Genomic DNA, 115,343 nt, shown 5'->3' with positions numbered 1-115,343 from the left:
CTGGTCCAGGACCTGGCCGAAACCCGTCTCGACCTCTACGACCCCGTGCGTTTTATCCGCACCCACCTGATGGACCGCCTCGACTTCACCCCCCAGGAAGCCCCGATCGCCGTGCACGTCACCTGCAGCACCCAACACCTGGGAGAGAGCCAGGCGCTGATCGACCTGGCCAGGCAGTGCAGCAAAAACGTGGTGATCCCCGAAGGCATTCATTGCTGCGGGTTTGCCGGCGACAAAGGCTTCACCACGCCAGAGCTGAACGCGCACTCACTGCGCAGCCTGAAGGACGCCGTGCAGTATTGCAGCGAGGGCATCTCCACCAGCCGTACGTGTGAGATTGGTCTGACGCAACACGGTGGAATTGATTACCACGGCCTGGTGTACCTGGTGGATCGAGTAACCCAGGCGCGCGCCCACTAGGGCCGCCCTCTTTGGGTGCAAAACCTAATGATTTCGGGGTTTTTCGACTAATCCAGCGACAAAACAGAACCCCTGCGCGCCGGCGTAGTCATCTGCATAGGCCTCGACAAACGAGGCTTATCAGTGACCTCGCTGGCTGCACGGAAAACCGGCAGCATCGAGCCTATTTGCACAAGGAGATACCCATGAAGCGTTCCGCTCTTGCTGGTTTGTTCATTACCGCTGCGATGCTGGCCTCCCCCGCGTTTGCGGCCGGAACAAAAGACGATCTGTGCCAAATCAACCTGGACAAAATCAACAACGGTAAAGCGTTGCTCGCCACCGACACCAGCGGCAAATCTGGCGAAATCGACACCGCCGTTTCCCAAGCCAAGGCAGCCCATGCGGCAGGCGATGACAAGAAATGCATCGAGATCACCTCCAAGGCCCTGCAAAGCCTGCAAGACACGGACAAAGGCGGCAATCAGTAACTCGCTGATTGCCCGAGGCCAACCTTCGGGTTGGCCTTCTGTGACCGATTGACGTACACTGCACAGGCTTGTCACTCACTAAGAAACAACGAGTTACAAGCACGGGGCCGTTTAGGATTCGACGCCGGTTGCGAAACTTTAGGTGCATGCCGAGTTGGTAACAGAACTCGTAAATCCACTGTTGCAACTTCTTATAGTTGCCAATGACGAAACCTACGGGGAATACGCTCTCGCTGCGTAAGCAGCCTTAGCCCTTCCCTCCTGGTACCTTCGGGTCCAGCAATCATCAGGGGATGTCTGTAAACCCAAAGTGATTGTCATATAGAACAGAATCGCCGTGCAGTACGTTGTGGACGAAGCGGCTAAAACTTACACAACTCGCCCAAAGCACCCTGCCCTTCGGGTCGCTGAGGGTTAACTTAATAGAAACGGCTACGCATGTAGTACCGACAGCGGAGTACTGGCGGACGGGGGTTCAAATCCCCCCGGCTCCACCAAATTATCATCTAAAGACGTCCACGGACGTCTTTTTTTGTGCCTGAAATCCAGTAAACACAGGGACTTAGAGTCTACGAGCGTCCACCAGCATCCGTGACCATCTATGATTTCGTGTATTCCAAGTGGTATTCCAAGCCCTCACCTGCTATTTTTTGGAATACATAAACAGCACTGGAATACACCATGGGGGCCCAAGCCACGCGCCTTTCAGACATAAAAGTCAAAGCCGCGAAGCCAAAGGAAAAGGACTACATACTCACCGACGGCAACGGCCTTCAGATGCGAGTGAGAATCAATGGCTCAAAGCTATGGAATTTCAACTACATCCAACCCGTGACGAAAAAACGGATAAATATGGGATTGGGCACCTTTCCTGAGGTAAGTCTGGCTCAAGCACGCAAGAGAACCGTGGAAGCGAGAGAGCTCGTCGCCCAGGGGTTGGACCCTAAAGAGAAACGCGACGCCGAGCGGCACGCGAAAAAAGCAGCCACGGAACACACTTTCGAAAATATCTCGGCAGCGTGGTTCGAGCTCAAAAAGGATTCAGTTACCCCTGCATACGCCGAGGATATTTGGCGCTCCCTCACGCTGCATGTCTTCCCTGATCTGGCCACCACCCCAATCTCTGCTATCACTGCCCCGAAAGTCATAAATTTGCTGCGCCCCCTCGAGACGAAGGGCAGTCTCGAAACCGTTAAACGTCTAACCCAACGCCTCAATGAGATCATGACCTATGGTGTCAATTCGGGATTGATTCACGCGAATCCGCTCAGTGGAATTCGCTCCGTCTTCAAAAAGCCCAAAAAGAAAAACATGGCGGCCCTTGCGCCCGATGAGCTGAAAGAGCTCATGGTGGCAATTGCCAATGCCAGCATAAAAAGAACTACACGCTGCCTAATTGAGTGGCAACTTCACACCATGACTCGGCCAGCCGAGGCTGCCACTTCCCGCTGGGCTGATATCGACTTCGAAAAGAAGATCTGGACTATACCGGCGGAGCGCATGAAGAAACGTCGGATACACATCATTCCGCTCACGGAGCAGGCTCTGTCGCTCTTGGACGCGATTAAACCCTACAGTGGACACCGGGAGTATGTCTTCCCTGCAGACCGGAACCCTCGCACCCACTGCAACAGCCAGACAGCCAACATGGCGCTGAAGCGCATGGGCTTCGAAGGGCGCCTGGTAAGCCATGGCATGCGCTCAATGGCTAGCACCATCCTCAACGAGCACGGCTGGGATCCTGAGTTGATCGAGGTGGCGCTTGCCCACGTGGACAAGGACGAGGTTCGCAGCGCCTACAATCGGGCGGACTATATCGAACGCAGACGCCCCATGATGACCTGGTGGAGCGAGCATATTCAGGCGGCAGCGACTGGAAACCTTTCCGTGTCGGCAGTACACGAGAGTAGGGACAGAAAAGTTGTTCCGATACGCTGATCTACCGGCCAAGAGCGGCCTGTGGTCGGCGTAATGGCGCTGGCCATGATCAAATGAAGATTCAGCCAAGAGCGGCCATGATCACATATGCCTCCCCAACATCCGAACTAAGCCCATCCGCCCCCCAGCAGGTGATGGAGTGCCGAACGTGAGAAGCTGGACACGATCCATGCGCAATTGGCGGCCGCTTCTTGAGGTTGATGACTAACTGAACTCCCTATCAAAATAAGAGCCACAGCTAGGACAGATCACATTGGTCACCTGATCGGCGACAGTGTTGTGGTACGTCCAAATCGTGCCGTTCTTGAACAGCGGAGCCGCGCAGTCGTAGCAATGGGTTCTGACACTCCACACCCCGCAGCGTTTGCAGTCAAGAAGCCATCTCGTCGCCCCGCTTTGAGTACTCTTTGCCTCGATCGCTACATGGCGTTCGCCGCACCCAAGACAGAAGCTGCGGGATGTCCATGTTTTGTTGCCATAATCATCGTGTTCTTCCTGCGGCTCAGGAAATGAACTCTGGAATACCATCGCCAGCAGGCGTTTGAGGTGCTGGGTCGAGCGCGCCCCGGAAGACGACACTCCCGTCTGTATCCAGCCCTGACGATGGGATTGCGTCCTGCCGTAATCACAATGCGCCCCCCATTCGAGGGGTGACGCCGCGGGACGTGCGGTAAACTCGCAGGGCTGCAGGATGAAAACCCTTCCGCTGTCCACCGCCTTGTCATAGCCTTTCGCCAGGACCAGCTCGTCAAGCATACGGTTCAGCCCATCTCTCTTCCAGTTGCTCCTGAACTTGGCGTCCATCACTATGCCGCCGCGCCGCCCACTTTCGCGATCGAAACGCCTAGATTGTTCCTTGCCCGTATAGATAACCTCTAGAATAAAATCAGGTCGTCGCCCCGTGGACATTTCTGCCTGACAGTTGAGGGTGACTTTCATTTCCAGGTCGTCGCGCGAAAACTCGAACCTGACGTTGCTTGCGCGCTCGAGCGAGGTCGCAACCAGCTTCTCTTCCCAGCCACGTTCGGGCTCGAACCGGAAGTCATGCATCAGCAGCATGAAGATCTTAAGCAGGCACCATTTTTCATAGATGTCACTGGTATGAAGGATCCCTATGCTGCTGATCTCTTCCAGTTTCGACAGATCTAGGCCGCCGCGATTGAAGAGTTCGCGAACCTTATTAAATGCCGACACACAGGCAGCATAATCCGGGTTGGAGACGAACCGCATTCCCAACGGGAAATTCGAACTGCGTGAAATTCCCAGGCAGTCAAAGCCTGCGTCAGTTTCCGTCAACTTTCGCGCCCACCGCCCTATTTCCTCAACTGACAAAGAAATAACTCTCTTCTTTTCCAGAGATTTTTCCGCGCGTCGCTCGCCTATACCCGCCTCGCGATTAAGCTCACGCAGCTCATTACGAGAAAGACGAACAAGCCAGTTGTTTTTTTCCAAGCCTCGTCTCTTTCCAGCCCTTTTCTCAAGCACGTCCGTTTGCGGCAAAACCTCTTGCACCGAGGTGAAGGTGATCTCGCGAAATTGTTGCCCTTTGGACGTATCCCTCACGCGGGAGTCCACGCTCCCTGTGAGCGTAAAGTTTTTGCAGAAGTGATGTGCTCCGAGAATTAGCTCGAACAAATCCTTAGGCAGCACAACCACTCTGTAGTCGACAGGGCTGGCTACATTGCTCGCCATGGCATCCTGTGGCGTGTAATAAAAAGCAAAGTGATCAAAATACCTTTTGCCCAAATGAATCGGAAATCGACCAACTAGATCAGCCTCATGTCCCGACCGGCTCTTGAAGTCCGCAAGCGCATCCAGCTTGCGCTTGATCTCTTCCGTCTGCTGATCGAACACCTCGGGCTCAACAGGACGCATCTCCATTTCACGATCGCGACGGGCGCGCTCACTCTCCTGTGAAGCTAGCCTGTCAAGAAAGCTAGACTGCAGCGAGGCTGCCGAAACATAGGCATCAGCCACTTTGAGGGAAACCGCCAATACATGTCGTAGATAGCGGTTCTCGGCGGTGTCCGCCGACTCATTGAAGACCCGACCCGTGAGCTGGCGGGCTGTTGGATTACGCGCATACTCGCGAAAGGTCACCGTGTTTGGACGCAACTTCGCAAGAGGCTGCTGCGCCTGTCCCTCCCGGATGTTGACAGCTGGAGATGCCAGCACCCTGTGCGACGCAGTATGTAACTCTTTTAGCGCATCAGCGAACTCGGTCCCAGCTCCGGCACCTTTGCCCGTTGCTGTGGCTCCGGCGGAATCGTTCATGATCATCCAGAGAAGATCGCCCCGAAAGTCATCTATATATGCCTGGATGTCGGCGCGACCGAAGGTCGAAAGACGATTTTCAACCCGCAGCGTTAACTCGCCTATCCGGATGTTGTAGACGCCTGCACTCCGTTGAAGCTCGCTCAGATGACGCTTGCCGGCATGATCCCAACCATCATTTCGCAACCACCAGAATCCACCGCCCCGTGGATCTGCAACCTGCAACATAGGAGTTTCCTGCCCCAGCGCCGTCACGAAAACAGGCATCACTTCTTCAAACCCGGGCCCGACGCGAATACCGAGCCACGGTTGAAAATCGTTGAAGATCACGCTCTCAACAACAAACTCACCATCAGTGCGAGACTCTATCTCCAGCGAAACCGGCGCAACCTCTATTGCCCGGGCGACGCCTTCCGACTGCCAGTCAATCGTCAGATAGCGGGCTTCGATTTCCGGAGGCATTACCGAGTCCAGAAGTTGGCGATGCCGTTATTGCCTTCTGCGCGAGCGATCAACTCATCCAAAGACTCAACAGCAGACTCGGTCACCTGGCTCAGGTCAAGACCAATTAAAGGCTTGTGCCAGTGAATCCCTGAGGCCGATCAGCACATCCCGTCGCTTCTGCCCATTGTTCGAAACCTTCTCTAAATCGAGGATGATTTTGGGAAGAATCTTGTGTACCGCGACGTTATTCAAAGCAGCTAAATCTCCAATCTCGGCTTCCTCCCCCCTACGGATGTAGTTGAGCGATTGCCGGATTGCCCGCAGGCCGAACTCAATGCCCAGCGGATCGAGATAGTCCCGCGCCAGACCTACCAACAGCTTAACCTTCGGGTCGGTCTGATCGAAGGTCGGATACTCGGCGCGGAAACCGATATCAGCGACCAGAATGTTCATCGGTAGATCCAAGTCTAGGTCGAATTTCTCCAGCTCGCCCTCAACCTCATCCCAGTCCATTAACACGGGATTGCGGAACCGCATGACGTGCGCACGGTCAAGAATTTTTGGTGAGAGATAGTGCGTGGTCTCGTCCACGTTGATCGCCCCGATGATCCAGACGTTAGGTGGAAACCGGAATCCGGCGGGAACGTCGATCAGTCCCGAGAGCGAACGCCTGATCTTCGAGTGGTGATTGAGTAAAGTGTCAGCGTCTTGGAAGCCCGCTAGCCTGCGAAGCTCGAGGTTGGCCTGATCATTCATTAGAATATCGCTGAACGAGGCGTCGCCCGGCAGGCCTGCACGCTTCCTGGCCTCTTCCTCAAGCGCTAAGAAAATTTTGTTATCGATTACGGCCTGACGCTCCTCCGCCGATGAGTACAGGTGGATCCAGGGAGCCTCGCCTCGAGTTTCAAGCAAACTCAGGAAGTCGGCAAAGTAGTACTCCACGCGGGCGAGGTTCATTTCGTCGAGACAGATGAAGTGCGGAATTTCTGGCTCGCGCGCGGCATCAAGCAGTGCCAGCAGAAATTGCGTCGGGTGGTAGCGCCGCTCAATTGGGTTGTAGTAACCCAGCAGGTCGTCCGAGCCGGTCCAGTTGGGTTTTACCGGCACAATTGTGCAGCGCCCCCCAACAGCGGAGGCGACAGACTTCACCAAGTTGGTCTTGCCGGATCCCGAATCCCCGGCGAGCACGATCAAGTCGTTGGTGCGTAACAGGGTGATGAAGTCGAGCAATTGCGCGCGGGTGTAGAGGATACCCTTACGCCAAAGAAACGCCTGGATGTACGAAGCCAGTCGTTGGAGGTTTCCGGCAAGCGCCTCTCGAAAGCGATGCCCTTCTCGGGTATCAGGCGCCCCTATAAGGGGAAAAACTTTCTCCAGATCAGCCCTGTCGATGAGATTGAGCGCGACCATGCGCTCACTCCTATCCTGGAGAAAAGCTTCCAGCTCTCGAAACCTAGTTTCCAATGTATTTTTCCTCTGCACGAACTCTGTGTCGAGAGCCGCGATACGATCCATTCGCTGATCGACTTCCAGCCCGATTCGCCCATACTCATCGTCGAGCAATTTCTTATTCTGAGCAGCGACTTCGAGAGCTAATTGTGCAGCGAGCAATTTATCTCCAGCTTCAGAAGTCTCACGTTGCACCCGGTCCTCTATAGCCTCACGCACCTTTGTCACTACTAGCGGCATCGCTTCTGATTGGATGTTTTTGATACTCCACCAACTTTCAGGGATGTGGCTTAGTGGTTCTAGCGTTTCAGGATGAACCATGCAGCCAAACGGGTCGCCGCGTTTTTTTCGTTCATCCAAGGGTGACAGATCCAACTCCGCGGACGCGAAGCTCTCAATTCGCCCAAGTTTCTGGATTCTGCTGAGTTCGGAGGGCGGCACAAATACTGATTGGCGCACGCTGGCGTTTTTTAGTGGTGGGGGCAGCCTGATGCCTGTTTCGGCATGATGCAGATCTACGAGAAACCCGAAGGTTTTCCCTTCGGCCAGCTGTAACCGGCCAATGACTCTTAAGTGTAAGGGATCACGCTGGCCCCATACTTGAGCAAGATAGTACCGTAGGTCCTCCTCCGACCACCCGAGCGATGGTAACTCCTCGGCATAACCTTCCCCGCTCGCAGCGCTGACACCATCCTGTTGCATTGAATCGGTTGTCACATGTTCACCTAAGACCAAACACTCATTTGGATCTGGATACCCTCGTCGATCTGACGCGTGTTTTCAACTAATTGCGGCTTGGAATACCAATCAAAAAAAACTCAGACCTATATCACCTCTGTGAACGCCCACCGTATTAACTGCGGTAGGGATTTGGCGTGCCTGCTTTTTGGCTAGTACGCTCATCACTTGAGAGGATTTACGTATGTATGCCCCTTGCCCTAGCTGCAATTCTGGACGTGTCGCAAAGAAAAATATCGGTAAGCAAACGGGTGGGTTGATTGGCGCTGCAGGAGGTGCAGTCAGTGGGGCCGCCGGAGCCCTGTCGGGAGCGGAAGCCGGTGCAGTACTCGGCATAGTCGGCGGGCCTGTTGGGATTGCTGTGGGTAGTATCGCTGGCGCCATACTCGGAGGGTTGTTTGGTGGTGCTGCCGGCGGGATCGCTGGGGCCACACTGGGTGAACAGATTGATGAGAAGGTGCTGGATAACTATCAGTGCCTGGAATGCGGTTACAGCTTCAGCATCAACCGTTAGTTCGTTGTTTGTTGAAGCCACGCTCTTTTCCATTCATTTCGCAGGAGTCATTCCCATGGCACACCTCATCGAACAAATGGCTTACGTTGGTGATACTCCCTGGCATGGCCTGGGCAGTCGCCTATCGCCCCAACAACCGCTCGAAGTCTGGCAGCGCGAAGCGGGCATGGACTGGAAGATCCAGGACAGCCCGGTGCATTTCAAGTCCGACAGCATCGGTGTTCTGGGCTCAATTCACTCTTTCCCTGAACAGAAGGTGCTGTATCGCTCCGACACCAAGGCCCCCTTGTCAGTGGTCTCCAACCGGTACCAGGTGGTGCAGCCCCGTGAAGTGTTGGAGTTCTATCGCGATCTGACTGAGGTCTCGGGCTACGAGCTGGAAACCGCCGGAGTGCTCAAAGGCGGTCGCAAGTTCTGGGCTCTGGCCCGTACTGGGCAAGGCACGGCGTTGAAGGGCAACGACCAGGTGAATGGCTACCTGCTGCTGGCCACCTCCTGTGATGGCACCTTGGCCACCACCGCAACCCCCACCACCGTACGTGTGGTCTGCAATAACACGCTGACCATCGCCCTGGATGGCACCACCCGCGTGATCAAGGTGCCACATAACACCCGCTTCGATCCGCAGGCAGTGAAAAAGCAGTTGGGCATCGCCGTCTCCCAGTGGGACGAGTTTATGTACCGCATGCGAGCACTGGCTGAACGCAAGGTGCAGTGGCATGAAGCGATGGGCTTTTTCATGAACGTGCTGTGTGACGTAACCCCCAATAGCAAACTACCCGAAGTCCTGCCGAACGAGCGCGCACTGCGCAAAGTCCAAGGGCTGTACGAAGGCGAGGGTCGGGGAGCAACGCTTGAATCAGCCCAAGGAACTGCGTGGGGCTTGCTCAACGCCGTGACCGAGTATGTCGATCACGAGCGACGCGCCAGGAGTGCTGAATACCGCATGGACTCGGCCTGGTTTGGCCAAGGCGCTGTGATCAAACAACGCGCCTTGCAGGCCGCACTTGAGCTCGCCGCCTAGCTCCACTCACTTACTCAACTATTAAAACGCCTGGTCAGCTTCTGCTGGCCGGGCGTTTTTTATGCCGCACAGGAAAACATCATGGGCACGCAAACTCTGCAACAAACCAGGAGCAAACTACGGCCTGCGCTGCGCCTAGTGGGCACCAAACAATTGCCGCGAGAGGAATGGTTGGCCGTACGCAAACAAGGCATCGGCAGTTCGGATGCCGCCGCAGCCGTGGGCCTGAACCCGTACAAATCCCAGCTGGAGCTGTGGCTGGAAAAAACCGGCCGTGACACCTCACTGCCCAAGCTCGATCCGCAGGATGAGGAAAGTCCGGCTTATTGGGGCAATATCCTTGAGCCGATTGTCGCAACACATTACACCCGGCGCAGTGGTCATCGGGTCCGCCGGGTCAATGCGGTGCTGCAGCATCCTGATCCCAAACTGGCCTGGATGCTGGCCAACATCGACCGCGAGGTCATCGGTGCGCCAGAGGTACAGATCCTTGAATGTAAAACTGCTGGCATAAACGGCGCACGCCTCTGGAAAGAGGCCGTGCCGGAGTATGTTCAGTTGCAAGTGATGCACCAACTGGCCGTGACTGGCAAGCAGGCAGCCGATGTGGCAGTGCTGCTGGGTGGCCAGCACCTGGAGATCCATCGCATCGAACGGGACGAGTCGCTGATTGCTCGGCTGATCGACCTGGAGCAGTTGTTCTGGGATTACGTGGTCAGTGATACCCCACCTCCGGCAGACGGATCGGCCTCGGCGGAGCAGGCGTTGCGCTGCCTGTATCCACAGGACAGTGGGCAAAGCCTGGACTTCAGCCAGGACGCGCTGCTCTGTACGACCTTTACCGAACTGCAGAGAGTGCGAGGATCGATTGTTCTGCAGGAGAAGCAGGAAGCTCAGCTCAAGCAAACGTTGCAACAGGCCATGGGTGATGCCAGTCAAGCTACCTTCGCAACCGGCAGCATCACGTGGAGGAAAGCCAAAGACAGCGTGGCACTGGATATCCCCCGCCTGCTGAAAGAAAAGCCCTACCTACAAGTGCGCTACTCGACCACAAAAACCGGCTGTCGGCGTTTTCTACTGGCCTGAACGCTCGTTCGCGCTTCCCTTATTCCCATGCCCTTTCTCTCCAACGCCACCCTGGCCGTTTATGCGGTCTCGGTGGCGTTTTTATTTCAGATACAGGAGAACTCCCATGCTCAAAGGTTTAGCCATCACTCCGCCGATTTTGGGCCGAATATCCATTGGCAAGCTCGTCGAAAAGAACGGAAAGCGTCTACCGGAAAAGGACGATCAATTCACCCTTACCTCCCAAGTACAGAGCCGTGACGGCTGGCTGCTGCACCCCCTCAATGAGGAGCTGCGTAATGGCCAGGACGGCAAACTGCGCAGCATTCCAATCCGGCTGCTGTTCAACGAGCCTGACCTGAACTTTCGGGCTGACTACAGCCTGTTCGACCGTACCACTGGCCGACCTTTATGCGTCGGCAACGGCCTGACCTGCAAGCGTTTGACCGAGGACGGCATTCAGGCATTGCCCTGCCCTTCTCCGGATGGATGCTCACTGGCGCAAGGCGGAGCCTGCAAGCCTTACGGCCGGCTCAACGTGGTGATTGGCGATGACGATCCGCTGGGCAGTTTTGTCTTTCGCACCACAGGCTACAACAGCATCCGCACTCTGGCAGCGCGTCTGCATTACCTGCAAGCCATCTCCGGTGATCGCCTCGCCTGTCTGCCGCTGGAGTTGCGTTTACGCGGTAAATCCACCCGGCAAAGCCATGGCACGCCGATCTTCTACGTGGACATTACGGTACGCAATGGACTGACCCTAGAAGACGCCTTACTGGCAGCCAAGCAATTGGAGGAAACCCGGCAAGCCGCGGGCTTTGACCAGAGCGCCTTGGATCACGCGGCCCGGCAAGGCTTTAACAATGGGGCATTTGAAGACAGCGAGGAGGACACCGGCGCCATCGTCGAAGAGTTCTTCCCCGCCATTGAAGATCAGCCCAGCGATGTAGAGCCAAAAGCCCAACCGGCAGCGCCTGCCAAACCCTCACTCGGTCAAAAGTTGGAGTCGCAAGCCACGCGGCACAACGGCAAGCCCAACGTCCAGTAACAGGGTTTCTCAGATCCCTCCGTTTTCTCACGCATTCGTACAGGAAGACCCACATGAAATATCACAAGCTCAGAGCCGGTGAAGATACCGGTACCTATCTTATGGAAGCCCCGGTCACCGAAGCTGACATCCTGCGTATGGCTCAACAACTGGCAATGAGTCGTCTGTCTAAAGGCCGGGCATTGACTGAGCCGAAGCAGGTCTTCAGCCACCTGCAAACACTGCTGCAGTACCATGAGCACGAAGTCTTTGCTCTTCTGCTGCTCGACACCAAGCACCGGATTATCGGATTTCAGGAGCTGTTTCGCGGCACGCTGGACGGGGCCAGCGTTTACCCAAGGGAAGTGGTCAAGATCGCTCTAGAGCACAACGCAGCAGCCGTGATACTGGTGCATAACCATCCTTCTGGAGATCCCGAACCCAGCCAGGCCGATCGCACGCTGACCACCACCCTCAAGAACGCACTCAACATGATTGGCACCCAGACGCTGGATCATATCGTTGTAGGCCACGAAGGCTGCGTATCTTTGGCTGAACGAGGTTACCTATAACGCCTAGGCTCACACCGCCCGATAGACTGCCCTTGGCTGATGCTAGGGCGGTCATCGGCAGGGTACTCCCCTCACTTATTTTTTGTCGTGATCCAGCGGTTGTAGTCAGCTCCTGCTGCAGCCGAAACTATGACTTCCCCACGCCTAAGGGCATCCGCAGTCGACCTTACTTTTTTTAGTCGTGCTGCGAACACAAATCAGAGTGCCTCTGCCTAATCGTCGTAAACCTACGAACAAGCTGCCGGGCCAATTCGCACAAAGGTCACACTGAATTCTTTGCACTGCCGATGCTGCTGGAGCCGATTCGCAAAGCTGAAGGCATCATTCAGCTCAAAGCGCTGAAAAACATCCAAACCACGACCAAGCACTATCTTCCAACCCGTGTCGGTTGTGATGTCTCGGTCATGCTTGGTGCCGCTAGTGTCGTAGGCCCAACTGAACTGGATGCCAACACCCGTACAAGCATCAGCGATCTTCTGCAGGCTTTCGGTCTGACGATCACCATTGGAATCATCCTCAACGGTCACCACATGAACAACCACCTCATCTTCCGGGCCTTGCAGCTTGCTAATGGTCTCCATCAGTTCCATCAAGTTGCGCAACTGGTGGAACATACGAAGATAGGGGTCTGTGATGATGATGCGCTTGGCACCTATCAGATAGGGACTGAACAACTTGTCAAAACTCAGTCCTCGCTGATTTTCGTGGAAGACCAAATGCTGCTCTTTCAGCACTGGCTCCATCGGCACAGGATTGCTAGGGCGTGAAGTTGGCCCTTGCGTGGCCCGCGCTGCCTCGATAAGCGCCAAAGGGTCAGTGCCGACTTGGGGTAAGTCTGCAGTAGAAACTTCAGTCGCTCCCCGACGATGGTATTGATTAGGATACTCATCCTCTTCCAGAGTGCGCACCAATCGCTCCTGAGCATCAGCACCCTGGTAGGCAAAACGAACGGCCGGATAGGTCGCGTCAATGCGTAGCAACTGATCCTTCACCCGCTTGCGCCCTTCAATTGCAGTGCGCAATACGTCTTCCACTTCGGCGTCTGTCGCCTCGCCATGCGGGTACAGAATCTTCATCAAACCAGAAAAAGTTTTGTTAATTCCATCGCGGTCGCGCGTCGAAATATCGTCGGATAGCGTGAACTGTCCCTTGTAGCGATCTGAGTAGTCATGACTACGAAGCGAGCGCAGGATCTCGGCCAGGTAGTCCACCACGAAGCCGTAACCACTGGAGAACATCTCGCCACGGATGACATCCACTTCCCAACCGGGGATGTAGCTGTGAATGCGATCGAGAAAGGCTGAATCGTGGAATTTTTCCGGCAGCGGGTCGAACAGATCCGTGTGCTTAAGCATGTATGGCACGGTGTGATCGGTATTACCCACAAACACCATGCTGGCCTCTGCTCCCAAGGTTTCCACTCCCCGCGAGAACGACTTGTTGGCCATGTAGTTCTTCATGATGTCCACCAGCGCCTTGTCCACTCGCTTTTGCTTGCCGGCGAACTCATCGAAAGCCACTACATCCCAGTAACCCACCAGACCGAGCTTACCCGTGCCGTTATGGACGAACAGCTTGGGAACTGTAACTTCGCCACCGGAGATAAGAATGCCGTGGGGTGAAAACTCGGAATAAACGTGCGACTTGCCGGTGCCCTTCGGCCCCAGCTCTATCAGGTTATAATTGCGCTCGCAGAACGGGATAAGGCGGATAAGCTGAGCGAGCTTATTGCGCTTGCCGAACATCTGCGGATTGAAACCTACACTCTGGATCAGCAGGTCAATCCACTCATCAGTGGTGAACTGCTTACGTGCCTCCAGATAGCCGTCGAAATCAAAGCGGGAAATCTGAATTGGCTTTAGCGAGGCCAGAATCCAAGGTGAGGCAGACTTGTCCTCGGTGTATTCATACTCCACATCCGCAATGCACCAAACACCACCTACCAGCAGCTTCTGGTGGGCCTTGACGGTGTTGGAGTCGATCAGCACCTTCTTGATGCCCAGGTTGGCGAACTCAGCCTCGTACACGTCATCCTTGTCGTTTAATGAGACGCTAATACGGTCAATAACCTTGTGCCGCCCCTTCTCCTTGATGGTCGAGCGCACCAGCCCTGCTTCGTTGCGGTGGACATAGTGCTTACGCAGGATCTCCTTGACGGTCTCGATACCAGTCTGGATCGTCGCTTCGTCATTGGTCGCGCAGTACTGGCCCAGCAAGTACTCCAGCACATACGACGGCACAATGGCGTTGCCCTTCACCGCTTTGACCAGGTCTTTGCGCACCACTAGGCCGGCAAAGTGCTGGTTGATCTTGTCATCGAGCTGACTCATTGGAGCTCCTGCTTAAAAATCAAATTCGCTGCTGAACGAGCGGCGAATGGTGTAACGCGCGGCTTTGTACCGTGTGAAGTGTGAAGTGCCGTCCACGGTCTCTTCAAGGAGCAGTTCCACCTGCTGATTATTTGCCTCATCGGCCTTGCGGCTGAGAATGAAGCGCACCGGCAGCTCCCGTTCACGCGGGTTAGCAGAACTGAAGTCGAACAACAGCTCATGCTGATCGGATACCAGCTCACCGTCCAGCGTGAACAGACCTGCACGCAACCGGCGCGACTGCAGTTTCTCGGTCACTGCCTCGGTTTGATAGAGCACCACGGCCAACTGCCCGGTGGTAATGGTCTTGCCACCGCCACCGATGAACTCCACCTCGACCCGACCCACATCGCTCTGGCGCTTCTTGTTAATGCGGATGACCGGGATCACAACCTCTTGCAGGGTGGCACCGCCATGCACAAAGCGGCTGCCAGAGCCTTTCAGCCGCAGACGGTTGATGGATTTGGGAATCTGCACCATAAGCGTACCGGTCAGGCCTAACTGCACCGGGTTGAAGGTTTTAAAGCTGGCGCCTTCGCGCAAGCTACGACCCAGTACAAAACGCCGGTCGCGGTAGAGGACCTCATCGCCCTCCGGCTCACAGCTGAGGAAATCACTCTCCTGCAGCGGATGATTCTGATAGATGAAGCCATGATCGGCAGTGATCAGCAGGTTACTGGCATTGGCGTTGGTCAGCTTCTTCACCAGACGGACCAGCTCACTAAGCGTTTCCTCGGCCGCCGCAAACACTCGCTCTTCGGTATCACGGGTGTCGCCGGTCTTGTCGATCAGGTTGTGATAAACGTAAACCACCTCATTGTCGCGCAGCAAGGCACGAGAATCGGCCTGGTTCATCGCCAGGAGATCCTTGGCTCGTACCACCTGGGATGCTGGCACCCTGGTCGCCAGAATCTTGCCCCGGTTGACCGAGCCTTGAGCGCTCTGACCATCCACTATGGCATCGCCACTGTCGTTGTCGGCCAGTTGCAGGCTGCTGTTGGGTAGCAGCGCCGCCATGCCCAGCTGGGTATAACTCGGCAGCATCGACAGCATCGGCTCCAGCTCGGCCTCGAAGCGATCTTCCTGACGAATCAGACTTTGCAGTTCCTCGCCTACCTCATAGCGGAACGCATCGGAAATCAGCACGCACACCTTGGTTTTGCGCTCCACAAAAGGCTGCACATAGCGGCTGAAGAAATTGCGCTGCAACACTACGGGCGCTGCCTCCCACTGCTGAGCTGCATCCACATGCTGCTGCCAGCGGTCGTTAAGACGGCTCAGGTAGTTGTTGCCGTACAGATTCTCGACCTGCATAGCCAACTCACCTAGCAACGAAGCCTGGCCGGATTCGCGCAGGTGATAGACGAACTTGCGGTAACGCTGATCCAGCCTGAACCACTGGCTGGCGTACTTTTGCACGCCATCAGTCAGCGACTCCATTTGCAGCTGCGTTATGTCCAGCACCTGGATGAACTGCGCCGCATGCTCCAGCGCCAAGTACACATCCTTGAAGCGCTCAAACCAGTGGCCCTGACGGCGCTGGCGGACCCACTGCTCCACCTCCTGAGCGGTCACTGTACGGGCCTCCACGGCACGTACCAACTCACTGAGGATCTTGCGGTCGATCAGCTCGAAATAATCCAGCTCCAGCAGGCTACGCCAGTCCAGAGCTTGCAGCTTGTCGTCAATCTGCAGCACCGCCGCGCATTGCTCAGACAGTGTCTCGAAACTCTGCTCATGCGAACGACTGTCCTTCCAGCGTTTGAGGAACACCAGCGCCTCAGCAGACAGTCGCGCCTTGTAAGCCGGATCGATCCCTAGCATGAAACAAGCCTTAAACAGTTCGATAACGAAATCGTGTAACCCTGCTTGCTCGGAGCTATAGCCATAGGCGCGCTTCACCTGCTCCCACAGATAGGCATTCAAGCCGCTGCTTTCGATTAACTTGATCCGCACATCTTTGCCAGCGGCTAGATCACCCAGCAGGTTTTCCAGAATCACATCCAGGCGCGGCTCGTTGCCGGCACACACGGCGAGCATCTTGCGTTGCAGCATGCTCTGCGAATCCCCCGGCTCAAGTAACTTGCTCAGGGCCTCGCGGCGCTTGGCTGATTCGAAAAACGCCACATGGGCTTCCAGCAGCGGATAGCAGTCCGGTCCCAACTCCAGCTCAGCCAGCCACAAGGCAACCTGATCGGTACGGAAGCAATTGCCACTGGCGAGCTGCACATCCAACAGCCAATTTTGCAAATGCGGAGGCTCGGCACCTTCACTGTAGAGCAGAAACTTCTGTTCGGGCTGCTCGCGTAGCAGGCGGTATTTCACGCCAAACTCATTGTTAGCCAGCTCGATTTTCTCGATATCCGGCAGCTCCAGCGTCTCGAAATCAGCACGAAACTCCAGGCGCGTGTCATACCAGAACACTATGCGCTGCTTGTCGAACAGGTTACTCAGGGCCTGGGTGATTTTGGGATTACTCATGCCACGGCCTCGATCTCTTCCTCTTCGTCCAGCACTTCCTCGATCATCGAAAGCGTTCCGCTAACCACGACATTGCGGCGCAGCCGTTGCAACAACGCATCCCGACGTTTTTCACAGAACGTCTGGAAGTGAGAAAAATGCAGGCTGTCGTCATCATTAAGTAGCAGGTCGGCCGGCTTGAAGCCGGTGTCCTTCTCTGTCAACCAGTCGACCAGTGACAGATCCTTCTTCGAGCGATTCTGCGAAGCATTCAGCAGGTGCAGGTTGGCAATCGAGTTCCAGTTAATGGAGCTCTGGTAGAACGCCATCAACTCGGGATCCTTTTGAAGGAAATCATTTTTGGCGAGGGCTGCCTTTGCAAAGGCGCTGCTCGGATGCAGATGATCGATATCCAGTTGCAGGTTCTCATTGATCTCGGGGAATAGCAGGCTCAGGACCGAACGGCACCTTGAGTCCTCATACTGGATATCAAGGAGCCCCCTCAGATAGACCTCATCAAAACGAAGATCCTTGTTGGTTGCGGTAAATGCCTCAATGATTTCATCTAGGGGAAACAGACCCTTGTTCAAATACCTAGCCAGCAACCGCTGCATCTTGGTCAGAACGCCATCGGCCTGCCCACCAAATACCCCTCGTAAAAGCACCATATGCAACCAGCGGGACAGCGCCAAGCGCTCCTCGCGTAGGTAGTTGATGTTGTTGATGGTGCGATACAACTGCTTGTCGCGGAAGGACTGCTTGTACAGATAGAACGCCAGCGGGATGACCGCGTTCTTGGCTCTTAGCGACTGGTCGTTTAAGCCAAATTTGCGCAGCAGCTTGAAGGTTTCGACCACACAAGCCCTGATCTCAGGCCACTGCTGCTGGATGAGGCGAACCTGATCGGAGTCGAAGTTCTTGACCCGGAACCGCACATCGGCCCCCGTCAGCATCAGACAGGTCTTAAGCACCCAGTCACGGCCAATCGAGAATTGCATCTCCGAGCTTTGCCGTACCTCGGTCACCAATTCGTCTATATCCTTGCGAGCATCCCCTTCCCAGTTAGCAATGGCGATCGACATCAACAAATCCGAAAACGCCAGCGGCGTACCGCCACTGTTGGTGCGGATGAACACATCCAGTACGTGATCGATATCCTGACTTTCCTCGTTGTAGAAGTGGATCACCTCTTCATGCCTGACGAGGTAGTACAGGCGGGTCAACGCCTTGCGCGCAAAGCTGTTGGAGGCCAGGCCATGCTTCTCAAGATAGGGCAAGACCACCTCAAACGGAATCTCATCTACAGAGCGCACGTCAGGCAAGCTCAACACCTTACCCACTTCAAACCAGCGCGAGGAAGGGTCATCGCTAAACGCCGCCACCTGTTTTTCGGTCAGAAATCGGAAATGGTACTGGGCCATCGACTCGTTGTCCTCACCGTCCAGCCCCTTGACAAGATCCAGATAGAGCCGACGCGGCGGCAGCACTTGGTCGTTACGCGCATTGGGCCACCAGACACGGGGTTGCTTGTAGGCGTAAGAGCCCTTCAAACCGATGTAAATGGAAGTCAGTCGCTGCTGTCCATCGATGACTGCTTTGAAGTCTTTGAAGTCGCCCTGAGTCGGAACGTAGTCATTGGACTCCTTGAATCGCTGGCAATAGTCAGTTAGAAAGCTGTAGAAGCGGTACCTGTTCTTGATCTCCTGGCTCGTCACATCCCACATCATGAATGTATTGATCGGATACTCGCGCATCAGGGAATCAAACAGCACGCAGATTTGCTGGGGCGACCAGACAAAATTGCGCTGAATCGCCGGCAGCAGAAATGTCCGGTCATCGATGTTGCGTATTGCCTGGCGAATCGTGATCGCCTTCTCAAAGCTTCCTGACATTTCAGTCCTCCTTGGCTTCCAGTCCAGTAATTTTTTTTAGCGCGGAACCTAGCTGGAGGTAGTTGAACTTGACGCCATCGTCCAGGTTCAGCTGAACTTGCCTGGTTGCCAGCGGATATAGGGTGTCGCGCTCATAGTCATCCAGCTCCAGCAGTTGCTTTTTGAGGATCTCAATAGCCTTCTGAGCCTTAGTTTTCTTTGCCTGTTCAGCGTTAGGATTAATGATAATGGTCTGCTGGCGACTCAGTTCGTCAGCCAATTTCTTGCGGAAGTCGCGCAGATACTGCAACACAACACTCACTGTATCCGGGCGGTAGCGGTGCAGATAGATAAGCGCACTGAAGGTGCCCTTGGGGCTGGCGAACAGCCAGTAGATCGGACGCTTCTTGTAGCGTTTAACGTGGTCGGTGTAGAAGTCTTTGATGAAGTATTTGCGCACATCCTTGCCCAGCGCCTGCTCAACAAAGGCCAGGTTTTCCTCGTAGTGCTCCTCCCCAAAGGTTAGGCGCAGGAAGGTGCGAAAGCGCTCGGTCACGTCGTCAGCAAACCACTCGCCATCCAGCAGCGGGATCACGTTGTCTTCGTCCGGCATAAAGCGCGGCTCGGGGATCTGACGTAAATACTCGGCCAGCGTGTCGCCCTGGTTAGCTAGCACCAGACCTGGCACGTCCAGGCTGTAACGGCCGAACATGCAGCCCACAGCGTAAGACAGAAACTCGCGCATGGTGTCTACCAGCAGCGTGGTTTCCAACTCATTCTCTGTTTTATCACCACCATAGCGGTAATGTGGATTGCAGTTTAGGGTGATTTCCTTAAGTTGAACTTTTGGCTTTAGCACTTGATTTAGTTTGTAGGCCTCAATGAATATACGGTTATTTTCCTCTTCTAGGCGTTGCATTTCCTGAACCCTTGTGCGCCAGAGACTCCGCAATGAGTCATATGCTTGACTCAATAGCGATTCCACGCAAGGATTAGCCAGCAAACGAGGAAAAACAAAATCCCAAGATAATTCAGCCTCATTCCAATCCTGTTTATGACATCCAAGAAGAGACTCGAAATTCTCATAAACAGCGCTATCAATACTCCCAGGAGAAATAGCTGGAATTTTCGCCATATCACCAACCGTTTTTGTAATAGTCGGATTAATCACATTCAAAAAATAGTTAGCCACACAACTATTTAGATAAGATATTGCATACCGATCGTTACTTGAATAAAAACAAGGCGTCAAATCCCCAGGAACAACTCCCTCAGGATGCACTCTGAACGCGTTATTACCAGTGGATAGTCGCGACCAACAGGCAGCAGAGTCAAAGTAAAGCGACTCGCTTGGTATTATGGCGCCACCTGACTCTTTTATACTTTTTCCGTCACCAGCCCAATCAACGACGAGATCAAGGTTTCCATACCACTTCCGAAAGTCGCCCCCATTATTAAAAAGAAACCATTTTGCATCGCTTTTTGACGCACTTAACTTATCTTTCGACTCAAAATCCACGCTTTTCAAGCAGACTTCAAACCAACTTCTGATGAAGCGATCCTTATCACCAGTCTGCAAGCCTCTGCGGGTATTTCCTACGTCCTTAAGTGGTGGAATCGAAAACGCTGAAAATGCTCTCTTCGGTAACCAGTAAGAAATAGGATTTCCAGATATCATCTGAAAGTCAGTAGCCGAGACACGAAAAAAAATCCTCTCCAACTCTTCCTCACCCCTAGTCTCTTGCTTGCTCTCATCGTTCATCATTGGTACTCTTCAATTAATTAGCAGCATACAAAGCGGATACCTGCCGCCAATCATCGGCTGGCCCTTCCAACTAAAAACTGACCATATTGCGCCAAAATTCGCACGACCAGAATAGGTGGAATCCCCCTGCAAGGCTTGGCCCCCAGCACTGATCCTTCGTTGGTCGGCAACGTACATCCACTTCACTCCGCGACTAACGCTTCGATAGGTACCAGGCGTGTTACTGGCCACTTAGGGAAATTTTCATTCCAAGTATCTATATTGAAAACCTGACAGTTTTCAACTAGTCTACGTTTCCAGCGAGGAACATTTTTCCCCATGGGTGGTAACTTTCTAGATATCTCATCTGAAAAGCTTGGTAACAGCTCACCTTCAAGGGTCACCAGGCTCAGATAATGGACCGGCTTATCAATTTTTCCTTCAGCCCAACGATAAATGAATGAATCTATGAGTTTGGCTGCAAACGTAGTACTAAGCGTTCCATCATTGAGTCCCTTTCGAAACTTATACAACCCCTTTGCTTGCGCCTTGGGATTATCCGGATCTTTGATTTCGACAAATATAATCGCGCTATCAAACTCAACAATGAAGTCCACTCGGTGCATCTCACCAATACCATGGTAATGAGGCAGACCGGGATTCATTTGATCGAACACCAGCGCATCAAGTGCATTAGTGAATTCTATTTCCAAATCCCGCTCACGAAGCCTCATTTACCAAGCCCTCCCATTTTCCGATTCACTTGCTCTTTGGTCAGTTCGTTGAATGTGTCCGCAATGGCATTGGGCGTAATAGCTCGGTAGTCATCCACGCTATCCACCTGAACATGGCCACTACTTTTGTCCCGATAGAGTGCATGAAACTTCACATGATCGCCTTGCCCTTTATGCATCAGCAGGTCAAACCATTTGAGCAATACATAGTCATGCGTGGCCAGAATTATCTGCTGACCGTTGCGTGATAGCTCCAGCAGGACTTCAACTAACATTCTCATAAGTTTTGGGTTTAGGTTGGATTCGGGCTCATCCCAAAGCAACGGACCACTGATACCGGGGTTAAGTGCTCCGTTGCTCAGTAGGCGCTGCAGTACGCCGATTTTTCTAAAGCCCTCGGCGGTCATGCCACTTGAAAGCAATCGAGTTTCTGTGGGCACAAAATGTGTGGAAGATTTTTGAAATGACTGAGGGGCTTTATGCTCGGAGCTATTTAGCCCCATTTTTTCAATGTAAAAACCTGACTGAAAGCAGAACCCTCCATTCTCCAGTTTGTAGCGGCCGCCAATCAGGTTAGCCAGTTTGGGGATAATGACAGCAAAGCGCGGGTCCAGATCGACCTTGGATGCCGGATCATCCACGCCCTGGCGCAGCAGCATTTGCGCCAAATCTAAATAGCCATCATCAAAAATAAGCTCGATAGTGCTTTGATCATGCCTGGCATTTGTCATGCCACGCACGAGTGACAGTACCTCTTTGGTAGGCACGAAGATCGCCTCAGCCTGATACTTTGCGTAAGCCGCATTAGCTTGGACAGATGCCACATCAGCCCGGCCATTGAAGGAAACAGCCATTTTCTCGCCAAGCGCAAACTCTGCCCGCAATTGCGCATTGCCTCGTGAACCGGACCTACGCATTTTCCCCAGATGCTCATCCAACGGCATGAATAATCTCACCAGCTTGTGATTGACTGCCGCCGACAACTCTTCATCACTGGTCGCAGGTTTGGCTTGGTACAAGGGTGCGCCAGCACACAGGGCGTAGGCGGCCTTGAGCAGCTGAGTTTTACCATTACCGTTTTCACCAATGATCACATTGATCTTTGGCGAAAATTCAATAGTCAGGTTGTTGAAGGCAGTGAAATTATTGAGCTCGAGACGGGTGATCATTCAATAGCTGCCTTGAGCATTGAGGCCTTCTCAGCTTCAGAGTTGCCATTCACAAGACGCAGATACGCTCCCTTGTATTCCGGCTTATGCTGGTTTTCCAGCACAAAGGCCGTGGTGGAGACCACCTCGCCTCCAATACTGTCAAATGCTCGCGCCCCAAGGTGGGCCATCGACAGGATAGTGTGTTGGCCGAGAATCCGGGCACGCAGAGCTTCGAACGATGACAGGAACATCCAACTCTGCATGGTGATCATGGCCACCGTGCCGGCAGGCACAGCCAGATCTAGATTGCGCTCGATAAACATGGCATAAAGGTCGGACTTGCTGCTTGGATAATTTTGCTTAGCCCAAACACCCAACCGTCTGTTCATGCCTTGACCGCCCATATACGGTGGATTGGCGATTACTACCGCGTAGCATGGGCTTAAGAAATGGGCCATGCGGAGCACCTGCAGCACCTTAGCATGTGTGCTGGCGAGGAACAGGTTGCCGGCCATGTCCTTGGCTTCCAGTACGGGCAGCACGTCTTGCACGCTGGTGAGCTTGGGGATAATCAGCGAGCCGAAGTTGTCGGCTTCTTCGAATTGCTGGAGAGTGTCTCGCAGGTCGAGGGTAAACAGGTCGCGTCCCACGAAGGCTACATATTCATCCAGCTCGTCGCGGCTAAACTCTACCTTTTCCAGTACGCAGATGTTTGGCTTGATGGCTTTGCTGAAAAAGCGGCGCTGTTTGGCTCGAGCTTTCATGGTCAGGGCAAAAGCAGCCAGCTCACCTGCCCGCTCGTCGAGCTCGATCCCGTAAAGGTTGTGGGTAAGGATTTTTTCCGGGATTTCGTTGGGGTCGGTACCTACTTCTTCATAAATTGCATAAAGCAGGTCGAAGGCATAGGTGAGCATATGTCCGGAGCCGCAAGCTGGGTCGCAGACCTTGAGGTTTTCTGGGCGGGAAATCTTGAGAAAATCTGTTTCCGCTACCTCGGGCTTAATGTAGAAGTCCATCTGCCCAGCCAGGGACGAACTGGGGTTGTTGAGCATCCACACTCGGCCCAGAGAGTTTTCCACCAGATAGCGCACGATCCAGTGTGGGGTGAATAGCTGAGTGGCGGCAGGGATATTTTCAGGATTGATCTTCTGGTTCTTTTTCAGTCCTTCAAACACCGCGTCCTTTTTTTCGGAGATATAGAACTGATAAAGCCAGCCGATGACTTCCACGTCCTGACAGGCGTCGGGAGTCATGGCTTCGCGGGTATAGGCCAATATGGAGTTGCCCGAGAGCAAGTCGTCAGGCATCAGTAATTCGGTGTAGTCGGCAATGCGCTCGAACAGGTAAGGCATGGCGCTATGGAAGCTGTTGCACTCTGCCACCACCAGCAGGCGGTAGGCTTCCTGCTGCGGATCGTGGCTAGGGGCGTTACCGCTAAGCAGTGCCTGGATCTGCTGGAGGACTTTCTCAGGCACACGCTCGTCGTCAATATGCCCAGCTTTCGCTTCAGCCAGTATTTCTGGCTGGAACTGGCCTTCATCAGCGGGCGACACCACACGGATGCGCGTATAGCCGTTGACGTCCATATAGCGCAAGGCGCAGAAACGGTTGAACCAGGTATAAGCCACCTTGTCGATGAGCTGCTCGCGGTTGGATGCAGCAATCTGCTTTTCCAACTGGGCCACGGCCTGCGGATTCCCGCGGCGAGCGGCGCTGCTAGCATCGAGTACCAGGGCGAGCTTGGCGCCGACTTGCTCTAGCAACAGACGACGGGCGTGCAGGGCGAATTTCTTGAGTTTGGTGGTTTCCATCATTCTTCTCTTTATGGGCCTGCTCGATCATTTGTGTGCTCTCGCGAAAATGATCGGGGCACTTGTCCGTTTCAAATCTGTACTCGGTTGCCTGCTTGGATTTCCTTCAGCCAGGCTTCGCGCTGCTGCCGTAGGTAGTCATCCAGCTCAGCTTCACTGGCCAACCAAGGTTTGCTGTAATCCACCTTAATAGTACGTGCAGACACCAGGCGCGGTTCGGCCACCTTGGGTGGTTCTACGCTTGGTGGCGGCGGATAGTCGATGCCCTGATTTCCCGCTGGCGGAGGAGAAACGGGCGGGATTGGAGCTGATACCGGTTGCGGACGAGCCAGTCGCTCCAATTTGAGCAGTAACTGTGCGTATTGGTTGTCCTCGAAGGCACGCAGCTGATCGCGGATCATCGCGATACGCTTCTGCCCTTGCATTGACTGCCGAGCTTCAACAAACGGCGCAGCGAGCTGAGCCTGCTGCTCAGGCTTAAGACCGTCGTACTCGTTGCTCCCCTGCAGACGCAGCTCCAACTCGGCAAGCCGGCTGACTGCAGTAGCCTTTTCGCTGGTTAGCTGATTAGCAATGGCTTGCTGCAGGGCCTCCAGTTGCGGTTTGGCCTGCTGCAGACGGTTGCCTTGCCAGGGTTTATTCTCGGTGAGTAATGCCTTGATGGCTTCAACCTCACCCGTGGAGACATAGGCGAAATTGTCTTCCTGCTCCTGCACCAGTTGGCGAGCCTGATCGTAAATAGCTTTTTGCGGGCTCCCCATGAAGCGACGTAGCGGCTCAATGATCTGCTCTTTGGTGTCGAGCATGGCATCGGAGGTGCGGGACAGGTCGGTAAGGAACCAGCTGGCGTTTTTGCCGGCGATTTCCTTGAGGGTAGCCATCACTCCATCCAGCGAGCTGAGGAAACCATACAAGGCTTTTTGCCCATGCAGGTCGGCTAAATCAATCTCCAGTTCTTTGATGGCGTCGATGGTTTCACGCGCCAGAGCACGGGCTTCGTTGCAGCTGGCGGGACGGTCGAAAAAGTCGGCAAAGAATTCTTTGAGATGGCGAACCTGGGAGGCGCTGAACTCGATTTGCGGCTCCAGCACCAGGGTGGTGTGAGCGTTGGTGTTGCGCAAACTGCGCTCCAGGTTGTCGCCATCCAGCGGGTTGCTGTCTTGCCGCACCTCCACCTTGCCACGTGCGCAAAGCAGCGCGAGGTTGCAGAGGATGGCCGCGTAGTACCAACCGTAGCTCTTGCGTTCGAAGCGCTCCAACAGGGTTTTGACCGTGGTGCGCACACCGCTGCGAGCATTGCTCTGGATATAGGCCAGTAGTTCCTGCTCGGGCTCGGTCAGGCTAGTAGCGTCGTTGCCGAGTAGACCGTCCTGGGCCTGGCGCAGGTATTTGCCGATGTCGTTCTCGTTGAACGGCACATCGCGCAGCATGCGCAGGTTCGGATAAGTAGTTTCGATCAGCTGGTAGAAGCCTTTCAGAATACGGGCCTGACCGTCGCTGCTGGTGGCCTCCACGTCGGCGGCGTTAATTATCAAGTGCGCTTTACCGAGCAGCTCCTTGGCACGATCCTGCAGCTCGGCCAGACGTTCGGTGTTCTGGAAGCCCTTGGCGTCGATGATGCGTTTGACCGCTTCCTGTTGGGTGCTACTGTTCTGTCGGATGTATTTCTCAGTGCGCTTGTGCAGGGTGAGATCCTGCATGAACCGGGCATCAGCCGGCAGCACCACGCGCAGCTCATCACGTCCCATGCTCTGCATGCGCTGCACGGTGAGGTTATCGAAGTTGTCACTAAGCGGAGTGACAATGTGGATGGCCAACTCAAACTCGCGACTGAGCGAACGGTCGTCCATTTTGCGCGTATAGGCGTAGTCCTGGCCGTTTTCATAGCGGACCTTGCGCTGCTTGATCACACCATCAAACAGCAGGGTTTCCAGCTCCTTGATGACATCGGCAGTTTCGATCTCCGTGTTTTTGATCTCTTCTTCGATGTCCTTCTCTTCGTCGGTCAGGTACTCGTAGAGCTCGCCATTGCGTTGGATGTAGGTTTGCTGCTCCAGCAAGTTAAGTGCCGCTTCCAGCTTCTTGCGTTGGGCTGGAATGTCTTCGCCAAAACGCTCCAGCATCAGCACATTGAGATTGCGCAGAGTGGCCTTGAACTCCTTGACGTACTTGACCAAGAACAATGCTTTGAGCACGCGCACCGCGTATGGGTCGCCAAGGTGCCGCTCGGCATTGTTGATGGCGCTTTGAATATCGCTTTTCAGCGCGCCGCGAATGCCTTCGAACATGCGATCGAAGGTGGCCAGCTGGCCGACTGGCTCGTTGTCGATGGCCATGGCCACTTCGCGGAATACGCCGAGCATGGAGCGCTCGCCCACCGAGTTGGCCTTACCCTCAAAGCCGTTGTGCATGGATATGCCACGAATAGCCGACTGGAACAGCGGGAACTGGTAAGGCACGAAGGGGTAGCAGTAGGTGAAGTGCTCCAGATCGCGGAAGTTCTGGTAGTGCTGACCGCCATCAGCAAACTCGAACAGGGTTTTAAAGTTGTTGAACTGCTGGTCGTAGACAGTTTTCAGCAGCTCGGCACCTATATCGTTTTTGGTCAGCAGGCGCTTCTGGATTACCTCAGCCACGTCGGCACTGGTGAGTTTGAGACGGTTGGCAAAGCGGGCCTGGATTTTGGTGAAGTCGTTGCTTTGCTGCTTGCTCATATCGCCCATCACGGAGTCCATATCCTCCTGTGCGGTGACGATGACCCACGCCCTACCCTCGCACTTGGTGGCCAGGCTTTCAGCTACGGTTTGCAGGTTGGTCATAAGTTTGGTGTTGTCGGCAATGTACTGGCCGACCTCATCGACAAAGAAATTCAGGCGGAAGTTGGACGGCTGTTTGTCCAGCCATTCCTTTACCTGATTGCCGAAGTCTTCAATGGAAACGCTGTGTTGAGCGCGGTATTTATCGAGGATGCCCTTGGCCAGCGCCAGGTCTTCGTCGGTGATCTGGGCGTAGGCCTTGGCGATGTTGCCTGTCTCCAGCAGCGCCTGCTCGCGACCACGCTCCCAGGGCTTATTGGCGATGCTCTGGTAGGCCTCCTTGAACGGTTGGAACAGTTCGCGACTGTCCAGGTCGCGCTCAAACTGAGCAATGTAGCCCTGCTTGCCGTAATAACCACACATCTCGTTGAAGACTTTGACGAACACCGAGAGCAAGGCGTCGACCTGGGTCTTGCTGATGATGTCGGCCTTCTGGTCGATGTTGAACAGGATGCTTTTCGAGGGGATGGCGACAGCTTTCTTGAGCTGGGCGCGCAACAGCTCGTCGTCGTCCTTGATCTTGGGTAGGAAGATGTCCAGTGCAGTACTGCCGTCGACCTGGCGATTTTCCAGCAGCAGGGCGAGCATTTTCAGCAGGTGCGACTTACCCGAGCCGAAGAAGCCGGAGACCCAGACGCCATTCGCATGGTGGTAGTCGGTATAGGCATCGAGGAAGTGCTCCAGACGCTTGGCGACTTCGTCAGTCAGGACGTATTCACTGAGCTCGTTGAACAAGCTAGCTTCGTCGTCGGCCTTGATGACGCCCTCAATCGGACGACTGACTGGGCTCTTGAAAATTCCGTTGAGTTTCATTGACTGCTTCCTTACACCTGAGACTCGAAAATATTGAATGCGCGGTAGTACTTGTCATCGTGCAGCAAGCCAAACAACTCCAGAGAAGCGCCCTGCTCCAGCGAATGCCGATACTCACCGGGGAAGAACATCACCGTGGGTTTGTCCTTGGCCGTGCTTTGCAGATTGTTGAGTACGTTGTGCGAGCGAATATAGGGGAACACTTCACCTATGCCGGAGAGGAAAAGCACGTCGTAATCCGTCTGTGCAATACGTTCGCCAATAGCCGGGACCAGGTGTTCCTTGATATCCAATACACCCTGCAAAAGCTCCAGCAGACCTTCTTTTTCCACATTGGGCTCAACCGCCCGGATCTGCTCCCACAAGCTGACACCTTCGTCACTGCCCTCACGAGCCTTTAGCAAGTCGATGGTCAGGTCGTACAGGCTGACTTCCAGTACCTTTACACCACGTCCCTGCAAACAATCGACACGCAGGCCGGCCAGCGTGTTGACCAGTTGCCGCTGCATGCGTTGTATCTCAAAGGCTTCAGCCGCCTTGAATTCGCAGATGTAGAACGGCAGATCATTATTCAGCCCTTTCATTTCCAGAAAGCGTTGACCACTCATGACGTTCAATAGGTGTTCAAAGCGGACTGCCAGCGGCTGCTGACTGATTTTCTGGCTCATTGCAGCCACCTTTTAAGTTCATGGTCAGTTGCCGGGAAAATCAGCAATTGCTCGTTATCGTGGCGAGCCAGTAAATGGGCCAGCGCTGGAGTTATCAACACAGGCTGAATCTGGTGCTGTGCGCTGATCAAGTCGGCATCCCGCAACATGCGGAACAGGTTTTGCCGCAATTTGCTTTGCGTGGACGCAGCCAATTCATCCAGCTCGGCATGCCACAAAGCTTTGGCATTGCAGAAGGCATCGTAATCGCTTGTCGTGAGTTGGCGGCGCATAAGCAGGTAATGCTCGCGCAGAACTTCGCGAGCGAAGTCGTGGATGAAGGCATAGCGCCGGCAAGTTGCAGCCCACAGAAGGTAGCCTTGCTCACGCAGGCTGCCATCCACCAAAAACTCCAGCTCCTCTGGATCCAAAAGCTCCAGACGCGCGATCAACTCCTTACTGATACGTGTCGCAGCTGCTGCTGTACGAACTTGCAACAGATTCTCACCCCGCACCTGCTCCCGAGTTTGCTTCCAATCACGCAGCGTTAGATAGCGCTCCACAACCAGCGGTGCTTCCCGCAAAAACAGGCCACCCGTGGTGAAAGAAAGACGATAATGCTCAGCCATCACTTCGCGCCTGCTGCGATTCGTCACTGGCTCCGCCAGCTTTGACCCAGGTATCCACCTCAACCTTCTGGAACTTCCACAACCGACCGACCTTGTGGGCTGGCATGCTGCGTTTGGCAATCCATGCATAAACGGTGTCCTTGCTGACGCCGAGGTGTTCGGCAATTTCATCAACACTGTGCCAACGATCAGTCATAGCTAAATCTGCCGATAAAAAAACGTGCTGATATTAGCCGTTTTTGTCGGTTTTAATAAGGTTAAAGCTGCTTCTCAGGATTAATGCCTGACAAATGCCTGTGCCACTTCAAAATGGCTTCAAAGGGCAGCCTAGCGAGTTTGCTTTGGTAAGCCTACGCAGCGAATAGCTCAGTGGCGAAATGAAAATGCGTCGCCATCAGTTCCCTCACCCGCCGGGATACATCTGCTCGATCATCTGATCGAACTCTCCGCCATACCCACAGTAATCACGCGGAACGCGTTCGATATCCTCGGCCATTTGCTCGATCACCTCACGCAATTCCAACTGTCCAAACCATCGAACTGGAATCGCCGCTGCGCCATACTGAGCACCCAACAGGTGCCCGGCTATCAGCCCGGTGCTGTCGCTATCGCCACCGTGATTCACTGCCGTGATCACGCCCTCCTCAAACGAGCTCGCCATCAGGGCGCACCAAAGACCAATCGCCAGCGACTCTTCAGCGACCCAACCGCCACCGAGCTCGTCGATGCGTTGCGGGGTGGGCTGGTAGCCTTCATAGTAGAAGAACAGTACACGTTCGATAAGGTTGCGGACTTCTTCCATACCGGGCTCTTGCCCGTATTTAGCCAGGCTTTCGGTGATTGCGTGTTCGAGGCTGTCTTGCCGGTCAACCATCCGCTGCAGGATGTCAGCGAATAGCCCTGCCGCAAGATAACCGCTGGGGTGCCCGTGAGTCAGGCGCCCGGACTGGGCAGCGTAGTCGAAGGCGTTGGCAAAGAATGCACAGGGCGCTACGCGCATCACGGCGCCACAGCCTTTACTGTTGTTTTCGGCGACAGCGCCTAGACGTGGACTGACTTTGAGTGCATTGAGGCAGGTAGTGCCAGGGGCACGCCGAGACCAAAGTTCTGGCTGCTCGATCAGCCACCCGTCCGTGCTGATCGGAATCGCAGTAGGGTAATCCTGGGTCATCAACCAGCGCAGCAACGCATGATGGATAATGCTGGGAACGTGGCAAATCCCTCGCGAACTGCCGCACACATAAGCCCGCAGCAAGCCTTCGGCCGTGAAGAGCATCATCTGCGTGTCGTCGGTGATGGCACCGGTGATACCGAAAGCTGGAGAAAAATCAACGATTCCCTGTGGACCGAATTTAGCTTCGATTGCGGGCCAATCGAGGAACTCTACCGCGGCGCCCAACGCGTCCCCGACCGCACCACCCAGAAGGCAGCCTTTGATCCTTTCAAGTCTGTTCATATCCTTCTCCTTCACACAGCTGGTATCAATTCTTGCAAAATCACGAGCTTTCTTTGCAACTGCTCGATGTGCGCTTTCTCAGCGCGCAGCGCCGAGCGCAGTTCCCGGTTCTCCATTTCCCAGATCCGTGCCCAACGCGCGCTCTTTTGATAGCCAAGAGCCATTTTCCAGAGTTCACGCAACCTCAGGTACTGCAGCAGAAGCACCAGCAGGATTGCCCCCATCATCAGCAAAGCACCTGTCGAAACCGCTTCCGACATACTCATGTCCACTTCCTTCCGTGAGTTCGATAAATCTCGAAGACAGATACAAGATATGTAGTGTTAAACGACAGGTCTAGAATGTAGACTTATACAGGTAAAGTATTCACGCACATGGAGCGGTCATGAAACGCAAGCAAGACATCAAGCAGGTTCGTTGGGATCTGGCACTTCGTTATCGCTTGATCGAGACCGTCGCCTGGTGGGAAGGCCGGCTGACCACGGTGCACCTGATCCAGAGCTTCGGGATCAGTCGTCAGCAGGCGTCCAAGGACATAAACACTTACATCACCGAACATGCGCCTAAAAACCTTACATATGACAAGCAGCTAAAGGGCTACGTCCCCAGCAAACAGTTCAAGCCACTGTTCATCGACGACAGCGCCAGCGCTTATCTGCACCTGCTGAACCAGACCCATTCCCGTGCGCCGCATGTGGAAGGGTTGGCCTTGGCGTATGCCCACACCATGGTGCTAGAGGTGCCGGACCGGACGATTCGACCTGAAGTATTGCGTCCATTGCTTAAGGCATGCCGCGACAGCGAGGTTATTGAAGTCGCATACGTTTCACTCGCTAACCCGGCTCCAGAAACTCGCTTGATTGCACCACACACACTGATTTACACCGGTATGCGTTGGCATGTGCGGGCGTATTGCGAGAAGAATCGTGAATACCGGGATTTTGTGCTGAGTCGTCTGCGCGGCCAACCGGAGTTCGAACGCAAGACCGAGAACCTCATCGACGAGGATGAAGACTGGAACACCAAGGTAGCCGTGATCATCGAACCCGACTCAAGGCTCAAGCCAGAACAGAAGGCAATCATCGAAGCCGATTTCGGCATGGAGGATGGTGTGCTGGTCATTCCGACACGCCGCGCCTTGGTCAAGTATGTGTTGCAGCGTTTTCAAATCGATCCGAAAAAGCTCGACCCCAAAGCGGCGGCGCAGCAGATCGTGGTGAGGAATCTGGATGAGTTGAAGCCTTGGCTTTATGAGTGACTCAACCCGGCATTTTAATTCGTGACGCACTGCATCACGAATTAATTGAACCTCCGAGATGGAAGAATAATAGGCATGACTCTGGGCTCTCTGGAAGCATTCGCCCCGTCCTATGTCCGGAGCGAATGTTGAGATGAGATGCGTTAATGACCAGATCAGTCTTGCGGGCGCAGTTCAATCAGTGCCTGTTCGAACAGAATTCTATCGTTCTCTGCGGCCTTGTCTTGTTGCACCAGAGCCTGGCTTTGCGCGTCGATCCACTCATCCATAGGTTTGAACACCTGCTCAACCACCAGAGTTATTTGGAACTGGTAGGCCTGACGCAAATCGTGGACAAACGAACTGGCAGAGTCGTCGATGGCTTTGGTACGACGAGCTTGCGCTGCCTTCTCCGCATTCTCTGTACGAATAGCCTGGTAGATGTCGTACAACGCCACGCCGACCTGTACCAAAGGCCCCGCCCAGCGACCCGCTGTACTGGCCCAGCGTCCCATGGTCTTGGGGCCAATACCTTTGAACAGTTTGGGCAGAAACTCTTTTCCTAGCTCCAGTGCCGCTTTCACTCCCTGTTCAGTCATGTCCTTGACATTACCCATGGGGACTTTCTTCAAGGCATCCTTGATGGCTGGCGACAGGATGCTTTCACCAGCATCCTGCGGCGCATCCAGATCCGCATTCAGCATGGCGTCAGCGTGTCGGAGAGTGGACTCGACCAATTTCTCACCGATTTCACCCAGGCTCTGCTGAGTCTTGGGCAGCTCGTACTCCAGCGTGCGCATCAGTTTGTCGCCCAGAGACTGGACAACGTCTGCCGCCCCCTCTTCCATCGCCTGGTTGGTGTCCCCCCTGACTTGTCCTTCTGCTACTGAAGTAATCAGACTGACAATTGCCTGCTTTGCGCTACGACAATCGCGATCCAGGTGATCGTTCAGGCATGCAGTCAGACGGCTGCGCTCGTTTTCAATCTGCAGTTTGGCTTTCGTCAGCGCTTCAGCCTGACGGTCATTGCCGGCCTGCACCAACCGCAAATTGGCTTGTTCGATCGCAACCACCAGGTCTTTGCGACAAGCCGCGAAGATTGTCCCGGTGTCGCTTTGCTCCAGGAAGTCGCCCAGCGCCTCCTCCAAGTCAAGAATGCCGCTGGCGCCTATCAGCGGCGCCTTGTCCTCGAGTCGTCCTTTGAGGGCGCTTCTGGCATTGACCCATTGCACCGGGACCTTGTCCAGAATGTTTTCAATACCGCGCTCACTCGCCGCACGTTGCAGATGAATGCGCAGGCGATCGGTGATGCCGACATAATCGCGATCGCCGACCGTAATGCCTGCCTTGTTGTTGACGATGAGCATTACCCGGCGCTCTGAGGCGACGATATCGACCAACCGCTCCCAGGTTTTCGCTTCGTCGGTGGCACCGCCTGCAGCGACCACGAACAACACAACTTCGCTATTGTGCAGTTGGTTCTCAGCCACCTCTTCATGCTCAATCGGTGCGTCGATGCCAGGTGTGTCGAGCAGCGTGTAATTGCCCCAGCGGTACTCAGTTACCGCGGCCGTTTCCGGTCGATCCGCCATCTTGGCATCTGCCCGCCCCATCAAGGCATTGAGCAGGGTACTTTTGCCAGCGTTGTAGTTGCCGTAGACCATGATTCGAGGGTGTAACTGCTCAGCCTTGGTCTGCAACCGGGCTCCCAGCTCATCACGTTGTTGTTCGGACAGCCAACGGCCCAGCGGGGTGCTGACCCGTTCATAGGTGTGGATAACCCGTGCGAAGTCAGGCAATGCCATGGGACAGCTCCTTTTCGATTTCCTGAATTTGAGTAAGCGTGTGCTGGCGCATCTCTTTTAATGCGCTGTGGAAGTTTTTCAACCAGTCGGCAATGTCGATAAAGCACAATTGGTCCAGTTGCTCATACAGGACATTCAGCCGGTTCTCGGCAAGCTCAAGCAACTGTTCGCGGGTCCCCAGTGAAACTTCGTCGCGGTTATCGCCCACAGCCACTTCGATTTCTTCAGTGGTATTGAAGTATTCGCCCGCTGCGCCCCCAGCCTTGTTTCCCGCCCAGGCTCCAAGTGCGCCACCGATCAGGCCACCGATGACCGTCCCCACACCTGGCATAATCAAAGTGCCTAGAGCTGCCCCACCTTCAGCGCCCCCCCAGGCACCGAATCCTGCCCCGCCGGCCCTGCCGAATGACTCATTGCGGCGGGAGTCGAATTTGATCTTTTCAACGCGCTCTGAAAACTGAGGGGCCTCTCGGGCGACAGGTCCAACCGCCTGGTCGTGAATTTCAATGTTTTCGAATTTCTGGCCAATCGAATCACACAGTTCGCTGGCGTAATGCTGGAAAGCATGATCGAGCAATTTACGGCAGGCTTCAGAAAAAGCCTGGTCGTTCATCGCATATTGATCGGCATATTTTTCGATCTGACCCGGTAATTCTTTTCTGAGCTGGCTCAGAATATGATCGACGCTCAGTTTCAGGTCCTTACGCGCGGCGCTCAGCCCTGTTCTGATATCAACCAGCTCTTTTTCCAGCTGATCCGTCGATTCGGCCAGCTTGATGCAGAACGCCTGCAGATTCTTCAAGGGTGTCTGGCGCTTGAGGGCGAGCCCACTGGAACGGGCTATGTTGCCAATATCTGCGGCGAAGTCGGCCAGCCCACTTTCCTGCCAGCGTTGCGCCTGCTCCTGGGGGCCACCTTCCTCGGCATAACGCACCGAAATCGAGTGAATATTGATTTGATTCAGGAGCGATTGTGCTGATGGGTCAATCTTGGCCAGCTCCGACCCGACGTAACCAATCTGGTCATCACGATCGGATCGCGCCTTCATTACCCGTTGGTGAACCAAGTTACCTAAGTCATCAACATCCTCCTCAATCACATCGCTGCCAGTGATAAGCACCATGAGGTTTTTCTTTTTCTGGAGCAGCCCGACGACCTCATTCATATCGGAGTGCCGGCCAGGACTGCTGGAGTTGCTCAGGAATACGATCAGGTCGGCACACGCGACATAGTCGTCGGCCAACCGGCCGTTGACGCTGTTGACCGAGTGAACCCCCGGGGAATCGACCCAGGTCATGCCCGGCAACCTGAAACCCTGGATAGAGCTGGTCGCTTCCACCACGTCGACGCCAAAGCATCGCTGCTTGCTCATCAACTCTGCGGACATGGTTTCTGCAGTCCCGGTACTTTCGCGCCAGAAAAACTCGGGGCGAGGGGAAGCGCTGTCGATCAAGGCCGCGTCCGGAGCAGAGTTCCCGTAGGCGAGATAATTCCCCAGGGAGGATTTTCCAGCTTTGACCTTGCCGTAGACAAAGATCAGTAGCGAGTCATCGAAGTCCTTGCGAAACGAAGTATTGCGCTCATAGTTTTCGACATTCCTGATCCAGGCATCAAGCTGACTGTCGAGCCCCTGCTGACAGCGCTCAGCCATATCCTGCAACGGGTGACGCTGCTCAAGCGGGCTTTCACGCCAAGGCGAAGTCTTGCGCGCGTCGTCAAGCTTCTTCAGCTGAGCCTTGAGGACATTTTCCCGGCGATCGATCTGGCGTTTGACCTGATCGAACTCACCGGCAATCCCGGCGAAGACATTTAACAAATCATTTCTGTTGGCGTGGCGGTCTGTCATCGTGACTTATCCCAGCAATTCTTCTTTCAGGCGCTGAAGGCCCGTGATTTCTTTCTGAAGCGCGTGCGCCTGGACAGCTTGCTTGACCCAGATCGGGCTGAAGGCTGCACCGGGGGCAATCGTATCCAGGTGCTTCAACATAGCTTTTGGTTTGCTCGGCACCTTTTTGATTGCAAAGACACGAAGGCTGTCAAAGCTGACGTGCAGCGCGCCCTGGTAAGTTCGATCGAGCACAGCAGGGTGCGTCGCAAATAAATCTTTCAGTTGGCCATCAACGTCGGCAACCAGTTGAGCCTTACGCTTCTCGAGGTTTGCCTGTTTGCGACGAGCAATGGCCTTTGACTCGGCCTCACGGGCCTGAATGCGTGCCCTGCGTTCGGCCGCTTCTTTTTCTTCATCGTCGGAGCTGGCGACGGCAGCAACCAAAGCGCCGATTACGGGTACCAATAACCACCACATAGCAATGTCCTCTCAATCGGATTCAAGGGTTTCGCAGCGGCGGATGCGTTCTCGGGTCGTGCTGACCAACTGGTTCACACTCTGGCTAAGCACCAGAAACGACTGTGATTGTTTGGCTTCGACGGCAGCCAGTGCGCGTTCCCGTTTGGCGATGGCCTTATCGACAATGGCCTCCAACTTACTCAGACGCTGCTTATCTCGCGCACGGCGCACGGCATGCAACTCGCTTTCGGCGTGCTCGACAAGTGTCTTCAAATGGTGGTGCAGCACGTTGATGCCGCTATGCTCGATGAGGGCGGACTTTTGCTCCAAGACGCCTTTGCGGTAGGTAGTGAACGACGTCGGGATCAGCGTACGAGGTGCCTTGAACAACGCCGCGAGGATGGCGCTGATTGCGTCGAGGCGATCCTGCCTTTGCTGCGACGCACTTTCGGCATGGGTCAGAACCACCAGTAAGCTGTCTTCGATATCAGGACGCCGATGTTTCAACTCCTTAAGGAAGTTGATTTCTACGGTTTCCAGAGTGCCCGTGCCCAGGTTGTGGGCGAACAGGATAATGTCGGCAGTCGCCAAGCCACGCCAGGCGTGCTGGTCATCCTCGTTATTGGCGTCAATACCCGGAGTGTCTACGTAAGTAATCCCTCCATGGGTTAAGGTTTGCACCGTCTTAGTCGAGCGCACTGCTTTGGTTTCGAAGAATTCGTTTTCAAGATGGCCGGTCAATGCATTGAGCAGTGCGCTCTTGCCAGCGTTCATCAGACCACAGACCGCTATACGCAAAGTCCGGTCGACGGTCTTTCCCTCTTGACGCTCCTGATACAAACGCGCGAATTCAGCTGACTCGCGATTGAGCTGAATCAGCCAATTTTCAGCTGGCATGAAATGTCCTTATTGCAGTGTCGGAAGCGCTGGCGCATCCGGGATCAAACACAAGTTGCCCCCAAGTCATAACGTTCAGCGCGCACCCTAGCGCCTGAACACCTGCAACCCGGATCATCCTTCAAGCGATATCACTTTGCCATGCCTTGGTAACCTGTCAATCAAACGCAGATCTACAAGCAGCAATAAGGCGATGGGATGGACACTAAACCGGCCTCTGCCCCTTTCGCAAAAACTCGTTTTCCGCCTCCATTGACTTGTAAGACCGATACACCTCGTACCCTTTCTTGGCGATAACGACGAGGCCAACTGCGGCGAGAAAGTTTTTCAGCATGATCCATACTCCTGTTTATTGGCTGGTTTGAGCATGACCATGCCTCGCGACAAATTGCGTCGCCCCGAGAAAATCCATTTTAAATCGCCGAACCCGCTGTGACGGACAGGCTGATAACTCCATTGAAGGTTCAGTCGTTGGTCGCCTCAGCCTTTTGTTTTGTCGGCCTTCGCCTGGAAATCTTTAAGCGGCAAGCTCACTGGGGATTTACACTCTCCTGAGGACCACGATTCAAAGTGCTTCTCACATCTGTAATGCAAACTCAGTCCCAAGATGAATGATCACCCCCACCAGCCCTCCCACCAATGTTCCGTTGATACGAATAAACTGAAGGTCTTTGCCCACGTGTGACTCCAGTTGCTCCACCAGTTCCTTCTCGTTCCAGGCTTCGATGCGTTCAGCGATGTAGCGGCCGATCTCTGAGCGATAGCGCTCAACCAATGGGCCCGCCATTGCCAGAATCTGGTCGTTTATCCAGCCCTGCATCAAAGCGTCTTCGCTCAATGCTTCACCAAGCTTGCGAGTACCCTCCTCCAAGCGCTGGCGCGTTGTGGAATCGCTTCGAGTAATGTCTTCCTCGAACCAGTTCACTACATCGTCGACCATGTCAGTCAGGTAGCTGTGCAGTGCCGGGTGCTGAACGAGTTGAGCGCGCAGTTGTGCCGCACGCAAACGAAAAGCTGGCTCCTCCTTGAGCTTATGCACCAAGGCTCCCAACTGCTGGTCGAAATGTTTGCGCAACGGGTGTTCAGTGTCGTGGTTGACCTCGCTGATCACGTCAGAGATTCGCTCGACCAACTTTGCCGATGACCAGTTGCCGGCAACGTTGTGCAGAGGCAGTTCCTTGCCGAAAACGTTGAACCGCAAGAACTCGAACTCCGTGGCCAGAACGTCGGCGATGCGTTTTTTTGTCGCTTCGCCTTGCAGTGAAATATCGACTTGATTTAATACGGCGTCGAGTACCTCCTGTGCCCTCCCATCATCGGTGAGCACCTCCAGCAACTGACCACTCATTTTTGCCAAATCAACCTCTTCCAGGCGCGCCAGAGCAGTGCTGCGTACAAACTGGCGCACACGCTCGTCACGCAGGGCGCCAATACCATGCCCAGCCAGCTTGACGGCTAAACCCGACAAGACTGCGGCGTTGTCTTCCTTCGACAGCCATTGCGCCAACCGCCTGGCAGTATCAAATTCGCTGACCTTCTGAAGTACCTGCTCACGTGAAAGAAAGTGAGTACAAATAAAGTCCCCCAGGTTGGCACCAATACGCGCCTTGTTGCGCGGGATGATGGCCGTGTGAGGAATAGGCAATCCCAAGGGGCGTCGGAACAGGGCAGTAACGGCAAACCAGTCGGCGATAGCGCCAACCATCGCAGCCTCGGAGAAGGCTTTCATATACCCCCCCAACACGGGATGGGAGTGGATCAACATCAAGGCTGCGACATAGAGCGCTGCCGCCAACAAGAACAACCCAGACGCTATTGCCTTCATCCGCGCCAACGGCGAATCGAGTTTCAACATCAAAAAACCTTAAATGTAAGTAAGCAATGGAGGTCTTCGTCACCCGCTTCCGCGACCATTGGCCTCAATTTTTTGTCTGGGGCCTAGATATGAGCCTGCGCTGGATGGACACACAATGCGTTATCCAAAACACATGCCCTATAACGTATCAGTGAATAGATACAGAACTTTATTACGTGATAGCTTAACGCCATATCGCGTCATAATGTGTCGCAGGGGCTCATTTAATGCTCAATCCCGCCCCTCATCCGCCGATAAAACCATGATCCTCAAGGTCCAGCGGATCCCCTCAGCCAAAGGAAGCACCTGGAATGGATTACCAGTCACTCAAGACACGCCACCGTAACGAACGCGACGCGCACCACCCCAACCTTGCGCTACGGGTTCACCGAGCCCTGAGCTGGCTCAATCGTGCGGAACAGGCAGAGGACGTTGACGGGCGCTTCATCTTCCTCTGGATCGCTTTCAACGCTGCCTATGCCACCGATATTGATGAGCAGCATCGATTGTCCGAACAGGAGGCATTCAAGGCTTTCCTGCAAAAACTTTGTACGCTGGACACCGAGCATCTAATCGAAAAAATGGTTTGGTCAGAGTTCTCCGGGAGCATACGTGCACTGCTAGACAACCCTTACGTTTTTCAAAGCTTCTGGGACTTCCAGAACGGCAAGATCACTGAAGCCATGTGGGACGAGCGCTTGCGCAACGGCAAACGTAGCGCACATGCAGCACTGGCCGGCCGCGATACAGCAAAGGTGCTAGGAGTGATGTTTAACCGCATCTATACCCTTCGCAACCAAATGATTCATGGCGGAGCCACCTGGGACGGCAGCGTCAATCGCACACAATTGCGTGATTGCTCCAACCTGCTGGCAAAGCTCGTGCCCCTGGTGATTCTGCTTATGCTCGACAACCCGAAAACACTTTGGGGCGATGCCTGTTATCCGGTGATCAAGTCATAACTCGCCTCTCGCCTGCACAAGGAAAATCGCGTGCCGTCAGCCAAATCGCACTCCACTGTCAGCCGCCAGTGGGAACTGCTCAAACACCTGCCCAAACGTGAATCAGGTATTACAGTCACCGAGTTGCTGGCACGACTGGAGTCTTCCGGCTTCAAGATTAGCCGGCGCACCGTTGAACGTGACTTGATTGATCTGTCGCTGGTTTTCCCGTTGCAGTGCAGCGAAAACATCACGCCACAAGCCTGGTACTGGACTCCTGGCGTAAATGTGGAATTGCAAGGCATAACGCTGACCGAAGCCTTGAGCCTGACACTGGTTGCAGACGCGATCCGCCCGTTGTTGCCTTCTAGCATGCTCAGTGTGCTGGAGCCGCGCTTCGTGCATGCGCGGCAGAAGCTCAAGGGATTGGAGGACGATAACCCGGCTGCCCGTTGGCTGGAGAAGGTAGCCAGTGTGCGACCGGACCTAAACCTGCAGGCGCCGGATATCGACCCACTATTGCTGGAAACATTGCAGAGGGCGCTGATTAATGAGCGTCAAGTGCAATGTCAGTATTACTCGGCACACACCGACAAACTCAGTGAACTGACACTCAATCCATTAGCCATGGTGCAGCGTGGGTTGGTGACCTATTTGATCGCCACAGCACATCCGTATACCGATGTGCGCCAGTTTGCGGTGCATCGTTTTCGCAATGTCGATCAGCTCGATAAACCCGTAGAGGGATTACAGGCATTTGACTTGTGTGCGTACCTGGCCAGTGACGCCTTGCAGTTCGGCACCCCCGAAAAGATTCAGTTTCAAGCTTGGGTTAGTGAGCGTCAGACGCGGCTGATTCGTGAGACACCATTGAGTGCGGATATGACGCTGGAGCCGTTGGAGGATGGCTTTCGAGTACGCTCGACACTGAGCAACACCTGGCAGTTGCACTGGTGGATTTTGTCCCTGGGCGACTCAATGGTGGTGGAGCAGCCGCCCGAGCTGCGGGCTCAGATTGGCAAAACACTGCATCGTGCGGCGGCAGCGTACCGGCCACTGGATTCAGTGGCGGATGCAATAGGTACCGTGGTTTCGCTACAAAACCTGGCAGGCGCGACACAAACCGTCGCACCAGGTTCGTAGGGTAGCGCCACGTCGCTGATCAGCAGCCTATTTTTCCTTATTGCAACAACGTGCCAATCAAGGTGCGTTGAACCACCAGCGTTCACAAGGAGCGTCAACGTGTCAGAAATGCTTATCACGTTCGGCATGCAACTCGATGGTCAGCGGGCAACCCGAGCCAGTAATCGATTAGGGGCGTTGACCGTCGGGCCACAGGGACTGCTGGATATTCTGGAGACTCAACTGGGCCTAGTGGCACGTCAGCCTTGTGCGGCACAACGTACAGCCACGTACCGCGATTGCCTGGCGCACTGCAATAACCCACTGCGCTTCTATCATGCCAGTTTTTCCGCCGATGAATTGGGGGTGGCTGCTGCATTGCTGGCCTGGCGGGATGATTTGTATTTGCACGGTTGGGACGGGCGTGTCGGTGCCGACGTCAGCCAACGTCTGAAAGACTTTGCCGAGATCGAGACTCAAGCTCGCGTGCAGGTCGCCCCTTCCATGGGACAGCGCTTGCAAAATGTTGCCAAGGCGCTGGGCTCTCGTCGCCCCCCGATCAAGACCGTGCTGTTGGCTGACGCTTTCGAGCTTTATCCACTGGCCTGGCAAATGGTGCTGAATCTCCTGCCTAACGAGCGCCTGGAGATACCGGAGGGTACGGCGCAAGGTTTTCTAGGGCAGTTGCAAATGCAACTGCGCCAGAGCATTGCCGGTGTAGATGTCACGCCCATTCAATGGCAAGAAGACGGCACAGTGCAAGTTGTTCAAGCGCAAACTCGAGCATTGGCCGCCAGCTGGCTGAGCCGCTCACTGGGCCAGGACACCCCCACCTTGCTGGTGACGGGTGGCGAAGGTGGTTGTCTTGATGGTCATCTGATCGGTGCCAGCCAAGCTCGCCATGGCCTCAATGGCAGCAGCAATCTGCGCCCTGCGCTGCAGGTATTACCATTGGCCATGGAGCTGCTTTGGGCACCTACCGACTACCCGGCACTCCTGCAGTTTCTGACCCACTCGATATGCCCGATTCGTCTGTTTGCGCGTCGGCATTTGGCAACCAAAATAGCAAGCGCACCCGGCCTCGTCGGGAGCAAGTGGGAAGACGCACTGGCAGATATCGCAGCGCATTACGCTGCAGAGGCGCCCAACGTACTTGCCTCGATTGACGAGTGGCTCAATATGACCACCTTTACCGCTGACGATGGTGTGCCGCCCAGTGAGGTGCTGGTACGTGTCGAACGGTTGCTGAACTTTTTTAAAGCACGCCTGGGGCACCAGGAGCCCGCGCACAGGCTCGCGGCTCAGGCCGGTTATGCCCAGTGTGAAGCAGCACAAGACTCCCTCAAGACCTTGCATCATCAAGGTGTGGAGCGGTTAAAACCGCGGCAGTTGCAGCAGGTGATCGAACAAGCCACCGCCAGCGGCGTGGATAATCCATTGCTGGCCGCACAAGTCGGCGCCCACTTGAGCGTCTCGCGTCCAGGCGCGGCCATTGAGGAAGCCGACACGGTGATCTGGTGGCACCTGAGCATGCCAGTGTTACCGCCCCTGTCGCCGTGGTCCAAGGCCGAGTGCATGCAATTGGCCGATGCCGGGGTGGCGCTACCGGACGGAGCCACACTGCTGACTCAAGCAGCCTGTGACTGGCTGCGACCAATCCTGGCAGCCAACTGCCGGCTGATACTGGTACTAGCGCCACCACAGGAGGAAAGCCACCCGCTCTGGCAAATGATCGAAGCCGTTTCGCAGCAACCGAAGGTGCATATTCTTGAGGAGCTTCTGCATACCCCCGGCCCGCTTTGCCAACCCCAAGCATCGGCGCCACTGCCACTGCGCAAACGCTGGTGGCGCCTTCCATCCGACACCCCGTTCGAGCAGCCTGAGAAGGCTTCTTTCTCGAGCCTCAACCTGTTGCTGTTCAACCCTTATCAATGGTTGCTGCAATACGGAGCCAAGATTCAGGCGTCCAAAAGTCAGAGCCTGAGCGACGGCTTTTTGCTCAATGGTTCGTTGACCCATCGCCTGGCTGAACACTTTTTCTCTCGGCCGGACGCGCTGAGCATGAGCACCACAGATTTAAACAGCTGGTTCTCGACCCATTTCCCCCGTGTGGTACGTGAAGAAGGGGCGGTGTTGTTGATGGAGGGACGCGGTGCCGACCTGGCAACACTGCGCCATCGTGCGCTGCGTGCTTTGAATCGACTGCGAACGCACTTTCTCAATGCTGGCATCACGGTCGTAACGTCTGAGCAGGCGCTGGCCGGTCGTTTCGAGGGTGGCGCATTGGGCGGCTCTGCTGACCTGGTATTGACCACTGCGCTAGGACATCGAGCCATCGTCGACATGAAGTGGTCGGGGGGCAAGAAATACCCGGAGCAGCTCAAGGCAAACCGCCATCTGCAGTTGGCGATTTATGCCGAGTTGCTTCGTCAGGACAGCGGTTCATGGCCTTCCGTAGCCTATTTCATCCTTGAGTCCGCGCGCCTGCTAACCCCGGATGACCAAACCTTCAGAGATTCGGAGCAGATGCCTGCCAATCCGCCAAGCTCAACGCCAAAACTGTGGCTCAGCTTTACCGAGGCCTGGAAGTGGCGGCAGGCGCAACAGGCAGAGGGGCTGTTTGAGGTTGCCCTGCAAAGTATTGAAGAGGATGAGGACTCGATCCCTCCCGATCAGGCGATGCCGATGGAATACCTTAATGAAGCCTACAACGACTACCTGGCCTTGGCCGGTTGGGAGCAATGACAATGCAGACCACCGCACACATCACTTTTATCAGTGCTGGCGCCGGCAGCGGCAAAACCCACCGGCTTACTGAAATACTGCACCAGGAGTTGCTCGATCAGCAGGTCCAGCCTTCGGGGGTGATCGCCACGACCTTTACCCGAAAAGCAGCTGCCGAGCTGCGCGAGCGGGTCCGTAGTCACCTTCTAAAGCAGGGTCAAATCAACCTGGCCACCGCCATGGGCCAGGCCCGTATCGGTACCGTCAACAGTATTTGCGGGCAATTGCTTGAACGCTTTGCATTTGAAGCCGGCATGCCGCCCGAGCAACGTGTGCTGGAAGAAAACCAGGCAGCCCTGCTGCTGAACAAGGCGGTTGACCGGGTCCTTGATGGTGAGCGCCTGGATAATCTACTCGCTGTCGCCCGACGCCTGGGCCTTGAAGACACTTATCAACAGGGCGACTTTGCCAATACCAATTGGCGCGATGAGCTGCGCAAGCTTCTGAATCAGTTGCGTACCAATGACATTGATCTCGAACTGTCTCGTGGTTTTGCTACCCAAAATGCCGACGACATGCTGAAGCATTTCCCCAAACCGACCAAAACCGACTTGAGTGGAGAGTTGCTGCACAGCATTCCCGAGGTGCTGGCTCTGTTACAGGCAGCTAACAGCGACAAAAAGAACACTGAAGGCTACATAGCGTTGCTCACCCGCTTCCAGTATGAACTGCAGCATGACAACGCCCGCTGGAGTGATTGGGCGAAACTGGCGAAGGAAGCCCCTGAGGCCAAGCTCAAACCATTGGTAACAACCCTCTCTGAAACCATTGGCCGCTATGCCGAACACCCGGATCTGCATCGCGATATCCGCGCCTACCTCGAACAGGTTTTCGGCCTGGCCATTGATGTATTGAAAGTGTACGAACACAGCAAACGTGAGTTTGGCGTACTGGACTTTGCCGACCAGGAACACGCCTTGCTCAAGTTACTGGACAACCCAGCCGTTGCGCAGGTGCTCGAGGATGAGCTCGATTTAATCATGGTCGACGAATTCCAGGACACCAGCCCGATGCAGCTGGCGATTTTTCTCAAGCTTTCACGCTTTGCCAAAAAGGTTTACTGGGTCGGGGATATCAAGCAGGCGATTTATGGTTTTCGGGGCAGCGACTGTGCGCTGATGCAAGCCATCCTCAAGGCATTGCCCGATATGGGTGGCAAAAAAGAGGTATTGCCTCACTCTTGGCGCTCACGTACCGAACTGGTCGAACTGGCGAATGATGTATTCAACAAGGCCTTCGCCAATAGCCTGGAAACAAAGGACGTTGAGCTGATACCAACCCGTACGGATCAACTACCCGGCCCTGCCTTCGCCAATTGGGTACTGGACGGCAAAAATGCCGAATTGCAAGTCAACGCATTGGCCGAGGGGATTGGCCAACTGCTGGCTAGCCGTTATCAGGTATTCGATAAAACCTGCCAGGAAGCCCGAGCGGTGCGTTTGGGCGATATCACTGTGCTTTGCTACTCCCACAGTAACGTCGCGAAAGTAACAGCAGCCCTCGCTACTCTGGGCATCCCCTGTTCCACAGCACAACCAGGACTGCTGGCAACCGCAGAGGCAACTCTGGCACTGGCGTGTTTGCGCCGATTGAACGACCCGGCCGATACCCTGGCAACAGCACAGATCATCTCGTTAACCGAAACCGAAGGACCGGAAAGCTGGGTTGCCGAGCGCCTGCGCTACCTCAATGCCGGACACCCCAAAGCGCAGTGGCGTGAACTAAGCCTCGGCGAGTATTCGCAACACCCACTTGTGGCGGCCGTTGCACAACTGCGCACAGATCTGCCAGTGCTAACACCGGTAGAGGCATTACAACGGCTGATCGCCGAGTGCGATTTACCAACACGTGTCAGCGTCTGGTCAACCTCGACAGCGCTGGCGCAAAAGCGCTTGGCCAACCTGGATGCATTGATCGATCTCGCGCAGCAATATGAGGATCTCTGCCGAAATGGATTAGGGGCGGCATCCATCTCCGGGCTGTTGTTGTGGCTGGACGAAATCGCCAACGCCAAAAACGATGCACTGGCCACTCCTGCGCTGGATGCCGTGCAAGTGATGACTCATCACGCCAGTAAAGGTCTGGAATGGCCGGTCGTGATTTTGATGGATCTGGCACGCGATATCAGCGACCGGTTATGGTCAGTCTCGGCTCAGTCCAATAGCGCATTCGATCCACATAAACCGTTGCATGACCGCTTTATCCGCTACTGGCCATGGCCGCTGGCCAAACAGAAAACGGTTCCGTTGAGCGAAACGTTCGAACAAACCGCCATAGGCCTGGCGTGCCGGGCTGAAGCCGTTGAAGAAGCAAAACGCCTGCTCTATGTGAGCATGACCCGCGCCCGAGACCTGCTGGTCATTGCCCGTTCGAGTAGAAAAATCACAGGAGAGTGGCTCGACACTGTCCAGGCACCCTGGTTGATGACACCTCCCGGGCTGTCGACTTTGAAACTGCCAAATGGAAAAGAACTGCGCGCCGATTGCCAAACGCTCACTGCCAGTGATTCACCTGTGCCAGTGGCGGTAATTGAACAGAATCTGCACTGGTTTGCCCCGGTACAAGTGATCCAGTCTCGTTTGCCACTGGGCTTTCAACCGTCAAACGGTGGCGCTCGCGCCAGCACCGCAGGCCGCAATACATGCCGGATCGGCACTCGGATCGCATTCCAAGGCAGCCCGGAAATGAGTGCATTGGGAACGGCCATTCATGCCAGTTTGTGCCTTTCATTCACCGACCCCAACTGCCCCCTCACCTTAGACGAAGTGCAGGACCTGTTGCAGAGCCACGCAGTGCACGAGCACGTAAATGCCAGTCAGGTCATCGCACAGCAATTGGCCTTGCACGCCTGGATCGAATCCCACTGGCCAGCGGCCAAAGCCATGGCTGAATACCCGGTGCAACAGTTGCTGCGCTCGGGTCAGGTACTCAATGGTCGGATCGATCTTCTGCTGGACACAAAAGATGGCTGGGTGCTCATTGACCACAAATCCAACCCGGCGCCCGAAGCCCAGTGGAGGCGATTGGCCGAGGAACATGCGGGTCAGCTTGATGCTTACGCCCAAGCGATTGAGGCGGCATCGGGGCGGCCTGTCATCGCCGCATGGCTCTTTCTGCCGGTGGCCGCGGGAGCGATTCAGGTTTTTTAGCCGCCGGCGTGATTCCACATTCGCGTAAACGACCAATCACGGCGGTCGGGTTGATCTCGGCCGCTGACATCACTAGGAAAAAAACCATGACGCTGTATGAATCAATCCTGCTGGAAGTGCACAACGGTGCGCTGAGCGAACCCTTTGAAGTGCAGGAACTGACTAGCGAACGTCGTCGGGTCATGTGCTCTGTAGAGCAGAAGCTGGTTGAAAAATATCGGATCGGATTCGAGTTCTTTATGGAATCGACGATCGGGACGACCATCGCCAACTACGCGCAGGACGAGCAGACGGGAGTCGGCGGCTACAATGTCGAACAGGGTGCCGAAGCAAAGTACCTGCGAGTCAAGCCTGGCGTATACAAAGTAAAAGAACTGAATGGTGCGCTATAGCTGCTAGGCAAAGTTTCAGGCTCAGGACTAACCAAATAATCGCTTTACTTTTGCCACGGCCACTTCCAGGGCCGTGGCTTGTTCCATCTTTACATCCCGACTTTTACAACGCGGGCAAACCTCAGGACAGTCTTCGAATCGCAAGACATCACTGAGCGGGACAACCGTTTGGCTCCAACCACAATCTTTGCAACGCATGGTGAAAGGACGCACTGGCCTGACCATAGAAACTCCTCAATCTGTGGGCACTTACTCCAGACTACAGCAGGGAGCGACAAGATGAGTCGTTAGCCGAAATCAGATCCGAGCCTAGCGATGCCGTTCATTGACAGAATGTCTTAGAAACCTCGAGCAATATGGCTTCGCGTCCATAGATGCCGACAGTCCTTGCACTCGAAATCCTGCGTCACCTCATGGTCCGTCACGGTCACCTGCCGTGACTTGCGCTGCCCTGTCAATCTGTCGATGACAAGACGCTCCACGGATCGGACTTGATAAACCGCCTCATGATAGCGAACCATCTTTATCGCTCTACGGTGACAACTGGGACACTCTTTGTTTTTCTGGTGTTCGATCCAAAGGATCTGAAGATGGGGAATTAGCCAGCTTGAGGCGCTGAGCACTCCAGCGATGATCAACTGGTCCGTCGACTTGACCGAGAACGTGATGATCTCGAACGCGCCAAGCACGCACAGCCCACCAAAAAAACTGCCCCAGAGTACAGCCCAGAGCAGTCGATATTTGCACAATTGCCGATAGCGCGACTCGCGGCTGGCATTCTGTTCAGCGAACGTTGTGTCTTCTGTCCGTACGGCTACGCCACTGACGGCTGACAAATACTCGTCACCATCGAAAGCGTTGTTATAGAACTGCTGAGCCTGCAACTGTAGTTGGGCACAAAACTCGTCCGGAAGAACCGTGTGCTCATTTTTCTCGTCAGATTGAAGCTTGAGCTTCAGTACTTTGGCATCACACAGACAGCGAAGAACCTTTTCAGATGGCTCGATGAAAAACATACCGATTTCGAAGAAGCTCCCCCCTCGAAATTCGCTGCTTTGGCCTGTCAGGTACTTCAACTCGATCCGCCGACCATCGACCAACAAGGTCAATTGAGAGGGCAGCCAGCCGCCCGGGCGCGAGGTTTTTATCTCAACATCAAGAATCATGCGGTCTGAAGCAGGACGAATATTGCGGCGCCACGAGAAGGTGATTTCATTCTTTCCAGAACGATACCGGCAGTGACGCAGGTGCTGAATCGTGGTGAGACCATCGAACTCATCACGTTCGACGGACACAAAATCGGACTTGATGTCCATCAAGACACCCCTTGCAGACTGATACACAGTTGATGCTCGTTAAACACCGCATCCGTATTCAATACGGATGCGGTGTTTTACGGTCCTGTGTCCGGTTTCTTGGCGCGTGCCTCTGCCAGCATCTCGTCCAGTTGAGCCAGCAAATCATCTGCGCTGATCTCTACAAACTCCCCGCATGATACGGCCAAGATCTTCTCGGCGAATTCAGCGCTGTACTCCGGGTGAGGGTAGTCCGGGTCAGTTTTATCGATTGCTGTGAAGCACCACTCGCCGCCCACTTCCTGGCCCATAAGGCTATCGGCCTCCTGCAGGCCAAATAGCGTGGATTGATACTTCGCATCACAAAGATTTGGGTATGCCTGCATCACGGCCTTTCTCAAGTCACCAGCGCTGATTCCGTCAGCGGCGAGCTGCATAATCAAAGCCTGCAACGGATTCATGTCACGCATCCTGTACCTCACTCATTCAGAATGACCTCCCCGCCAAGCAAAGGGGAGGAAGTTGTCGACCAGGTTTTAAGCCGCAAAAGCTGGACGCTAATCGCCCAAGTCGTAGCCAATCATGAAGAGTGCAGCCTCCAGTGCGCGCAGCGGGTCATTCGGAGAGGGAACCACATGGAAACGGCTGCCGGCGGCGTCTGGATGCGCCAGGACCGCACTCAATACCCAACTGGCGCGCATATTCCACATTGCGTGATGGTGACCTGAGCGCAAGCCCTTGAACTTAAGCCCGCCGGTACCAGGGTCGCGGCGCTTGGGAGCGAGCGTATTTTCTCCTTCCTTGGCAGCTGCCCAAGGGAAGCACAGCGCTTCAGGTACCTTGGACAGCCCATGCGCTTGGCAATGCTTCACGACCAACCAGCCCAGACCTGCCGCAACACGGCTGTCGTAGATGATGAAGTCCTTGCAGAGCAAGGAGTAGACTTTGGTCATCCCAGAATTGAAGCGAAGGCTTTTCGAACGCAAGACAGGTGCCTGATCGTCGCCGGCAACTATCGCAGCTTGTACGCCTTGCAGCATTCGGCCAAGCCCCACATTATTCACCTTCAGCCAGTCCGCATTGCGGGCCATAACGCCGCCCCAGCGCATGACGTCGACGGCTGCCTCAAGAGTGTGTGAGTCGCTCCCAGTAGCGCTTACCAGATCCTGACGCAAGGCGAACAAAGCGATCCCGTTGCTGCTGGAACATACGCCTGGATTGAATCCCAAGCGGGCATTACCCGGGTGATTCCAACGGTAGTTTTCGAAGGCGTTATACAGGCTGCTGCATGTCCATTTCTCACCGCTACGACGATTGACGTACTGGTGCTTGAAACACGACTCAGAATTGAGCTCAGAGGCCAGCCAGCGGATGAATCCAGAAACGTGGGGAAGGGCTAGATAGGTTTGGCTGTTCATGAAATGCTCCTGTGGGCTGGCGCTTGTAGTCGCAGGATTGCTTGCCAGCCAGAACATAGTCCCAGCAGATAAACCCACTTTTTGTCCCTGAGCTTCTGCCATGATCAATCATCACCGACGCCGCACCACTTTGCGCAAAATCCTCCAACGCTATGGCAAGTCTATGTCGACGGCGGATATCCACAGTGAACTATGTCGGTGGTTCGATGATTCCAGTCTCCATATAAAAACCACACTGCGTGACCTCCAGGCTCTAACCGCAGCCGAGTTTGTAGCCAAAGGTGACGCTGGCTCGGATAAAAAATCAAAATACTGGAAATCCGGTCGTGGCAGCTTCGACTTGACGCTTTCCCCCACAGAGGCAATGACGTTGGCAGCTATTTTCGACCACGCAGAGCGCTTCGGCTTCAAGGCCCACACAGAACAACTTGTCGATTTACGCGAATACGCAACCACGGAAATGACGAAGCGCTCCACGCGAACACATGTGTGGACAAAGCGAATCACTACTGGGACCCGATTTACGCTGCTCAGGCCAGGTAAATATGATCCTGCACACCTAACCAGAATCCAACAGGCCATTCTGGACGATGCTTCGCTTGAGGTGACCTACCTGCCAAGAGACGCCAGCGGCGTCGAATGCATCTACTTACTCAAACCCTTGGCCCTCTCATATCAGGATTCAAACGTCTATCTGTCGGCATACGTGCTCGAGGAGCAATGGCCGGAGGGGCATACGCCTTCACCAAACACCCGCCGCGGCAAGTACAGCAGCAACGGTCCCAAGACGATGTGCGCCCTCATGCTGCATCGAATGGTAGAGGTCAAAGCGAGTTGGCTAAAAATAGCTGACCCGGAAAACTACGACGTCAATTCGCTTGAAGCCCAAAAGCACCTCATGACAATACACGGCGATGACCCCGTACAACTCAAACTACGTCTTGGCCCCAACCTGCAAAATCGGCTTACCGAGAACCCGTTGGCTGAAGACCAGGTCGTAGTGCAATACGCCGATGACAAGTGGGACTTGAGTTGCACTCTCCACGACACCCAAGGCCTACGCCTGTTCCTGCTCAGCAATGCTGGGGATATTGAAGTGCTCGAGCCCCCGTTAATCCGAGCGCACGTGCTCGATACTCTTCGTCGCGCAGCAAGTGTATACGCTGGCGATTAATTGCCTGGCCACAGATTTGATGTAATGTTGGCTGAGGGTTTCAACCACATCACCAATTAGGATGGTTCCCTAACTGAAATGGTGGTATCGCCCCCTAGCGATACCTTACGGTGAAGATTTTGATTATCCTTCACCACCACGTAGCTATTCCGTTCCTAGTCGACCAATTGCTGCTCCATGGCCGTCAGGTCGAGCAGCATCTGCTGGAAATGCCCCCAGTCGAAGAAGTACTCCCCCGCGCCTTGGCTATAGGTGTGGCCCCCATAGGCGATCAGCCATTCGATCTGCTGCATACGGATGCGACGCTGCACTGCGTGTGCCGGTGAGTTCCATTTCGATGCTCCTTTGTCCGACGTCGATCCGAGGCCCGTCAGGTTGGTCATCCGTGACCGGCTGGCTCCGCGCCTGACCACATCAAGTGGATACATCTTCAGGATATGTCGCCATTCTGGACACACTAACAACGCGCGCCTGCTTTCACTGACGCCGGGGCCGTGAGGAAAACAAACAACACTGGATCGAACGCCACCATGGTGATGATCAGCTAAACCATTAGCTTACCCCCGGCTGCATCCGAAGCCATGGGATCCATCGCCATAACGCTTTGTCGCAGCTTTGCAGAGGTAGCTCGCGCGTCGAAACAGTTCAGGCAACTGATCCACATTCCCTGGCCGGACATTCCGATCTACTCGGAATTCTGCGTTAGGCGGGATATGTACCAAGCCCCGCACTTGCTCAACCTCGCACTTCAGTGCACTGGCCCAAGCTTCTTGCATACGGCTGATCATGTTGGGCCTCTGTGGCTGCAATCGCCCTACTGTGTAGTAAGCGTCTCTGTTCAGCAGAATCAACAGGTGGTAATGCGGTCGCCCTCCACAGCCCACCTCCCTCGCCCAGACGTAACGCACCCTGCAGTCATGGGCGTACTTGTTCTGCTCACGCGCCTTATCACGGTTATGCTCAATTTTCGCTTTGAACGACTCGATGAACCTACTGATCACACGATTTGACAAAGCGTCATCTGGAAACCCCATCAGACGCGAAAGACGTAAATCCACCCTGAATGCAATCACCCTAGGATACTGATCAAGGGCAAGGTTAATGGTGCGATTCAGCGCTTCAAGGTACCCAAGTATAAAAGGTCCTTTTTCAACCATTATCGGCAGGCCTTGAAACGTAGCTGCTGAGTACAAACGAAGATTACGATTTTCGGAGAAACGAAGCATGGTTACTACCTACTTTACTGAAGATCATATCTTCAGTCAGCTCGGTAGTTATTTACACGCTCAACATAGCCCATTGAGCCAGACTTCAATGAGTCGCTCACACTAACAACACCAATGACGTTTACCTATGCCATACTGCCATTTGCTAGGCATTGATCAGACAACCATCACAGATACCCTTTGAAGGGGTATCTATGCCCTTAACCTAATTGCTCAATATGCATCTCTACATAAATGATAGACTTGAGTTATTAGAAGGTAACAATTCAAACACTAAAGCATATTACCCGCACCGAAAAACTCATCACTTGAAACACAAAGGGAAGTTAAACATTCCTGTGCAGGACCAAGGAAACCAACACAACCAAAAGGTCCGGCAAAAAAACATCATGCCCGAAAATCAACCGAGCATGATGTTTTCATTGAAAGCAAATGAAATCTAAAAAGCAAGACCAGATATCGCAAGCATGCTAATCAACCCTAACTAATTGCGTTCTGCTACCCTAGCCTGAATCCACGCAAAAACTTCAGACTCTACCCACCCGACACTTCGACCGCCCAGCGGAATGGGCTTAGGGAATATCCCTTCTGCAATGTACTTATATACCGTCGACCGGGCCAGACCTGTTATCTCAACAACCATTTTCATTCGTAGTATGCGCATGACCAACTCCTCAAATCCGTTCACAGGATCTGGGAAGCCGATAAAGTTTTACTGCCCACCACCAATCTGCCGAATGTCTTACCCTCGATATCGATAGCGTGTAGGAGTATGAACCTTAGTAAGCAGACCAAAACGATAACGATCCTCTTCGGAGAGTTCCACCTCGTCAGAAAACCTCTCACACACAGGCTCGCCATCGATGTTCCTATTCATGACATAACACTCCCCCGCTCGAAACTCTTGATGGGGAACAATTAACAACGACCGACCAAAAGAGAACAGACCAAAATATCCACCGAGGTCAAAACTCGGCAGAATCTGCAGCCCAGCAATTTCGTACGGAAACCCCTTAGCACTTAATATCACACCTTGGACGCGACGAGCCATCAGAACAACAATTTCATAAATGAACTCAAAAAACAGCTCACCTTGCAGGTTGTCAATTTCCAGATCTTGCCCTAACCCCACCCCCTTACTGAAACCCTTCTTAATACGCATCAGCAATTCATCATCAGACCTAAACTCACCTACCTCAAAAGCTTTCCAATGCTTGGACAGCAGCATCGACGCGTATTCCTCCAATCTAACTTGGAGCACTCTTGGGGATTCGCCATTCTTGGCGAAAGAAGAAAACAATCTTGCCAAAGCATTAAATCGATCGCTATCCGGCAGCATTCCAAAAAATTTCTTATACCTCTCAAACCTAATCCACTTACCTATTTTAGCCGACTCAATGAGAGCTCCGACCTCATTACACTCCCCGACACCCCCACTGGCGTTCGAAATGGCAGTCAGCACGATCGTTCCCGAACTGCCTTCTGGGAAAACATCATGATTAAAATTAATAAAATAAACCGACTTTGAAACACCCAATACAACAGACATTGTAACCCCAGGAATCACCCCTCTCATTACCCTCAAAGCGATAAGCTTGTGAACCTGCGCCTTTATTCTCTCTCGGTTTAGGCCGGTTACCTTGGATAGCTTGGATACTCCGACTTCTCGTACAATCCCAAATTGATCGGCGTAAAGAAGCAGGATGGATAGTAGCAATCGATTACAGACACTAAGACTGCCCTTACGCTCTTCCGCAGCATGCAACAAATGATCGATTCTCGATCGATTTATCACATTAGACGTTTCGTTCCAGTTTTCCAGCAATCGGGCTAGCTTACTCGAAGCTCGATACTCGCTCTTAGGGCGTCCCCGCCCGATGACGATAGGGGTACAGATCAAAAGATCTTCCGCCACCAATTCAGACAGAGCGCTAGATACCACACGATCCGTGGCACCTGAAACCTTGGCTAACTTCTTAACCCCGATCGTGATCGACTCGCCCACCCCGTACAGCTGCACGAGCCTTACGAGGACAAACTTCGCTTCTGGGCTTATCCCAGTCAATCCAAGACCCAACAGAACGCAGTGCACCACTACCCTCCACCCCTCCAGAAAAGCAGCCATTAAATCGCAGAAAAACACCCTATTTCAAGCACAATCAGAGAAGCGTATGCTACTCCGTAACGTCACTCCGTAACGATCAACATAAAAATAACTTTTACTGCAATAAACGCATTAGCGGGGGAATGCCTTGGAAAAGCCAAAAAAAAGACTTGAATGGATAGAAAGGAACAACCCAGACATGCAGCAATGGGCCATTCGATACTTGAATGGTAAGGGGGCAGACATCTCCAAACAAACCACCTACGACGAACTTGTAAGATGGTCTGAGAATTGGCCTGAGAATAGCGAAAAAAGAGAGCTTCTGAAGAACATGAAAGGTGCTTGGCGCCAGAAAAAACTCCGAGAAAGCAAAGACGGGCGACAAGCGAACAACTTCATAATTTCACTTCTAGCAAAGCGAAAGCTGAAGAGCTTGGCATCATCAAGAAAAGCCACTATTACTGAAACCCTGGAATGGTTAATCCAGAGCGGATTCGAACTAAAAGAGCAATACAAGACTCAAGCAAGGACTCTGAATGAGGACAACCTTAAAAGCCTACGAAACGAGCGAAACGCAGCATCCATACTCGCTTCAAAACTAAGCGAAACCCTAACCGAAATTTGCAAACTAAAACTTCAGATTGAAACCCTGGCGCCTGACCATCAAACACTTCCAACCCCACCAAAAGAAAAAATCGAAGAACTTTTTAATATAAAAAAAACAACATTACTAAGCACAAACTCCATTTTTGAAGCCGAGGACATAAGAAAATATAGAAAACTAATAAAACCAAAAATCCAGAGCCAGGTACAGGACAAGGACAAGGACAAGGACAAGGACAAGGACAAGAGCGATGAAGAGATCATAGACATCATCTCCTCAATACCTGAATTAACAAAAAAACGCCAACAAGAATCCGCGACGACATCTCACCAGCCGCCCCACACCAAACCAGAAGATCATTCAGAAAAAATATAAAATCCCCTTTCAGAGAAATACCGCAACCTCCATAGCAACCTGAATAACTTCGCGATCATTATGAATCCAACTCCAGGAATGGCTATATAAAGCTGCAAGAGATAGAACTATAGATGCAGATGCATGACTACATACTAGAAGCGAACCTGAAAAGCATTAAACAGCAACCGGACAACTAGCCGAGCTAACCATTTTGCACTCAAAACGAAGCAGTCCATGGCGCGATAGTTAAACGAAGTACTGCGGAAATTTAGATCATAGCAACCTTCAAAATACCAGGATCATGGCGAGATTTGGTATTTGATCTAAGGCACGAGGAAAAGTGAAAGGCTGGTCGTTCAGACAGGTGACATAGTGCTTATCGTGAGGATAAGAACAGTTCAACTCCCGCTCTCGAACTTCCGCCTGTAGTACACCGGTGAGAGTTTAGTTTTTCGGAAAAATATCGAAATCATGTTGGCCATTTTCAACAGTCTATCGTGCTAGCCAGCACCCCACTCCTGACAATAGGACTCGGAGAACTGGGATACACTAAGGCCAAGATTTATTACGTCACCCAGCACCTCCAGACGCCACTCCTAAGGCTGACCATTGATTACAATTTGATACCCGTGAAGGGGCAGCATTTCTGCCTTAACCCTACTGCCCTGAAATAGGTAGTCAAGTTCATCGGTGCGTCGATTTGCGCCAACTTCAGATGTTGCTGCAGGAAACTCCTTCAGTACGGGGCTACTTATGCGATCCACTTGCGGATGAGCCCCATGAACTCTAGGGCAATTTATATATTATTTACCATAAGCATCATGTACAACTGAGTTTCGATCATAATTTCCGAACCTGCTTTTCATACAGGCTGGTTAGGTTTAGTGGGGAACCCACCCTTGGTCGTTTGTACCGGCAGGAACAATTCCAGACAACGGTAAATGAGGACTAAATCCTTCTTGGACTCTGCAGGCTTGAAGAGTATTTTTGAGTATCGAAGTCACCAGCCCGGCAACTGCGTAAAGCTATTCGTAGGTGTGCTAAGCAAGATCGTACCTACCGCATGAGGAGCGTCCTTGAAAAACCAATGCTTCGCAATACTTCAAAGTTTCTAGATCATCTGTATCTGGCAGTTTGAGCGCTGTTTTCTAGAGCGTGAACGACTCATAATTACTGTTAGATGAAGATCCACTTCGATATGTAATTCACAAGCCTAAGTGCCTCAGCACTATCAATAAAGGCATACTTAAAATCGCACTACTGCGCACAGCGATTCTGAACAACTGATTCGCAGACACCGAGTACTGACCTGGGGAGCCGACCTCTGGACTGGAGGTGGCGCTGACAACCTTCCCCAAGGCTCAGGTTAAAATTTGTTCAACGGACCTCGCCGGTGTTCGAGCCCTGTGGAAAAGAAACAGCTGTTAGCTGAGAGGAGCTTGTCGGTGGGGCCGCGCCTCAGTCACCTTTCACAGCCGCCCTAGGTTATCAATGTCCTTAAGAGCGGTATTCCAAATAGTATTCCACAAAGAATATCAAATTGTTTTTTTGCTTTAAAATCAACAAATTATGACATCTGTTCAGATTACCCCGGCAATACGAAGCACCACCAAACCCGCCTAGTGCTGTTTTTGTTGTTTCTGGGCTCCTGTAAACATACCGCCGAATGGGCCTTCGGATTTTTCCCGCAACTCATCGCGCCCTGCATGAACTGGCGCATGCCCCCCCCCACAAAGATAGCCTTCCCTGGTTGCCGCTCATCAGCAACCGGCTTTGACAGGCCGAAAAGTGTAACCTTTCACTCCCCTTGATAAGTCGGCATGCTTCGCGCATTCCGCCTCGTTCATGGCGGCTGTGCGTGGGGCATCTTCGGGTGCGCCGGGTTCCTACACTTCCGGTCTGTCAACCCGCGTACAGCTGCCACCCAAACCTGTTTGACAGCAGGGGAATGGCAGCTCCCATCATCAGTGTAGGAGCTTCACCATGAAAAAAATCACCCCCAATCCTCCATGCCCCAGCCAATCCGGCACGCATATCTTCTGTATCGCCCAAAACATCGACCCCGAAACCCTGCTCGTACAGGCCTGCGAAACCCTCGCCTCACTGAACGCGCTCACTACCGACCTGGCTTTCGAGTTCGATGGCGCCTTTCGCCATAAACTCCTGGCCACCCAGCAATTGAGCGTCCTCGGTGAGTTGCTGGTGAAGCGCGCACTGGACATTCTTGTGCTAACGGCAGATTCAGAAGCTACGGGAAGGTCCGTTTCCTGACAGGAAACATGACGATCCGTTTGAGCGCCCCAAAAGTAAGAAAAAGGTGAGGGTCTATTTTCTTTTAAGATAAACCCCACCTTTGTTGAAACATAAGGATGTGTGCCGCAGTGAACAAGAATTCCTACGCCTACCTGATACCTGTCGTGCTGGGCGTACAGCTTCTGTTGGCCGTGCTGTTTATATGGCAGTTCAGCATCTCACCGGCCATCCACTTCAAACCGGTCGCGGAGAAAGCCTGTGTATCCGTATCTCTCGTCCTGACCCTGGCTGCGTCCGTGATTGTCTGGCGGGTAAGAAAACCTCAGCTGCGGCTCGAAAAAAAATGGACCCTGCTTAAGGCGTTTGCCGGGATGTTCATCCTATGCACGCTGTTCTCGGTGACGCTGTTTTCATTGGCCATTTTATGTTCGGGCGGCACCCGCAGCAGCTATACGGCTCACTACGAATATTCGTCAGGCGGCAGTAAAAGCTGCAGCGGAATCACGGTCTTCGATGCTGAGCTGAATAATACGATTAAAATCTGCCGCCCCACGTGGATCGGTTATCGCGATGAGGTGAGGGTGGTGAAAGTCAGCAATGACCTGGGGATCGTTGTAAAAGAGGCCGTTATCCTTTGAGCGAGAAAGCCCTCCAGACCCTGATCAGCAGCGATGCCCAACGCTGGCACCTACTGGACATCGTCCGCTCCCTCGCCCTCCCCGACTGCTGGATCGGAGCCGGCTTCGTACGCAACGCGGTATGGGATCACCTCCACGGTCGCCCCCTATCACCACCGACCGGTGACGTCGACGTACTGTGGTTCGACGCCACCTGCACCAGCCCCGACGAAGACCGCCGCCTCGAAGCCCTCTTACACGCAGCAGAACCCTCCATCGACTGGTCCGTCAAAAACCAGGCCCGCATGCACCTGCGAAACGGCGATGCACCTTACCGCAACGCCAGCGACGCCATGCGCTTCTGGCCCGAGACCGCCACCGCAGTCGCCGTCAGAAGAACCGCAGCGGACCTATGCGAAGTTTCAGCCCCTCTCGGCCTGGAGGACCTGTTCAATCTCCAACTCAAACCCACGCCCCGCTTCACCCAGGAAAAACACGCCATCTACCAACAACGCATCACCTCCAAACGCTGGTTAACCCAATGGCCACTGCTGAAACAACCCTGACCCTACAAAAACCTCACATTCATTCACGAATTATTAAGAATCGCCCTCGTATACTCGCCGATCGCCCGGGCCGTTCCCCCGAACGGCCCCCTGCCCCGGTAGCCAGAATCCATGACGCGTTCCGCTCCTCTGCTGCTCCTGCTCGCTGCGCTGTTGTTTTTCTTTGCCCTTGGCAATCACGAGTTGCAAGGCTCGACCGAGGCCCGTGTGGCCGGGATCGCCATGGCCATGCACCTGGATAACGATTGGGTGGTGCCGCGACTGTTCCGTGAACCCTTCCTGGAGAAACCGCCGCTGAGCCTGTGGCTCGACGCCGGTGCGATTCGCCTGTTTGGCGGTACCACATGGGCAGTGCGCCTGGCGTCGGCGTTTGCCGGGCTGTTCAGTGTGATGCTGCTGTACGGGATGCTGCGCAAGTTTGGCCGGCCCAAGGCGCTGGCGTTTGTCGCGGGCCTGATGCTGGCGACCATGGCCAGTTACTGGAGCAACGTGCGCGGTGTGGGTGAAGATTCGCTGCTCACCCTCGGGGTCACCATGGCCCTGCTGGCGTTTTATCAGGCCAACCGCCCCGAGTCGGAGCGCGACCGTTCCAACCTGGGCACCTGGTTGCTGTTCACCTTGGGGATGGTCATCGCTACGCTGAGTAAAGGTGTTCTAGGCCTGGCCATGCCGGGCGTGGTGATCTTCGTCTATCTGGCCAGTACCAGCCTGATGGATAAACGCTTCAAGCTCGGCGATTGGGTCAAGCCCGGGCTGTTCACGCTGCTGGCGCTGGTGCCGCTGATGATCTGGCTGGGTTTCCTGTACCAGCGCGACGGGTTGCAGGGGGTACGTGAAGTGCTGCTGACCAATAGCGTCGGGCGCTTCAGCGGTTCGTTTGTCGAAGCCGGCCACTACGAGCCGTTCTATTACTACATCGTCAAACTGCCCGAAGCCTTTTTGCCCTGGAATATCCTGGTGTACCTGGGGCTGTGGCACTTCCGCAAGAGCCTGGTGCGCAACCGCTACCGGCTGTTTTTCAGCATATGGCTGGTGGCGCAGTTCACCCTGCTGACGTTCGCCTCCAGCAAGCGCACGGTGTACCTGATGGCGCTGACACCCGCCGCTGCGGTGCTGGCCGCCGAGTATGGCGGCGTGCTGCTGGGCTGGCTGAAAAGTCGCGGACAGGTTTCCAACATTGCCGAACACGTTTATGCACATCGCCGCGGCCTGTTGGGTGGCTTCTTTACCGTGGTGGTGGCCTGCTACCTGATTGCCGCCTTTTGGTTCGCGCCCAAGGCCGATTTGCGCCAGTCGTTTGTGCCGGTGATCAGCCAGATCCAGGCGATGCAGGCGCAGGGCAAGGAAGTGGTGCTGTATCAGGCCAACGAGCGAATCGCCGGCGCCGGGGTGTTCTACATGCAGGGTTACTTGACGATCCTGCAGACGCCGGAGGAGCTCAAAAGTTACCTCGCGGCCAAGCCCGGCAACGTGGCCCTGGTGGACAATACTGACCGGCTGAACGTCCCGGTGAGGGTGGTCAAGGAGATGGCGATCAACCGTCAGCCGTACTATTTCGTCGAGCAGTAGGGCCTGTCACCACAGCGCCAGGTCGTACGTGAGGTAGACCCGGTAGTTGTCACGATCGCTCGCATAGGTCGAGCGATACGTGGCCTTGCGCAACTCGATGCCTACGCCTTTGAAGGTGCTGTCCTGGATCACGTAGCGCAGGTTGGTGTCCGACTCCCACTCACGGGCTTCGCGGCCCTTGTAGTCACCGTTCTGGCCCTTGTAGTAACGGGTCATGAAGGTCAGGCCCGGCAGCACAGCGACCAAGTCGTAGTCATAACGCAGCATCCAGGTTTGCTCACCGGCCTGGATGAATTTGCCGACGCCGGCGTTGCTGAAGGAATACACCGTCGACACGCTGGCATAGGGCAAGGCGGTATCGCCGGTGACTTTCTGATAACCCACGCCCAGCGCCTGCGGCCCTAGCCGGTAGGTGAACAACCCGCTGAACATGTCGCTGTCGACCTTGCCATTGCGTGCCTCGCCCGCTTCGTTGCTGATGAAGTAACGCAAGTCGCTGGTCAGGCTGCCGGCACCCACTGGCTGTTTATGCACCAGGCCAAAGAACTGCTGGCGATAGAATTCACGCATTTCGCCGTAGTACCAGGTGCCGCTCAGCTTGGGCGTGAAGGCGTAGGTAGCGCCGGCAAAATCAAAGTCGCTGCCCTTTTTGCCGCTGTAGCCCTGGGGATAAATATCCACGCTGTCGGTAGAGTTTCGCAGCTTGAACTTGTCCAGATGCCCGGCGTGCACGTACAGGTTACGGACGCCGCTGTACTCGACTTGAGTGCCCTGGAATGTTTGTGGCAACAGCCGGCCATCGTTGTACACCAGCACTGGAATCTTCGGCAGCAGCGTGCCGGTTTTCACCACGGCTTCGCCGATGCGCATCTTGGCGGTCACGCCCAGGCTGGAAAATTCGCTGGCCGCGCGGCCATCGTCGTGCACCGGCAACAGCCCGGTGCCGGCATGGGCGCGGCTGGAGTCGAGCCTGATCCCCGACAACCCCAGCGCATCCAGGCCGAAACCCACCGTGCCTTCGGTATAACCCGATTGCAGGTTGAGCAAAAAGCCCTGGGCCCACTCCTTGCGGTCCTCGCCGCCGTCGCGGTAACCGTCGTTGAAATAGTAATTGCGCAAGGTCAATTTGCCGTGGGAATCCTCCCAGAAACCCTGGGCCATCAATGCCGGTGACAGGCTCGCCAGCAAGCCCGTGCACACCACTCCTCCCCTCGTGAAAAGCTCACGCATGACCGTCTCCCGAATGCCGTATTGTGATTTTTTATGGGCAGTTGCTGCCTGCGATACGCTGGACGGCGCGTCGCATTGCGGCGGACACTAACGGCTCCTCGAACGCCCGGCAACGTTATGCGAGAAGCGCATCAGGCTATGCGCAAAGCCCTCAAACCACAGGAAAATCACGGTGAATCTCAAGCAGCTCGAAGCCTTCAAGGCGATCATGTCCACCGGTTCGACCATCGGTGCGGCGACCCGCATGGGCCTGTCGCAATCGGCAGTCAGCCGGTTGTTGAGCCAGCTGGAAGAGGCATTGGGTTTCGCGTTGTTCCTGCGCAAAAAGGGCCGCTTGATGGCGACCCCGGAGGCTGAAGAACTGCTCGCCGAAGTGGCCGGCCTGGTCGACGGCATGCAGCGTATCCAGCGCCTGGCAGATGAGATGCGCGTGGGCCGTTCGCGCAAGAGCCTGATCAAGGTCGGGGTGCCCACTAGCATGACCCAGGAGCTGCTGCCGCGGATCGTCGCCGAGTTTCTCAAGGGCCGGGAAGACATCGTCGTCGAGCTGCTGACCGGTTCCTACGACATGATCGAACGGGCCGTGCTCGACCGCTCCGCCGACCTCGGTTTTGTGCGCTTGCCTACCGAGATTCCCGACTTTGAGATTGAACCGGTGCTGGAAACCGAAGGCGTGTGCGTGATGCCCGCTGACCATCCGCTGACCCGCCACGCCTGCATCGAAGTGCAACACTTGCGGGACGTGCCGCTGGTAATGCTGGGCCGGCAACGGGCCCTGCGGGCGGAGTTGAACCAGGTGTTTCGCGCAGCCAACCTGACGCCACAGGTGCGGGTGGAAGTGCACTCGGTGGGCGCCGCGTGCAGCTTTGTCGCCGAGGGGTTGGGGGTGTCGATCGTCAATGGTTTGCTGGCCAGCCACTTCATGCATTTGCCGATTGTGGTCCGCCCGTTTCGACCCGCGTTGCCCTATGCATTCGGCCTGGCGTTTCGCGCGGATGAACCCAGGTCCAAGGTGGTGACGGCGTTTGCCGAGCACCTCAAGCACCGCCTGGCCGCACAAAACGCATAGCCCAACCCAGCCCGCGCATAACGTTGTCGCCGTTAAAACTTTGCCCTAGTGTCCGCTCCACAAGTGTCACCCGACACAACAATAACAGCGCACACCGGGGCAACCAGCATGACCGAACCGCAGATCGTCCGTACCCACTCGCCCACTGATACGCCGGTGGAAAAACCCGCGCAGCGCAAGCAGATCAACCCGGCCATCATTCTGCTGAGCATCGTGCTGCTGGCTGTCGCCTTCACCTACGCGGTGAACTCGGGCAAGTTCCAGCGCCAGAACGGCCTGGTGGTTCCGGGCTCCTATCAGGTGCTGGAAAAGCACGACTCCCTGGGCCAACTGTTCTCCCTCGAACCGCGCAAGGCCAGCGATATGGTCGCTCGGCCGGTATCGTTGGTCGAGGGCTTCATGGCCATTCCCCAAGGCATCGAAAAACGCGCCGCGCTGATTTTCATGGTGCTGTTCATCGGTGGGATGTTCGGCGTGTTGAACAAGGCCGGTGTGATTGATGCCGGTCTTGAACGCCTGCTGGGGCTGACCCGGGGCAATATCTACGTGCTGGTGCCCAGCCTGATGCTGGTGTTTTCCGCCGGCAGCACCTTCATGGGCCTGGCCAAGGAATTCATCCTGATCGTGCCGTTGATGGTGGCCATGGCCAACCGCCTGGGGCTGTCGAACCTGATCGGCCTGGCCATCGTGGCCATCTCGGTGAAGATCGGCTACCTGGCCTCCATCTCCAACCCGGTAGCGCTGTCCGTGGCGCAGCCGATGGTGGGGCTGCCGATTTTCAGCGGCCTGAGCATGCGCGTCCTGGCCTACTGCACGTTCCTGCTGGTGGGCATCGCGTTCGTACTGTGGAGTATCCGCAAGCATGGGTTTGATGCCAGCGCGCAGATCACCTTCGAACGCAAACCGCTGCCCCTGCGCCACCTGCTGAACCTGATCGTGCTGGGGGCCGGCATTGGTTTCCTGGTGTACGCCTCTAACCGCTGGGAGTGGAAATACCACGAGCTGTCGGCGTTCTACCTGCTGCTGACCGTGGCGTTCAGCGTAATCGCCGGCCTGGGTGCCAGCACCGCCGCCAGCGCCTTTGTCGACGGCATGAAAAAGGTGCTGATCGCCGGTGTGTTGATCGGCCTGGCGACCGCCGTGGAAATCATCCTCAGCACCGGCCAGGTGCTCGACACCATCGTCAACAGCCTCGCCAATCTGGTGGGCGATCATGGCCCGGTGGTCTCGGCCTACGGCATGTTCTTCGCACAACTGGGCCTGGATGTACTGATCCCGTCCACCTCGGGGCAGGCGGCGGTGACCATGCCGATCTTCGGGCCGCTGGGACAGCTCTCCGGCGTCAGCCCGCAAACCACGGTGTTCGCGTTTTTGATGGGCAACGGCCTGACCAACATGATCACCCCGACCTCCAGCGGCCTGTTGGTATTGCTGGCCACCGCCAACGTCGGCTGGGGCCAGTGGGCACGCTACATCCTGCCGTTGTTTCTGATCTATGCGGTGCTGGCGATGGTGTTGTTGGCCATTGCCGTAGGCACCGGGTACTGACCCCCATGAGTGTTTTCCCCATGCAGACGTTGCACAACCAGATGATCGCCATGCGCGACGGCATCCACCTGGCCACCGATATCTACTTGCCCCACGGTCCAGGCCCTTTTCCGGTGGTGATCGAACGCACCCCGTACGACAAGAGCAAACCATCGCGCTCGGAAATCCAGCTCGACGGCCAGCACATCTCCCGCGAGCAGATGGCCGCGCGGTTCACGGCCCAGGGCTTTGTCGCGATCTTCCAGGATTGCCGCGGGCGCTATGCCTCCGAAGGCGTGTTCACCAAATACACCGCCGAGGGCGAAGACGGTTGCGACACCCTGGCCTGGATCGTCGAGCAGCCGTGGTGCAACGGCAAGATTGGCAGCATGGGCCTGTCCTACGCCGCCCACACGCAACTGGCGATGGCCTGCCTGCATCCGCCGGGCCTCGCCAGCATGGTGCTGGACAGCGGCGGCTTCGCCAACGCCTACCAATGCGGGATTCGCCAGGGCGGCGCGCTGGAGCTCAAGCAAGCCACCTGGGCGTTTCGCCAGGCCAAGGAAAGCCCGGCGGCACTGGCGGATCCGAAGATCCTCGAAGCCCTCGAACAGGAAGACATCCACCAGTGGTTCAAGCGCATGCCGTGGCAAGCTGGGCAATCGCCCCTGCGGCATGTGCCGGAGTACGAAGCCTATCTGCTGGAGCAGTGGGCCCAGGGCGACTTCGGCCCGTACTGGCAAGCGCCGGGCATCTACGCCGAGGGGCATTACCACGATCTGCCGGATATCCCGGTGCTGTTCATGTCCAGTTGGTACGACGCCTATGTCAGTTCGACCCTCGCCAACTACGCGGCGTTTTGCGCCGGCAGTACGGCGCAGCATCGGTTGATCATGGGCCCCTGGCTGCATGGTGATCGCAATATCACTCACAGTGGCGATGCGCAATTTGGTGCGCCAGCGGCTTTCGACGGGCAGGTGGCGAAAGACTGGTTGAGCTGCCGCCTGGACTGGTTTGAACGCACCCTCAAGGGTTCGCCGCTGCCTGCACCCGCGGCGGTGAAGGTGTTCTTGATGGGCGGTGGCACCGGTGAGCGCGATCAACAGGGGCGCTTGCAACATGGCGGGCACTGGATCGACAGTCATCAATGGCCGCTACCGGATAGCCGGCAACTCACCCTGCACCTCACCGCACAACGCCAACTGCAACCTGAACCGCCGACCACCGAGGGCCAGCTCAGCTACTGCGCCGACCCGGCCGATCCGGTGCCGACCATCGGTGGCGCCCTGACCTCCGGCGCGCCGATTTTTGTCGGCGGCGCTTTCGACCAACGCGAGCGGGCGGACTTCTTCGGTACCCGTGGCGACCAGCGCCCCCTGGCCGAGCGCAGCGATGTCTTAAGCTTCCAGACCGAGCCACTCAGCCACGACCTGATCGTCGCAGGCCCGCTGCGCGTGGAACTGTGGATCGACAGCGATGCGCCCGACACCGACTTCACCGCCAAACTGGTCGACGTCTACCCGGACGGCTACGCCATGAACATCACCGACGGCATCCTGCGGGCCCGCTACCGAAACACCTGGGAGCACCCCACCCTGCTGACCCCGGGTGAGCGGGTCAAGGTGGCGATCGAACCCTTCGCCACCTGCAATCTGTTCCAGCGCGGCCACCGGTTGCGCCTGGATATCGCCAGCAGCAACTTCCCGCGCTTTGACGTCAACCCCAACAGCGGCGAAGCACCCGGCCAGGCAGAACATCCCAGGGTGGCGCGCAACACGCTACACCTGAGTACCGATTGCCCGTCACGCCTGATACTGACCGTGGTCGAGGCCTTGAGTAACTAACTACCGCCATCCACACGCCGAGACTGCGCACCCTCAGGGACCATTGACTCCCTGAGGACCGGCCATGCCCGCCCAGCCCCCGAACACATCACCACTTACCCCGGAACAACTGAACGGCTACCTGCTGCAAATCGGTCATCGTCTACAGATTTTCCCCAACGGCCACGCACCGGCAGCGCAGTCTTCTACCGAGTTGCTGGAGGTGCAGGCATTGCACACCGCCCTGGCAGAAGAAAGCCGCTGGAGCCTGCAGAACGCACAAGTGCATTACACCGTCCCCGGCGACTGGGTGATCCAGGGCGAGCCCGGCCGGTTGAACCGCACGCGCATCAGCCAGGCATTGCACAAGAAGCTGGCCGCCCTGGAAATCGAACGGCGGCCCAACGGCCATCTACGCAAGAACTGGATACTCGACAGCCACCAGCCGATGCTGGAGGCCGAGGCCAGGCTGAAGGTCAACGATCGCCTGCTCAGCCCTGCCGACCAGCTGCTGGTGACGAATATCGTCAGCGGCCCCGAGCTGCGCCCGGGTATCCATCGCCTGACGTTTCGCTACCGCCAGCAGGCCATCGAGTTCGCCGGGGTGTTCATACTCACCCGCAGCCAAACACCGGTAACCCACCTGGAGATCGAGGACGGCGATGTGTTGCTGTTCACCCCCTCCAGAGGCCTGGAGGCTTTCACCTCACTCAAACACCTGGACCGCACGCTGCAGGAGCGCATGAAGCAGTCGGCCTGGCGCCAGGAACTGCTGCAACACTTGCCGCGCCGTTACCAGCACTTGCGCGCGGCGAGTATCTGGCCGCTGGTGCCAGGCCCTATCGACAGCCTCCCGCTGAACGAACACACCTACAACGCCCTGCAGGACAAACAACATCAGGACATCGCGTTTGCCCTTGGCCTGGACGGCCATCCAGCGCCGACAGACGTCGCCAGAATGACCCTCGAACTGGACCAGGCGCTGCGCTGCTCGCCTTGGGACCTGTCCTCGCGCCTGGAACTGCGCGCGCAGCAGTTACTGGAAAAACTGCTGCACGAATCCGCTCCCGACTGGTACCGCAGCGCCAATGAGGCCCAGCGCAAAACCCTCGCCGAGCACCTGCGCACTTACGAACACCTCAGCCTGCAAGTGCTGGCGCTGCTCGGCCCGGCGGCCTCGCCCGAGGCCATGGCGCGCCTGCAATTGCTTGAGCACCTGGACGACGACCTGGATATCCAGGGCCTGATCCCCGAGCAACTGCAGATCAGCACCGAGCGCACCCTGAAGTCAGGCAACTCGTACAACCAGCACAACAACCTGGTGCAACTGGCGGTACGTGGCTTGCACCGTGGCGATGAACACGCCGGTTCCGAGTTTCTCGAGCACACCCAACTGACCTACGCCCAGCAGCCATTGCCGCCCGAGTTCCGGGACGTCACCCCGGCTTACCTCGCCGAGCTGCTGGCCAAGGTTCAACCAAGCCTGACCTTCGCCGAAGAACAAAAGCGCGCCCACAGTTTGCCCGCCGTACAGGAAGCCATGCAGCAGATGCTCGACAGCCGCCTGCACGCGCTGGCCTACAGTGCATCGTTGCAAAACCATATCAGCGCGGACGACTACGCACTGCTGCAAACCCTCAGTGAAGGCCCCTCGCCCACACTCACTGCCTGCTGCCTGTTCCTGCACAAGGCTCCGCTCAAGGACCTGTGGGTGCTGCGCCAGACCGATGCAACGGGCGCGGTCAAACGCTTGCTGCTGTGCACGCCTCACGCGCCACGCGCCGAACAGTTCCAGGCCTTTGGCAGCGAGCGGGAATTGCAGGCGCATATCCTCGGCTGGAGCCAGGAGATAGCGTCCGCTCCCGATTCGCGCAGCATGAAAGACTACCTGCTTGAACAGTTGGTCAGCCGGATCCGGCCCAAATACAGCGCGATGCTTTCCGCCCTGGGTTTTACCCCGGCCAGCCTTGAGTATTTGATGATCAGTTTCGGCGCGCCCTCCACCTATGAGGCCTGCCTGGTGGAAATGAGCACCACGACGCTGGCCATGCAGGCCGATGAATACCTGTATCAGATGCCAAAGTGGCTGAGCCAGGCATCGGCAGCCGACCGACAGAAACTCGCCGATCTCAAGGAACAGGCACTGGGCGCGGCACAGGCCTACGCCGCAAGCCCGGGTAGCCCACAACAGTTTCCCGACTTCGACAGTTACTTGCACAAGGCGGCAAAAGCCGCCCTCAACCAACTGCTCGGCAACCCGATCCCGGCGGTAGACCCAAACCTCGTGGGCGTGATCACCCCGCGCGAACGCGTCAGCTACACCACGCTGTACCGCAACGGCTACGACGCCAGCCTGGGCTTTATCAACCCCGACGCCAGCACCACCGCGCAGTTCAAGGGACCGCCCGGCGTCGACCTGAGTCGACTCACCGCGCAAACGGTGAGCAACTCGGTCAGAGGCACCTGGATCGGTGACCGCTATGTCGCCGAGGTCGAGAAAACCCTGCTGGACCCGCAAGTCCCCCACTATGCATGGCGCCGCAACATGGCCCTGGAGGTTGCCCAACTGCACATGCACGTCGCCGCGCTTGAGTGCTGCCTGCAAGGCTGCCTGGCAACAGGCGACCTGGCCTGGCTGGGAAAAAGCATCGACAGCCTGGCCGATAACAGCGATGTCGTGCGCACTCGGTATCGGCTCTATCCCCTGCACATCTGCGGGCAAGTGATCGATGGCTGCTACCTGTTCCACCACGCCAACGACCTGCCCCTGCTCTACACCCCGCACGCACCGGATGGCATCGCCTTCAGGCCGCAACGGGAATTCAACGAACGCCTGAAAAACCTTGAAGGCATGGACACCTACTACATCAGCCGGGTCGCCAGCGTTGAGCGCGCGGCGTTCGAGCCGAGGTTGCATGCGTTGGTGGCCGGCCTGCCGGCACAGCTCAAGGGGGTGTATTCCAAGCCGGTGTTCGACGAAGTGCCTCGCACCGCACTGCCGCTGAAGAACCTGCATTACCACACCTACGACAAAAAGCTGCGTCACCGTATCGACGAAGTCAAAAGCACCACCACCGGGCGCTTGCAGATGATCATGGAGCTGGTCAGCGTGATCGGCGAAATCACCATTGCCGTGCTGACCGCGCCCTTCCCGGCACTGAGCCTGGCCTTGGGCGGCTTGCTGGTGTTCAAGGATTCGATGCTCGCCCTGCATGCCTACAGCCGCAACGACACCGCCGCCGCGCTGGGACACTATCTGGGTGCGCTGCTCAATGCCGGCGGGACGTTGTTGACCGACCTGCGGCCCCTGCTGTTCGCCCCCGTCAAGCTCGCCCGTCCGCCGTTACGCCATATTGCCCGGGTGACCAAGGACCAACAGGCCATGAGCTTGATCAAGCAATTGCAACCGCAACCCCCATTGCCCCAGGGCATGCAGCCCGTGCTGTTTGCCGGCGACAGCCTGTGGGCCTCGCACACCCCGGACAGCCTGGGGCGATTCCTGTTGTTTCGCTACGACAACGCCAGCGGGCAATTGCGCTCCACCGGCAAGCTGGTGAACCAGACGGTGGACGGACAGTGGCAGCGCTCCGGTGTCATCGGTGGCATGCCTGGCCCTGAAAGACTCGGGCAGCCCTATGAGTTGTCGGAAAAGTTTCGCCGGGACGTAGCGGCCGTCATCGCCCCCGAGGACCGGTCGGCGCTGTTCCTGCAGATCGCCTACCTGGATCGAGACCTCAATACCCACAGCATCTGGATCTCGCGTCGGCAACTCGCCCCGGCACTCAAACAGCACCTGGACAATGTCAGGGCCCTGACGGATGACGCCGACGCGTTTTTTGCACGGTTGCCCGCCGTGGTTCCCCGGGCCGAAACCCTGAACCCGGCGCCAGACATTGCCCTGCGTGATTTGCTTAAGCTGCTGATCGATGACGCGCACCACCTGGTAGTGGGCGAGGCACCGTTTTCCACCGCAGCTAAACAGGTGCTGATCGAAAACATGCAATACCTGCGCGAACTGAACGTGACGGTTCTCTATATCGAGCCGCTGTGGCGCGACATTCATCACTTGAAAACCCACTCACGGTTTTCCAGTGGTTTCTCCAAACGGGCCGAGGGCCAGCTCAAATCCATCGACAAGGAAAATTACCGCGACCCCGACGGGTTGCACGGCCACTGGATGCTGGTAAACACCGCGCAACAGCACGGGATTGAGGTTCGGCCGTTGAACGCCTCAAGCTCCTACGACCTGGAAAACACCCTGTGCCTGTTTGATTCACGCCCGGCCCCGATTCGCGCCAACCGGCTGACCAACTTTTACTCCCACACCCTCATCAACGATGACCAGGCGAAAAAACCGGGCGAGCGCTGGATAGCGTTGGTTGATCAAAAACGCATGAGCACCTATCGCGGCACGCCGGGCCTGGCCGACCTGCAAAAGAGCATTGCCCTGCGGGTCGACGACGCCTTCGACCAACCCACCCGAGTCATCGCGGATGTGGCCGGCGGCATTCCCGGCGATGCCCTGGCCAAGGGCGACCTGAAGCTGTCGCTGCACACGGCACGCCAACCGGCGCCGCACCCGGGGCCCTCGGTGGAGCGCTCACACGCGCTACGGCCAACGCGCCCTCTGCCTGTTGAGGCGCCGCGCCACTTCAGCACCTTTGACCTGCCCCATGAACACCTGGGCCTGATCAGCGAGGAAATCACCTTGCCGATAGGCACGCGTGAAGCGCTCTTCGCCACCGCCTACAGGGAGACCGCCAGCAGCCGTCGCGCGGCGCAAACCACGTTCGACCAGACCCGCAAAAAACTTCAGGATCAGGCCCAGGCGTTTTTTACCGAACACACACCGCCTGCTCGAGGAGCACTGCCTGCGGTCGACCCGGCCCTGGATGAGGCGAAATTTATCGATCAACTGCTGGACACCGCCGATGGCCTGGTAGTCGGCGAAGCCCACGCCGGTACGTCGAGCAAAGGCTTCCTCAGCCGGCACATGGAATACCTGAAGGGCCCGCGAGAAGTAAAAACCCTGTACATGGAGCAACTCACCACCGAGCTGCATCAAGCCGACCTGGATATCGTCCACAGCCTGGGCTTTATGCCAGATGAACTGTGGAGCTACCTCAACGCATTGGACAAAGGCCACGGCGTACCGGCCGACAGCCCCTACGGTTTTGTCAGCCTGGTGCAGGTGGCGATGAAGCATAACGTGCGGATCCGCGCACTCGACTGTGTCGCCAGCTTGCGGGTGGACGGCATGCCCGGCTCCAGGACATCAATGTTCAACTACTTTGCAACCCAGGTGATCCGCGCCGATCAGCTTCAACAGGGGCCGCACAAGTGGGTCGCACTGGTGGGCGAAACGCACGCCAATACCCATCGCGGCGTGCCGGGCATTGCCGAGCTCAACAACGGCATCAGTCTGCTGCTGGACGATGTGCCTCCCGGCTCGGCCAGCGGCTTTGTGCGTGAGCCCGCCAGCGTCCAGGCGCTGCCGCGCGAGCAGCAATGGCCACTGGTGCGCTACGACTTCAAGAAAAACGTCGAAGTCGCCGGTGCGCCATTGCCGCTACCTGCCACGCCCGCACCCCCCCTCAGCCTCGAACAACGCCTGCGGCGCAAAGGCGACTATCTGCTTCAGCGCACCCTGGACGATGGGTTGGAGATGGTCCATAAAAACCGCGACGGCGTACTGGTCCACACCGCGTTGCAGCAGGATGCCAGGGGGCACTTCGTCAATCGCTGGAACCTGGATGACCGCCGTTTCAGCAGCAGGGAAGCGTTGATCGACATCATCACCACCAGCAAAAGAATGCGCCAAGTCCACTGATCCTCGCACCGCCCTCTGCATGAGGGCGGTGCGACCGCTCGTCGCTCACGTTCCATAAATCCTGCCCTCACGAAAAAACCGTTTCAGCTCTCGCCAGGGCTGCCGATACCTCCTGACTACCCATCGGCTGGTCGCTACTTCCAGCAACCGGATGTACCCGCAAATCTGTTCCTGGAGGAATGCGATGAATAGTTGGTTCGGCAACATCAGCGTCAATATGAAACTGGGCCTGGGCTTCGGCCTGGTACTGGTCCTCACCTCGATCCTCGCGCTCACCGGCTGGACCAGCCTGGGCGGCCTGATCGACCGCAGCAACTGGATGAGCGACATCACCCAGCTCAACGCTTCGCTGACCAAGTTGCGCATCGTGCGCCTGCAATACATGTTGGCCAACGGCGACGAAGCCGTGGCGCAAAACGTGCAGACCAACCTCGACGGTTTTGTCGCCCAGCAACAGAAGCTGCTGGACAGCTTCAAGAGCCCGGACAACCTCAAGCTGCTCAATGAGCAAAAAGCGATCATCACCGCTTACCAGCAGTCCTTGAACAAAATGCGCGAGGCCTACCGCAACGGTAACGCCGCGCGCCAGGTCATGGGCGACAAGGCTGACATCGCCAATGCGCAGATCAGTGCCCTGGACGCCAGCGTGCGCCAGATGCCCGAGAGCACCGAGCGCTTTGCCCAGTTCGAGGCCGTGACCAGCGCCAAGGAACAGTTCCAGTTGGCCCGCTACGAAGTGCGCGGCTACACCGGCAACGTCAACGCCGAGACTGAAGCCCGTGCCGCCGCGCAGATCGAGAAAGCCATCGACGGTCTGAAAGGCCTGCACGCAGCGTTTGGCGCCAGCCAACAGCCTGCACTGACAGCCCTGGAAACCGCCCTCGGCGCCTATCGCAGCGCGGTGCAGAACTACAAGGCGGCCAACGCCAACATCGTCTCGGCCCGGGCAGAAATGACCACCCAGGGCACCGACATTGTCACCATCAGCGACAAGCTGTACGACATCCAGCTGCAACGCCGCGACGCCGAAAGCGCCCAGGCCCGCAGCCTGCAACTGATCAGCACATTGCTGGCCTTGCTGGTGGGCATCGTGGCTGCGGTGATCATCACCCGCCAGATCACCCGCCCACTGCGCGAGACCCTCGCCGTGGTGGAGCGCATCGCTTCCGGCGACCTGAGCCACAACATCCAGGTGACCCGCCGCGACGAACTCGGCGTGTTGCAACAGGGCATCCAGCGCATGGGCACTACCCTGCGTGAACTGATCAGCGGCATCCGTGACGGCGTGACCCAGATCGCCAGCGCCGCCGAAGAGCTGTCGGCCGTGACCGAACAGACCAGTGCCGGGGTCAACAGCCAGAAGATCGAGACCGATCAAGTGGCCACCGCCATGCACGAAATGACTGCCACCGTGCAGGAAGTCGCACGCAACGCCGAACAAGCGTCCCAGGCTGCCTCGGCCGCCGACGGTGAAGCCCGTGCCGGTGACAAGGTGGTGGCCGAAGCCATCGCCCAGATCGAGCGCCTGGCAGCTGAAGTGGCGCGCTCCACCGACGCCATGACGCACCTGCAACAAGAGAGCAACAAGATCGGCAGCGTGATGGACGTGATCAAGGCCGTGGCCGAGCAGACCAACCTGCTGGCGCTCAACGCCGCCATCGAAGCCGCCCGTGCCGGTGAAGCCGGTCGCGGTTTTGCGGTGGTCGCCGATGAGGTGCGCGGCCTGGCCCAGCGCACCCAGAAATCCACCGAAGAAATCGAAGGCCTGGTGGCCGGTTTGCAGAACGGCACCCAGCAAGTGGCCGCCGTGATGAACAACAGCCGCAGCCTCACCGACAGCAGCGTCGAACTGACGCGCAAGGCCGGTGTGTCACTGGAAAACATCACCCGTACGGTGTCGAATATCCAGTCGATGAACCAGCAGATCGCCGCAGCCGCCGAGCAGCAGAGTGCCGTGGCGGAAGAGATCAGCCGCAGCATCGTGAATGTGCGGGACGTGTCGGAGCAGACGGCAGCGGCCAGTGACGAGACGGCCAAGTCAAGTGTGGAACTGGCGCGTTTGGGCGGGCAGTTGCAGCAGATGGTCAGCCATTTCCGGGTGTAAATCCCAGGCACAAAAAAGCCGCCCCGGTCGAAACCGGGGCGGCCCACTTCTCAGACCTTAACGGTCATCAAAGCTGTCCCGCAGGAATTTCCACACGTGATAAACACGCAGGGAGTTCACTACGAGGTCCCACGTACGTCGTGCAAACTTGGACATACTCGGCCCTCCATCAGTTGGGCCTACCTCCAGCGCACTTACCGGAACACGTGAGCCTTCGGACGCAGGTCAATGCTTCCAGTGAGGCGGCCGGGCTTTGGGTCCTCCCGCATGAATCCGGCACCGATTACTAGCCCGTGGCGTTCGGTCCATAAATTCGCGCGCGTACCCAGCCCACCTACAAACGACATACACAGAACGGGGGCGATACTAACGAACATCCCGCTCAAAGGTGTGACCTGGGAGAACTAATCCACCGGTAACGCTCCAAGAATTTATTGCCAGTTTTTGCAGTCGTCCTTAAATAGCGTAGATCTCAAAGAACTGAAAGCACCGAGTGACACCAGGCCTTGCGTGATGCCTGAACCGACAGTAGTATCCGGTCAGCAGGTCAATGCTTCCGGTGAGGCGCAACCCCAGCCGCGAACTGGGATTGCAATAAAAAACCGCCCTACTAAGGCGGTTTTTTATTGCCTGCGATTTATGCGCGCAGCCTCAGCTGCTGACTTCTTCAACAAACACCAACCGGTTCCCCGACGGGTCGCTGATGCTCATCTCGCGGCTGCCCCACGGCGTGTCTTCAATACCGGGCTTGGCGTTGCGATAATTCCTGGCCAGCAATTGTTGCTGGTACGCTTCCAACCCTTGAGCCTGAATCCGCACCGCCGCACCTGGCGTGCAATCGCCATGGTGCTCGGACAAGTGCAGCACGCAGTCCCCCAGCGACACCTGCAGGTACAGCGGAAAGTTGTCTTCAAACCGGTGCTGCCAATCGACCTTGAACCCCAGGAAGTCGACGTAGAACTCCAACGTTTTGGCCTCGTCGAAACTGCGCAAGATGGGGGTGACTTTTCCTAAGTGCATGGCGATTGCTCCGTATTTGAGAGCGGCCACTATACGGCCGCAAATCCCTTTCGCAAATCCCCACTGCGCGCCAGGAATCGTCCGGACCGCTGCCCATTGGCCTGCCCGTCTCTGTAGCTGAGCACGCCATTGACCCACACACCGTCAATCCCTTCCGCCGCGCGCTGCGGCTCTTTGAAGTCCGCCACATCCCGCACCCGCAACGGATCAAACAGCACCAGATCGGCCCAGTGTCCTTCACGGATTTCACCGCGCTCGGCCAAGCCAAAGCGCGCTGCCGACAAGCCAGTCATCTTGTGCACGGCGGTGTGCAGCGGGAACAAGCCAAGGTCCCGGCTGAAATGCCCCAGTACCCGGGGAAACGCGCCCCACAGACGTGGATGAGGAAACGGATCTTCCGGCAAACCATCCGAGCCAATCATCGACAGCGGATGCGCCAGGATGCGCTGCACGTCGGTCTCGTCCATCCCGTAATACACCGCCCCGGCGGGTTGCAGGCGGCGGGCGGCGTCCATCAGCGGCACCGCCCACTCGGCGGCAATGTCCTGCAGATCCCGCCCGCCCATTTCCGGATGCGGCGTAGACCAGGTGATGGTGATGCGAAAGGCATCGGTGACTTGCTTGAGGTCCAGGGTCGAAGAGCTGGCCGCATACGGGTAGCAATCGCAGCCCACCGGGTGGGTCTTCGCCGCGTGTTCCAGCGAGGCCAACAACTGCGGACTGCGCCCCCAGTTACCGGCGCCCGCGCACTTGAGGTGGGAAATGATCACCGGCGCCTTGGCATGCCGGCCGATCAGAAAAGCCTCGTCCATCGCCTCCAGCACCGGTTCGAATTCGCTGCGCAAATGGGTGGTGTACACCGCGCCATACGCCGTCAGTTCTTCACTCAACTGCAGCACTTCATCGGTCTCGGCGTTGAAGGCGCTCGCGTATGCAAGCCCGGTGGATAAACCCAGGGCACCGTCCGCCAGACTCTCCTGCAACTGCACGCGCATCGCGGTGATTTCACCCGGCGTGGCGGTACGGTGCAGGTCGTCCATATGGTTGCTGCGCAGCGCGGTGTGGCCGATCAGCGCCGCCACATTGACGGCCGGGTGGGCGTTTTCCACCGCCGCGCGGTAATCGCTGAACCGTGGGTAGGCAAAGGCCTCGGCGGTGCCCAGCAGGTTCATCGGGTCCGGCGGATCAGCCTGCAAGCTCACGGGCGAGGCGCTGATGCCGCAGTTGCCGACAATCACCGTGGTCACGCCCTGGCTCAGCTTGGGCAACATCTGCGGGTGACGGATCACTACCGTGTCGTCGTGGGTGTGCACGTCGATAAACCCCGGCGCCAATACGCGCCCGGCAGCGTCGATTTCATGCTCGGCGCTGTCCCGGGACAGGTCGCCGATCTTCTCGATACGGCCCTCGTGCACTGCCACATCGGCGACATAGCCGGGGGTGTTGCTGCCATCAATGATCAGCGCCTGGCGGATCAGCGTGTGGTACTTCATCTCAATCTCCAAGCGGCAGGCTGTCAGGGCCGCCGCGATAATCGTCTAGGGCCAGCTTGATCCGTCGCAGGCGTTCCTGGTTGTCGTCCGGCATGGCCAAGGCCAGCTCGGTAGCGAGCACATCGATGGCCAACAGCATTCCGTAGCGCGCCGCCGTTGGCTTGTAGATAAAACTGGTTTCGGCCGGTTGCAGCGGCAGCAGCACATCGGCCAACTGCGCCAGCGGAGAATCCGGCAGGGTGATGGCGATGATTTTGGCGCCGTAGTTACGCGCCAATGCCACCACGCCCAATACCTCCGGGGTGATACCGGTCAGCGAGCAAACAATCAGTGCATGCTCCGAACCCAAGGTGGCGGCCGTCACCCGCATCATCACCGGGTCGTGGCAAGCGGCGATCGAGTAGCCCAGGCGCACCAGGCGCACTTGCAACTCGTCACTGCACAGGCTCGACGGCCCGCCCATGCCGAACGCGTGGATCATCTGCGCATTGCCCAGCAGGCTCACGGCGTCGACAAAGCTGCGCTGGTTGAAACCGGACAGGTGCCGGCGCAACGTCGCCTCGATATCGCTGAGAATCTGCCGGTGAAACGCCGACTGCTCCGGCAGGCCCGCCGGGTCGAGGAAACGGCTGCCGACACCGCTGGCCTGGGCCAGTTGCAGGCGCAGGTCACGCAGGTCGCGGCAGCCGACGCTGCGGGCAAAACGCGACAAGGTGGCGGTGCTGACCTCGGCCCGTTGGGACAATTCTTCCAGGCTGGCGGACGCTGCAAAGCCGACATCATCGAGCATCAGCTTGGCGATACGCCCTTCGCCGGCGCTGAAGGAATCCTGGCGGGCGCGGATCTGGTAGAGGATGTCCATCGGTTCGGCTCCGGGTTACAAGATGCAGGACAAACCATAAGTCAGACCGAAGGCGACCACCGAAATCAGGGTCTCCAGCACGGTCCAGGTCTTGAAGGTCTGGATCACCGTCATATTGAAGTATTCCTTGATCAGCCAGAAGCCGCCGTCGTTTACGTGGGAAAAGATTACCGAACCCGCGCCGGTGGCCAGCACCAGCAATTCCGGGTGTGGATAACCCAGGCCCATCGCAACCGGTGCAACCACGCCTGAGGCCGTGGTCATGGCCACGGTGGCCGAGCCGGTGGCGATGCGCATCAGCGCGGCGAACAGCCAGCCCATCACCAGGGGCGACAGGTTGAAGGCGTGGGCCAGGCCGAGGATTTCATTGGTGACCCCGGCGTCCACCAGAATCCGGTTCAAACCACCGCCCGCGCCCACCAGCAAGGTGATGCTGGCGGTCGGTGCCAGGCATTCGTTGGTGAACTTGAGGATCGACTCGCGGTTGAAGCCCTGGGCCAGGCCGAGGGTCCAGAAGCTCACCAGGGTCGCCACCAGCAGCGCAATCACCGAGTTACCGATAAACAACAGGAACTGGTTAAAGGCGGTGCCCGGTGTGGAAATCAGGTTGGCCCAGCCGCCGATCATCATCAGCACCACCGGTAACAGGATGGTGCCCATGGTCAGGGCGAAACTCGGCAGGCGGGTGCGCGGCGCGCGGTCGATGAACTGACGTTCCAGCGGGTTTTCCGCCGGCAGGTGAATGTGCGGCACGATAAATTTGGCGTACAGCGGGCCGGCAATGATCGCGGTGGGTATGCCGATCAAAATTGCATACAGCACCGTCTGCCCGACCGAGGCGTTATAGGCCAGCACCGCCATCATCGCCGCCGGATGCGGCGGCACCAGCGCATGCACCACCGACAAGCCGGCCACCATCGGCAGGCCGACCATCAGGATCGACACGCCCACCCGCCGCGCCACGGTAAACGCGATCGGCACCAGCAACACAAAACCGACCTCGAAAAACAGCGGCAGCCCCACCAGGAACGCGATACACACCATTGCCCAGTGCGCGTTACGCTCGCCGAACCGGTTGATCAGCGTGCGCGCCACCTGCTCGGCGCCACCGGACTCGGCCATCATCTTGCCGAGCATGGTGCCCAGCGCGACCACCAGCGCAATATGCCCCAGCGTCTTGCCGACGCCCGCCTCGTAGGAGCCCATGATCGTATCCGCCGGCATTCCGGCCAGCAGCGCCAGGCCGATAGACACCAGGGTGATGACGATAAACGGGTTGAGCCGGTAACGCGCGATCAATACGATCAATGCAATGATGGCGATGGCGGCGTAGATCAACAGCCAATACCCCGGTGATGCGGCCATGCGGTACTCCTCGGAAAGGGTCACGTCGAATAGGTTGTGAAAGTCATAAATCATTACCTAGGTGTATTTTCAATTTTTATGAAAGTAATTTTCGCCCACAGACAAGCCCTGTCGCGCAGGGATATGCCCAGGGTCAGTGGATGAAAATTCGGGGGGCGTTCTTACATGAAGATCGCCGGGGCTGGAAACTCAACTGCGCAGGCCGAGTCTTAGACTGCACACCGACTCATGACCAGGAAAACCCAGAATGAATCGTAACCCCCTGCTTGTTCCTTTCGCCGCCGGCGCACTGTTGCTGGCCTTGTGCGGCACGGCCTCGGCCGATGAGAACCCGGCACTGAAAAAATGCATGGACGGCGCCAACACCACCGCCGACATGGTCGATTGCAACGCCAAGGAAACCAAGGTGCAGGACGCGCGCCTGAATACCGCCTACAAAACCGCGATGACGGCGATGGAAGGCAACCGCAAGCAGCAATTGCAGGACGTACAGCGCCAGTGGATCAAGTTTCGCGATGCCAATTGCGGCTTCATCGGCTCGGCCACCGGCGGCACCATTGATCAGGTCAACGGCTCCGGCTGCGTGCTGGACATGACCCAGACCCGCGCCCAGGAATTGGAAAACCTGGTCGGACCATGATCGTTCCCACGCTCTGCGTGGGAATGCATCCTGTGACGCTCCGCGTCACGACTTTAAGAGCGGACGCGGAGCGTCCAAAGCGGCGTTCCCACGCAGAGCGTGGGAACGATCATCGCACTTCAACAACGGTCAGTCGTGCTGCACCCGGGCGCGCTTGAGCAGTTTGCGGCAGCGCTCGGACAGGTGCAGCACCCGCAAATGCTTGCCGGCCTTGGTGTAGCGCTCGCGCAGGGTCATCAACGCAGCAATCGCTGAATAGTCGACGAAGCTCAAGTGACGGCAATCCAGCGTCACCTGGGCCGGGTCGTTGGCCGGATCGAAGCGATTCAAAAACGGCGTGGTCGAGGCAAAAAACAGCGTGCCGTGCACCCGATAGAGTTTGCTGCCGTCCGCTTCCATGTGCTCATCCGCGTACAGCTCGCGCGCTTGCTGCCAGGCGAAGTTCAGCGCCGCAATCACAATCCCGCACAGCACCGCCGTCGCCAGGTCGGTGAACACGGTAATCACCGTCACCGCCATGATCACCAGCACGTCGTTGAGCGGCACCTTGTTGATCACCCGCAACGAAGCCCAGGCAAACGTCTGCTGGGACACCACAAACATCACCCCCACCAGCGCCGCCAGCGGAATGCGCTCGATCAGCGGTGACAGAAACAGAATGAACAGCAGGATCATCACCCCGGCAAATACCCCGGAGAAGCGCCCGCGCCCGCCGGAACTGAGGTTGATCACGGTTTGTCCGATCATCGCGCAACCGCCCATGCCGCCGAACAGGCCCGAGACCATGTTGGCGGCACCCAAGGCCACGCTTTCGCGGTCCGGGTAGCCGCGGGTTTCGGTGATTTCGTCGGTGAGGTTGAGGGTCAGCAGGGTTTCCAACAGGCCGACCATGGCCATCAGGATCGCGTAGGGCGCGATGATGTGCAGGGTTTCGAGGGTCCAGGGAATCTGTGGCAGCGCGAAGGTCGGCAGGCCGCCGGCGATGTGGGCCATGTCGCCCAGGGTGCGGGTCGGCAGGCCGAGCAGGTACACCGCCAGGCCCACGCCGAGGATCGCCACCAGGGCTGGCGGTACGGCGCGGGTCAGGCGCGGCAGCAGGTAGACGATGGCCATGGTGGCCGCGACCAGCCCGGTCATTACGTACAGCGGCGTGCCGCTGAGCCAGGTGTCACCGCTCTTGAAATGCTCCAGCTGCGCCAGGGCAATGATGATCGCCAGGCCGTTGACGAACCCGAGCATCACCGGGTGCGGCACCATGCGCACCAGCTTGCCCAGGCGCAACAGGCCGAAGGCGACCATGATCAACCCGCCCAGCAACACCGTGGCCAGCAGGTACTGCACGCCGTGCTGCACCACCAGCGCGACGATCACCACCGCCATCGAGCCTGCGGCACCGGAGACCATGCCGGGCCGGCCGCCGAACAGCGCGGTGAGGGTGCAGATGATGAATGCGCCGTAAAGGCCCATCAGCGGGTTGAGGTGAGCCACCAGGGCAAAGGCGATGCATTCGGGCAGCAAGGCAAAAGACGTGGTGAGTCCGGCCAGGGCGTCGGCGCGCAGACGGGTGAGGTTCATTGAAGTACCGGGGAGTTGCGAGGGATAAGGCGGGGGATGGTACGGAATTGGGCGGGGTGGGGCTAGTGTTGGGTAAGACCGTTGGACCGAGTCGCCCCTTTCGCGAGCAAGCCCGCTCCCACATTTGACCGCATTCCAAAGTTGGAACTCGGTTAAGTGTGGGAGCGGGCTTGCTCGCGAAGGGCTCGCCTCGGTCTCAAGCGAACATCACACCATCTCGTTGCGAATCCACTCAACTACAGAAGTCCGCTTCGGCGCCCACCCCAGCAATTCCCGCGCATGCTTGCCGCGAACCCGGCTGTTGGAGCCCAGGCCATAGTTGGCCATTTCATAACCCCACTCGGCCTCGGCATCCGCCAATGGCCAATCCTGTGGTTTACCCAGCTTCAGCGCTTCGGCAATCGCGGTGGTCATGTCGACAAACGCCGCTTCGCCACTCTCCACAAAGTAGAAAGTGCCCGGCACATTCTTTTCCAACGCCAGCAGGTACAACGCAACCACGTCTTCAATGTGCACGTTGGACCAGATGTTCTGCCCGGTGCCCACATGCCGCACTACACCGCTTTTGCGTGCCTGCTTGAGCAAGCGTGGCAACTGCACGCTGTCGCGCTTGACGCCCAGGCTGTGACCGTAGATCAGGGTGTTGCAGATCACTGCCGAGTTCACGCCATCTTTGGCGGCAGCCAGGATCAGATTGTCGATGGCCACGCGAGCGGCCTTGTCGACGGTCGGCTCCGGCAGGTTGTCTTCAAAGTAGATGACATCGCTGGACTTACCGCCCGACGCATCGCCAACGATGCTCGAACCGCTGGTGTGCAGGAAGGTTTTGTTGGAACCGCGCAGCGCGGCCAGCAAGGTTTCCACCGCGCCGCGATGGTCGCTGCTGGCGGCGTTGATCACCGCGTCAGCTTTCTTCGCCTGCTCGGTCAACAGCGCGCTGTCATCCAGCGTACCGATCACCGGCGTGATACCCAGTGCCGTCATTTCCGCAGCCTGTTCGGTGCTGCGCACCAGGCCGGTGACGTTATGGCCGGCCTTGACCAGGCCAGTGGCGATGGAACCGCCGATAAAACCGGCAGCGCCGGTGATGAATACGTTCATGGAGGTGTCTCCCTGCGTGAGTAATTGATGGACTCAGTATTGCGGACCTATCCATTCCGAATAAGTCCGTATTGCCCAATTCAATCTTGCGCAGAGGTCACGAATCAGCTGGCGTAGCTGGCCAGCTTGCCCTGGATAAAGTCCAGGAAGCACTGGATGCGCAAGGCCAATTGCGAGTTGCGGTAGTACACCGCGTTGATCGGTTGACGATAGCCGCTGTTGAACTCGGCCAGCACCGGTATCAGGCGCCCGGTCTTGATGTCCTGGGCGGTCATGAAGTCCGATAGACAGGTGATGCCCTGCCCTTCCAGCGCCAGCTGGCGCAAGGTTTCACCGCTGGAAGCGGCGACACCGGGCTGGATTTGCCAGCGATCGCCGTGCACATGGCGCAACGGCCAGTGGTTGAGGGTTTCGGTCTGGGTGAAGCCGAGCAACGTGTGTTCGGCCAGTTCGGCAACGGTGGTGGGCGTGCCGTGCTGTTCCAGGTACGCCGGGCTGGCGAGGATATGCAGCGGGCTGCACCCCAGTGAGCGGGCGTGCAACGTCGAGTCGGCCAGGGCACCGATACGGATCGCGATGTCGGTGCTCTGTTCCAGCAGGTCGATGATCAGGTCGTTGCTGTTCAGTTCCAGCTGGATATCCGGGTACAGGCCACGAAACTCGGCGATGTACGGCACGATCGCATGCAGCATGAACGGCGACGCCGCGTTGATCCGCAGGCGCCCCGACGGGGTTTGCTGGCGCGACGACAGGCGTTCTTCCAGGTCGTCCATCTGCTCGAGGATCACCTTGGCCCGCTCGAAGAAATACTTGCCCTCTTCGGTCAGGTCCATGCGCCGGGTGGTGCGATTGATCAGGGTGGTGTCGAGCTTGGCTTCCAGGCGCGACAAAGTGCGGCTGACCGCCGACGGCGTCTGCCCGACCTGCTCGGCTGCGGCGGAAATCGACCCGCATTCAATCACGCAGACGAAGATCTGTAGCTCATCGGATCGGGCTTTCAACGTGAATCCTCTTTATAGCGGCTGCACGGATACTAGCCGCATTACAGACTCAGGTTAAACACCTGTGCCAGATGCTGTTCATAACGCGCCACGTCGGCTTCGATGGCCGGGCGCTTCATCACGTCCACACAGAGGAAGGTCGGCAGGCCGGTCATGCCAAGGAACTCGTTGGCCTTGTGGAACGGGAAATACACCGCGTCCACGCCCTTGGCTTCGAAGAAGTCGGTGGGGTCGTCGAACGCTTGCTGAGGAGCGTTCCAGGTCAGGGACAGCATGTATTGCTTGCCCTGGATCAGGCCACCGCTGCCGTATTTCTGCGACGAGTCGGAGCGGGTGCGGCCGTCGCTGGCGTACAGGCTGCCGTGGCCTTCGGTGAAGACTTCATCGATGTACTTCTTGACGATCCACGGAGCGCCCATCCACCAGCCGGGCATCTGGTAGATGATCACGTCGGCCCAGAGGAATTTGGCGACTTCTTCGGCCACGTCGTAGCCGGCGTCGATGTGGGTTTCCTTGACGTCGATGCCGCCACGATCCAGTACCGCCAGGGCGGCTTCATGCAGGGTGCCGTTGTAGCGACCGTCGGAATGGGCGAATTTCTTACCGCCGTTGAGCAGGAGTACTTTTTTCATAGGGGGTGCCTAAAGATTAAAAATGTCTGAAGGCAGGGTAACGGGGTCGGTGCTTTGGAATAAGCGTCCCGGCGGCAAAATACATTTGACCAAGGCGCACGAATCAACGGCATATTGTTAACCACTGATCAGCAGATGACCTCCCAGCGCGGCCATGCCGATAAAGAACACCCGCTTGAACAGCACGGCACTGATGCGCTGGCGCAGGGCCTGGCCCAGCCACATCCCGAGCAGCGCGGGAACCAGCGCCAGCAACGAGGCGTTCAATTCGCCGCCGCCCAGGCTGCCACGCCAGAACAGCCCGGCTGCCAGCGCCAGGGTCGACACGGTGAACGACAGCCCCAACGCCTGCACCAGCTGATCGCGGTTCAAGCCCAACGCTTGCAGATACGGCACCGCCGGTATCACGAACACCCCAGTGGCCGAGGTGATGACCCCGGTCAGCACGCCGCACAGCGGGCCCAGCCAACGCTCGGTGGCCGGGCTGACCTTGAACGTCGGCAGCAACAGCCCGCTCAAGGCGTACACCAGCAGCGCGCCGCCCAACGCCCGCACCACCCAATGCCCGCCATCCATGCCCAGCCACAACGAGCCCAGCCCGGTGCCGAGGAAAATCAGCAGGAGCATCGGCCACAGGCGTTTGATCAACGCGCTCAGGTGACCGCCGAAGGCCAGTTGCCAGAGGTTGGTGACGGTGGACGGGATGATCAGCAACGCCGCAGCCTGCGCCGGTAACATAGCCAGGCCGAGCATGCCCATGGCGACGGTGGGCAGGCCCAGGCCGATGACGCCCTTGACCGTACCGGCCAGCAGGAAGGTGCCGATCACCAGCAATGTCAGGGCCGGGCCGAGGTTTTGGTAGAACGCGAGTAAGGTATTCATGGGTCGATTTTGCAGGTTTGGGTGATATCTGAAAATTCGCCATATACTGAGGCAGCCTCTTGTTTTGCATGAGGCAGATGGCCTCTTCGCGAGCAAGCCCGCTCCCACATTTAGATCTGTGAACCCTTTCAAAATGTGGGAGCGGGCTTGCTCGCGAAGAGGCCCGTCCAGACACTGAGATCCCCAGCCCATGCACTTTGACCTGATCGACCTGCGCCTGTACCTGCACATCCTCGACACCGGCAATATCACCGCCGGCGCCAGCCGCAGCCATTTGTCCCTGGCGGCGGCGAGTGCACGGATCCGGGCGATGGAAGCCTCCCTGGGCATCGAGTTTCTTGAACGTGGCCGCCGTGGCGTCACCCCGACTGCTGCGGGTAAAGCCCTCGCCCGTCACGCCCGCCTGCTGTTGCAGCAAGCCGATCACCTGCAGCAAGACCTCGCGGAATACGCCAACGGCGTCAAGGGCCAGGTGCGCCTGCTGTGCAACACCACCGCCCTGAGCGAATACCTGCCGGAGCTGTTGGCGGACTTTCTGCACGAGCACCCCAACCTCGACATCGACCTGCAGGAACTGCCAAGCCTGCGCATCACCCACGCCTTGCGCCAGGGCGCGGCAGACCTGGGGATTATTTCCGACGCAGTAGACACCCACGGCCTGCAAACCCTGCCCTTTCGCGACGACCCGCTGGTGCTGATCATGCCGCTGGATCACCCGCTGGCCGGGCGCACCGTGAGTTTTATCGACAGCTTGCAGCACGACTACGTGGGCCTGGCCGCCGACAGCGCGCTGGCGGTGTACCTGGAGGAACAGGCATTGCACGCAGGCTTTCGCTTGCAGACACGCATCCGTGCAGACGGGTTTGACGGGCTTATTCGCATGGTCGCCCGGGGCGCCGGGCTGGGGATCGTGCCCCTGGCGGCGCTGGAACGCTGGCCGTTGGACCGGCGCTTCAAGGCCCAACCCCTGAGCGAGGATTGGGCCTGTCGCAAACTGCTGTTATGCGCCCGCGAGTTCGAGCAATTGCCCGGTTACGCCGCCCAACTGCTAAACGCCCTCTCCCCCTGTAGGAGCGAGCTTGCTCGCGAAGCACGTCAACGATAACGCGGGCTTTCTGATTTAACCCGGCGCCCTCGGTTTTTTCGCGAGCAAGCTCGCTCCTACAAGGTTTTGGCGACCCTTGCGGAAGAACACGTAGTACACCAGCGACAGAATCAGCAGGAACGGCACCCCGAACACCAGCGTCATCTTGAACGCATCGGTGAAAAACGTGGTGATCATCACCGCGCCCATCAGCACCAGGCCCAGCAGCGTGCTGTAGGGAAACAGCGCCAGCTGGAACGACAGCTTCGCCCCGCCGTGACGCTTGCGGTAGCGGCGGAAAAACAGGTGCGTGAGGAAGATCATGAACCAGGTGAAGATCGCGCCAAACATCGAGATCGCCATCATCAGGGTGAACGAGCTTTCCGGGTACACCACGTTCAGCAGGGTCGCCAGGGCAATGCCCGAGCTGGACAGCAACAAGGCGTTCAACGGGATCCCGCTCTTGCTCAAGGCGCCCATGGACTTGGGCGCAAAACCGGCGCGGGACAGGCTGAACATCATGCGGGTGGTGATGTAGAGCTGGCTGTTCATCGCCGACAGCGCAGCGATCAGGATCACGAAGTTCATCACCCCGGTGGCGCCGGGAATGCCGATGGTCTGCATCACCGTGACGAACGGGCTCTGGGCGTGGCCGGCCTGGTTCCACGGCACGATGGCCAACATCAGCGCCAGGGTCAGCAGGTAGAACACCACCAGCCGCACGATGGTCGCGCGGAAGGCTTTTTTCACCGCCTGCTCCGGGTCGGCCGCTTCACCGGCGGCCACAGCGATCATTTCCACACTCAAGTAACTGAAGATCGAGACGATCACCGCGATCCACATGCCGCTCAACCCGTTCGGGAAAAAGCCGCCGTGGGCCGTGTAGTTCTGCACGCCGTAATCCGGGTTGCCGGAGCCGAACACCACGTACACCGCGAGGATGATGAAGCCGACAATCGCGCTGATCTTGATCGTGGAAAACCAGTACTCGAAGTTGCCGAAGGTCTTGACGCTGATGGCGTTGAGTACGATCAGCACGCTGGAAAACGAGACGATCCACACCCATTCCGGCACGTTGGCAAACCAGTACTTCATGTACATCGCCACCGCCGTGACCTCGGCGCCCACCGCCAGCACAATCGCCGCCCAGTACGCATAGCGCACCAGGAAACCGGCCAGCGGGCTGACGTAAAATTCGGCATACGCGCCGAACGAGCCCGAGGTGGAATGCGCCACGGTCATCTCCGCCAGGCAGCCCATCAACAGCAAAGTGATCAGCGCACCGATGGCATAGCTGACCAGCACGCTGGGCCCGGCATAGCCGATGGCGTAGGCGCTGCCCATGAACAGCCCGGTGCCGATGGCGCCACCGATGGCGATCATGCTCATCTGGCCGGAAGTGAGCTGGCGCCTGAGGCCCAGTTCGCGATTGGTGATTTCGGCAAAGCCTTGGTCTGGCGTGGTCACGTGGCGTGCCCCTTTATTATTGTGATTGCACTGCTTTCTGGTTGAAACACTGTCCCCTGTGGGAGCGGGCTTGCTCGCGAATGCGGTGTGCCAGTCAATACATCAGAGACTGATAGACCGCATTCGCGAGCAAGCCCGCTCCCACATTTTTTGCTCTGCGTTTACTCAGGTGACGCTGTGGCGAACCTTGAACTGCGGCTGGTCCCAGGTTCTCTGATCGAGAATCTCACCCAGGATTTCCACCGCATCCCACACTTCAGCAAAGCTGGTGTACAGCGGGGTAAACCCGAAACGCATGATGCGCGGCTCGCGATAATCACCAATCACGCCACGGGCGATCAAGGCCTGGATAACCGCGTAGCCTTCCGGGTGTTCGAAGCTGACGTGGCTACCCCGTCGGGCATGCTCACGCGGGGTGATCAGGGTCAGGTCGTGGGCGGCGCAACGGCTTTCCACCAACTCGATGAACAGGTCGGTCAACGCCAGGGATTTAGAGCGCAAGCTGGCCATATCGGTCTGGGCGAAAATATCCAGGCCACACTCCACCATCGCCAGCGAGGTAATCGGCTGGGTGCCGCACAGGTAGCGGGCGATGCCCTGGCTCGGCGCATAACGCGATTCCATGGCGAACTGTCGGGTATGCCCGAACCAGCCCGACAGCGGCTGCGTAACCACATCCACCAGCGCCGGGTTGACCCACACAAACGCCTGGGAACCCGGCCCGCCGTTGAGGTATTTGTAAGTGCAACCAATCGCATAATCGGCACCGGCCTGATGCAGGTCGATCGGCACCGCGCCCGCCGAATGCGCCAGGTCCCAGATCGCCAGCGCGCCACATTCATGGCTCAAGGCAGTCTGGGCCTGCATGTCGTACATGTAGCCGGTCTTGTAGTTGACGTGGGTGAGCATCACCACGGCCGTGTCCTGGTCGATGGCTTTCGGCAGTTCGTCCGGGCTGTTGACCAGGCGCAGGGAGTAGCCCTGTTGCAGCAGTTCGGTGAGGCCTTCGGCGATGTACAGGTCGGTGGGGAAATTGCTCGCTTCGCTGACGATCACCTTGCGGCTTGGCGCGCGTTCGCGTTGCACGGTCAGCGCGGCGCTGAGCACTTTGAACAGGTTGATGGAGGTGGTATCGGTGATCACCACTTCACCGTCGCGGGCACCGATCAGCGGTGCCAGGCGATTGCCCAGGCGCTGGGACAGGTCGGCCCAGCCGGCACTGTTCCAACTGCGAATCAGGCCATTGCCCCACTCCTCGGCGATCACCGCTTGCGCCCGTTCCAGTGCCGCTACCGGGCGCGCACCGAGGGAGTTGCCGTCGAGGTAGATGACCCCGGCCGGCAAGGCGAATTGGTTGCGCAATGGCGCCAGCGGATCCTGGGCGTCGAGGGTCAGGCAATGGGTGCGGGTGGTCATGGTCAGTCCTGTTGTTGTAGTAACAATGAGCCAAATAATGAACGAAGCTTTAGAGAATTTTCGTGCAAAGTGGTGGGCAACAGGCTAATTAAGCTGTAGGAAATTCGAATTTAACCCCCAAACACGCGGATTTATTCTAACCATGATTCTCGACGCCACCGACCTGCGCCTTCTGCATTTCCTGCAACAGGATGGCCGTATCAGTAACCAGGAACTGGCGGAGAAAGTCGCCCTGTCGCCGTCGGCCTGCCTGCGGCGTTTGCGCCTGCTGGAAAGCGAGGGAATCATCAGTAGTTATCGGGCGGTGTTGAACGCCGAGCAACTGGGGATCGAGCTGGAGGCCATCGTCCACCTGTCGTTACGCCAGGATGTGGAGGATTGGCACGAGACGTTTATCAAGAAGGTGCAAGGGTGGCCGGAGGTGGCCAGTGCGTATGTGATTACCGGGGCGAGCAATTATGTGCTGCGGGTGCAGGCGCGCAACCTCAAGCACTTTTCGGATTTCATTGTGAACCACCTGAACCGCACGGCGGGGGTGATGGATATTCGCTCGGAGATCGTGTTGCAGAAGATCAAGGATCGGGATGATCTGCTCGACCTGGTTGTTCGCAAATAGGCCAAACGATACAGAGCCAATGTGGGAGCGGGCTTGCTCGCGAAGGCGGAGTGTCAGTCACCGGAAATATTGACTGATCCACCGCATTCGCGAGCAAGCCCGCTCCCACATTTTTTTACCGCGTTCAGTCTTCGAGCGCGCGAACTCGCTGCATGCGCTTCTGCTCTACCGGCGCCGCCGCAGGCTGCAACTCAAAGTCAAAATCAATCTGCGCAAACTGCCCTTCCACACCAAATTCCTTCGCCAGGTTTGCGTCCTCGCTGAAGCGAATTTCGGCGATCAACTCATCCCGCGTCGCATAGGCAAAATCATCATGCAGGTACGGGTCATCCGACAGGTTGATCTGCGTGGTCAGGTGCCGATGGCCCGGCGCCGAGATGAAGAAGTGGATATGCGCCGGCCGCTGGCCATGGCGCCCCAACTGGTCCAGCAACTGCTGGGTCGGCCCGGTCGGCGGGCAGCCATACCCCGACGGCACGATGCTGCGAAAACGGTAGTTGCCCTGGGCATCGGTCTCGATTCGCCGACGCAGGTTGAACTCCGACTGCGTGCTGTCAAACCACGAATACGTACCACCGGTATTGGCCTGCCATACATCGACAATCGCCCCCGCCAACGGCTTGCCATTGGTGTCGCGCACCTGGCCCTGCATGAACAGCGGCACGCCCGGGTCCTGCCCGTCGTCCAGCCGCGCCTCGAACTTGGACAGCGGCGCACCGGCCACATACAGCGGGCCTTCGATGGTGCGCGGGGTGCCGCCGGATTTGCCGGCTTCCTCGTCCGCCGCGTCCATCAGCATGTCCAGGTAATGCTCCAGGCCCAACCCTGCCGCGAGCAAGCCGGCTTCCTGGTTCTTGCCCAGTTCGTTGAGGTAGTTGACCGCCTTCCAGAACTCTTCCGGGGTCACTTCCAGGTCTTCGATGATGTTCACCGTGTCCCGCAGGATCCGGTAGATCAGCGCCTTGGCCCGTGGGTTGCCGCCGTCGTTAAGGTTGCCGCTGGCTTCTTCGAGAAACTGTTGGGCGTGAGCAGTCTGGGAAAGTCGGATGGTCATGGTGCAATCCTCATCTTGTAATTATTAGGTGAAAAAACAGACTCAGCGATCATCCTCACGGATCGACGATGGATGCCGGCACAGGGCATTCACTTCGATGGCCATGTAAGGATAAAGCGGCAGTTGCATCAACAGGTCATGCAGTTCCTGCACGCTGTCGACATCGAACACGCTGTAGTTGGCGTACAGCCCGGCGATGCGCCACAGGTGGCGCCATTTGCCTTGCTCCTGGAGCCGCTGGGAGAAGGCTTTTTCTTCAGCCTTGAGGCCGGCAGCGCGCTCGGGGTTCATGTCGACGGGCAGGTTCACGGTCATTTTTACGTGGAACAACATCGCAGGTGTCCTCTTGTTAGTTATCGCGACGGAAGAACGCCAGGCGCTCTTCATCGATGGCCAGGCCCAGGCCCGGAGCGGTGGAGACATGCAGGTGGAAATCGCGGTACACCAGCGGCTCGGCGAGGATGTCTTCGGTGAGCAGCAGCGGGCCGAACAGCTCGGTGTCCCACGCCAGTTTGTTCAAGGTGAGAAAGGCATGGGCCGAGGCCAGGGTGCCGATACCGCCTTCAAGCATGGTGCCGCCGTACAGGCCGATACCCGCCGCTTCGGCAATCGCTGCGGTGCGCAATACCGCACGCGGCCCGCCGTTTTTGGCGATCTTCAGGGCGAACACCGAGGCCGCGCCTTCGCGGGCCAGGTTGAAGGCATCTTCCACGCATTCGATGGACTCGTCGGCCATGATCGGCGCCGGGCTCGACAGGTTGAGCCGCACCATGCCACTACGGTTGTTGCGCGAGATCGGTTGTTCGATCAGGTCGATACCGTTGTCCCCCAGCACCTTGCAGGCTCGCAGGGCCACGGCTTCGTCCCAGGCCTGGTTGACGTCGACCCGCACACTGGCGCGGTCGCCCAGGGCTTTTTTGATCGCGATGACGTGAGCCAGGTCCTGGCTGACTTCACCGGCGCCGATCTTCAATTTGAAAATGCGGTGGCGGCGCAGGTCGAGCATCTTCTCGGCCTCGGCGATGTCTTTTTCGGTGTTGCCGCTGGCCAGGGTCCAGGCCACCGGCAAGGCGTCCCGCACACGGCCGCCGAGCAATTCGCTGACCGGCAGGTTCAGGCGTTTGCCGAGGGCATCGAGCAAGGCGCTTTCGATACCCGACTTGGCAAAGGTGTTGCCCCGGATGCTGCGCTCCAGGCGCAACATGGCGGCATTGATGTTGCTCGCGTCCTGGCCGAGCAGCAGCGGCGCGAAGTGCCGGTCGATGTTGATCTTGATGCTGTCGGGGCTTTCATTGCCGTAGCTCAGGCCGCCGATGGTGGTGGATTCACCAATGCCTTCGATACCGTCGGCGCAGCGCACGCGGATGATCACCAGGGTCTGGTTCTGCATCGTGTGCATCGCCAGTTTGTGCGGGCGGATGGTAGGGAGATCGACGATGATGGTCTCGATCGACTCGATGGCGCAAATCGGCATGGCAATACCCGTTGGGTTCTTTATAGATTTGGCCTGATTCTGTTCCGGATCTCTGCTGGCTTCCAATATAGAATGAGTCTCGAACAATACCCTTAAGGTATGAATGGAGTCTTTATGGAACTGCGCCATCTGCGTTACTTCCAGGTGCTGGGGGAAACCCTCAACTTCACCCGCGCCGCCGAACGCCTGCACATTGCCCAGCCGCCGTTGAGCCGGCAGATCCAGCAATTGGAGGACGAACTGGGTGTGGTGCTGCTGGAGCGTGGGCGCCCGTTGCGCCTGACCGAAGCCGGGCGGTTTTTCTATGAGCACGCCAATGTGCTGCTGGAGCAACTGGGCAAGGTGTGTGACAACACCCGGCGCATCGGCCTTGGGCAGAAAACCTGGCTGGGCATCGGTTTTGCGCCGTCGACGCTGTACGGCGTGCTGCCGGAGTTGATTCGCCGGCTGCGCAGCCACGATGGCCTGGAGCTGGAGTTGGGCCTGTCGGAGATGACCACGCTGCAACAGGTCGAAGCCCTCAAGGCCGGGCGGATTGACGTAGGCTTCGGGCGGATTCGCATCGACGACCCGGCCATTGTGCAGCGGGTGTTGGTGGAGGACCGGTTGGTGGCGGTGTTGCCCGCCGGGCATCCCCTGCTGGGCGCCCCGGCCACCCTGGCGCAATTGGCCGCTGAACCCTTCGTGCTGTATCCCGGCAACCCGCGGCCGAGCTACGCCGACCATGTGATCGCGCTGTTCGATGCCCATGGCTTGAGCCTGAAGGTTTCGCAGTGGACCAACGAATTGCAGACCGCCATTGGTCTGGTCGGCGCAGGCATGGGCGTGACCCTGGTACCCGCCTCGGTGCAGGTGCTGCACCGCGCAGACATTGGCTACACACCGGTGGTGGAGGCCACCGCCACGTCGCCGATCATTCTCAGCCGGCGGATCAATGACCAGTCGCCGGGGCTCAGTCATTGCCTGCAACTGGTGGAAGAGTTGATCTGAGATCTCACAACCAACACAAATCCCCTGTGGGAGCTGGCTTGCCTGCGATAGCGGTGGGTCAGAAAAGAAAATGCAGGCTGATCCACCGCTATCGCAGGCAAGCCAGCTCCCACAGTTGATCTCCGTTGTTTTTGCGTAAGGTGTTCATCCACGCATACGCCGGGCGTCGTTGCGCTGCAGCGTCTGGCTGGGAGACTCGTCGAACAGCTTGCGGTATTCGGCCGAGAATCGCCCCAGATGAGTAAAGCCCCAGCCCAGGGCGATTTCGGAGATAGTACGGGTTGAGCCGTGTTCGAGGATTTGCTGGCGCACGGCACCCAGGCGGTATTTCTTCAGATAGGCCATGGGCGACAGGGCGAAGTATTTGCGGAAGGCATCGAACAGCTTGAAGCGCGACACGCCCGCCGCCGCCTCCAGATCCTCCAGGTGCACCGCTTCCCGGGCGTTGTCGTGGATGTACTGTCGGGCACGAATCAAATAGTGCGGCAGTTTCACCCCCAGCACGTCCCGCAGCTCTTCGGAATAGTTGTTCGGCTGGGCCAGGATCAGGCCCTTGATCAGCGAGCTTTCCAGGTCCCGGGTAAACGCCACCTGGTCATACAGCTCGCTGCTGCGCTCCAGTTCGGCGATGAAATACCGCGCCATGCGCCACCACGACGCGGAAGCGCCGTCCACCGCGTCCATCGCCGATTCGAAGCGCAGCGGCGCTTCAATCGGCCGCTGCAGCAGGCCTTCCAGGGATTCGCTCATCGCCGCGCGGGTGATCACCACCTGCAACTTGCGGCAGTCGCCGGAGATCTCCAGCACCTGATGTTCGTTGGGCGAGATGATCACGCCCTGGTCACGGTTGGAGCTGAGCCGCACGCCGTTCTTGCTCAGTTCCTGCTCGCCCACCAGCGGCAGGGTCAGGCTGTAGCTGCTGAAGTGCTCGGCGTCTTCGATGTCGATGGTGACGTCGGTGCCGTATTCGATAATCCCCAGCGTCGTGGCGCGGGACTTGAACACATTGGCGCTGTGGTGAAAGCGGATGCGCTCCGGCGTCGCGGTTTGCAGGCGGTGCGGCCCGCAAATGCCGGACATCCAGCTGCAGGCGCCTTCAAGGTCGAAGCGCTCGATACGTATATCGCGTGTATTGCTACTCATCACGGGGCACCCACGGCAATTGTGGCCGGCGCGCTCTGACGGCGCGTCCTGGTAGATCGACAGCAAGTTTTGCGCCACGCCAGCGGGATCGCCACTGGGTGGATAGCAACCGTCGAATAAGTGGATAACAAGCAGACTTTTCCGACAATCGCCTTGCAAGACAGTAGCGCATTCCGCCACCGCCCTGCACCGCCGTGGGTATTTCGTGCCCAACTAAGTGGCCCACCTTCCCCCATTAACCGGATAGCCCGGTGCCCCGCCGCAGCCTCTTAATGGCTTACCCGTTTAGCCATTATCAAAAAAGGTGCCTCCCATGAGTGGTGCAAGAAGCGTCGAGCAGTGGAAAAGCTTTATCGAAGGCTGCCTGGACTTTCGTCCGGTGGATGAAGTGTTCCGCATCGCCCGGGACATGTTCACCGAGCCGGAGTTGTTCGAGCTGGAAATGGAGCTGATCTTCGAAAAAAACTGGATCTATGCCTGTCATGAGAGCGAACTGGCCAACAAGCACGACTTCGTGACGATGCGCGCCGGGCGCCAGCCGATGATCATCACCCGCGACGGCGAAGGCCAGCTCAACGCGCTGATCAACGCCTGCCAGCACCGGGGCACCACCCTGACCCGAGTCGGCAAGGGCAACCAGTCCACCTTCACCTGCCCGTTCCATGCCTGGTGCTACAAGAGCGATGGCCGGCTGGTGAAGGTCAAGGCGCCGGGGGAATACCCGGAAGGCTTCGACAAGGCCACTCGCGGCCTGAAAAAAGCGCGGATCGAGAGCTACAAGGGTTTCGTCTTCATCAGCCTCGACGTGAACGGCACCAACAGCCTGGAAGACTTCCTCGGCGACGCCAAAGTGTTCTTCGACATGATGGTCGCCCAATCGGCCACCGGTGAGCTGGAAGTGCTGCCGGGCAAGTCGGCCTACACCTACGACGGTAACTGGAAACTGCAAAACGAGAACGGCCTGGACGGTTATCACGTCAGCACCGTGCACTACAACTACGTGGCCACGGTGCAGCATCGCCAGCAGGTCAATACGGAAAACGGCACCGGCTCGGGCACGACACTGGACTACAGCAAACTCGGCGCCGGCGACGCGAACACCGATGACGGCTGGTTCGCCTTCAACAATGGCCACAGCCTGTTGTTCAGCGACATGCCCAACCCCACCGTGCGTTCGGGCTACGCCACCATCATGCCGCGCCTGATCGAAGAACACGGCCAGCAAAAAGCCGAATGGATGATGCACCGCCTGCGCAACCTGAACATCTACCCGAGCCTGTTCTTCCTCGACCAGATCAGTTCGCAGCTGCGGATCATCCGGCCCATCGCGTGGAACAAGACCGAAATCATCAGCCAGTGCCTGGGGGTGAAGAACGAGTCTGACGCCGACCGTGAAAACCGTATTCGCCAGTTCGAGGATTTCTTCAACGTCTCGGGCATGGGCACGCCGGATGACCTGGTGGAGTTCCGCGAAGCCCAGCGCGGCTTCCAGGGCCGTCTGGAACGCTGGAGCGATATCTCCCGCGGCAGCCATCGCTGGGAAACCGGGCCTACGCCCAACAGCGAATCCATCGGCATCCAGCCGGCGATGACCGGCACCGAATTCACCCACGAAGGGCTGTACGTCAACCAGCACCGCAACTGGCAGAAATTCCTGCTGGACGGACTCGACCAGCAAGCCCTGAAACTGCGGGAGGTGGAATGATGAATGCGCAATTGCAGTACCGGATCGAGCAGTTTTTTTACCGTAAATCCGAGCTGTGCGATGCCCAGGACTGGGACGCCTACGTGCAGTTGTTCGACCCGCAGAGTGAATTCCACCTGCCGCAGTGGGATTCGGAACATGTCTACACCCGCGACCCGAAGCGCGAAATGTCGTTGATCTACTACGCCAACCGCTCGGGGCTGGAGGATCGGGTGTTTCGCCTGCGCACGGGCAAGGCCGCGTCGGCCACGCCAATGCCCAGGACGCTGCATTTGATCAACAACGTGCGGATTGCCGAGCAACCGGACGGCCTGCTGGAGGTGAAGTTGAACTGGCATACGTTGTTCTATCGACTGGCGACGTCGGAGCAGTTCTACGGCAGCGCCACTTACAGCCTCAAGCCCGATGGCGACAGTTGGTTGATCACCCGCAAGCATGCGCTGCTGCTCAACGACACCATCAACTCGGTGCTGGATTTCTATCACCTGTGACCTGATGCATTACACCTGTGGCGAGGGAGCTTGCTCCCGCTGGACCGGGTTGGCGCTCCAGTGCGTAGCGCTCCCGGCTTTTTGGGGCTGCTGCGCAGCCCAGCGGGAGCAAGCTCCCTCGCCACAGGTAAATCGCAGGCATAGAAAATCAAACTCGCGGAGTTCTGCGAATGAATCACAAAGTGGCCTTCAGTTTTGCCGACGGCAAGACCCTGTTTTTCCCGGTGGGCGCCAATGAGATCCTGTTGGATGCAGCCCTGCGCAATGGCATCAAGATCCCGCTCGACTGCCGCGAAGGCGTATGCGGCACCTGCCAGGGCCGCTGCGAGTCCGGCGATTTCACCCAGGACTACGTAGACGAGGAAGCCCTCTCCAGCCTCGATCTGCAACAACGCAAAATGCTCAGCTGCCAGACCCGGGTCCAATCCGATGCGGCGTTCTACTTCGATTTTGATTCCAGCCTGTGCAACGCGCCGGGGCCAGTACAAATCCGCAGTACGGTGAGCCAAGTGCAACAGGTCTCGGCCAGCACCGCGATCCTGCACCTGCAGCTTGAACGCCCATTGGACTTTTTGCCGGGCCAATATGCCCGCCTGTCGATTCCCGGCACCGACAGTTGGCGCTCCTACTCTTTCGCCAACCGCCCGGGCAATCAGTTGCAGTTCCTGATCCGCCTGCTGCCCGATGGCGTGATGAGCAACTACATCCGCGAACGCTGCCAGGTCGGTGATGAGTTGCTGCTGGAAGCGCCATTGGGTGCCTTCTACCTTCGGCATGTCACCCGACCGCTGGTGTTGGTGGCCGGTGGCACTGGTTTATCGGCGCTGCTGGGCATGCTCGATGACCTGGCCGCCAGCGGCTGCCAACAGCCGGTGCACCTGTATTACGGCGTGCGGGGTGCGGCCGATTTATGCGAGGCAACACGCATAAAAGCCTACGCCGATACAATCCCGGGGTTTCGCTACACCGAGGTACTCAGCGACCCACCTTCGGACTGGGCCGGCAAACGCGGCTACCTCACCGAGCATTTCGACCTGGCCGAATTGCGGGATCAATCGGCAGATATGTACGTCTGCGGCCCCCCTCCGATGGTCGAATCCATCAAACAATGGTTGCTGGATCAGGCACTTGATGGCGTTCAGCTGTATTACGAAAAGTTTACCGAGAGTAATATCTGACCCCTCAGCGGTTTGAGGGGCTGGTTCGGTGTGCGATCAACCCTGAAAAAAACAAGTAGAAGGGAATGTTAATGGCGGATGACATGGTTAACCCGGTGGGCCTCAAGCGTGGCCTAAAGAACCGGCATATTCAGCTGATTGCCTTGGGAGGAGCGATCGGGACCGGGCTGTTCCTCGGCTCGGCGGGCGTGCTCAAGTCGGCGGGGCCGTCGATGATCCTGGGCTATGCGGTAGCCGGGTTCATCGCGTTCCTGATCATGCGCCAGCTGGGCGAAATGATCGTCGAGGAACCGGTGGCCGGCTCCTTCAGCCACTTCGCCCACAAGTACTGGGGCGGTTACGCAGGCTTCCTCGCCGGCTGGAACTACTGGGTACTCTACGTGCTGGTGGGCATGGCCGAGCTGACAGCGGTGGGCAAGTACATCCAGTTCTGGTGGCCGGAAATTCCGACCTGGGTCAGTGCGGTGGTGTTCTTTGTGCTGGTCAACCTGATCAACACCCTCAACGTGAAGTTCTTCGGTGAGACCGAGTTCTGGTTCGCGATCATCAAGGTGGTGGCGATTGTCGGCATGATCGTGCTCGGCTGCTACCTGCTGTTCAGCGGCACCGGCGGCCCGCAGGCCTCGGTGAGCAACCTGTGGAGCCACGGCGGGTTCTTCCCGAATGGCGGCATGGGGCTGTTGATGTCCATGGCGTTCATCATGTTCTCGTTCGGCGGCCTGGAGCTGGTGGGTATTACCGCCGCCGAAGCCAGCGAACCCCGCAAGGTGATCCCGAAGGCGATCAACCAGGTGGTGTACCGGATCCTGATTTTCTACGTCGGCGCCCTTACCGTGCTGCTGTCGTTGTACCCATGGGATCAACTGCTGCAAACCCTCGGCGCGTCGGGCGATGCCTACAGCGGCAGTCCGTTCGTGCAGATCTTTTCCTTGATCGGTAACGACACCGCCGCCCACATCCTCAACTTCGTGGTCCTGACCGCGGCACTGTCGGTGTACAACAGCGGCGTGTACTGCAACAGCCGCATGCTGTTCGGCCTGGCCGAGCAAGGCGACGCGCCGAAAGCGCTGATGAAGTTGAACAAGCAAGGCGTGCCGCTGCGTGCCCTGGGCATCTCGGCCCTGGTGACGCTGCTGTGCGTGGTGATCAACTACGTGGCGCCGCATGACGCACTGGAGCTGTTGTTTGCGCTGGTGGTTGCCTCATTGATGATCAACTGGGCGCTGATCAGCCTGACCCACATCAAGTTCCGCAAGGCCATGGGCGAGCAAGGCGTGGTGCCGTCGTTCAAGACCTTCTGGTTCCCGTTCAGCAACTACCTGTGCCTGGCGTTCATGCTGATGATCATCTGCGTGATGCTGGCGATTCCGGGTGTGCGGGCGTCGGTGTATGCGATTCCGGTTTGGGTGGGGATTATCTATGTGGCGTACCGGTTGCGGTTGAACAACGCGAAGGCAGTAACAGCGCAATAACCCATGTGGGAGCGGGCTTGTGTGGGAGCGGGCTTGCTCGCGAAGGCGTCGTGTCAGTCACCTGATGTATTGACTGACCCACCGCTTTCGCGAGCAAGCCCGCTCCCACATTTTGATCGTATTCCAAATGAAAAGCCCCGGTACTGATGAGTACCGGGGCTTTTTGTTGGGCCTTGATTACAGCGTGGAACGCACTCGCCACAGCTCGGGGAACAATACGGTGTCGAGCATCTTGCGCAGGTAACCCACGCCTTCGGTGCCGCCCGTACCAGGCTGGAAGCCAATGATCCGCTCCACCGTGGTGACATGGCGGAAGCGCCATTGGCGGAACGAATCCTCCAGGTCGATAAACTTTTCGGCCAATTGGTACAGGTCCCAATACCGGCTCGGATCGCGATAAACCTCGCGCCACGCCGCCTCCACGGAATCATCGTGAACAGTCGGCGCCGTCGGGTCGCGTTCGGCGCGCTTGGGGTCGATCGCCAGCCCGGCCTTGGTCATCAGGTTGATCGCCTCGTCATACAGCGACGGCGTGGCAATCGCCACCTGCAGCTCCTTCAACAACTCCGGCCGGTGGGCATGAGGCCGCAACAGCGCCGCGCTTTTATTGCCGAGGATGAATTCGATTTCCCGGTACTGGAACGACTGGAAACCCGACGACTGCCCCAGGTACGGGCGGATCGACTTGTACTCCGACGGCGTCATGGTCGCCAGTACCGCCCAGGCGTGCACCAACTGGTCAAAGATCCGCGACACCCGCGCCAGCATCTTGAACGCCGGCGGCAGCTCACCCAGGCGCACGTGCTCACGGGCGGCCTTGAGTTCGTGGAGCATCAACTTCATCCACAGCTCCGAGGTCTGGTGCTGGATGATGAACAGCATCTCGTTGTGGTCCGGCGACAGCGGGTGCTGGGCGCTGAGCACTTTGCCCAGGTCCAGGTAGTCGCCGTAGCTCATGGACTCGGAAAAATTCAGCTCGGCGTTATGCCATTCTTCCGGCGGCTGGTAGTCAGGGGAGAAAGGACACTGGCTCATCGCGTGGGCTCCTTGAGCGGGCGGAGAATGGCTCGTACCGGGCTGGCATCGAGGTTGGCAAAACGCAGCGGCAGCGCGATCAACTCGTAATCGCCCTCCGGCACGTCGTCGAGGACGATGCCTTCGAGAATCGCCATGCCATGCCGGGCGACGGCGTTGTGGGAGTCCATGGTCTTGGACTGCTGCGGGTCCAGGGATGGCGTGTCGATGCCGATCAGGCGCACACCGAGGCTGAACAGCAACTCGACCGTTTGCGGGGCGACGGCGGTGAAATTCGAATCCCAGGCATCCAGCGGCGCCTGTTGATAAGTGCGCAACAGTACACGCTCCGGCAGGTTTTCCAGGCGGCCTTCCAACTGATGCGGCTGCACCAGCGCGCCGCTGCCCAGGCAATGCAGCACCCGGCACGGGCCCATGTACACATCCAGAGACACTTCGCCAATCGGCGCGCCGTCCGCGCTGTAGTGCAACGGCGCGTCCACATGGGCGCCGGTGTGGGGCGACAGAGTGATGCGTCCGACATTCACCGGGCACTCGGGGCCGAACTGCCAGACCCGCTCTTCCTGAAACGGCGTATCACCCGGCCAGGTCGGGGTCGCGGTGCTCAAGGGCGGGCTGATGTCCCACCACGTTTTTATTGGATTCATTTCAAGGCTCTCGGTCGTTACTGGGGTGAATGATACGAGGGCCGGCTGTAAATATTCTTGCGAATTCCAGCGCAAAGCAGGAAATCTTTCGCACTTACTGCGAGGAAATGGCTGATTGGCGCACAGATATTTCGTACCGACTCAATCCTTCAAACAACAAATATCCCCTGTTGGAGCCGGGCTTGCCCGCGATGAGGTCGGCACAGCTTGCCCTTCCATCGCCTGACACTCCGCCATCGCGGGCAAGCCCGGCTCCCACAGAGGTTGGCGGTGACTCACGGCTGTGCAAATGACTGCGCTTCTGGGCATCCCGATGTCGAGTCCAGACCACTGGCGGGCCGCCCAAGGCGATAGGGTTCGGACTTCCCTTCCACTGCCTCGGAATCATCATGTCCAAGCCAATCACCGTACTGCGCGACACCCATCCACTGCCGGTGCTGGACGCCTGCAAATGGGAAAAACTCGAAGGCGACCCGCACACCGTCAACCTCAACGCCTACACCAGCGAGGACGGCAGCAAGATCATGGGCACCTGGATCTGCACCCCCGGCAAATGGCGGGTGGAGTATGTGAAGTGGGAATACTGTCACTTCCAGGAAGGCTACTGCGTGATCACCCCGGACGGCCTGGAGCCGATCCATTTGCGGGCTGGGGATATCTTTGTGGTGGAGCCGGGGATGAAGGGGACGTGGGAAGTGGTCGAGACGGTGCGTAAGTATTTTGTGTTTGCCTGATCCCACCACCTGGAAAGGGGTCGCCCTGGCCCCTTTTACCTCAACGACGACCATCGCGCCCTTCTGATAAAAGCAGCACCTCCCTGCCCCTCTTCCAATAACAATCGCTGTTATTCGTGACAACAACCCTTGATATTCGAAAACAATCAATTAGTATTTTGTGACAGAATATTGTGAGCGCCAAGTTCTTGAAAAAATCTCATGACGTAATGCGCAAAATACATAATCAAACTCACCAAACAGTACAACCACTACTTTAGTTATAGATAAGATTGACTTTTGACACCCCCTACACTTTGAGATAGCTTTCTTGCAACCGGTCTATACTCGAATCTCATAGCATTATAACCCGATGATAATAAGAGGTACGGAGAAGGTGCAGAACTTCACATAATCGCAACCTTCACTGCACATTGATGGAAAACGCGCAGCGATTTGAATTAGACTCCAATGAATCAGTTGATTACCCCATTGGTTTGTTCTAAGGACTCCACACGTCTTCCAGCACTTACTGCACGCGGCAGTCGAGACCGCGCTTTTGTAAAAGGATCAAGAAAATGCCTGAAAAAACAACACGTCTGACCATTCTCATCGACTTCCCGACCAAGCAGCGTCTGGAGTCGCTGTCCGAGGAAGTTGACCTTACTATTTCTCAGGTTATTCGCAAGCTGATTCGTGACCATCTCCAGCAATACGAGAGCCAAGTCCCGCCCTCCGTGCTGGAGCCGGAGAAAGAGGATTCATCGCTCTGCTCTTGATATATAAGCCTGGTTAATTTGCCTTTATAAAACTGTGCGGCATAACTTTCTGCTTATTTATCAGCTGGCGCGCAGTTTAATCATGAACACTGCGCGCCCCCCCTCTCCAAGTTAAAAACTGGTGATGAACTATGCCTGTGAAACAGCAATGGCTTGCTTGTTATGCTCATCTAAGCAAAGAAATGAATGGGCCTGCTGTATCATCAGACACCGCGCAGCCCTGTACCTTGTTTTTCTCCATGAGCGACGGCACCCAGCGCGCGCATGTTTTTCATATCACGGCAGATAACTTCGAAGCCGCCTGGCAAACCGGTGTGCAGCGCTTGCAGGGAGCCTACGAACGAGACCGTGCGCAGTCAGGCAACATCGTCGAACGTTCATGGATACGCGTCGAATGCGCGATCAACGTAACCGCCATCACCTGGGCCGAACTCAATGCTCGCTTCAAGCGCCACAAGCGTAATTACTTCCGGCGCGGCATCGCCTTCGATGCGGCGCTGCACATCGCGATCACCGAACAGGAACTGAACGCCAACGCGATCCTGTATGGCGGCAACGCTATCAATCACGCGAGCTTCAATGCCGGCAATTTTTCGGTGTACGCCAGGCGCCGTTTTACCGGGCTCAATACAGCCGACCTGATCGCCACACTTGAACCCGAGACCCCCGTGTTCCTGTTCGACACCAAGGGCGTTTTTTGTGCCGAAGACGGCGTGCCCCACCCGCTGAACCCTGGCCCGACAGAAACCGGCTGGCGCACCCTCGCAGCGCTGGAGCCCGGCATGGTAAAGGCGAGCATCATCAGCGCCGCAAGCTACCTGAGCACTCAGGTGCAGGGCGGCGGCCAGTTCGTCTACGGCTACTTCCCATGCTTTGACCGGGCGATAAAAAACTACAACACCCTGCGCCACGCCAGTACCACCTATTCGATGATCGAGGCCTGGGCACTGACCGGCGACGAGGCGCTTAAATCCGCCATCGACCGCTCGCTGGCCTACCTTACCCAGGAACTGATCAAGTCCTACGCGCTGCCCGACGGCAGTGTGGCGGCGTATCTGCTGGACACCGGTGACGAGATCAAACTGGGCGGCAATGCCGTGTGTTTGTTGGCGCTGGTCAAATACAGCGAAGTCACCGGCACCCGCCACTATCTACCCGTGCTGGAAGCCCTGGCCAATGGCATGGCCTGGATGCAGGACGCGACCACCGGCGCCTTCGTGCACGTCTTGCATGGCCGTGACCTTACCGTCAAAGAGGCGTTCCGGATCATCTACTACGACGGCGAGGCCGCGTTCGGGTTGATCCGCCTCTACGGCCTCACCGGCGATGAGCGCTGGTTAACCGTGGTGGAAAAAGCCTTCGACTACTTCATCGAAAAACAGCACTGGCGCGAGCACGATCACTGGCTCAGCTATTGCGTGAACGAACTGACCCGCTACCGACCTGACGAAAAGTATTTCCGCTTCGGCCTGAATAACGTCGCCGGTTATCTGGGGTTCGTGCAACAGCGCATCACCACCTTTCCGACGCTACTGGAATTGATGATGGCTGCGCAGCAGATGCTCGAACGCATCGCCCAGCAAGCGCAATTGCGCCACCTGCTCACCGAGATCGACCTGCACGCGTTTTACCGCGCCCTGCATCATCGTGCGCGCTATCTGTTCAACGGGTATTTCTGGCCGGAAACGGCGATGTATTTCGCCAATCCTGCGCGCATTGCCGGTTCGTTTTTTATCCGTCACCACGCGTTCAGGGTGCGCATCGACGACGTGGAGCATTACCTCTCGGGGCTGATTGCCTACCACCGCTACCTGCTCGACGGCGCGCCGCAAGTGAGCCTGGCCCAGGACGCAGCGCCCCTCGGCTGGGTCTGGGACGCCAACACCCTGGCTCGGGTGACACACGGCACCTGGGCCAAACAGCCGCCGCCCGGTTGGTACACGTCGGGTTTGACGCCCTCCATGCAGTTTTTCAAACCCCAGCGCATGCTCAATCGGCACCCCAGCAAGGTGGGACCGAACGAAGTGCAGTCAGCGCTGCGCTGGGCCCAGGCCAGTCCTGAGCGGCGCCCCTCGGCGTTCTTGTGTGTAGACCCGACGCCCTACCTGGACAGCGGCCTGCCGGTGTTACAGGTCGCCGATACCAGCGAGGCCATGCTGCAAATGGGTCGATACGCCAGGCAGCGATTCACTGGCCAGGTATTCGGCGTCACCGGCAGCTTCGGTAAAACCACCGTGGTCGCCATGCTCGGCCACGCCCTGAAACACTGGGGCGAAGTGGGCCACACCGAGGCCAACGCCAACCTGCCCCATGGGATCGCCTGGAACCTGGCGAGCATGCCCCGGCCGGCCAAATTCTGGGTATTGGAAATGGCCGTGGGCCGCATGCCGATTAACTCGGAGCTGGTGCGCCCACACATTGCTATCGTGACCGGGCTGGCTCCGGCGCACCTGGAATACCATGGCACCCTGGAAAACCTGGCGCGTAAAAAAAGCGCGATCTTCCGCTCGATGGCACCGGGTGGGCACGCGGTGCTGTGCCGCGATATGCCGCACTACGAGGTGTTCGCCCAGGCCGCCGAAGTCGCGCGCTTGCACGTGACCAGCTATGGCGAACACGCCGATGCCGATGTGCGCCTGCTCGACGTGTGCAGCGAGGCCGACCGGGTCTACGTCACCGCGCAACGTGACACGCAACGGCTGGATTTCAGCCTGAGTGCTCGCGGCCGACACATGGTGCTCAACGCGCTGGGGGTGCTGGCGTCGCTGTTCGCCGCGGGGCTTGACGCCGACCAGGCACTGGAAGTGCTGACCGGCTTCCAACCGGTGGAAGGTCGCGGCAATATCCGCTCGATCAAATGCACCGACGGGCATTTCCAGCTGATTAACGATGCGTACAACGCCAACCCCGGCTCGATGGCTGCGGCCTTGCGCTCGATGGCCGACCTGCCCGTGGCCTCGCGACACCGGGTAGTAGTGTTGGGCGACATGCTGGAGCTGGGCCCCGACGCCCAGCGCTACCACCTGGAACTGGCTGACTCGCTGCGCGCGGCGGCGCCCCGGCATTTGGTGCTGTGCGGACCGCTGATGCGTGAGGTGTACCGGGTGCTGCGCAGTGAGCTGTCAGTGCAGTGGTTCGAGGATTCCACGGCATTAGGCCAGGCGTTGGCGCGCCACCCCGGCCAGTGGTTCCAGGCGGGGGATTGGGTACTGGTGAAAAGCTCCGGTGGTACCGGGTTGTCGCAGATCTGTGATTGGCTGAACACGACCGAACAGGCGGTGCCGGCGGGTTAGCCCGCGCAGCCCGCTGCTGTCTTCAGGCCAATGTCATTGCGCAGTTGGTGAAACATCGCAGGCACACCCTGCGCCTTGACCAACTGCGCCTGATGCCCGGCGCGAATCAACGCCTGGTAAAAACGCTCCTGCAACACAAATGGGGTTACCTGGTCGTCCACGCTGCCAATCACGAACAACTGCCGCGCAGGCGCAACGGCAATGCCGGCCAGGTGCTCCAGGGGATCGTAGGGGTGCAATAAACCATTGGTGTCGCGTCCCGGACGCGAAGGCAGGCCTTTGCTTTGACGCAACATCTGCGCGCGCTGCACCAGGGCAAACGCGCCGGAAGTCATCACTGCACACTTCACATCGGTACGCCCCAAGGTCAACAACGCCGCGGCCACCGTGGCGCCGCCGCTGTGCCCCAGCAACACAAACTGCCCGATGCCGTAACGCTTGCGCAGCTCGTTGAGCGCAGCGTCCAGCACAATGAATTCCCGCGCCTGGCGCCGCTGCCCATGGTTGCCGCTGGAACCGTAGGTGCCAGGTCGCGCCACAATCACCACCGGTACGCCCGCACGCCGGCTCAGGGCCTTGGCCTGCCTGGCCTTGGCGGCCAGGGTATTGCCACGGATCGACTCGGGCGAGCGGTGCATTTCCACGTTGCGGTCGCCATGAAACATCACGATCACCACGGGCGCATGGCTCAGCACCGCCCCGGAAAAATAGCGAATGCACTCATCGCCCCCGGCCAACTCGACCCAGAGTGCAGAGTCGACCTGGTTGCAGGTCGACTGGTTGGCCGGGGTGTTCCAAAGCAACGGTGTCGAACCCTCGCTCAGGGCCCACGCGCCCGGCACGCCGGCCCACAACAGCATCCACCACAACGCAAACCTGGCCACAGCCACCTCGCCTAACGCTCGCGCAAGGCCTCCCGCGCACGGTTCATGGGCTTGATCAAATAGTCGAGCACGGTTTTCTGGCCGGTCTTGATATCCACCGAGGCAATCATCCCAGGCACAATCGAAAACGACTTGCCGGCCTTGTTTTTCAAGGTGTCAGCGTCGGTGCGAATGAACACTCGGTAGTAAAAAACTTCTGGCTTGACCTCGTCCTGGATAGTGTCCGGAGAAATGGTCACGACCTTGCCGTCCATGCCGCCATAAATGGCGTAGTCGTAGGCGGTGATCTTGACCTTGGCCACCTGGTCGGGATGGATAAAGGCGATGTCTCGCGGGGAGATACGCGCCTCGATCAACAACTGCTCATCCAGGGGCACAATCTGCATCAGGCGCCCGTTGGGCGGGATAACCCCGCCGATGGTGGTGACCTCGATCCCCTTGACAATACCGCGCACCGGCGAGCGCAGGGTCAGGCGGGTCACCGAGTCGGAGCGCCCGCGCATGACTGACGACAGCGTCTCGACGTCGGCATTGACCTTCGCCAGGTCCTCACCGGCCCGCACCATATACTCGGAGCGGGCCTGGGTCAGTTTCAACTCCAGCTCGGCCTTTTGGCGCTTGAGGCGCAACACCTCAACGTTGCTGGCGGCGCCGACCTTGGCCAGGTTTTCGGTGATTTCCAGCTCGCTACGCACCAGCCCGAGCGACGATCGCACGCCGGCCAACGATTCTTCGAGGCCCTTGCGCCGAGTGTTGAACAGGTCGGTTTCGGCGCGCACCAGTGCGGGGTAACGCTCAAGTTCCGGGGGGAACAGTAACGGTTTACCGTCTACCTCGGCCTGCAAACGCGCGACGCTGGCCAGCGACGCCCGGTACTTGGCGGCACTTTCATCAAAGTTGGATTCGGTCTTGGTCGGGTCAAGCCTGGCCAACGTCTGGCCATTTTTGACGATATCGCCCTCCCCCACATTCAACTCCGTGACGATGCCGCCTTCCAGCGACTGGATGATTTGCTCACGCGAGGTCGGGATGACTTTGCCGCTGCCCGTCGAGACTTCGTCCACTTCAAAAAAGTAGGCCCAGGCACCAAACGCAATCAGCATGACAAACACCCAGCCCACCACGCGCGTGGCGCGCACCACGGTGCGTTCATCCACGCCGTCGTGGGTATGCCGGGCGCCTTCGTCTTCGGTGGCGAGCAGGGGTATGGTTTTCGGCGCAGGGCTTTTCACTGGGTTTTCCCCTTCGGTTTGGACAGGCGCGCAATCGCGTTGGCTTTGCTGTCATCGACGATGATCTGGCCGTTATCGACCACGATCACCCGATTCACCAGGCTCAATACACTCATGCGGTGCGTGGCGATAATCAGCGTGCGGTGGGCTGCCCAGCGGTCGAGGTTGTGGATCAACTGGCGCTCGGTCGCTTCATCCAGGGACGCGGTGGGCTCGTCGAGCAACACGATATGCGGCTGGCGAATCATCAGCCGCGACAGCAGCAGCGACTGACGCTGCCCGCCCGACAGGCCCAGGCCACCTTCCAGGATCATGTGGTCCAGGCCGTCGGCGAACTTGCCGATGAAGTCGTCCGCACCGGTCAGCGCCAGGGCCTGGAGGATTTCCTGATCGCTGGCATGCGGCGCCCCCATGATCAGGTTGTCGCGCAGCGTGCCGTGGAACAGCCGCGAGTTTTGTGTCATCAGCCCCACGTCGCGGCGCACGTCGGCGGGGTCGATGTGGCTGAGGGCAACGCTATCCAGGCTGATGGTGCCAGCCTTGAGGTCGAGCATCCCGGCCAATGCCTGCAACAGCGTGGATTTACCCGCGCCGTTACGCCCCAGAATCGCGATGCGCTCGCCCGGCTGGATCTTCAGGTCGGCCACACGCAGCGCCGGCACGGGGGCATCGTCGGAATACTGGAACGTGGCCTGGCTCAGCGCGTATTGGCCTTTGATCACCGGCAGGTGCACGCGCTTGCTGCCCTCGGGATGGTCCACCGGCAATTCCATGATCCGGTTCAGGCCTTGCAGCGCAACCTTGGCCTGCTGCCAGCGCGTCAGCACCTGGGTGATCTGGGACATCGGCGCCATCATCCGCGACGCCAGGATCGACGCCGCGACAAGGCTACCGGTGGTCATGTCGCTGGCCATGACCATGGGCGCACCGAACACCACCACCACGGCAAACACCGAGCCCTGCACATTGTTGCTCCAGGCCACCAGTTTGTTGGTGAGCAGGCGCAGGCGCAGGCTGGCGTCGCCGCAGGTGGCGTTGTAGTGATTCCATTGTTGCTGGAAGCGCTGTTCGGCCTGCAACGCCTTGATGTCGTCCAGGCCTTGTATGGTCTCCACCAGCATGGCGCTGCGCAACGAGCTTTCACGCATCGACTCATTCGCCAGTGCCGCGAGTTTTTTCTGCGCCAACAGCCCGGGCACTATCAGGAACAGCACAGCCACCATTGGCACCGCCACCAGCGGGCCGGCGATCAACCAGTAGATCACCAGAAACAGCAGGAAGAACGGCAGATCGGCCAGCGCCGTGGCGGTGCTGGAGGTGATCAGCTCACGCAGTTGCTCCAGCTCCTTGAGCTGCGAAATGAACGAGCCGGTGGACTTCGGCCGGGCGCTGTTACGCAAGCGAATGGCATGCCCGAACACCAGGTCGGAAACGCGCAGATCCGCGCGTTTGCCGAGCATGTCGGTGATGCGCACACGGGTGATGCGCATGATGAAATCAAACACCAGCGCCAGCATCACCCCGCCAAACAGCACATACAGGGTGGGCATGGATTCGGCCGGGATCACCCGGTCGTACACCTGCATCGAAAACAGTACCCCGGCCAACCCCAGCACGCTGGTGACCAGCGACGCGAGCATCACATAGCCATAGGGCCGCAGGTCGCGCAGCACGATGTTTTTGAACCACGCCTTCTCGTAAGGCTTGATGTAGTCGTCGACACGCCGGTCACGCACTGCCGCCATGGGTCGCAGAATCACGCTCTTGCGCGCTTGCTCCAACAGGTCCTGGCGGGTGAGCCGGCTTTGCAGGCCGCCGTCGCCGCTGTAGGCGATGCCCAGGTTGTCGCCGTCGCCGAGGGTTTCGAGCACACCCACCTGGCCGTCGGCAAATTGCAGCACCACCGGTAATTGGCGCTGCATCAGCGTGGTTTCGCTGAAGTCGGCAATCACGCAGTTCAACCCCGCCTGGCGGGCCATCTGCCGTACCACCTCTTCCACCGAAGCGCCTTCGGTCCATTGTGCGGCGATGCGCACGCTTTGGGCCGAGCATTCCAGGCGGTAATGCCGGGCCACGCTCAGGACGGCCTCCAGCCACACGTCATAATCCACTGCGGGCGCCGGGTTCAGCGGTGTTTGTACTGCGTTGGTTTCGTCCGCAAGCATCACAGCATCATTCATGGCCGAATCTCCACACCTTGCAGGGTGCTGTTGTCCAGGTGGAACGCCGTGCGCAGTGCGCCCGTGTTGTAGAGGCAATCGATTTTCAGGCGGCGCAGGTCAGCGGCGGTGTTTTCCCGGTCCATGCGTGCCTGGTGAATTTCCTGCTCGGCATTCAGCAGGTCGAGCAACGGCCGTGTGCCCAGTTCGAGGTACTGCTGGCGATACAGGTCGCGGGTTTCGGAGATGCTGCGCTCACGAAAATCCAGGGTGGATAGTCGCTGGCTGAGGCTTGAGATTTGATCCCGCGCCTCCAGCAACCCCTGGCGAACCGCAAGGCGCGCGGCGTCGTTGGCGGCATCGGCGGAACGCAGGGCCTGTTGCGCGGCGGATTTGCGGGCGGTGATTGCGCCGCCCTGGTACAGCGGCATTTTCACGTTGAGAAATACGCCATAACGGGTACGGTCGCGGCCGCCGGGGACGTTGCTGTCGTCGTTGTTGTCCAGGTAGTGCGTGATGGACGGGTCCAGCGACACGGTCGGCAACGCCTCGGCACGGGCTTGTGCAATCAGCGCCAGCGCATCGACACGCTGCGCCTGGGCGATCAGCAGGGTCGGCGTGACTGCCGCATCGGGTACCACGCCCACGCAGGATTGCTCCAGGCTTGCCGGAAAACCATGCGCCACGCTCACTGGCGCCTGCGACCCAAGCAGGCTGCTCAACGTGCTGCGCCAGCGATTGAATTGCGCGGTGAATTGCAATTGCGTCGCCACCGAGGCCTCGACCCGCGAGCGGGCCTGGATCAGGTCCGAACGGGTGCTGGCGCCCATGTCGCTGCGCTTTTTGGCCAGCTCTGCAATCGCCGAAATGCCGTCGATTTGCTCGCGAGCCAGTTGCACCAGCAACTGCGAGCGCTGCAGTTCGATCACGGCGAACGAGGTATCGCGCGCCACCTGATCGATCGACAGCAACACCGACGCCTGGCTGGCACTGACCCGCGCCAGCGCACTGTCGACAGAACTTGAGACCTTGCCGAAGTCATAGAGCATCTGCGACGCCGACAACGAAAACGCGCGGCTCTGGCCGTTGCCCCTGAGGCCGCTGTCGTAGCCGGAGTTGAAGCCGCCGCTGACTTGCGGGTAATAACCGGAACGGGCGATGTTCACGTTCTCGTTTTGTTGGTACAGCTGGCCGATCGCCTCGGAAATTGCCGGGTGCCATTCCACCGCCAGTTGAATGGCGCGTGTCAGGTCAAGGTTGCTCGGTATGACGTGCTCGGGTGCCACCGGTGCGCTGACGCCCGTTGGCCCACCGGGTAAATGTGTGCCCAGGTTGCTCGGGCTGATGATGTTGACGCGTTCTTCATCGTCGATATACGACGCTGCCATGACCGGCGCACGCTCGGGCGCGATCATTGCGACTGCCAGAATTACGGCAGACAGCTGCTTGGCCAAACTCTTTTGCCTCACTGCTAGTCACCTGACTGTTGTCAAACCTGATGAGTACAACAACGGACCGTGACTGACGTCACGGCCCATCGCTGCATTACCGTTGGTAGGGAAAACCGGGCCTTGCGGCCCGGCCGGCAGGGGTGGCGTTACACCACGCTGATGCCGCTCTGTACCCAGAGCTGATGGGTTTCATCTTCCGGACTGGTGTAGATCACGTACTCAAGACCGTTCTCTACCTGGGTCGCACCGGCGCTCCAGTCACCTGTCAGGTGCACGCTGTCCTGATCGTCGCCCTGGATCATCAAGCGATCCGACTCAGGCCCGGTGATGGACACCAGGTCTTCGAGGCTCAGGGTCAGGTCGACGGCGCTGACATCGTTCAGGTCGATGCTGTGCACCCCGTTGACTGTGCCAATTAGGTCGGTGAGGTTGATGGCTGCATCGCCGCCTTCCCACAACAACCCGTCTGCACCCGCGCCAGCATCGACATGGGTGAAGTCGGTGTCGTCGGCCACCACGGCATCGTGGTGATCGCCGTCAACGTTGGCGCCGTCATCCGCCGCCTGGTCCACCGCACTGTGGGCAGCGGCAATGCCGGCACCTTCAGTGGCTGGCGCACCCGGGTTGGCGTCGTCCCAGACCAGGTCGCGATCCGGCGAGTCGATGCGCACGTAGAGGTCGGCGGTGTCTTCCTGGCCGGTTGGCGTGGTGAGCTTGTAGGTGAATTTATCCACCTGGCCAATCTCGTCCAACGTCAGCCCGGCATGCGGGGTGTAGACGTACTTACCATCGGCAAACACGGTCAATGTGCCGTGGTCACCGTTGATTTTCGTCCCCGTTTGCCCAGGAATCACATAGACCCCGTTGACCAGCACACTGAGTACCGTCAGCGGCGAACCGAGGACATCCGGCCCGGACAAGCTGTCGGACAGCAGGTTGCCAGTCGCATTGCTCATTGCACCGGTCACGAACTCCGTGAGGGAGGTGGTAGTGAGCTTCTGCGCAATGTGCAGCGCACTCAGCGACAGCACGGCACCGGTCGTCCCGGTCACGCGATAGGTCCCGGCATCCAACCCTTGGAACGTGTGGTTCGCCTGGGTAGTGGTCTGCTGCGTGACCCATTCGTTACCGATGAACTTCTGCAGATTGACGGTCGTGCCTGGCAACAACGCAATGCCGGTGACGGTGACGTTGATCGCAAGCTCTGCGGTCGTGCCCGTGGCAACGTTGATCTCGGCACCCGTACCCGTACTGCTGCCGAGCAGTGCCAGGTTGTAGCTCAGGGTCGCCAGGTCGGCCTGGGTGACCAGGTTGACGATGTCGATCTGTGCCGAACCCAGGTCATCATTGGCAACCGTGTTGATCACGCCGGGCGCAGATGGATCGGTAGCGCTCCAGTCCACGTTGACACTCGGGCTGTCGATACGCACATACAAGGTTGCCGAGGCCGAAGCACCGGCACCATTGACCAGGTGATACTCGAAGGCATCCACCTTGCCGATGCTGGCGACATCGCCGTTCGGGGTGTACTTGTACTCGCCGTTGGCGAAGATGGTCAGCTGACCATATTGACCCTGCAGCACCGTGCCGGTGGTGGCGTCGGCATCGACGAATTCGCCGTTGACCTCGACCTGCACCTTCACTGGCCCGCCGGTTCCCGGTTCATCCGGTTTACCGCCAATGCCCGGGTCGGTGATGACGTTGCCGGTGACATCCGGCCCTGCTTCCCCGGTGAAGTCGGTGAGGCTGTCATTGGTGACGCTCAACTTGGCCGTGGCCCCTGCACCAACGCTGACCAGGTTGGGGTCGAGCTTGAGGGTAAAGCGATACTGCCCGGCTTCCAGGCCTTCGATTTTGGCGCTGGAGCTTTGTCCGAACAGCCCCAACAGGTCGAGCAAGCCCGAACCGTTGCTGCCTTGCTGCACCGGCAACCATCCACCGGCACCGTCGCTCACTTCCAGCGTCGCAGTGAAGCCACCGCCCAACAGCGAGACCAGGTCGGCCTGGGCAAACTGCAGGTTCAGCGTTCCGCTGGAACCCTCGGCAACCGAGAACTCCTGCTGCTTGGTGTGATCGCCCAGAATGATGCCGCCGACACCCAACAGGGTGAACACGCGCATATCGGCCAGGCCGGTGTTGGATGTTACGGGTTTGATGGTTACTTCGCCGGTAGCGAGGTCGTCGAAGGCTTCGAGGTCGGCGTCGGCGTCGGCGTCGGCATCGGCATCGGCATCGGCATCGGCATCGGCATCGGCATCAGCATCAGCATCAGCATCCGCGTCGGCATCAGCATCAGCATCGGCGTCCGCATCGGCATCGGCATCGGCATCCGCATCCGCATCAGCATCAGCATCAGCATCAGCATCAGCGTCAGCGTCAGCATCAGCGTCAGCATCAGCGTCGGCATCAGCATCGGCGTCCGCATCAGCATCAGCATCGGCATCCGCATCCGCATCCGCATCAGCATCCGCATCCGCATCAGCATCAGCATCAGCATCAGCATCAGCATCAGCATCAGCATCGGCATCGGCATCCGCATCAGCGTCCGCATCGGCATCGGCATCGGCATCGGCATCGGCATCAGCATCGGCGTCGGCATCCGCATCCGCATCCGCATCCGCATCAGCATCAGCATCAGCATCAGCATCAGCATCAGCATCAGCGTCGGCATCCGCATCAGCGTCCGCATCGGCATCGGCATCGGCGTCGGCGTCGGCATCCGCATCCGCATCCGCATCCGCATCAGCGTCAGCGTCAGCGTCAGCGTCAGCGTCCGCGTCAGCATCGGCATCAGCATCAGCGTCCGCGTCGGCATCAGCATCGGCGTCCGCATCGGCATCGGCATCGGCATCCGCGTCAGCATCAGCATCAGCATCAGCATCAGCATCAGCATCAGCGTCGGCGTCGGCGTCGGCGTCGGCGTCGGCATCAGCATCAGCGTCAGCATCAGCGTCAGCGTCAGCGTCAGCATCAGCATCAGCATCGGCATCGGCATCGGCATCGGCGTCAGCATCCGCGTCCGCATCGGCATCCGCGTCGGCGTCAGCATCGGCGTCCGCATCAGCATCAGCATCAGCATCAGCGTCGGCGTCGGCGTCGGCATCCGCATCCGCATCAGCGTCGGCATCAGCATCGGCATCGGCATCGGCATCGGCATCCGCGTCAGCATCAGCATCAGCATCAGCGTCGGCATCGGCATCCGCATCCGCGTCAGCATCGGCATCCGCATCCGCGTCAGCATCGGCATCCGCATCCGCATCGGCGTCGGCGTCGGCGTCGGCGTCCGCATCAGCATCGGCATCCGCATCCGCATCCGCATCCGCATCCGCATCAGCGTCGGCATCAGCATCGGCATCGGCATCCGCGTCAGCATCAGCATCAGCATCAGCATCAGCATCAGCGTCGGCATCGGCATCGGCATCGGCATCCGCATCCGCATCCGCATCCGCATCAGCGTCCGCATCGGCATCGGCATCAGCATCAGCATCAGCATCGGCATCCGCGTCAGCATCGGCATCGGCGTCCGCATCAGCATCAGCATCAGCGTCGGCATCCGCATCCGCATCCGCATCCGCATCCGCATCCGCATCCGCATCAGCATCAGCATCAGCATCAGCATCAGCATCAGCATCAGCATCAGCATCAGCATCAGCATCAGCGTCAGCGTCGGCATCAGCATCGGCATCGGCATCGGCATCGGCATCGGCATCCGCGTCAGCATCCGCGTCAGCGTCCGTATCATCAATATCAACAGCTATCACAGAAGCCGGAACAGACTCGTTGCCTGCTGCATCGGTCAATGTGACAGCCAGTGTTTCGCCGTTAACCTGAAGCGGATCCAGGGTGACTTGAAAATTACCGTCGTCGCCGACCGTGCCAGTACCGATCACGTTGCCATCGGCGTCTTTCACGGTAACGGTCGCGCGCGGTTCGCCCTTGCCGGTGACGGTGCTGCCATCTTCGCCGACCACCAGGTTGGTTGGGGCATCCGGGGCGATGGTGTCCCCCGCGATGACGATGCCTGGCAGGGATTCCTTGCCCGAGAAGTTGCGCAGGAACACGCGTAGCCGCTCGCCATTGATGTGCAGCGAGTTCAGTTGCACCAGGAATGTGCCGTCATCTGCCACTGTTCCGCTGCCGACCACTTCACCAGCATCGTTGAGGATGATGACTTTGTGGGCCGCGGCGCCTTCACCGCTGAGCGTGTCACCCACGTCACTGATTGCCAGGTTGCGCGGCGCAAGCGGTGTCTCAATATCGGCGACAACCAGCGCACCCGGAGCCGACTCATTGCCGGCAGCGTCTTTGAGCGTGATCGCCAGGCTTTCGCCTTCGGGCGCGGGTGTGTCGAGCGAAACCTGGAAATTGCCATCCGCGCCGACGGTGCCCGTACCGATCACGTTGCCGCTGGCATCCTTGATGCTCACGGCAGCGTTCGGTTCACCTTTACCGCTGACAGTTGCGCCATCGGCACTGATCACCAGGTTGGTCGGCGCATCCGGGGCGGTGCTGTCGCCAGCCACCACGGGGCTGGCGGACGATTCATTGCCGGCAGCATCCTTGAGGGTGACTTGCAGGGTTTCGCCATTGGTTTGCGCAGTTCCCAGGGTGACCTGGAAGTTGCCTTCAGCATCCACGGTGCCGGTGCCGAGGACCTCGCCATTGGCATCCTTGACGATCACGGTCGAATTAGGCTCGCCCTTACCGCTGACGGTTGTACCGTCTGCACTGACGGCCAAACCGTTCGGTGCGGCGGGGGCGGTTGTATCACCCGCGACCACAGACGCAGGTTGCGATTCCTGACCCGCGGCATCCTTG

General features: G+C 57.8%; 86 protein-coding genes, 1 other RNA gene and 1 pseudogene (2 of these 88 only partly in view). 38 read left to right on the top strand and 50 right to left on the bottom strand.

Going from position 1 to position 115,343, the window contains the following annotated elements; all coding sequences use genetic code 11:
* From QF039_RS33320 to QF039_RS33305, 4 genes are all read left to right on the top strand, one after another.
* Positions 1-420 carry the 3' portion of an FAD-binding and (Fe-S)-binding domain-containing protein gene (locus tag QF039_RS33320; protein ID WP_307522818.1) on the top strand. Its footprint begins 2,391 nt before the window's first position, so only the last 420 of its 2,811 coding nucleotides appear in the window; its start codon lies beyond the left edge, outside the window; it ends in the stop codon at positions 418-420.
* A gap of 185 nt (positions 421-605) precedes the next feature.
* The gene (locus tag QF039_RS33315; protein ID WP_003212250.1) at positions 606-890 is read left to right on the top strand and encodes a hypothetical protein; all 285 of its coding nucleotides are present in this window, start codon (positions 606-608) and stop codon (positions 888-890) included.
* Between the two features lie 103 nt (positions 891-993).
* Positions 994-1,387, top strand: a transfer-messenger RNA (tmRNA) gene (gene ssrA / locus QF039_RS33310).
* A 184-nt stretch (positions 1,388-1,571) separates the two neighbouring features.
* On the top strand, positions 1,572-2,828 hold the full coding sequence (locus QF039_RS33305) for an integrase domain-containing protein (protein WP_307522815.1): 1,257 nt from the start codon (positions 1,572-1,574) through the stop codon (positions 2,826-2,828).
* Between the two features lie 204 nt (positions 2,829-3,032).
* Here the strand turns inward: QF039_RS33305 and QF039_RS33300 are convergent, their stop codons facing one another.
* Together QF039_RS33300 and QF039_RS33295 are read right to left on the bottom strand one after the other, a co-directional pair.
* Positions 3,033-5,564: a hypothetical protein gene (locus tag QF039_RS33300; RefSeq protein ID WP_307522813.1), complete on the bottom strand. Its 2,532-nt coding sequence runs from the start codon at positions 5,562-5,564 to the stop codon at positions 3,033-3,035.
* 96 nt (positions 5,565-5,660) lie between these two features.
* Positions 5,661-7,712 (bottom strand): McrB family protein, encoded by a 2,052-nt coding sequence (locus QF039_RS33295; RefSeq protein WP_307522811.1) that lies wholly within the window; start codon positions 7,710-7,712, stop codon positions 5,661-5,663.
* A 205-nt stretch (positions 7,713-7,917) separates the two neighbouring features.
* On the opposite strand from QF039_RS33295, the gene QF039_RS33290 reads away from it, so the two are divergent.
* From QF039_RS33290 to radC, 5 genes are all read left to right on the top strand, one after another.
* Positions 7,918-8,247, top strand: a complete 330-nt coding sequence (locus QF039_RS33290; RefSeq protein ID WP_275965712.1) for a hypothetical protein — start codon at positions 7,918-7,920, stop codon at positions 8,245-8,247.
* 55 nt (positions 8,248-8,302) lie between these two features.
* Complete coding sequence (locus QF039_RS33285; RefSeq protein WP_307522808.1) at positions 8,303-9,271, top strand: DUF932 domain-containing protein; 969 nt, start codon at positions 8,303-8,305, stop codon at positions 9,269-9,271.
* A gap of 81 nt (positions 9,272-9,352) precedes the next feature.
* On the top strand, positions 9,353-10,357 hold the full coding sequence (locus QF039_RS33280) for a YqaJ viral recombinase family protein (protein WP_307522805.1): 1,005 nt from the start codon (positions 9,353-9,355) through the stop codon (positions 10,355-10,357).
* A gap of 106 nt (positions 10,358-10,463) precedes the next feature.
* Positions 10,464-11,384, top strand: a complete 921-nt coding sequence (locus QF039_RS33275) for a hydrolase or metal-binding protein (protein ID WP_307522803.1) — start codon at positions 10,464-10,466, stop codon at positions 11,382-11,384.
* A 53-nt stretch (positions 11,385-11,437) separates the two neighbouring features.
* Positions 11,438-11,935: a DNA repair protein RadC gene (gene radC / locus QF039_RS33270; RefSeq protein WP_010463576.1), complete on the top strand. Its 498-nt coding sequence runs from the start codon at positions 11,438-11,440 to the stop codon at positions 11,933-11,935.
* 227 nt (positions 11,936-12,162) lie between these two features.
* Here radC and brxL read toward each other — a convergent pair whose 3' ends face one another.
* The 13 genes from brxL to QF039_RS33205 form a co-directional block, all read right to left on the bottom strand.
* Entirely contained in the window at positions 12,163-14,265 is a 2,103-nt protein-coding gene (gene brxL / locus QF039_RS33265) for a BREX system Lon protease-like protein BrxL (protein WP_307522800.1), read from the bottom strand.
* Positions 14,266-14,277: 12 nt separating this feature from the next.
* Positions 14,278-16,785: a BREX-1 system phosphatase PglZ type A gene (pglZ, locus tag QF039_RS33260; protein ID WP_307522797.1), complete on the bottom strand. Its 2,508-nt coding sequence runs from the start codon at positions 16,783-16,785 to the stop codon at positions 14,278-14,280.
* On the bottom strand, positions 16,782-18,656 hold the full coding sequence (locus tag QF039_RS33255) for a DUF262 domain-containing protein (RefSeq protein WP_307522794.1): 1,875 nt from the start codon (positions 18,654-18,656) through the stop codon (positions 16,782-16,784). The genes pglZ and QF039_RS33255 overlap by 4 nt, the downstream gene beginning before the upstream one ends.
* 1 nt (position 18,657) lies before the next feature.
* On the bottom strand, positions 18,658-20,400 hold the full coding sequence (pglX, locus tag QF039_RS33250; RefSeq protein WP_307522792.1) for a BREX-1 system adenine-specific DNA-methyltransferase PglX: 1,743 nt from the start codon (positions 20,398-20,400) through the stop codon (positions 18,658-18,660).
* Positions 20,401-20,582: 182 nt separating this feature from the next.
* Positions 20,583-21,113, bottom strand: a complete 531-nt coding sequence (locus QF039_RS33245; protein WP_307522790.1) for a hypothetical protein — start codon at positions 21,111-21,113, stop codon at positions 20,583-20,585.
* Positions 21,110-22,282, bottom strand: a complete 1,173-nt coding sequence (locus tag QF039_RS33240) for an ATP/GTP-binding protein (RefSeq protein ID WP_307522788.1) — start codon at positions 22,280-22,282, stop codon at positions 21,110-21,112. The genes QF039_RS33245 and QF039_RS33240 overlap by 4 nt, the downstream gene beginning before the upstream one ends.
* Positions 22,279-24,075: a BREX-1 system adenine-specific DNA-methyltransferase PglX gene (pglX, locus tag QF039_RS33235; protein WP_307522786.1), complete on the bottom strand. Its 1,797-nt coding sequence runs from the start codon at positions 24,073-24,075 to the stop codon at positions 22,279-22,281. The genes QF039_RS33240 and pglX (QF039_RS33235) overlap by 4 nt, the downstream gene beginning before the upstream one ends.
* Before the next feature lie 71 nt (positions 24,076-24,146).
* Positions 24,147-27,704 (bottom strand): BREX system P-loop protein BrxC, encoded by a 3,558-nt coding sequence (brxC, locus tag QF039_RS33230; protein WP_307522784.1) that lies wholly within the window; start codon positions 27,702-27,704, stop codon positions 24,147-24,149.
* 11 nt (positions 27,705-27,715) lie between these two features.
* Positions 27,716-28,372, bottom strand: a complete 657-nt coding sequence (locus QF039_RS33225; protein ID WP_307522782.1) for a DUF1788 domain-containing protein — start codon at positions 28,370-28,372, stop codon at positions 27,716-27,718.
* Positions 28,369-28,980, bottom strand: a complete 612-nt coding sequence (locus QF039_RS33220; protein WP_010463600.1) for a DUF1819 family protein — start codon at positions 28,978-28,980, stop codon at positions 28,369-28,371. The genes QF039_RS33225 and QF039_RS33220 overlap by 4 nt, the downstream gene beginning before the upstream one ends.
* A complete protein-coding gene (locus tag QF039_RS33215; RefSeq protein WP_010463602.1) occupies positions 28,973-29,176 on the bottom strand; it encodes a helix-turn-helix domain-containing protein in 204 nt (67 codons plus the stop codon). The genes QF039_RS33220 and QF039_RS33215 overlap by 8 nt, the downstream gene beginning before the upstream one ends.
* Positions 29,177-29,383: 207 nt before the next feature.
* On the bottom strand, positions 29,384-30,436 hold the full coding sequence (locus QF039_RS33210) for an ADP-ribosylglycohydrolase family protein (protein WP_307522779.1): 1,053 nt from the start codon (positions 30,434-30,436) through the stop codon (positions 29,384-29,386).
* 11 nt (positions 30,437-30,447) lie between these two features.
* A complete protein-coding gene (locus QF039_RS33205; protein WP_010463606.1) occupies positions 30,448-30,702 on the bottom strand; it encodes a hypothetical protein in 255 nt (84 codons plus the stop codon).
* A 119-nt stretch (positions 30,703-30,821) separates the two neighbouring features.
* Between QF039_RS33205 and QF039_RS33200 the strand changes: the two genes are divergently transcribed.
* A complete protein-coding gene (locus QF039_RS33200) occupies positions 30,822-31,694 on the top strand; it encodes a WYL domain-containing protein (RefSeq protein ID WP_010463608.1) in 873 nt (290 codons plus the stop codon).
* A 155-nt stretch (positions 31,695-31,849) separates the two neighbouring features.
* Here QF039_RS33200 and QF039_RS33195 read toward each other — a convergent pair whose 3' ends face one another.
* The 5 genes from QF039_RS33195 to QF039_RS33175 all read right to left on the bottom strand — a co-directional run bounded on the left by QF039_RS33195 (position 31,850) and on the right by QF039_RS33175 (position 38,517).
* The gene (locus QF039_RS33195) at positions 31,850-33,478 is read right to left on the bottom strand and encodes a GTPase (protein ID WP_307522776.1); all 1,629 of its coding nucleotides are present in this window, start codon (positions 33,476-33,478) and stop codon (positions 31,850-31,852) included.
* Positions 33,465-35,324, bottom strand: a complete 1,860-nt coding sequence (locus QF039_RS33190) for a hypothetical protein (RefSeq protein WP_307522774.1) — start codon at positions 35,322-35,324, stop codon at positions 33,465-33,467. Before QF039_RS33190 ends, QF039_RS33195 begins: the two co-directional genes overlap by 14 nt.
* A 6-nt stretch (positions 35,325-35,330) precedes the next feature.
* Positions 35,331-35,783 carry a hypothetical protein gene (locus QF039_RS33185; protein ID WP_307522772.1) on the bottom strand — a complete coding sequence of 151 codons (453 nt, stop codon included), beginning with the start codon at positions 35,781-35,783 and terminating at the stop codon, positions 35,331-35,333.
* A 12-nt stretch (positions 35,784-35,795) separates the two neighbouring features.
* Positions 35,796-36,662 (bottom strand): GTPase, encoded by an 867-nt coding sequence (locus tag QF039_RS33180; protein WP_307522770.1) that lies wholly within the window; start codon positions 36,660-36,662, stop codon positions 35,796-35,798.
* A gap of 577 nt (positions 36,663-37,239) precedes the next feature.
* Positions 37,240-38,517, bottom strand: coding sequence for a DUF445 domain-containing protein (locus QF039_RS33175; protein WP_307522768.1), 1,278 nt, complete (start codon positions 38,515-38,517; stop codon positions 37,240-37,242).
* Positions 38,518-38,828: 311 nt separating this feature from the next.
* On the opposite strand from QF039_RS33175, the gene QF039_RS33170 reads away from it, so the two are divergent.
* The 5 genes from QF039_RS33170 to QF039_RS33150 all read left to right on the top strand — a co-directional run bounded on the left by QF039_RS33170 (position 38,829) and on the right by QF039_RS33150 (position 46,905).
* The gene (locus QF039_RS33170; protein WP_307522766.1) at positions 38,829-39,479 is read left to right on the top strand and encodes a HEPN domain-containing protein; all 651 of its coding nucleotides are present in this window, start codon (positions 38,829-38,831) and stop codon (positions 39,477-39,479) included.
* Between the two features lie 30 nt (positions 39,480-39,509).
* A complete protein-coding gene (locus QF039_RS33165; RefSeq protein ID WP_010463622.1) occupies positions 39,510-40,601 on the top strand; it encodes a YafY family protein in 1,092 nt (363 codons plus the stop codon).
* Between the two features lie 108 nt (positions 40,602-40,709).
* Positions 40,710-43,325 (top strand): PD-(D/E)XK nuclease family protein, encoded by a 2,616-nt coding sequence (locus QF039_RS33160; RefSeq protein ID WP_307523075.1) that lies wholly within the window; start codon positions 40,710-40,712, stop codon positions 43,323-43,325.
* 2 nt (positions 43,326-43,327) lie between these two features.
* On the top strand, positions 43,328-46,513 hold the full coding sequence (locus QF039_RS33155) for an exodeoxyribonuclease V subunit beta (protein ID WP_307522763.1): 3,186 nt from the start codon (positions 43,328-43,330) through the stop codon (positions 46,511-46,513).
* Positions 46,514-46,599: 86 nt separating this feature from the next.
* The gene (locus QF039_RS33150; RefSeq protein ID WP_010463627.1) at positions 46,600-46,905 is read left to right on the top strand and encodes a hypothetical protein; all 306 of its coding nucleotides are present in this window, start codon (positions 46,600-46,602) and stop codon (positions 46,903-46,905) included.
* A gap of 338 nt (positions 46,906-47,243) precedes the next feature.
* Here QF039_RS33150 and QF039_RS33145 read toward each other — a convergent pair whose 3' ends face one another.
* The 3 genes from QF039_RS33145 to QF039_RS33135 all read right to left on the bottom strand — a co-directional run bounded on the left by QF039_RS33145 (position 47,244) and on the right by QF039_RS33135 (position 49,618).
* The gene (locus QF039_RS33145) at positions 47,244-48,221 is read right to left on the bottom strand and encodes a hypothetical protein (RefSeq protein ID WP_307522761.1); all 978 of its coding nucleotides are present in this window, start codon (positions 48,219-48,221) and stop codon (positions 47,244-47,246) included.
* Between the two features lie 77 nt (positions 48,222-48,298).
* A complete protein-coding gene (locus QF039_RS33140) occupies positions 48,299-48,661 on the bottom strand; it encodes a hypothetical protein (protein WP_307522759.1) in 363 nt (120 codons plus the stop codon).
* Positions 48,662-48,757: 96 nt separating this feature from the next.
* Positions 48,758-49,618, bottom strand: a complete 861-nt coding sequence (locus tag QF039_RS33135) for a hypothetical protein (protein ID WP_307522757.1) — start codon at positions 49,616-49,618, stop codon at positions 48,758-48,760.
* A gap of 100 nt (positions 49,619-49,718) precedes the next feature.
* Here QF039_RS33135 and QF039_RS33130 point away from each other — a divergent pair, with 100 nt between their 5' ends.
* Positions 49,719-50,792 carry a YafY family protein gene (locus tag QF039_RS33130; RefSeq protein ID WP_307522756.1) on the top strand — a complete coding sequence of 358 codons (1,074 nt, stop codon included), beginning with the start codon at positions 49,719-49,721 and terminating at the stop codon, positions 50,790-50,792.
* 155 nt (positions 50,793-50,947) lie between these two features.
* On the opposite strand, the gene QF039_RS33125 is transcribed toward QF039_RS33130, so the two are convergent.
* The 4 genes from QF039_RS33125 to QF039_RS33110 all read right to left on the bottom strand — a co-directional run bounded on the left by QF039_RS33125 (position 50,948) and on the right by QF039_RS33110 (position 54,110).
* Positions 50,948-51,103: a hypothetical protein gene (locus QF039_RS33125; protein ID WP_158491243.1), complete on the bottom strand. Its 156-nt coding sequence runs from the start codon at positions 51,101-51,103 to the stop codon at positions 50,948-50,950.
* Between the two features lie 246 nt (positions 51,104-51,349).
* Entirely contained in the window at positions 51,350-52,018 is a 669-nt protein-coding gene (locus tag QF039_RS33120; RefSeq protein ID WP_010463639.1) for an inovirus Gp2 family protein, read from the bottom strand.
* A 484-nt stretch (positions 52,019-52,502) separates the two neighbouring features.
* The gene (locus tag QF039_RS33115) at positions 52,503-52,682 is read right to left on the bottom strand and encodes an AlpA family transcriptional regulator (protein WP_010463641.1); all 180 of its coding nucleotides are present in this window, start codon (positions 52,680-52,682) and stop codon (positions 52,503-52,505) included.
* A 78-nt stretch (positions 52,683-52,760) separates the two neighbouring features.
* Positions 52,761-54,110 (bottom strand): hypothetical protein, encoded by a 1,350-nt coding sequence (locus QF039_RS33110; RefSeq protein WP_307522752.1) that lies wholly within the window; start codon positions 54,108-54,110, stop codon positions 52,761-52,763.
* Positions 54,111-54,270: 160 nt separating this feature from the next.
* Here QF039_RS33110 and QF039_RS33105 point away from each other — a divergent pair, with 160 nt between their 5' ends.
* From QF039_RS33105 to QF039_RS33085, 5 genes are all read left to right on the top strand, one after another.
* A complete protein-coding gene (locus QF039_RS33105; RefSeq protein ID WP_307522750.1) occupies positions 54,271-55,101 on the top strand; it encodes a hypothetical protein in 831 nt (276 codons plus the stop codon).
* A gap of 1,965 nt (positions 55,102-57,066) precedes the next feature.
* Positions 57,067-57,354 (top strand): DUF6124 family protein, encoded by a 288-nt coding sequence (locus QF039_RS33100; protein ID WP_307522748.1) that lies wholly within the window; start codon positions 57,067-57,069, stop codon positions 57,352-57,354.
* A gap of 110 nt (positions 57,355-57,464) precedes the next feature.
* Complete coding sequence (locus QF039_RS33095) at positions 57,465-57,974, top strand: hypothetical protein (RefSeq protein WP_307522747.1); 510 nt, start codon at positions 57,465-57,467, stop codon at positions 57,972-57,974.
* Positions 57,971-58,519: a nucleotidyltransferase family protein gene (locus tag QF039_RS33090; RefSeq protein WP_307522746.1), complete on the top strand. Its 549-nt coding sequence runs from the start codon at positions 57,971-57,973 to the stop codon at positions 58,517-58,519. The genes QF039_RS33095 and QF039_RS33090 overlap by 4 nt, the downstream gene beginning before the upstream one ends.
* 111 nt (positions 58,520-58,630) lie before the next feature.
* Positions 58,631-60,088: a glycosyltransferase family 39 protein gene (locus tag QF039_RS33085; protein WP_307522745.1), complete on the top strand. Its 1,458-nt coding sequence runs from the start codon at positions 58,631-58,633 to the stop codon at positions 60,086-60,088.
* A gap of 6 nt (positions 60,089-60,094) precedes the next feature.
* Here the strand turns inward: QF039_RS33085 and QF039_RS33080 are convergent, their stop codons facing one another.
* Positions 60,095-61,318 carry an OprD family porin gene (locus tag QF039_RS33080; protein ID WP_023659376.1) on the bottom strand — a complete coding sequence of 408 codons (1,224 nt, stop codon included), beginning with the start codon at positions 61,316-61,318 and terminating at the stop codon, positions 60,095-60,097.
* Positions 61,319-61,490: 172 nt separating this feature from the next.
* On the opposite strand from QF039_RS33080, the gene QF039_RS33075 reads away from it, so the two are divergent.
* The 6 genes and pseudogenes from QF039_RS33075 to QF039_RS33875 all read left to right on the top strand — a co-directional run bounded on the left by QF039_RS33075 (position 61,491) and on the right by QF039_RS33875 (position 73,671).
* Positions 61,491-62,387: a LysR family transcriptional regulator gene (locus QF039_RS33075; RefSeq protein ID WP_003212270.1), complete on the top strand. Its 897-nt coding sequence runs from the start codon at positions 61,491-61,493 to the stop codon at positions 62,385-62,387.
* Between the two features lie 108 nt (positions 62,388-62,495).
* The gene (locus tag QF039_RS33070; protein WP_307522744.1) at positions 62,496-63,935 is read left to right on the top strand and encodes a YfcC family protein; all 1,440 of its coding nucleotides are present in this window, start codon (positions 62,496-62,498) and stop codon (positions 63,933-63,935) included.
* 20 nt (positions 63,936-63,955) lie between these two features.
* The gene (locus QF039_RS33065; RefSeq protein ID WP_307523072.1) at positions 63,956-65,758 is read left to right on the top strand and encodes a CocE/NonD family hydrolase; all 1,803 of its coding nucleotides are present in this window, start codon (positions 63,956-63,958) and stop codon (positions 65,756-65,758) included.
* A 64-nt stretch (positions 65,759-65,822) separates the two neighbouring features.
* Positions 65,823-71,567 (top strand): membrane-targeted effector domain-containing toxin, encoded by a 5,745-nt coding sequence (locus tag QF039_RS33060; RefSeq protein WP_307522742.1) that lies wholly within the window; start codon positions 65,823-65,825, stop codon positions 71,565-71,567.
* A gap of 151 nt (positions 71,568-71,718) precedes the next feature.
* Positions 71,719-72,816: pseudogene (locus QF039_RS33880) on the top strand (methyl-accepting chemotaxis protein); the annotation flags it as partial.
* On the top strand, positions 72,808-73,671 hold the full coding sequence (locus QF039_RS33875; RefSeq protein ID WP_371132985.1) for a methyl-accepting chemotaxis protein: 864 nt from the start codon (positions 72,808-72,810) through the stop codon (positions 73,669-73,671). The pseudogene QF039_RS33880 and the gene QF039_RS33875, both read left to right, overlap by 9 nt.
* 651 nt (positions 73,672-74,322) lie before the next feature.
* On the opposite strand, the gene QF039_RS33050 is transcribed toward QF039_RS33875, so the two are convergent.
* From QF039_RS33050 to QF039_RS33035, 4 genes are read right to left on the bottom strand one after another with little or no spacing between them, the layout of a single operon-like run.
* Complete coding sequence (locus QF039_RS33050) at positions 74,323-74,691, bottom strand: glyoxalase superfamily protein (protein WP_177021603.1); 369 nt, start codon at positions 74,689-74,691, stop codon at positions 74,323-74,325.
* 29 nt (positions 74,692-74,720) lie between these two features.
* A complete protein-coding gene (locus QF039_RS33045) occupies positions 74,721-76,184 on the bottom strand; it encodes an amidohydrolase family protein (RefSeq protein WP_307522738.1) in 1,464 nt (487 codons plus the stop codon).
* A 1-nt stretch (position 76,185) separates the two neighbouring features.
* Entirely contained in the window at positions 76,186-77,046 is an 861-nt protein-coding gene (locus QF039_RS33040) for a MurR/RpiR family transcriptional regulator (protein WP_307522736.1), read from the bottom strand.
* Between the two features lie 15 nt (positions 77,047-77,061).
* Positions 77,062-78,465, bottom strand: coding sequence for a gluconate:H+ symporter (locus QF039_RS33035; RefSeq protein WP_177028361.1), 1,404 nt, complete (start codon positions 78,463-78,465; stop codon positions 77,062-77,064).
* Positions 78,466-78,658: 193 nt separating this feature from the next.
* Between QF039_RS33035 and QF039_RS33030 the strand changes: the two genes are divergently transcribed.
* On the top strand, positions 78,659-79,051 hold the full coding sequence (locus tag QF039_RS33030) for a lysozyme inhibitor LprI family protein (RefSeq protein WP_177040605.1): 393 nt from the start codon (positions 78,659-78,661) through the stop codon (positions 79,049-79,051).
* A gap of 129 nt (positions 79,052-79,180) precedes the next feature.
* On the opposite strand, the gene QF039_RS33025 is transcribed toward QF039_RS33030, so the two are convergent.
* The 5 genes from QF039_RS33025 to QF039_RS33005 all read right to left on the bottom strand — a co-directional run bounded on the left by QF039_RS33025 (position 79,181) and on the right by QF039_RS33005 (position 84,242).
* On the bottom strand, positions 79,181-80,626 hold the full coding sequence (locus QF039_RS33025) for a SulP family inorganic anion transporter (protein WP_087693438.1): 1,446 nt from the start codon (positions 80,624-80,626) through the stop codon (positions 79,181-79,183).
* A gap of 207 nt (positions 80,627-80,833) precedes the next feature.
* The gene (locus QF039_RS33020; RefSeq protein WP_178966352.1) at positions 80,834-81,727 is read right to left on the bottom strand and encodes an NAD-dependent epimerase/dehydratase family protein; all 894 of its coding nucleotides are present in this window, start codon (positions 81,725-81,727) and stop codon (positions 80,834-80,836) included.
* Positions 81,728-81,831: 104 nt separating this feature from the next.
* Positions 81,832-82,728, bottom strand: coding sequence for a LysR family transcriptional regulator (locus tag QF039_RS33015; RefSeq protein ID WP_003212293.1), 897 nt, complete (start codon positions 82,726-82,728; stop codon positions 81,832-81,834).
* A 41-nt stretch (positions 82,729-82,769) separates the two neighbouring features.
* Positions 82,770-83,360 carry an NAD(P)H-dependent oxidoreductase gene (locus QF039_RS33010; RefSeq protein ID WP_307522730.1) on the bottom strand — a complete coding sequence of 197 codons (591 nt, stop codon included), beginning with the start codon at positions 83,358-83,360 and terminating at the stop codon, positions 82,770-82,772.
* Positions 83,361-83,477: 117 nt separating this feature from the next.
* On the bottom strand, positions 83,478-84,242 hold the full coding sequence (locus QF039_RS33005) for a sulfite exporter TauE/SafE family protein (protein WP_008436688.1): 765 nt from the start codon (positions 84,240-84,242) through the stop codon (positions 83,478-83,480).
* A 190-nt stretch (positions 84,243-84,432) separates the two neighbouring features.
* Between QF039_RS33005 and QF039_RS33000 the strand changes: the two genes are divergently transcribed.
* Positions 84,433-85,347 carry a LysR substrate-binding domain-containing protein gene (locus QF039_RS33000; RefSeq protein WP_307522728.1) on the top strand — a complete coding sequence of 305 codons (915 nt, stop codon included), beginning with the start codon at positions 84,433-84,435 and terminating at the stop codon, positions 85,345-85,347.
* A gap of 15 nt (positions 85,348-85,362) precedes the next feature.
* On the opposite strand, the gene QF039_RS32995 is transcribed toward QF039_RS33000, so the two are convergent.
* Positions 85,363-86,793 carry an amino acid permease gene (locus tag QF039_RS32995; protein ID WP_307522726.1) on the bottom strand — a complete coding sequence of 477 codons (1,431 nt, stop codon included), beginning with the start codon at positions 86,791-86,793 and terminating at the stop codon, positions 85,363-85,365.
* A gap of 165 nt (positions 86,794-86,958) precedes the next feature.
* On the bottom strand, positions 86,959-88,209 hold the full coding sequence (kynU, locus tag QF039_RS32990) for a kynureninase (RefSeq protein WP_003212302.1): 1,251 nt from the start codon (positions 88,207-88,209) through the stop codon (positions 86,959-86,961).
* Between the two features lie 142 nt (positions 88,210-88,351).
* Here kynU and QF039_RS32985 point away from each other — a divergent pair, with 142 nt between their 5' ends.
* Entirely contained in the window at positions 88,352-88,825 is a 474-nt protein-coding gene (locus QF039_RS32985) for an Lrp/AsnC family transcriptional regulator (protein ID WP_214499881.1), read from the top strand.
* Positions 88,826-88,949: 124 nt separating this feature from the next.
* Here QF039_RS32985 and catA read toward each other — a convergent pair whose 3' ends face one another.
* The 3 genes from catA to QF039_RS32970 are packed head-to-tail and all read right to left on the bottom strand — an operon-like array spanning position 88,950 to position 91,353.
* Positions 88,950-89,879 (bottom strand): catechol 1,2-dioxygenase, encoded by a 930-nt coding sequence (gene catA / locus QF039_RS32980; RefSeq protein ID WP_008436682.1) that lies wholly within the window; start codon positions 89,877-89,879, stop codon positions 88,950-88,952.
* 42 nt (positions 89,880-89,921) lie between these two features.
* A complete protein-coding gene (gene catC / locus QF039_RS32975; RefSeq protein ID WP_003212310.1) occupies positions 89,922-90,212 on the bottom strand; it encodes a muconolactone Delta-isomerase in 291 nt (96 codons plus the stop codon).
* A gap of 16 nt (positions 90,213-90,228) precedes the next feature.
* The gene (locus tag QF039_RS32970; RefSeq protein WP_177047049.1) at positions 90,229-91,353 is read right to left on the bottom strand and encodes a muconate cycloisomerase family protein; all 1,125 of its coding nucleotides are present in this window, start codon (positions 91,351-91,353) and stop codon (positions 90,229-90,231) included.
* 114 nt (positions 91,354-91,467) lie between these two features.
* On the opposite strand from QF039_RS32970, the gene QF039_RS32965 reads away from it, so the two are divergent.
* On the top strand, positions 91,468-92,343 hold the full coding sequence (locus QF039_RS32965) for a LysR family transcriptional regulator (protein WP_003212314.1): 876 nt from the start codon (positions 91,468-91,470) through the stop codon (positions 92,341-92,343).
* 144 nt (positions 92,344-92,487) lie between these two features.
* Here the strand turns inward: QF039_RS32965 and QF039_RS32960 are convergent, their stop codons facing one another.
* Positions 92,488-93,486, bottom strand: coding sequence for a helix-turn-helix domain-containing protein (locus tag QF039_RS32960; protein WP_008436676.1), 999 nt, complete (start codon positions 93,484-93,486; stop codon positions 92,488-92,490).
* A 313-nt stretch (positions 93,487-93,799) separates the two neighbouring features.
* Here QF039_RS32960 and antA point away from each other — a divergent pair, with 313 nt between their 5' ends.
* The 4 genes from antA (at position 93,800) to QF039_RS32940 (ending at position 98,332) form a co-directional block, all read left to right on the top strand.
* Positions 93,800-95,191, top strand: coding sequence for an anthranilate 1,2-dioxygenase large subunit (antA, locus tag QF039_RS32955; protein ID WP_003212318.1), 1,392 nt, complete (start codon positions 93,800-93,802; stop codon positions 95,189-95,191).
* Positions 95,191-95,682: an anthranilate 1,2-dioxygenase small subunit gene (gene antB / locus QF039_RS32950; protein ID WP_003212320.1), complete on the top strand. Its 492-nt coding sequence runs from the start codon at positions 95,191-95,193 to the stop codon at positions 95,680-95,682. The genes antA and antB overlap by 1 nt, the downstream gene beginning before the upstream one ends.
* Positions 95,683-95,852: 170 nt before the next feature.
* Positions 95,853-96,860 (top strand): anthranilate 1,2-dioxygenase electron transfer component AntC, encoded by a 1,008-nt coding sequence (gene antC, locus QF039_RS32945; protein ID WP_178911643.1) that lies wholly within the window; start codon positions 95,853-95,855, stop codon positions 96,858-96,860.
* A gap of 71 nt (positions 96,861-96,931) precedes the next feature.
* On the top strand, positions 96,932-98,332 hold the full coding sequence (locus tag QF039_RS32940; protein ID WP_003212324.1) for an amino acid permease: 1,401 nt from the start codon (positions 96,932-96,934) through the stop codon (positions 98,330-98,332).
* A gap of 177 nt (positions 98,333-98,509) precedes the next feature.
* On the opposite strand, the gene kynA is transcribed toward QF039_RS32940, so the two are convergent.
* Together kynA and kynB are read right to left on the bottom strand one after the other, a co-directional pair.
* Positions 98,510-99,367 (bottom strand): tryptophan 2,3-dioxygenase, encoded by an 858-nt coding sequence (gene kynA / locus QF039_RS32935; RefSeq protein WP_008436669.1) that lies wholly within the window; start codon positions 99,365-99,367, stop codon positions 98,510-98,512.
* On the bottom strand, positions 99,364-100,014 hold the full coding sequence (gene kynB / locus QF039_RS32930; protein ID WP_087693454.1) for an arylformamidase: 651 nt from the start codon (positions 100,012-100,014) through the stop codon (positions 99,364-99,366). The genes kynA and kynB overlap by 4 nt, the downstream gene beginning before the upstream one ends.
* 389 nt (positions 100,015-100,403) lie before the next feature.
* Between kynB and QF039_RS32925 the strand changes: the two genes are divergently transcribed.
* The 3 genes from QF039_RS32925 (at position 100,404) to QF039_RS32915 (ending at position 104,799) form a co-directional block, all read left to right on the top strand.
* Positions 100,404-100,748: a cupin domain-containing protein gene (locus tag QF039_RS32925; protein ID WP_003212331.1), complete on the top strand. Its 345-nt coding sequence runs from the start codon at positions 100,404-100,406 to the stop codon at positions 100,746-100,748.
* A 557-nt stretch (positions 100,749-101,305) separates the two neighbouring features.
* Positions 101,306-101,506: a hypothetical protein gene (locus QF039_RS32920; protein WP_003212332.1), complete on the top strand. Its 201-nt coding sequence runs from the start codon at positions 101,306-101,308 to the stop codon at positions 101,504-101,506.
* A gap of 239 nt (positions 101,507-101,745) precedes the next feature.
* Positions 101,746-104,799 carry a UDP-N-acetylmuramoyl-tripeptide--D-alanyl-D-alanine ligase gene (locus QF039_RS32915; RefSeq protein ID WP_307522715.1) on the top strand — a complete coding sequence of 1,018 codons (3,054 nt, stop codon included), beginning with the start codon at positions 101,746-101,748 and terminating at the stop codon, positions 104,797-104,799.
* On the opposite strand, the gene QF039_RS32910 is transcribed toward QF039_RS32915, so the two are convergent.
* The 5 genes from QF039_RS32910 to QF039_RS32890 all read right to left on the bottom strand — a co-directional run.
* A complete protein-coding gene (locus QF039_RS32910; protein ID WP_102605610.1) occupies positions 104,796-105,659 on the bottom strand; it encodes a S9 family peptidase in 864 nt (287 codons plus the stop codon). The two genes, QF039_RS32915 and QF039_RS32910, sit on opposite strands and share 4 nt — an antisense overlap.
* A gap of 35 nt (positions 105,660-105,694) precedes the next feature.
* Positions 105,695-106,885 (bottom strand): HlyD family efflux transporter periplasmic adaptor subunit, encoded by a 1,191-nt coding sequence (locus tag QF039_RS32905; RefSeq protein ID WP_087693464.1) that lies wholly within the window; start codon positions 106,883-106,885, stop codon positions 105,695-105,697.
* 26 nt (positions 106,886-106,911) lie between these two features.
* Positions 106,912-109,095: a type I secretion system permease/ATPase gene (locus QF039_RS32900; RefSeq protein WP_307522713.1), complete on the bottom strand. Its 2,184-nt coding sequence runs from the start codon at positions 109,093-109,095 to the stop codon at positions 106,912-106,914.
* A complete protein-coding gene (locus QF039_RS32895; RefSeq protein WP_177122299.1) occupies positions 109,092-110,489 on the bottom strand; it encodes a TolC family outer membrane protein in 1,398 nt (465 codons plus the stop codon). The genes QF039_RS32900 and QF039_RS32895 overlap by 4 nt, the downstream gene beginning before the upstream one ends.
* A 182-nt stretch (positions 110,490-110,671) precedes the next feature.
* Positions 110,672-115,343: the 3' portion of a BapA/Bap/LapF family large adhesin gene (locus tag QF039_RS32890; protein WP_307522710.1), read on the bottom strand. It continues 659 nt past the right edge of the window; the window shows 4,672 of its 5,331 coding nt (coding positions 660-5,331); its start codon lies off the right edge, out of view; it ends in the stop codon at positions 110,672-110,674.

Source organism: Pseudomonas sp. W2I6 (assembly GCF_030815935.1).
Classification (GTDB): Bacteria; Pseudomonadota; Gammaproteobacteria; order Pseudomonadales; family Pseudomonadaceae; genus Aquipseudomonas.
The sequence above is the reverse complement of the archived record's forward strand: the minus strand, read 5'-3'. Positions and strand labels throughout refer to the sequence as shown.

Coding starts and splice junctions, on each gene's coding strand:
- QF039_RS33000 (WP_307522728.1), top strand. CDS start 84,433: ATGCACTTTGACCTGATCGACCTGCGCCTGTACCTGCACATCCTCGAC.
- brxC (WP_307522784.1), bottom strand. CDS start 27,704: ATGAAACTCAACGGAATTTTCAAGAGCCCAGTCAGTCGTCCGATTGAG.
- QF039_RS33195 (WP_307522776.1), bottom strand. CDS start 33,478: ATGGCATTGCCTGACTTCGCACGGGTTATCCACACCTATGAACGGGTC.
- antA (WP_003212318.1), top strand. CDS start 93,800: ATGAGTGGTGCAAGAAGCGTCGAGCAGTGGAAAAGCTTTATCGAAGGC.
- QF039_RS33020 (WP_178966352.1), bottom strand. CDS start 81,727: ATGAACGTATTCATCACCGGCGCTGCCGGTTTTATCGGCGGTTCCATC.
- QF039_RS33210 (WP_307522779.1), bottom strand. CDS start 30,436: ATGAACAGACTTGAAAGGATCAAAGGCTGCCTTCTGGGTGGTGCGGTC.
- QF039_RS32940 (WP_003212324.1), top strand. CDS start 96,932: ATGGCGGATGACATGGTTAACCCGGTGGGCCTCAAGCGTGGCCTAAAG.
- QF039_RS33045 (WP_307522738.1), bottom strand. CDS start 76,184: ATGAAGTACCACACGCTGATCCGCCAGGCGCTGATCATTGATGGCAGC.
- QF039_RS33255 (WP_307522794.1), bottom strand. CDS start 18,656: ATGTCAGGAAGCTTTGAGAAGGCGATCACGATTCGCCAGGCAATACGC.
- radC (WP_010463576.1), top strand. CDS start 11,438: ATGAAATATCACAAGCTCAGAGCCGGTGAAGATACCGGTACCTATCTT.
- QF039_RS33175 (WP_307522768.1), bottom strand. CDS start 38,517: ATGTTGAAACTCGATTCGCCGTTGGCGCGGATGAAGGCAATAGCGTCT.
- QF039_RS33275 (WP_307522803.1), top strand. CDS start 10,464: ATGCTCAAAGGTTTAGCCATCACTCCGCCGATTTTGGGCCGAATATCC.
- QF039_RS33145 (WP_307522761.1), bottom strand. CDS start 48,221: ATGGACATCAAGTCCGATTTTGTGTCCGTCGAACGTGATGAGTTCGAT.
- QF039_RS33245 (WP_307522790.1), bottom strand. CDS start 21,113: ATGAGGCTTCGTGAGCGGGATTTGGAAATAGAATTCACTAATGCACTT.
- QF039_RS33190 (WP_307522774.1), bottom strand. CDS start 35,324: ATGACAGACCGCCACGCCAACAGAAATGATTTGTTAAATGTCTTCGCC.
- QF039_RS33120 (WP_010463639.1), bottom strand. CDS start 52,018: ATGCTTCGTTTCTCCGAAAATCGTAATCTTCGTTTGTACTCAGCAGCT.
- QF039_RS33085 (WP_307522745.1), top strand. CDS start 58,631: ATGACGCGTTCCGCTCCTCTGCTGCTCCTGCTCGCTGCGCTGTTGTTT.
- QF039_RS32970 (WP_177047049.1), bottom strand. CDS start 91,353: ATGCCGATTTGCGCCATCGAGTCGATCGAGACCATCATCGTCGATCTC.
- QF039_RS33300 (WP_307522813.1), bottom strand. CDS start 5,564: ATGCCTCCGGAAATCGAAGCCCGCTATCTGACGATTGACTGGCAGTCG.
- QF039_RS33040 (WP_307522736.1), bottom strand. CDS start 77,046: ATGGACATCCTCTACCAGATCCGCGCCCGCCAGGATTCCTTCAGCGCC.
- antB (WP_003212320.1), top strand. CDS start 95,191: ATGAATGCGCAATTGCAGTACCGGATCGAGCAGTTTTTTTACCGTAAA.
- QF039_RS33875 (WP_371132985.1), top strand. CDS start 72,808: ATGGGCACTACCCTGCGTGAACTGATCAGCGGCATCCGTGACGGCGTG.
- QF039_RS32965 (WP_003212314.1), top strand. CDS start 91,468: ATGGAACTGCGCCATCTGCGTTACTTCCAGGTGCTGGGGGAAACCCTC.
- QF039_RS33220 (WP_010463600.1), bottom strand. CDS start 28,980: ATGGCTGAGCATTATCGTCTTTCTTTCACCACGGGTGGCCTGTTTTTG.
- catA (WP_008436682.1), bottom strand. CDS start 89,879: ATGACCATCCGACTTTCCCAGACTGCTCACGCCCAACAGTTTCTCGAA.
- QF039_RS33100 (WP_307522748.1), top strand. CDS start 57,067: ATGAAAAAAATCACCCCCAATCCTCCATGCCCCAGCCAATCCGGCACG.
- QF039_RS33240 (WP_307522788.1), bottom strand. CDS start 22,282: ATGATCACCCGTCTCGAGCTCAATAATTTCACTGCCTTCAACAACCTG.
- QF039_RS33065 (WP_307523072.1), top strand. CDS start 63,956: ATGCAGACGTTGCACAACCAGATGATCGCCATGCGCGACGGCATCCAC.
- QF039_RS32960 (WP_008436676.1), bottom strand. CDS start 93,486: ATGAGTAGCAATACACGCGATATACGTATCGAGCGCTTCGACCTTGAA.
- QF039_RS33010 (WP_307522730.1), bottom strand. CDS start 83,360: ATGAAAAAAGTACTCCTGCTCAACGGCGGTAAGAAATTCGCCCATTCC.
- QF039_RS33170 (WP_307522766.1), top strand. CDS start 38,829: ATGGATTACCAGTCACTCAAGACACGCCACCGTAACGAACGCGACGCG.
- QF039_RS33115 (WP_010463641.1), bottom strand. CDS start 52,682: ATGCGCATACTACGAATGAAAATGGTTGTTGAGATAACAGGTCTGGCC.
- QF039_RS33315 (WP_003212250.1), top strand. CDS start 606: ATGAAGCGTTCCGCTCTTGCTGGTTTGTTCATTACCGCTGCGATGCTG.
- QF039_RS32920 (WP_003212332.1), top strand. CDS start 101,306: ATGCCTGAAAAAACAACACGTCTGACCATTCTCATCGACTTCCCGACC.
- QF039_RS33185 (WP_307522772.1), bottom strand. CDS start 35,783: ATGTGGTGGTTATTGGTACCCGTAATCGGCGCTTTGGTTGCTGCCGTC.
- QF039_RS33150 (WP_010463627.1), top strand. CDS start 46,600: ATGACGCTGTATGAATCAATCCTGCTGGAAGTGCACAACGGTGCGCTG.
- QF039_RS32900 (WP_307522713.1), bottom strand. CDS start 109,095: ATGAATGATGCTGTGATGCTTGCGGACGAAACCAACGCAGTACAAACA.
- QF039_RS32915 (WP_307522715.1), top strand. CDS start 101,746: ATGAGCGACGGCACCCAGCGCGCGCATGTTTTTCATATCACGGCAGAT.
- QF039_RS33030 (WP_177040605.1), top strand. CDS start 78,659: ATGAATCGTAACCCCCTGCTTGTTCCTTTCGCCGCCGGCGCACTGTTG.
- QF039_RS32895 (WP_177122299.1), bottom strand. CDS start 110,489: ATGATCGCGCCCGAGCGTGCGCCGGTCATGGCAGCGTCGTATATCGAC.
- QF039_RS33060 (WP_307522742.1), top strand. CDS start 65,823: ATGCCCGCCCAGCCCCCGAACACATCACCACTTACCCCGGAACAACTG.
- QF039_RS33080 (WP_023659376.1), bottom strand. CDS start 61,318: ATGCGTGAGCTTTTCACGAGGGGAGGAGTGGTGTGCACGGGCTTGCTG.
- kynB (WP_087693454.1), bottom strand. CDS start 100,014: ATGAATCCAATAAAAACGTGGTGGGACATCAGCCCGCCCTTGAGCACC.
- QF039_RS33130 (WP_307522756.1), top strand. CDS start 49,719: ATGATCAATCATCACCGACGCCGCACCACTTTGCGCAAAATCCTCCAA.
- pglZ (WP_307522797.1), bottom strand. CDS start 16,785: ATGAGTAATCCCAAAATCACCCAGGCCCTGAGTAACCTGTTCGACAAG.
- QF039_RS32910 (WP_102605610.1), bottom strand. CDS start 105,659: ATGCTGTTGTGGGCCGGCGTGCCGGGCGCGTGGGCCCTGAGCGAGGGT.
- pglX (WP_307522786.1), bottom strand. CDS start 24,075: ATGGAAACCACCAAACTCAAGAAATTCGCCCTGCACGCCCGTCGTCTG.
- QF039_RS33140 (WP_307522759.1), bottom strand. CDS start 48,661: ATGAATCCGTTGCAGGCTTTGATTATGCAGCTCGCCGCTGACGGAATC.
- QF039_RS33070 (WP_307522744.1), top strand. CDS start 62,496: ATGACCGAACCGCAGATCGTCCGTACCCACTCGCCCACTGATACGCCG.
- QF039_RS33290 (WP_275965712.1), top strand. CDS start 7,918: ATGTATGCCCCTTGCCCTAGCTGCAATTCTGGACGTGTCGCAAAGAAA.
- QF039_RS33225 (WP_307522782.1), bottom strand. CDS start 28,372: ATGAGCCAGAAAATCAGTCAGCAGCCGCTGGCAGTCCGCTTTGAACAC.
- QF039_RS33200 (WP_010463608.1), top strand. CDS start 30,822: ATGAAACGCAAGCAAGACATCAAGCAGGTTCGTTGGGATCTGGCACTT.
- QF039_RS32925 (WP_003212331.1), top strand. CDS start 100,404: ATGTCCAAGCCAATCACCGTACTGCGCGACACCCATCCACTGCCGGTG.
- QF039_RS33155 (WP_307522763.1), top strand. CDS start 43,328: ATGCAGACCACCGCACACATCACTTTTATCAGTGCTGGCGCCGGCAGC.
- QF039_RS33160 (WP_307523075.1), top strand. CDS start 40,710: ATGCTTATCACGTTCGGCATGCAACTCGATGGTCAGCGGGCAACCCGA.
- kynU (WP_003212302.1), bottom strand. CDS start 88,209: ATGACCACCCGCACCCATTGCCTGACCCTCGACGCCCAGGATCCGCTG.
- QF039_RS33135 (WP_307522757.1), bottom strand. CDS start 49,618: ATGAACAGCCAAACCTATCTAGCCCTTCCCCACGTTTCTGGATTCATC.
- QF039_RS33050 (WP_177021603.1), bottom strand. CDS start 74,691: ATGCACTTAGGAAAAGTCACCCCCATCTTGCGCAGTTTCGACGAGGCC.
- brxL (WP_307522800.1), bottom strand. CDS start 14,265: ATGAGTCAGCTCGATGACAAGATCAACCAGCACTTTGCCGGCCTAGTG.
- QF039_RS33180 (WP_307522770.1), bottom strand. CDS start 36,662: ATGCCAGCTGAAAATTGGCTGATTCAGCTCAATCGCGAGTCAGCTGAA.
- QF039_RS33285 (WP_307522808.1), top strand. CDS start 8,303: ATGGCACACCTCATCGAACAAATGGCTTACGTTGGTGATACTCCCTGG.
- QF039_RS33025 (WP_087693438.1), bottom strand. CDS start 80,626: ATGAACCTCACCCGTCTGCGCGCCGACGCCCTGGCCGGACTCACCACG.
- QF039_RS33205 (WP_010463606.1), bottom strand. CDS start 30,702: ATGAGTATGTCGGAAGCGGTTTCGACAGGTGCTTTGCTGATGATGGGG.
- QF039_RS33305 (WP_307522815.1), top strand. CDS start 1,572: ATGGGGGCCCAAGCCACGCGCCTTTCAGACATAAAAGTCAAAGCCGCG.
- kynA (WP_008436669.1), bottom strand. CDS start 99,367: ATGAGCCAGTGTCCTTTCTCCCCTGACTACCAGCCGCCGGAAGAATGG.
- antC (WP_178911643.1), top strand. CDS start 95,853: ATGAATCACAAAGTGGCCTTCAGTTTTGCCGACGGCAAGACCCTGTTT.
- QF039_RS33035 (WP_177028361.1), bottom strand. CDS start 78,465: ATGATTTATGACTTTCACAACCTATTCGACGTGACCCTTTCCGAGGAG.
- catC (WP_003212310.1), bottom strand. CDS start 90,212: ATGTTGTTCCACGTAAAAATGACCGTGAACCTGCCCGTCGACATGAAC.
- QF039_RS33215 (WP_010463602.1), bottom strand. CDS start 29,176: ATGACTGATCGTTGGCACAGTGTTGATGAAATTGCCGAACACCTCGGC.
- QF039_RS33005 (WP_008436688.1), bottom strand. CDS start 84,242: ATGAATACCTTACTCGCGTTCTACCAAAACCTCGGCCCGGCCCTGACA.
- QF039_RS33280 (WP_307522805.1), top strand. CDS start 9,353: ATGGGCACGCAAACTCTGCAACAAACCAGGAGCAAACTACGGCCTGCG.
- QF039_RS32985 (WP_214499881.1), top strand. CDS start 88,352: ATGATTCTCGACGCCACCGACCTGCGCCTTCTGCATTTCCTGCAACAG.
- pglX (WP_307522792.1), bottom strand. CDS start 20,400: ATGATGAACGATGAGAGCAAGCAAGAGACTAGGGGTGAGGAAGAGTTG.